Origin of the sequence: Flavobacterium aquicola (assembly GCF_003385115.1) — a bacterium.
GTDB lineage: Bacteria > Bacteroidota > Bacteroidia > Flavobacteriales > Flavobacteriaceae > Flavobacterium > Flavobacterium aquicola.
The window spans coordinates 1-115,343 of sequence record NZ_QUNI01000016.1; the positions used below are offsets into that span (position 1 = coordinate 1).

Sequence of the window (115,343 nt, forward strand, 5' to 3'; positions counted from 1 at the left end):
AGATATTGTCTGCAATACTAACCAACAACTCTTGATAATGCAGCAGCATTCGATCTATTGTTGCTTTATCAAATAAAGCCGTGCAATAATTTATTTCTAATAAAACATCATTGTTATTTTCTGATGCACTCAATATCAAATCAAATTGTGCAGTAACCATATCGAACTCATAATCTGAAATCACAATACCTTCTAAACTCTCCTCTTTTTTACTAGAATTTTTAGTATTATTTTTAAAATCAAACATCACTTGAAATAATGGTGTCATACTCATATCTCTAGTGATCGCTATTCGATCTACGACTTTCTCAAAAGGTACCAACTGATGATCGTACCCCTCCAAAGTTGTTTGCTTTACTCTCGATATCAAATCTTTAAAACTCTGATCGCCGCTTAAATCACTGCGAAGTGCTAAACTATTTACAAAAAAGCCTATAATTCCTTCTAAATCCGATTGCGTTCTATTCGCAATTGGTGTTCCTACACAAATATCATCCTGTCCACTGTAACGAGATAATAAAATCTTAAAAGCAGATAACAATAACATAAACAACGTCACACCTTCTTCCTGGCATATAGAACTTAGTGAAGTGCTTATTTTTTTGTCTAGTTCTAAAGAAATAGTCGCTCCTGCATTACTCTGTACAGAAGGTCGTGCATGATCCATTGGCAAGGACAAAGTGCTTACACCGCTTAATTTTGCTTTCCAATAGGATAACTGATTCTCTAAAACAGAGCCTTCTAAATACTTACGCTGCCAAATAGCATAATCTACGTATTGTAAATTCAGCTTTGGTAAATTAGGAACTCTACAAGATTGTAATGCAGTATATAATTCTGTAAACTCATTCATCAAAATTCCCTCCGACCAACCATCACTGGCTATGTGATGGAAAACACAAGCCAAAACATATTTCTCATATCCTAATGTGTATAAACGCGCTCTTATTTTATAATCTTTTGACAGATTAAAAGGAATATTCAAATATGTCTTTAAATGACTCTCTAGCAACTCTTCATCCAATACCTCTTCTTGTTCTAAAAACCAATTCTGAGCACTCATAACCTCTTGATATCCAATCCCATCTTCTGACAAAAGATTGGTACGTAATACTTCATGGCGAGAAACTATAGTCTGTAATGATTCTTCTAAAATTGAAATATTTAATGCTCCATCTAAACGTAACGCAATAGGCATATTATATTCTGCACTACCACTTAACTGATCCAAAAACCATAAACGCTCCTGGCTAAACGATAGTGGAATTTTAGTAAAAGAATCTCTATTGTAAGGAGTAATCTTTTTTAATAATTCTTCTGATGTATCTTCATCTTTATACTTCTTTAGATATTGAATAATTAATTCCTTATTATTTTTTATTTCCAAAAATACTGTCGGGTCTATATTAGTATTTGATTTAACGCTTAATAAATCACCTTTTAATACTAATTTTATTCCTTCTCTATTTAATCTTTCAAAAAAACTTAAAAATTCCATATGCATTATTAAATTATAATTCGATGTTTATACTATAACCTTTTTTAGTATCAGTAGAGTTGATTACTTTATAGATTATATATGATGCTAACTCTTCTACTGTATTAAATCTGAAAATGTTTCGAATAGACACTTCTATTGATAGTTCTTTACGTATCATAGACACCAAGCGGGTTGCTAATAAACTATGACCACCCAATTCAAAGAAATTATCATAAATTCCTATCTTATCAATCCCTAATAATTCTTGCCAAATTTCTGCTAACTGCGCTTCCGTTTCGTTACGCGGTGCTACATATTCTTTACTTGATAAATCTGAACTATCCGGATCTGGCAGTGCCTTTTTATTCAGCTTTCCATTAGTGGTTAAAGGCATCGCATCTAAAGTCACCCACAATTGAGGAATCATATACTCTGGCAAGTTGATCTTTAATTGGTTTTGCAATACTTCTTTATCAAAATTCCCCTCAAGTACAACATAACCAACCAGACGCTTGTTGCCGACTGTATCTTCCTTAGCCAATACACAACACTGTGTTACTCCTGGCAAAGAAGACAAGACGTTTTCAATCTCGCCCAATTCTATACGATAACCCCTTATCTTAACCTGGTCGTCTTTTCTTCCTATACATTCAATATTGCCATCAGGTAACCAACGTGCCAAATCGCCTGTCTTATAAACTCGTTCACCTTCCTTAAATGGATTCTCTATAAACTTCTCATTAGTTAATTCTTCTCGGTTTAAATAACCTCGTGCTACCTGAACGCCTCCGATACACAATTCTCCAATTACTCCTATTGGCACTATCTTATCATAATTATCTAATATGTATATCTTAACATTATCAGTCATTCTCCCTATATTAACTTTTTGAAAACGATTTAATCTTTGAGCAGTAACCCAAATAGTAGCCTCTGTTGGACCATATAAATTCCAAACAAATTTACTTATAGAAGTAAGGCTATCCTTTAAAGATTCCTTAATAGCTTCTCCTCCAGTTAAGATAGTAACTCCTTCTTTATTGTCCCAGTCATTATCAATAAGCATTTGCCATGTTGATGGTGTCGCCTGCATAAAATCAGGACGGTAATCAGCTATAAAAGATTGAAGTTTATCTGCATCTCTTATGGATATACTATCTAAGACGATAACTTTTGCTCCTAATAATAAAGGAGTAAAAAATTCTAAATAAAAAATATCAAAAGTATATGTTGTTACTGAAATAAATTTCTTCAAACCACTCATTCCTAAACGATTAATCATACCTAGTAAGAAATTAACTAAACTAGTATGAACAACAGGAACTCCTTTAGGAACACCTGTACTTCCCGAGGTGTAAATAACATATGCCAAATTAGAAGATGATAATACAGGGATCAATTTTCTTTTAGAGCAGTCCGAGATAACATCCCAATCACTGCCTAAAGATAAAATTGATAATCCTTCACGCTTATCTATAATTTTACGACTTAACTCACTACTCAACACCAAGTGAATACTAGCATCTTTAAGCATGTAATTTATACGGTCTCTTGGATATTCCGGATCGATTGGAACATAGGCACCTCCTGATTTTAATATACCCAGAATACCAATTAGCATTTCTAAACTTCGCTCCAGACAGATACCAACAAGATCATCTGGTTCTACGCCTTGTTCGCGTAAATAACGCCCCAACTGATTCGATCTTTGATCTAATTCTTTATAACTTAATTCCTTACCTTCATAAACAACCGCGATAGCGTCTGGTGTTCGTTTAACCTGTTCAGTGAATAAATCAACTACTGTCTTATCTTTTGGATATGCGATATCAGTGTTATTGAAAACATTCAATAATTGATGTTCTTCTTCTTCGGTAAGCATCGATAAACTGCCCAAAGACTGGGAAATATCAACGACGACGTTTTTCAACAACTCTTGGTAATGTAATAGCATTCGGTCGATTGTTGCCTTTTCAAACAAAGCAGTACTATAATTTATGTACAGTGAAATCTCTTCATCTACTTGTGATACACTCAATGTCAAATCAAACTGCGTAGTAACCATATCAAACTCATAATCTGATATCATAATATTCTCTAATTCTATTTTTTTATTAGTTACTGTTGCATTTTGCAATATAAACATCACTTGGAACAAAGGGGTCATGCTCATATCTCGGGAAGTAACTACCCGGTCCACTACCTTCTCAAAAGGAACCAGCTGATGGTCATATCCCTCTAAAGTAGTCTGCTTGACCATTTTCAATAGATCCCTGAAGCTCAGATCACCACTCAAATCACTGCGAAGCGCCAGTGTATTGACAAAAAAACCAATCATTCCCTCTAACTCCGATTGTGTACGATTAGCTATAGGAGTTCCTACACAAATATCCTGCTGTCCACTATATCGGAACAACAAAACCTTAAAGATGGATAAAAACAGCATGAACAAAGTTACTCCCTCTTCTCTGCATAAAGACTCCAGCGAAGAGCTTAACCCCTTATCCAGTCGAAAAGAAACACTCGCTCCCACGCTACTCTGTACAGAAGGACGCATACGGTCTGTCGGTAACGATAAAGTACCGACACCTTCCAATTTCTTCTCCCAATACGACAACTGATTCTCTAAAATATTATCTTCTAAATACTTGCGCTGCCAAATAGCATAATCTGAATATTGCAAACTAAGCTCCGGTAAAACCGTCGGACGACCAGATTGAAAAGAACTATACAATTCCATAAATTCATTTACCAAAATCCCCCCTGACCAGCCATCACTAGCAATATGATGGAACACAATTGCTAAAACATATTGATTGTTCCCTAAACAATACAAGCATGATCGTAACTTGTAATCTTTCGATAAATCAAATGGATGCATTAAATAATCTTGTAGACTACTTTCTAGAATCGATGTATCCTCTATCTCTAATTGACTCATTGACCAGTTTTCAGAACCTATCACCTCTTGATAAACAATACCTTCTTCAAATAAAAGATTCGTACGCAATACTTCATGACGAAATACAATCTCTAGCAAGGTCCGTTCCAATAAAAATGCATCCAATAATCCATCCAAACGAAGAACTATTGGAATATGGTACTCAGTACTGCCATGTAATTGGTCCAAAAACCATAGTCGCTCCTGACTAAAAGACAAAGGAACACGATCTGAACGATCTGCTACTACAATACTTGGCAACAATACGTTTTCACATTGATCTGATATTTGAGCTCCCAATGCAGAAATCGTGGTATACTCAAAAACATCTCTAATAGAAATCTCAATTGATAACTCCGTACGAATGACAGATACCAAACGAGTCGCCAACAAACTGTGCCCGCCCAACTCAAAAAAATTGTCGTAGATCCCAACCTTATCAACTCTTAATAATTCTTTCCAAATCTTTACCAATCTAGTTTCTTTTTCATTACGCGCAGCTACATATTCTTTACTTGAAAGCTTAGAACCGCCTGGATCCGGTAATGCCTTTTTGTCCAATTTCCCGTTACTAGTCAAAGGCATTACCTCTAAAGATACCCAAATCATAGGAACCATATATTCTGGTAAGCTCAGCTTTAATTGTTCTTGTAATTCCTCTTTGTCTAATGAACCCTCCATTACTACATAGCCCACCAAACGTTTAGTGCCACTTGTATCTTCTTTGGCTAATACACAACACTGGAGTATTCCTGATAAAGACGATAATACCCCCTCTATCTCCCCCAATTCTATGCGATACCCCCTAATCTTGACTTGGTCATCTTTCCTACCTATATATTCTATATTTCCATCAGGCAGCCAACGGGCTAAATCACCTGATTTATATAGTATGGAATCACTATTCTTGCTGAATGGATTCGATATAAACTTCTCTGATGTAAGCACTGGTTGGTTTAAATAACCTCGTGCTACACCTGCACCTCCAATACACAACTCTCCTTCTACTCCTATTGGCAATAAGTTTAAATAAGAATCAACAATATAACATTCTAAAGTAGGAATCGCGGAACCTATATTACTAATTTGACATTCAGTATCAGCCTCCCTAATCTCTTTATAAGTAACATGCACGGTAGTCTCTGTTATTCCATACATATTTATCAATTTGCAGTCTGGATAAGTTCGTTTCCAATTTCTTAAATAAAATGGATTCAAGGCTTCTCCTCCAAAAATTACATATCGCACGGAATGTTTTAAGTTTCCTGATAGAAATTCCTCCTGAAGAACATAAAAGGAGCTAGGTGTCTGATTTAAGACCGTTACACCTTCACTAATTAATAATTTCTTAAAAGAAATTGCATCTTTTGTGATATCTTTAGAAACAATTACTAAACGACCTCCATGTAATAGAGCTCCATATATTTCCCATACCGAAAAATCAAAGCAAAAAGAATGAAATAAAGTCCAAACATCATCTGATCCAAAATCATACAAACAAGATTCATGTCTGAATAGTCGAACTACATTACTATGTTCTATCAAAACTCCTTTAGGAGCACCTGTACTTCCTGAGGTGTAAATAACATATGCTAAATTAGAAGGCGATAATATAGGACTCAATTTTCTTTTAGAGTAACCTGAGATAACATCCCAATCACTGTCTAAAGATAAAACTGACAATCCTTCACGCTTATCTATAATTTTACAACTTAATTCACTGCTCAACACTAAATCAATGCTTGCATCCATGAGCATGTAATCTATGCGATCTTTTGGAAAATCTGGATCAATGGGAACATAGGCTCCTCCTGATTTTAATATTCCTAGAATACCAATAAGCATCTCTAAACTACGCTCCAAACAGATACCAACAAGATCATCCGGCTCTACTCCTTTTTCCCGTAAATAATGCCCCAACTGATTTGAGCGTTGATCTAATTCTTTATAACTTATTTCCTTTCCTTCGCAAACAACTGCAATAGTATTAGGTGTTCGTTTAACCTGCTCTTCGAATAAATTTACTATAGTCTTGTCTTTTGGATACGCAACATCAGTATCATTGAAGATATCCAATAATTGATGTTTTTCTTTATTTGATAATATACTCAAAGTATTTATATTTACTTCTTTTTCAATAGTTAAGCCATCTATCAGCTGAATTAATGATTGCTCCATGAATTCAAATATGCGATCTGCCCCAATACTAGCATCTACAAGTACCGTTACCCCAAAATCAACACCAAAATCATCTACAATAAAGTTAAAAGGATAGTTCGTCCTTTCATAATCTCCAATTAGCGTTATCCCTAAGTCTTTGATATTATTCTCTTCTAGTAAAGATGATGAAGAATGACGGTAATTTAATAAAGCACTGAAAAAAGTCATTTGATTGGAGATACCGCACCAATCATGGATGTGAGACAAAGGGGTTTGTTCATAAGATAATAGTTCTCCTAATCTTAATTTAACTTCCTCTAAATATTCCCTAACACTGCCTTTTAATTCCAAAGCAACTGGTAGTGTATTTATAAACAAGCCTAAAGAATCAGCTGCGCCTAAAGAACCTTGCAAACGTCCGGAAAATAAAGATCCAAACACCGCATGTTCCTTATTACTGCATCTTGCTACTACTAATCCGAAAGCTGCATGAAACAATACTGCAGGACTCATACTTAAATTCACACAAACAGTACGCAATAGGGTACTTAAATCTCTAGAAAGAATAACAGTAGACTCTTCAATTTTTGTACCGTTTCCTAAGATATTTGATAAATTAAACGGGTATGTTGGTTCATTAATTACTCCCAATAGTGATCTAAAATAAGATTCTCCATCGTTGACTGATTGTGTATGTAATGTATGCCCAATGAAATCCCTATATAAAAAAGGAATCGGAAGATTTTCCGCTTCTCCTGCGAGATACAACGTTACCTCTTCTATGATTTTCTCTAAGCCAACATGGTCCATTACTAAATGGTGATCATAGACTACTAGATAATAAGATTCATTCTCAGGATCATCAGCTAATTTTAATTCCATTAACGGAGCTTTAGAAGTATCCATCCAATGGGTTCCCGAAGCTACTAATAATTCTAACTGTGGTAAAATAGCTTTGGAGTTATCCAAACTTGAACTATCTACTAATTCTATTGATAAAACAGCTTCTCTCAACACTACCTGTACCGCATTAGGTAAACCAGTACTTAAAAAAGAAGTACGTAAAATATCATGGCGGTTCACCACAAATTGTAAGGCTTCAATAAACGCTGCTCTTTTGTTCGAATCTGAAAATGAAAGTAAACTCGAAAGAACATAAGGATCTCCCTGAGCAGTATCGCTCATGAGATGATGAAAATAAATCCCTTCTTGTAATGGAGATAAAGGATAGATGTCTTCAATATTTGAAACACCACCTGCAACCATTGCAACTATCTTATCTAAATCACTCTGCTCAAAATCAAGTAAAGGCACCATCGATGGTGTAATATGATCACTTGTTGCTAAAATTCCATTAGCAGGAACAGTATAAACAAACGATGTCGAAGATAACTTATTACTAATTGAAGCTATCGTTGGACTTGCAAAAATATCTTTAACTAAAATATAAAAATCTAATGCCTGAAGGCGGGATATCAACTGAACTACCAATAAACTATGCCCTCCCAATTCAAAGAAATTATCATGTATTCCTATCTTAGCGACTCCTAATAAGGACTCCCAGATAGCTACTATTTGGATTTCTGTTTCATTACGCGGCGCAACATACTCTTGTGTAGATAATTGAGATCCATCAAATTCAGGTAAGGCCTTTTTATCTAACTTTCCGTTAGATGTAAGTGGTATTGTATCTAATTCAACCCATAATTGGGGAACCATATATTCTGGCAAAATAGATTTTAATTGTTCTTCTATTTTCTCTTTATCTAATACACCTTCCAAGACTACATAGCCCACCAGACGCTTGTTTCCACTTACATCTTCTTTTACTAATACACGACATTGGATAACTACATCTAAAGATAATAAAACGTTCTCAATCTCGCTCAACTCTATGCGGTATCCTCGAATCTTGACCTGATCATCTCCTCTGCCAACAAACTCAATATTACCATCAGGTAACCAACGAGCTAAGTCACCTGTTCTATAAATCACTCCTCCTTTTATAAAAGGATTTGTTATAAACTTTTCATTAGTTAACTCTAGTTGGTTTAGATAACCTTTGGCAACTCCTGTTCCTCCAATACCCAACTCACCAATAACCCCAATAGGTACTAATTCTTTATTAGAATTTAAAACATAAAGACTTGTATTAGTAAGTGGTTTACCTATTGGTAGAGTGTCTGCATTATCTGCTATATCAGAAACCACATAACAAGTAGCGTAGACTGTTGTCTCCGTTGGACCATATACATGAAGTATCTTATTATGCCCTAATGCAGCTAACATTTTTCGCACAGGTGGTACTGAAACTTTTTCACCTCCAAATAATAAGAGTCTCAAGCTGGATAATAAAGACAGATCATATTCAGCTAAAGAATTAAACAATGCAGTTGTGATAAAAACAATACTCAACTCATGTTTATTTATAACTTGAGATAAAGCGCCTGCATCTGAAGCTGTTAAATTATCTATTAAATAAAGGGAAGCTCCGTTTAAAAGACTTCCAAAAATCTCATATGTTGAACCATCAAATGCGTAATTAGACCATTGAAGCACTCGATCTGAAGCTTTTATTGAGATTTTATCAGATGGATCATTAATTAAAGTAATTATATTCTCCTCACTAATAAGGATTCCTTTAGGAACCCCTGATGTCCCTGAAGTATACATTACATATGCAACCGAATCAAGTTCTCTTTTGTATAAGCTTGCTGAAATTTCATAATGATAAGATTGTGCAATATTTAAAAGGGTATATTCCGAAACTGCTAAACCTGAAAGTAAAGATTCTTCGCTATAAAGCAGGTAATTAACACTTGAATCTTCAAGTATATAGGATAGACGATTAGAAGGCAATAAGGGATCTAAAGGAACGTAAGTACATTCTGACTTCAGAATACCTAATATACTAATGATCATATCAAAACCTCTATTAAATAATATTCCTATTCGAGAATCCTTAACCACGCCAGTCGATTTCAAATAATGAACTAATTGATTCGACCTTTCATCTAAATCCTTATAACTTACTTCCTCTCCCTGATAGACTATTGCTACAGCTTCCGGAGCCTTTGCTACCTGTTCTTTAAATAAATCAATTATCGTTTTATCTTTTGGATAGGCAAGGATAGTATCATTAAAAGTATTTAATAATTTATATTCTTCCTGTGTAGAAATCATGGATAAACTACCTATAGGCTGCGTGATATTGCTCACAATACTAACCAGCAATTCCTGATAATGCAACAGCATTCGGTCTATTGTTGCTTTATCAAATAAGGTTGTACAATATGACATCTCCAATGAAATAGCATTATTATCCTCAAATACATTTAACATCAAATCAAATTGAGAGGTAATGTTCTCAAAATTATAATTCGAAATTGTAATATCCTCTAAGTTTAATTCTCGAGATGCATCAGGCGTATTCTGTAATACAAAAAGTACTTGAAACAAAGGGCTCATAGCCATGTCACGAGTAGTAACCACACGATCTACTATCTTTTCAAAAGGAGCTAATTGATGGTCATATCCCTCTAAGGTTGTCTGTTTTACCATTGCTAATAAATCGCTGAAACTTGGGTTTCCACTCAAGTCACTTCGAAGAGCAATAGTGTTGACAAAAAAGCCAATCATATCTTCTAACTCCAATTGCGTACGATTTGCAATAGGTGTTCCCACGCAAATATCAGATTGTCCGCTATAACGGGACAACAAAACCTTGAAGGCTGATAATAAAAACATAAACAACGTAACACCTTCTGATCGACATAAGGAATCCAAGGATGCGGTTAACGTTTTATCTAATACAAAAGAAATACAAGCTCCATTTGTACTATGTACCGAAGGGCGTACATAATCAGTTGGCAATGATAAAGTGCTAACATCTTGTAGCTTCTCTTCCCAATACAATAATTGTTCTTCTAAAACAGTATCAATTATATATTTTCGTTGCCAAATGGCATAGTCTGCATATTGCAAACTCAATTTTGGAAGAGTTGCTGTTCGATCTAACTCAAGCGTATTATACAACTTCATAAATTCGTTTACTAAAACACCTCCAGACCAACCATCACTGGCAATATGATGGAATACACTGGCTAATACATATTTTCCGTTACCCAAATCATATAAGCAACTTCTTAGCTTGTAATCCTTAGATAAATCAAAAGGTTTCTTCAGATAGCCCGCTATATTACTTTCTAATAATAATTCATCTGATACAACTTCTTTATCCAATGACCATTCTTCTGCACTGACAATTTCTTGATAACCGATTCCATCTTCTGAAAGAAGTACAGTTCGCAATACCTCATGACGAGAAATAATTTGTTGTAATGTTTGTTCTAATATCGATACGTCTAAAGATCCTTCTAAACGAAGAACTACAGGTATATGATAATCTGTACTGCCTTGCAACTTATCCAAAAACCATAATCGCTCCTGGCTGAAGGATAAAGGAATACGAGTAGGACGATCCTGTACGACAATCGTAGGTAATAAAATCCCTTCGGATTGGGCGGACACATAAGTTCCCAATTTAGAAACCGTAGTATGTATAAAGACTTCTCGAATAGAAACCTCTATCATCAGCTCCTTACGGATCATAGAAACTAAACGTGTTGCTAATAAACTATGACCTCCCAGTTCAAAGAAATCGTCATGGATGCCGACTTTTTCAACACCCAATAACTCCTGCCATATATTAACAAGTTGTAATTCTAAATCTGTAGTTGGCCCAACATATTCTTCACTTGATAACTCTGAGCTATCAGGATCTGGCAATCCTTTTTTATCTAATTTTCCATTACTGTTTAATGGCATTACATCTAATGCGATCCAGATCGTAGGAATCATATATTCAGGTAAGCTTAGTTTTAATTGATTTTGAAGACGCTCCTTATCTAATTCGCCTTCTAATACCACATAACCTACTAAACGTTTTGTACCATTTATATCTTCTCTTGCTAATACACTGCATTGGGTAATCCCAGGTAATTCTGATAATGCGTTCTCAATCTCACCTAATTCTATACGATATCCACGAATCTTAACCTGATCATCTTTTCTACCTATAAATTCCAAATTCCCATCGGGTAACCAACGTGCTAAATCACCAGTCTTATACATTTGCTCTCCTTCTTTAAAAGGATTCGCTACAAATTTTTCACTGGTTAATTCTTCCTTATTTAAATAACCTCTTGCTACTCCCGCTCCGCCAATACATAGTTCGCCAATTACTCCTATAGGCACCAATGATTCAAAAGTGTTGAGTATATAAAAACTATTGTTCCATAAAGGTTTACCAATCGGAACATTAATTAAGCCATCAAGACTCTCAACATTATCCGTTTCAAAATAAGAGCTATCTATGGTTGTTTCTGTGGTTCCGTAACTATTAATGATTCGCATAGCGTGACCAAATCTGGTATACACTGTTTTAAAGTCATTAATACTGCATACGTCAGATCCTAAAATTAACAACTTCATCCAAGCGTAATCTAACTTTTGCTCGTAGATGTAATCCATCAATGGAATCACTAAACCTGGCGTACCTTCTAATATAGTAACACCTTTTTCTAAAATAAGGTCATAAAGTCTGGCTGGATCCAACCTAAAATCTGAAGGACAAAGTATCATTCTGCCTCCAAATAATAAACTTCGGCATAAATCCCCTGAAAACACATCAAAAGAAAAACTTGCCATTTGTAATAAGCAAGTATCACTATCCAAAGAGTAAGATGACTCCCAACATAAAGCTATATTTAATAAGCTCGTATGATTAATAATAACTCCTTTGGGTCTACCTGTAGAACCTGATGTATAAATTACATAAACAGACTGATCTGCTTTGACAATAGAATCAACCTTACTTAATGGTTGTTCACCTATTGACTTCCAATTGTCATCTATTGTAATAATTTGTATTTTCTTGTTTTTGGCAACTAAAAACTCATGTGCCTGATCTGTTATAAAAAAAACGGCATTACTGTCTTCAATTATGTAATGAATGCGATCTTCAGGATACTCAGTATCTATAGGGACATAAGTTCCACCTGCTTTCAAAACACCAAACACCGCTATAATCATATCAAAAGAGCGATCGACACATATGCCAACTAAATCTTCTGATTTTAGTCCTTTATGGATCAAATAATGTGCTACTTGATTTGATTTTTCATCTAATTCTTTATACGTTAATTCCTCATTTCCAAAAACAACTGCTATACTATTCGGCATTTGCAATACCTGTTCTTCAAATAAATCAACTATCGTTTTATCTTTTGGATACGATACTTCTTTATCATTAAAATACTGTAGTTGTTGCTCTTTTTTATCTTTAGATAACAATTGTATATCTTCTATACTGCCTCCATCGCCATCGCTTTCAATGATTTGATTTAAGATAAATTGATAACAATCTAAAATATCTTCTGCCAGTTCATTACTTAGAAAAGATTCTCTGTAGTCCAGAGAAAGAACTAAATCTCCAGATTCCTCAATGGCATTAAACATTAAGTCAAAATCGCTGTAAACTGGTTTATTATGTACTATATGTAAGTCTACACTTTCCATATCAGTATTGGAAGCACTAACATCAAAATTAAAAATAACATTTACCCAATTATCATACTTTATATCCGTTTCTTTTTGGAGTAATTCCATAAAATTAGCATACGGATATTCTTGATGCTCATAGGCTTCATATATTCTGTTTTTTAGATCCTTTACATATTCTATTAAAGAATCTTTGGAATTATGAGATATTAAGAATGGCATAAAATGAGAGAAATCTCCAATTGCTTCTTCTATATCCGGCATGGTTCGGCCACCTGCAGGTATACCAATAATAACCTCATCTTTCTCACATATTTTACATACTAAGAGTTCGAATGCAGACAAAAATGTCATGAAGAGCGTTAGGTTTTGCTGACTGCTCCATTTTCTGTACCTCAGAATATTTTCTTTAGGAATACGTAAAGAAACTGAATTACTTGCGTTCCCATATTTTGATAAACTGTTATCAAATGGAAGTGTTATATAAAAAGATTTTTTAGAAAATTTATTTATAAAATAGTCTTCATGAACCTTCCAATCATCATTGTTCAGGTTGTTTTTCAACCATTTTGTATATTCATAAAAACCAACAGCTTGCACTAAATCAAGTTTTTTTCCCTGAAATAACGAATTGTAATTATCTACAACCCCTTGAATAAATAAAGCACAAGACCATCCATCTGCTATTATATGATGCATCGTCACAATTAAAGTACTCTCTTCTAAAGAAAACTTTATTAACTGTAACCGTACAAAAGGCCCGTTGGTAAATGAGAATGCCGTACGCATGTTTTCATTAACTAAAGCTTTATAAGCCTCTTCTTGTTGATTTAATCCATCCTTTGAAAGATCTATTTCTTCTATTGGTAAAGTAATGGATGGATCAAAAATTAAATGCTCTCCATCTACTGATACCCGAGTTCTTAAAATACTGTGATTATCTATTAAATTATGTATTGCCATTTTCAGCAATGATGCATAAATTTTACCTTTCATCTGTAAGCTGAAAGATTGCGTATATGCTAAGGATCTTTCCGGGTCAATCTGATGAAGAAGATTAAACTTCTGTTGTGTTAAAGTCAAATTAACCTTAGAAATATTTGATTCCTGCACATCATAATCAATAACCTCCAGGGACAAACTCTTTTCTTGAGAAATATCAGAAGAAGTATAAACCAGTTTAGCACATTCTGTAATTCCTTTGTATAATTCTTCTATATCTTCATCAGAATGTGCAAATGAAAGAAAAAGATTATTAGATTCCCATACATATATTCCTCTTTGAACCAAATGGAAAGCTAATAATTCGAAATTCGCTTTGTATCTAAATGAAAATAGAGATCCAAAATATACCATCATCATGGGTAGTGATTCCTTTTCGAAATAACTGTTCAATCGGTTCATTAAAGAAGCCGTTCTGTTATTGAGTTCCAGATATGCTTCTTTACCAATTTCATCAATACGGGTAAGCACCGCTTTTGATGCTGCCATAGTTAATGGATGTCGTGTAAAAGTACCTGCAGTAAATGTTTTGTCTACTTCAGGATAGGATTCATCTCCAAACTGCCAACGACCACCATCTACAGCATCCAGATATTTTGGTGAACCGGCAACAATTCCAATTGGCATTCCTCCTCCGGCTATTTTACCATAAATTACAATGTCGGCTTTCATATCAAAATACTCTTGAGCTCCTCCGGGCATGATTCTAAAACCAGTCACCATTTCATCAAATATGAAAGGAATATCTAATTCTTTAGTTAATTCGCTAAGCTGATGTAACAATTCTTTTGGCTGAGAATCAGGAAACCTACTTCGTACAGGCTCTACTAATATCCCTGCAAGATCGTCTTTGTGTGCGCGTATTTGTTCTAGAATATCGTCATCAGAATAATTAAGGATAATTAAATCTTTAACCATATTTGCTGTTATTCCTGCCGATAAAGATTCTACAACATTTTCTTGATCACCTTGAACTCCAAGTGTTATTTCTCCATGTCCGTGAAAAGAGGCCGAAAAAACGATGATTTTATTCTTTTTTGTAACAGCTCTAGCTATTCTCAAAGCAAAAGAAACAGCTTCTGTACCTGTATTGGTTAGGCAAACTCGCTCAGCACCAGTTAATTTGGACACTAATCTTGCAATATCTCCAGACAACTTATTCATAGGGCCAATAATCATACCCTGACTATGCTGTTCAAGAATTGCCTTAGAAATAAATTCTGGTTGATGACCAAAAATACAGGAGCCAAATCCCATCACTATATCAATGTATTTATTTCCATCAATATCTGTAAAATGAGAACCAAATGCATGTTCACTCACTATTGGGTAAACCATTTCTTTTGTGGCAATGTTGAACTTATAAGCAGAGCGATAATCCGCTAAAACAGCTTTGTTTTCAATAGCAAAAGACTTTGATTTCTGGGTTTTAGCGGTATAACTCTCTATTAATTGCGGTAATTGTTCTTCTTGGTTTTTTGGTAATTTTTGAAAATAAAAGCTTTTACTGCCAAATGATCCTGGCAGGCTAACTTTTTCTTTAGTTGTTATTTTTTTTTTTACGATATCAAATATGTTCGTACTTTTAGAAACCTCAGCAAATGCTTCTCCCGTTGTATGTTTATCAGTATTTTGTGATGTCCTGGAGGTGTTTAAAAACTCAGAAATTATCTGATTTTGTTGTGACAGTATACGATTCTGCTCAGCAAATTGTTCTCTTATTATAGTAAATTCTGTAATATCAATTGCGGTATTTTCAATTACTTCTTTTACCGGTGTTTTAATATAGTCAGCAGTCGATTTATTTATTATTTCTTCTCCATTATTTGAATGTCTTCCTGTACCAATCTCACCATTTGAACTTGCCCTAAAACTACAAGAAGTATTCGTGTCAAATGTCTTATTAACCTCTACATGATTATCAGATACGACTTCTGTTTGCCCCGTTTCCTGAATAATGTATTTTATAATTGCATCCAAATTCGTTAAATCTTCAAACATCTTTCGGATTGGAAGTTTCACGTTGTATTCTTTACGTATCTTATTTATGATTTCCATCAAAGAAAATGAATCTGCACCATAATTCAACAATGGTCTATGCAGCTCTATTTCTTCAATTTTCATCTGTAGCGTAGCTGAAATTGTATTCTTTAAAAAATTCTCTATATCTTTAAAAATCATGCTTTCTGAAAAATCTTTATTATTAGTACTAGAGATTGTATTTGATTCTTTGGAAATAGTAATTTGTTCTTCTTCTATCCAAAATCTTTTTCGTTGGAATTTATAAATTGGAGCATTTACTTTTACAACATCTTTATTAGAATAAAATGATTTCCATTGTACATCTCCTCCTTCTTTATACCATTCATTTAGACTTTCTAATAATTGCAGGTTCTCATTTTTACCTTTTCTAAAAGAAGCTAACCACATTGTTTTATCAGCTCTCTCATCAGATATACATTGACTTCCCATATTGATTAAAACAGGATCTGGTCCTATTTCTACATACACATCAACTTCTAAGTTCTCTAATGACTTCATACCCTTTAAAAAATCCACCGGAGAAGTAATATGATCTACCCAATACTGTGAGGTACTTATTTCCTTACCTGCTACAGTTCCTGTTAGATTACTAATTACTATACATTTGGGAGATTGAAAGTGAATAGTATCCGCGATTGCTTTAAATTCAGAAAGTATAGGCTTCATCATTGGAGAATGAAAAGCATGGGAAACTCTTAATTTTTTCCACTTAATACCTTTTAAAGATAATGCACTTTTGATAGACTCTAAGGCTTCTTTTTCTCCTGACAATACTATTTGATTAGGAGTATTAATTGCTGCAATGGTAACTTTTTCTTTATAATGATTCAATATTTCGGAAATAGCTTCTTCATTAGATCGTACCGTAATCATCTCTCCTTCAAGTGTAATTCCTTGCATAAGACGCCCTCTAGATGCTACCAATTTAAGACCATCTTCTAAAGAAAACACACCTGCTACACATGCCGCTACGATTTCTCCTATACTATGCCCTATTAGTACAGTAGGTGTAATACCCCAATGCTCCCAAAGCTGATATAGTGAATATTCTACGGCAAATAGTGCAGGTTGTGTGTATTGGGTTTGATCTATAAATTTGGCTTTTTCACTTCCTTCCTCTGCAAATAAAACAGTAATTAAATTTTCATCTAAATGAGCTTTTAATAACTCTGTACATATATCCAAAGCTTTCTTAAAAACTGGTTCAGTATCATATAACTCCTGTCCCATTCCTAGATATTGAGAACCTTGCCCCGTAAATAAAAAAGCTGTCTTTAACGATCTTGTTTTCTGAAATGAGCTATTTTCCTGATTTAATTTTTGAAGTAATTCTTCTTTATTTTCAGAAATTATTCCTAACCTATTTTCAAAGTGATCTCTGTGTACTGATAAAGTGTAAGATAAATCGCTTATTTTTACTTCTGGATTATTCTCAATGTAATCAATTACCGCAACAACTTGGGCTTTTAGTGCTTTTTCTCCTTTTGCAGATATTGTAGTCAGCACTGTATTTTGAGAAGAAATCGTATCGTTTTGTTTTTTTGCATGATACACGGGAGCTTCTTCAAGAACTATATGTGCGTTTGTTCCTCCAAACCCAAAAGAACTTACTCCTGCCCTGCGTATGCTATTCTTTTTTTGATTCCATTTTAATAAATCATTAGGAATTAATACATTCAATTTTTCCCAATTGATATATCTATTAGGCTTATTATAGTGCAGTTGTTTCGGGATTATAGAATGCTGTAGACACAAAAGTGTCTTAATTAATCCCGCAATTCCCGCAGCTGCTTCTAGGTGACCTATATTACTTTTTACAGATCCTATTATTAAAGGACTGTCTGCATCTCTTTCTTTATTAAATACTGTATCTAGTGCATTAATTTCTATTAGATCTCCTAGAGATGTTCCTGTACCGTGTGATTCTATATAATCAACATCTTTTGAGTGTAATCCTGCAGATTTTAATGCAGCTTGTATTACCTCTTCCTGAGCCAATCCATTTGGAGCAGTTAATCCATTACTTCGGCCGTCTTGATTAACAGCGGATCCTTTAATTACTCCTATGATATTATCTCCATCTTCTATAGCTTTTGATAACGGTTTTAATAATACTAGTCCAGCACCTTCACTTCTTACATATCCATTAGCTGAATCGTCAAAAGTTTTACATCTGCCGTCTGCCGCCATCATACTAGACTGTGATAATGCTACTGTAGACTCTGGTGTTAATATAAGATTTACTCCTCCCGCGATAGCCATAGTACATTCTCCACTCCGAATATCCTTTATAGCCAAGTGTATACTTACCAAAGAAGACGAACAGGCCGTGTCAATAGACATACTAGGTCCTTTTAAATCGTAATAATACGATAGCCGATTGGAAGCTATACTCAATGCCGATCCAGTTCCCGAATACATATCTTTAGGATAGTTTTTGAGTAAAGATGCATACTCATTTTGAAGAATACCAATATATACTCCAGTCATTGACGCTTTGAGTTCTTTTGCAGTATATCCTGATCTTTCTAATAATTCATGAGTCAATTCTAATAAAATGCGTTGTTGAGGATCCATAAATTTAGCTTCTCTAGGAGATATCTCAAAAAAAGAAGCGTCAAATTCATCTATAGCATCAATAAAACCTCCCCAGCGTGTATTCATTTGGTAACCATCAATTTCTTCTTTACTGCTGAAGAAATTATCAATTTCCCATCGGCTCTTTGGTACTTCTGTAATAGAATCTGTTGCTGATTTTAAATTTTCTAAAAATGTTTCCAGATCTTGCGCGCCTGGAAAACGACAAGACATACCAATAACTGCGATTGGTTCTGAGTTCAATATTTTTTCTTCCTCAACATTTGAAGTTGATTCAATATGTTCATTAGATACTAAATATGCCACCAGATCCTTTATATTTGAATAACTATACACAATTGTTGGTGTTATTTCTATCCCCAAATAGTCAGACAATTTTCCTGTGAGTCTTATACTTTGTATAGAACTCATACCCAATTCTGAAAATGAAGTATGTGCATTGACATTTAATATGCTTATGTTTAGTTCTGCTGCTACTGCTTCTCGCAAAAACTTTTCTAAATCACTGAGTAATATTGGCGCTTTTACTACAATATCTTCCTGTGGGTTTTTAGTAGAATTATTTATACTTTGACCTCTTTCCCATTGATCCATTACACCATCAATAGTATCCGACTCATATAAAATTTTAGTAGCTAATCGCTTAATTTTTCCGCTGGAAGTTTTTTCAACTTTTCCTGGTTCTACCAATACAATTGCATATATAGATAATTCATGTTGCTCAAATACACTATCAATTATACTTTTTACAATGAAATTAAAATCATATCCCTTCATTGAAGTTCTTTTAATTTCCTGAACAATGACCAATTGTTCTTTTCCTTTTGCCTCTATACAAAAAGCCACTCCTGCATTGTTTTGTAAATCAATATGCGATTGTTGTACAACACGTTCTATATCTTGCGGAAAATGATTTACCCCATTAATGATCATGAGTTCCTTTAAACGACCTGTTATATAAAGTTCTTTATCGTTTAAAAAACCCATATCTCCTGTACGCAAATACTCCTCTTTGTATTCCTCTAAATTTGCATCCGAATTTTGAATTCGTGCCTGAAAAATATCTTTAGTTAATTCCTCTCTTTGCCAATAACCTTTAGCAACACTGGCTCCACTAATCCAAATTTCACCTATTTCATTTTCCTGACATATCATTTTAGTATCAGGATTTACTATTTTAATTTCTAACTCTTCTAAAACTGGTCCATTACCTATAAATTCAATAATATTAGATGTTTTATCTTCTTTATCGAAAAGTTTTACTTCTCCTGAATGAAATTTTTCTTTATCTAATAATAAAGATTTGGGTATTGAATTAAAATTAGAACAGCTAACTATTAGGGTAGTTTCCGCCATCCCATAACATGGAATTAAATACGTTTCATCAAATCCAATAGAACTGAAACTAGTACTAAAATTATTTATGGTTTCTGGTCTAATTGGTTCTGATCCATTGTAGGCTACTTGCCAACTGCTTAAATCCAGCCCTTTTAAATCCTCTTCTTTAATTTGATTAGCACATAAATCATATGAAAAATTTGGCCCCCCACTAAAAGTCCCTCTATAATCTGAAATAACTTTTAACCATCGAATAGGTTTTTGTATAAAAGCGGTTGGTGGCATAACAATCATTTCAAACCCTACATATAAAGCTTGAAGAATATTTCCTATTAGTCCCATATCGTGGTAAATAGGTAACCAACTAACCCCTATGCTTTCAGAATTTTGATGAAAACAGTTTTTCATCAATTTATTATTATGCACAATATTAGAATGTGTAACCATAACACCTTTTGGATCACCTGTTGACCCAGAAGTGTACTGAAGAAACGCAGTATCTGTTGGTAATACAATAGGAAAATCTTTATCCAATAAATCAACTAACACATTGGTTTGCAACCATTTTATATTTGCAAAAATTTCAGTATCAAACCAACCACTACTCTTAGTATATACACTCTCTATAGTCAGAATAAGAGTAGCTTTACAATCAGCTACAATATTTTCTAATCTGCCTATTCTTCGTTTTCCTTGTGGTGGAAAAGCTGGAACCGCAATTACACCTGCCAGGAAACAGCCTAAAAAAGCGTCAATAAAATCTAATCCTGATGGATATAAAAGTAAAACACGATCTCCAGGTTTTGCATGTTCCAATATATGAGATGCAATACGTTTTGCGTTATCATATAAATCCTGAAAGGTCCTGTAATCACTTTCTTCTTCTCCATTTTCTAAAAATCTATAAATAACCTTATTTGGAGTTTGGCTAATATGATTACTTAAAACTTTAACTAAGGTTTCTTTCGAAGTTATATCTTCTGGAATAGTAGATTTTATTAGCGACATTATTATATGATTTTATTTTTTTCTAGAGCTGGTTCCAAATATTCTTCCATACAAACTATTATGGATTCTTTGATAATTTCAATTGCTGATTCAACAATATTCTGAGTTGTGATTAAAGGAGGAATCAATCTCATTACATTTTTATAATGACCACCTACTTCAAATAATAGTCCTCGCTGAAAGCATTCTTGTCTAAGCTTTTTAAGATATTCCGGAAAAGGTTCCTTCGTAGTTTTATCCTTAACAAATTCGATTCCTATCATCATTCCCTTTCCTCTTACATCACCTATGAACGGATTGTCGGTTTCTAATGTCCTCAATTTTTCTATCAAATAATCCCCTATAGACTGAGCATATTTTTCTATATCATATTCTTCAATAAAATCAAAAGCTCCTCTTGCTGCAGCAATACTCACCTGGTTACATCTAAAAGTACCTATATGATCCGCCGACTTCCAGGCTTCTATATTTTTTTTATATATTAATCCTGAAATTGGAAAACCTATACCTCCAAAACCCTTAGAAAATGTAATAATATCAGGTACAGCATTTGTATTCATAAATTCTAAGAATCTTCCTGTTCTGAAAAAACCACTTTGGACTTCATCAAAAATCACAATAACACCATGTTTATGAGCTACTTCTACGATACGTTCTAAGTATCCATCTTTAGGTACAATATTACCTCCTTCTCCTTGTAGTGGTTCTAATATGATAGCCGCCGGAGCTACAATTCCAGAATGTGCTGTATCTAATATCCATTCGAAATGACTTACACATTCAAAATCGCAGCTATTAGAATTTTTATTAAAAGGGCAGCGATAGCAATAACTGTAGGGTACAAAACTTATATTTGGAATAAGAGATGTAAATTTATTGCGAAAAAAAGTATCAGAAGTTACTGCTAAAGCTCCAGAAGTCATACCATGATAACCTCCTGTAAAAGCTATAATGCCATCACGTCCTGTCTTAATTTTTGCAAGTTTTATTGCAGCTTCTATGGCATCTGAACCTGTAGGGCCTCCAAAACTAACCTTGTATTCGTCCTGAATTTCTGCTGGTAATTTTTTTAAAATTAGCTGAATTAAAATAAGCTTATTTTCTGTTGGAAAATCTAGTGCATGAATCAATTCTACTTGTTGCTCCTTAACATAATCTAATACATACTCATTGCCATGACCCACATTCAAAACTCCGCATCCTCCAAAAAAATCAATAAAATGGTTACCATCTACATCTTCTATTATACTTCCTTTTGCTCTTTTTATTGCAATTGGCATATTTTTAGGATATGAAACAACACTTCCTTCTATTTCACTTTGCAATTTCAACAATACTTTCGACTTTTCACCTGGTAATGAAGATGAAACAATTTTTGCACATTCAGATAAATGATACTTTTTAAGTAACTCCATAGTAAATTATTCTTGCTTATTTTATTAAAATAGATCTTGGAAAATAAAATTCTTAAATTAAACAGTGTTTATAAATGATCAGTAAACTCTTAGACCAATTGGTCTTGCACTTCTCCATAATTAAATTTCATTAATCGATCACAGTATTGATAATATGCATCATCGTGGGTGATTGCAATTACAGTTTTTCCTTTACTTTTTAAGTCAGGAATTATATTTTCATAAAAATATTTTCGAAATTCCGGATCTTGCTCTGCAGCCCACTCATCAAAAATAAAAATATCTTTATCTTCTAATACTGAATATATCAATGCAAGTCGCTTTTGTTGACCACTGGATAAATTTTGGAATATTCTATTGTTTTCTTCATCTTGTCGAATAACTTTGTCCAGTTTCATTTTTTTCAAAAGCTCTACTAAGTGTTTATTAGACGGAAGGAGATTGAAATTATCATAATTCTCTGTAAAGAGATAATTATCAGAAAAAATACATGATATCATATCTCTATATTGAGATCTATTATCATCTGTAATTATTAAATCATTAATGACAATTTTACCGGATTTAGGAATATATAGTCCTGATAATAAATTGATAAAAGTGCTCTTTCCACTACCATTACTTCCAGAAATGAAAATAATTTCTCCTTTATTTATTTTGAGATTAATTGGCTTAAGTTCAAACGTAACATCTCCGTTTTCATCAACGTGCTGGTAGGTTATCTTATTAATAGAAAGGGTTTCAAAAACTAGTAACTCCTTTTTTGAAGTTGATAATGGAAATGCATCTGAATCGTTCAAATTATCTGTGAGAGTGTCATTGAATTCATTAATTCTTGCAAAGGCAATTTTATAACCTATAACACTTTTCATAAGGTTTATTAAAATAGCGATTGGCCCCATTAAAAATAATAACGTAATCATAAAACCAGAAATAACCGTTTTGTCAATGCTAAAAACAAGAGGTAAAACAAAAAGCACTGTACCAATCAAAAAATAAAAAAAATAATCTCCTAATAGTTCATTACCAAAAGCCGATAATCCTGCTTTGATATTGAGATTTATGGCTTTAACACGATTCTCAGTAATGTGCTCTAAAAACATAGAATCACTTCTCTTAGTACTCATTTTAACCTTATTGAAACCATGTAAAAAGTCGTTATAAAACCTCATAAATGTATCATCAAGATCTCTCTTGGCATCCATATCCATTTCAATAATTCCATTTCGATAGTTATAAATAAATGCCAATATAATAATAAGAACGACTATCGTTAAGGCTCCTTTTGGATAAAGCCAAAACATGTAGCCCAAGCCGGCAACTATCATTATAAGTGAGTTAAAAAAAGTTATAAAAACTGCAGGAAGTGATTCTAAAGTACGTACATCTTCTAATGCAGTTCTTACTCTTGCCTCACCCATTTGCAAATAAGATTCATAATTCGATAGCCGAAGTTTATCTATGATTTGCAGGGTCATTTCTTTACCAAAGATTAACGTAGCTTTTATCATGTAACCATTAAAAAAGTACGTCAACAAAAAAGAAACCAAAACAAAAATTAAGTAAATCAACCAGTCGTATTCATTAAAAAAAGGTAAAGGAGTACCCGCTATTTTATGACTAACCAGCATTAACAAACTACCACTCCATAAACCATTAATTACAGCTAAAAAACCAAGTAGTGGCAATGCTATTTTTAGTTTTAATCTTAATAAATTAAGCAATGTTGCTTTTCCCAATTTTCTAGTTAGTTTAATTGTTATTGTAGCTTTTATTTCATGAAAATAATTTGAAATACATCCCAAAAATATTTCACGAACATTAACGTTTATCGATATTTTATATGCCTTTTGACGTATTCTTAATTATCAAAAGGAATAAGAATTCGACCTACTTTGAATACATAATCTCTTTTTCCCCAAACAAACGTTCGGCAATTATGTTATTAGCCTGACAATCCTTTATCAATAAGTCAGACTGAATAATAGGATGAGATTCTGCTGTGTATTTAATACTACTAATAAATTCTAACCAAGGCTCTTGCCCCATTGCGTACACATATACTTCTTTTGGATTAAATGCTTGTACTAATCCTTTTCCTCTCTCAAAATTAGAGCCCGCCAATCTACGAGAAGAATCCTTATCTCTTGGCAATGGTTCTGTTAACAATGGACCATAAAGCCATGAAAGAGGTGCTCCGTCACATTCCATTCCTAAAAAGATAACATCAACATCTCCAAGTAAAGCTTGTACTCTCTGGTAAATTTTTGATTCTACATTACAGGAATCGGCAACGAAAACCATTTTAAAATCTCCAACACGTACGTAATGACATATTTTAGCCTGAATATTTAAATCCGAGTGCTCTCCTATAAATGGAATACCTGTAATAGAACAATCGTGAAATTTAATAGTGTCCATTTCATCAATTTCTACTACATTATCAAACCCAATTGAATTGAACATCAATTTCAAACTAGGATCTTGCAAAGTACCATTAGAAGATCTTGGCACGACTACATTTTTTATTTTATGTCTTAAAGGAATAAGAGTTTCGAATAAAATATGATCCTGATGATTATGCGTAATTAAAACGTAATCAATAGTATCAGGTAAATCCATATCCGAGAATCGATTAACTTCCTGATGATAACCATAATAACTGATAATAGGATCTATAAGAATACTTAAATCCTTAGTCTCTACCAATATACATGCATGACCAAAATAGCGCATTCTTACCTTGTCTCCTCTATATCTTTCATAAGGTTTAGGGGCATCAGTTGTAAAAAAAGATTCAAAAACTGCCTCCATATCAGCAGGTATATCCAGTTTCTTTTTAATTTTACTAAATGATCCTGGAATTCTTCTCATTGTACTGAGTTCATCTAATCCACTGTGGCTAAAAGGTATATTCAAGTGTATTTTATCCTTATCTTCTAAACGTGGTGTGCTTAAAACAAAAGGCCTTTGGTCATTATCGGTCAGCCACAATAAAATACTTTGTGAAGTTTCTTTATAAAATTCACTATTATATAATAATGGCTCAAAAAATCTAAAAGAAGGCTGATTGTTAAGATCGTAAATCAATTCTACATAACCTTTTAACACTTCAGGAACTTCTTCATACAAAGGTTCAAGAGAATATCCTTTTGCTTTTGCCATTAAGATCAAGTTTAACTCTTTGACCGCTTCACTGAATACGATAAGCTCTTTTTGATTTTCTAAAGTATTGTTACGTAACTGTTCTATCTCACTTACCCGTTTTCCATCATAATCAATAAAGGGACCTCCTAGCATTTTTGGGTTTTTTACTGCCGCAGCATGTGCTGCAGGAGCCTGAATATAGGAACTCATTATTTTTAAATGCCTACCCGTAATATTCATAGCTGCTGTTGCCGGAGATATCAAATGACTCCATGCATACCAGTTATCAAATAATGGCTCTATTACTAAATTTGGTTTCAAATAAACTTGATCTGTATTCATAATTATTATTTTATATTTAATTCGCCCTCAAAGGCATCTTATATTCTTTGAACAATAGTTTAAGAATAAAAAAATATCCATTTTTTTATTTACGAACATACTTTACTTAATATGCCCAAATTTCAACAAGAATATTTTCAATTACAGAAAAATTCCGTCAGAGTTAATATTTACAGTAGTATTCTTTTTTATAATAAAAATTCAACTAGCACATTGATTAAAATCAAGAGAGCATGAATTTATAGTGTTCTTAGATTATAGCTTACGGAAACTGCAATTAAAAAAGATCTTCAAAAAATAACTTTATTAAAATTCGGTTTAACTATAATCTTTAATTTTCAATCCTTATCGTTTTTTATTATAAAAAATAATATGTAATTACTTATAATAATGACCAATGATTACTAAATTCCTAAATAAAAAATCTTCATATTACATTAACAAACGTCAATAAATAATATGTTTCAAGACTATCTTTTAATTTTGTTCTGATATCATTCAAAAATTAACATATAATAATGAATAAATTCATGACTCTAATAAATACTGAAAGAACCCATCGCAATTTGAGATATTCTTTTTGCAATTGATTCGGCATGTTTAAAAATAAAAAAATGATCTCCTTCTAAAAGTTCAAATGTGCAATTATCACTAGTTTCAGTCTGCCAGGCCTTCATACCTGATAAAGAAGTTTTTTCATTACCAATACCTATTTCATCCTTACCCATAAAAATATGAATAGGAAAAGTAAAAGGCACTTCCATTGGTAAATAGTCATAATCCTCAATAGCCTTAAAATCAGATATCATTATAGGATAGTAAAGATCCAAAAGTTCTTTACATTCTAAAATTTCTTTAGGTAGCCCTCCAATTTTATTAACTTCTTCCCAGAAAAGAGGACTAGGCAGTATCGATTTTTTATTATCAAATCGGTTAAACCCTGGTGCCCCACGTCCTGTAAAAAAAAGAGCCATTGGTTTATTCATTTTTTTTTCAGTTATTTTCTTTGCCAATTCATATCCTAATAATGTCCCCAGACTGTGTCCATATATAATATAATTTTCGTCGTGTATATGGGGGATCATTTGACTCAAAAGATCATCTACCATATGATCAATTCTATCCAACAAACTTTCTTTAAAGCGACTGCCTCGTCCTGGAAGTTCCAAAGTAATCCAATCTATTTTTTTGGGCACATGCTTTTCAATACCATTAAAGCTATATTTATTACCTCCTGCAAATGGGAGAGCTATTACTTTATTGTTCGTTGCCATTAAAAAATCTTTTAATCTATATTAAATTTATATAATTATTTAAAGAATCTAATTCTAAAATCTTTATGTACTTTTCATTAACCAGTTTACTAGTCGCTATATGACATTTATATTTACTGTCTAACTTAATCTCTTTAAGGAAAAATTTTTTATTCTCAACAATTGCAATATTTTTTGATATTTCAAAAGATTTTAGCGGTACAGACAAACCTTTTCCGCCCCCCTTGATCACTGCTTCTTTTTGGGTCCAATAATTATAAAATGAACCCTTTTTATTAAAAGATGTGGAAATTTTTATCCATTCTCCCTCTGTCATTTCAGATTGAAAATCTTGTATTTGAATATCACGTTGCAATTCAATATCAATTCCTATATCACAAACATTAGTCACAGCACAAACAACAATTTCTCCTGAATGAGAAATATTAAAACAAACTTTATCTTCTCCAAAATAAGGTTTTTTATACTTAGTATATTTTACGCTAGTTTCTTTATAAGTTCCATTAAAATTATCAGTTCCCCTATAAAGCAATATTCTGCCTAATAATGACAATTGAGCATCCTCCCACCTTTGATAACTTTTTATTTTATTCTGAAAATCAATTGGAAATCTTAACAAAAACTCTTGCATCAATTTTTCATGATTATTCTCTGAAATAAAGGCATAATAGATATATATCATTTTTTCTTACAAAATATAAAACAAATAAATTAACTTTATCCTTTTTTTAGTACCATTGACTTATCAAATGTAATACAAAGATGATGTAAATCTAGAAGTAATTATCTTAATAACAAAATTTTATTATTATTATAAATTTTGTTAAAATATAAATTACGGTCTATTGGCATCAATAAACCAATTAAAATTAAGAATTTTACACTTAATTAAAATAAAAACATAAGTTTTATAATATATATATTTCGAACTGGTTATATTTAAATTGTTTGATTTATTAAGATGTTTATTGGTTTTTCAACTATGATTCTATTAATATATCGTACCAATGTTAATGCAGTTATTTTTGCTAAAATTATTGCTTTAAAACATTCGAAACTTTTATTATAATTTATTTATAATTCTTAAATAGTCAAATAGTTATAAAAAAAAACAACTCAATTTTTTTTGTTGATACCTAAGGATTTAAAATTTAAGCTTATAATTTTTTTTATAAATACTTTTTTGAATTTCTAGTTTAATATTCACCGTTTGGAATAGAATACTTTGAGACAAACAACCTCTTTTTCCATGTAATATACACTCAGGCATTTTTTGCTTTATATTCAAAAAATGAACTTCAGCTTTCGCAATGTCTAATGAATAGAAAAAAAAAAAAAAAATCCGTTCAATTTATATCCATAAAACCATTGTATTCAGAAGTACCAAAAATTATTTGAAAGAACAGTTTCAAACTCATTTTTACAAATTTTAATTCTTTTATGACAAGCAAATTTGCAAACATTCAGCGTACTAGCTATTTCGATGCATCCATTTAAAATTCCGAAAGAAACTATAAACTAAATTCTAAACAATGATTTTTTTTGAATTATAGTAAAATTAAAAAAAGAATACACCCTTACCTTAGTTTGAGAAAATCTTAGAGCAGACACATCTGAAGCAAGATGCTAAAAACTAAAAATCATAAAAAAATCTACAACACCTGATAGTTTGCAGATTTTCTATTTTTTTTTAGATCGAACTTAAGATATCTCTCCATTTGTTTGAAGTTAAGTTTTCATCTTTCTCTGTTATAGCAAAAAAAAGATCATGGGTAATTGATTATTTAACTTAAATAAACTTTCATTTTTTGTCGATATTTTTTCAATTTAAAACCCATTAATTTTTTATTAATCTTACATAAAATAGTTTCTAAATTATTTAGTCAACATAAAAAACTCTAAATCTTACGATTTAGCGTTTTTTATGGCTTTTCTGTACTACAAATGAAACTAGAAATAATGTACAAATATGCATGTCTCAAATAAAATTAAGAGAAAATTTAAATTTACAGAGCAATAACTTAACAGAATTTTAGCATCAAAATAAATAAAAAAACTAAGTATTATAATTATCTTAAATTTACCGAATATTAAATAATTTATAAACATCCAAGAATAAGCACCTTATATCAATAAAATCCTTTCCGTAATTGTTTTATTTGAAGAAGTATCAATTCCGGTAACTTCGGCATACTTTACATTGGGTAACCAAAAAGAACCTCCTTCGATACGTACAAATATTTTTTCTACCTGAATTTTTTTCTGATTTACATTTACAAAAACATGATATTTTTGATCTGAATCTATCTTTTTTAAAGTTAACGGCAGCTTTTTGTACGAAACAAACTGAAGTTCAAACTCCTCATTATTTACTGTTTTACTTTGTATTCCGTAGGCAAATTTGCGCTGTACATAACTAAAATCTTTTTTTTCTCCTTTCTCAGCGTATCGAATCCAATACGCTTTTATAGGATTGCTTTTGTCTATTTTTCCATTTTCCTGGTAATTTATAGCATAAATAGCAGTGTTTATATTAGGATCACGCTGAATATAAAACAGCATATTATCTACATTTTTAGGCGTTGGAAAATGTAATGGCGACGGATTTTTGGATTGTGCCAATACATTTTGTGAAATCATATTTACTAAGACCGCTATAACGATTAGTAATTTTGTGAAATATTTAAATGATAATTTATTCATGACGAAATATTTGTAAACTTAATTAGATTCTTAATTGTTTTCTTTTTTTGATTATTGTAAAAAAGCAGAAAGTTATCTCTCAGCCCCGATAGAAGCGACATCCTTTCCTGCCGGGGTTCGGCAGGAAAGATATAGTGGATAGCGGGACCAATCTTCCTATAAATGCCTAATATTCTGCTCCAAAAAATTAATAATCGAGCTCAGGTTGTAACTAATTTGATTCGATTACATTCTGTTTTTCATTTACTCTAAAAACCCAATATTTAATCAGTGGGTAATTAAATCCATAAGAAACAAAACTGTCTGTGATTAATCTTCCGATTCTATAATCGATTTGAAATACTTTCTGCAGAATAAGCGTACCAGATGATTTTAAGGAAATACTCCCTAATACCACCAGCGCGAACTTAAAAAGCTGACTATTGATGTGGCTGCTATAACCCGATTGATTTTTAAATACCCAAAATCTATTGATGCTGAAATTGATAACTGCGCCAACAGTTCCGGAGATTAAAATAGAAAAGGTAAAATGCAGTTTAACTACTTCTGTAAATACAATCATTAAACCATAATCGGTAACTCCGCCTAAAAATGCAGCAACTTGTGCCTGCAGAAAAGTGTAAATGGACTTTTTCCTAGGCATAACGGTCTGGGTTTTGATCTCTTATATCACCCAATTTTAAAAGTTTTATGCTGTCAGCAATATTGATTATCAGTAATAAAACTGTTATTAAGCCAGCCAAATAGGTAATTGATCCATGAAAAACAACTTCTAAAATCAGAATTAAAGCAATAATAAATCGAAGTTCTGTTGGACCAACAAAGCCGGAATCGATACTGTATTCATTTGTAATTTTGTAACGCAGTTGACTGATGATGATCGACCAGCCATACAATGCAACAAAAGCAAAAGCTATCATTTTTGTGCCGTTTTTAGCATAAATATAGTAGCCAAAACCTATGAATACAATACCAATCCAATCGGCAATAATATCGAGTGCAAAACCATACCAGCGTCGCGGAATATTTCTGTAATAAGCCAGTCTTCCATCTAAAGAATCACCTAACCAATTTACAGCCAAACCGATAATACCCAAAAGCAGATACCAATTTGCTACATAAGTTCCTAAAACAAAACCTAAAAAAACCAATCCCGAACCCAATGTACCTAGCAAAGTGAGTACGTTGGGCGAAATGAATTTAGGCACCTTTGGAAGTAAAAATACAATCGTTAACTGTTCTGCTCTTTTTAAAATATTAGTCCGCTTACGATCTGAGAATGTCCTTTGTACAATTGCACTATAATCTGCAGTCTGTGTTTCTGTTCCCATTAATAACCCAATTCTAGTTTTGTAATTTTCAGCTTTATTTTTCTTTGCGTATTTTTAAGAAAATCTGTGGTACCTTTTAGTTTACCTGATCTAACCAGATAACTATATGCGATGATAAACAACATGATTACTTAACAATTCCAGCAAAACGCTGATAGAAAACCGTTGGACTATTCTCATTTTTAGGAGCATATTTTCCTGCTATAATTGGAATATAAATCACTCTCCTTCTGCTTTCTTCACCACGAATAGATGATTCTGCAACCCTGTGCCACAAACGGCCATCGTGAATGGTTAAATCTCCAGCTTCTGGATTGATAGCAATTTCCTCTGGGTCGGCATTATGATCTAAAAAGTATTTTTTACGAAAAAGCATTTGATAAAGACTCTGCTTGTGAGTCCCCGGAATGATTTTAAGACCACCATTTTCGGGTTTTAAAGTACTTAAGTGAATACCTACATTTAGCATCGGGTTTAATTTTGCACCATAAAAAATATCTCTCAAACCATCTGTATGCCAGCCCATTTTGGCAAACTTACTTTCTGGTCCATTGATATAATGATTGAAAACCATTCCGTCTTTTTCTTCGGTGCCTAATCTTGCTCCCTCGCCTGCCAATGGCAATAAACCATCCAATCTTGGATCAAGTAAAAGACCGCTTAAGGTTTGATGATGCTGATTGATAAAAGCAAAACGCTGTACAATAGGAGAACCATCTAAATCTTTTCCGTATTTAATTGGAACGCCATTTACTTTTTCAAGGTTATTGTCAATCCATTTTTGCTCTACTTCTTTCGAAGCATCAATAATAGATGTAACAGTTTCGGGATTTATAAATTTTTTGAAATGGATGAAGCCATGTTGGTTAAAAAAGGCAATTTGCTCATCAGTTAATTGTTCTGTAAGTGTAAATTTTTTATAAGAAGATATCATGATAAATAGATTTAATAAATGAAATAATGTGTTTGTAATTTTATCTAAGGGATTAGCAGCTGCAACAGCAACAACAGCGCATCCGCATCTTTGCGTGCATTCCGCTTTTAGTAAAACCAAATATTTTTCTTTTATTATACATACTCTATCGAATTAGTAGAACTTTAAGCAAAAGTAATATAATTTTCCTTTCGCAAAGAATATTTTTTTTATTTTTTTGAAAAAAAAATTAAATTTTATAAATCCCGGCTGCAGTTTTTTCGATGAAAGCCTTTGGCAGTATGCGGTTGGCGTAAACCGAAATGATATTTGTAAACCCCGGAATAACTTCTGATTTTTTGCTAAACATGGCTTTTACTGCCAATTTTGCAACTTCGTCTGGCTGCATATTGAACTTTTGAGCCATTTTACCAAGAGCATCTAAACCAGCTCTTGAAGCAAAACCAGTATTAACGGGACCCGGACTAAAACAGGTTACAGATATTGAAGTCTGGGCAAGTTCAAAACGCAGGGCACGGGTAAATGATAAGACAAAAGCCTTTGTAGCGGAATAAACAGCCAGCGTAGGTACAGCCTGGTAGGCAGCAGTACTCGATATATTTAAAATGAAGGCTTGTTTTTCCTGTGAAAGTATGGGGATTAATAAATGCGAAAGTTCTACAACTACATTCATATTAAGCTGCATCATCCCAAGCTGATCGGTTAGAGAAGAATTACTAAAATCACCCCAAACTCCATAACCGGCATTGTTTACTAAAAAGCCAACTCGATAATTATTGGTTTTTATCCAATCGGTTACTTTTAGTGATGCATCGTTTGTCGAAAGATCAATCGATAAAAAAGGAGCATTGATTCCGTATTGAACCTGAAGGTCATCAGATAGCACTTTTAACTCCTTGTCACTTCTTGCAACCAGCAATAATGGATACCCCTGTTTGGCCAATTCATAAGCAATCGATTTTCCAATGCCTTTGCTGGCACCGGTTATTAAGGCATACGGTTTAGTATTTTCGCTCATTTTAGTATTTTAATTCCTCAAATATAAAAATTAATTGTAAACTGTTGGGTGTGCAGCGTGCATAATGGTTAACCTCTGCCTCCCATAGAAGTCACTAAATTCTACTTATTCCAACTCAAAAAAACCTTAATTTTTCAAGACTTTTTTTGTTATTCGCACTAAATCGAATTCTTTGTGTTAATACAAATAAATGATTTTCAGCTCTTAAAACTTTTACATCAAAACAAATATTTCTTGTAAATAAAGCTTGAAATATGGCTAACAATTTATTCCTATTATCAAAAACCATTGGATTGCAAAAAATGCTTATTTTTATTAACCACTAAAAAACAATAGTATGAAAGCATTAGTCATTGGTGCCACGGGTGCTACAGGAAAAGACCTTGTAAATATTCTGCTGCAGGATTCGGATTATAAAGAAGTGGTATTATTTGTTCGCCGCTATAGTGGAATGAAGCACTCTCAATTGACCGAAGTTTTAACCGATTTTGACAAACTGGAAGAAGTTTCAGAATTAATCAATGGAGATGTTTTATTTTCCTGTTTGGGAACTACGCTAAAAGTGGCAGGTTCAAAAGAAAATCAGCGGCACATTGATTATGAAATTCCGTTGAAATTTGCTGAAATAGCAAAGACCAATGGCATTTCGAAAGCAGTTTTACTTTCGGCTTACGGTGCTTCATCGACAAGCAAAGTATTTTACTCTAAAATAAAGGGAGAATTGGAAGACAAGATTGCAAGCCTTGCTTTTGATTCCTATATTGTTTTCAGACCTGGTTTACTTCTTCGAAAGGATACAAACCGAATGGGTGAACGTTTAAGTGCATCGGTACTAAAATTTCTAAATTCATTAGGCATAGTCCGTAAATTTAAGCCGATACCTACTTCTGTACTTGCAGAAAAATTAGCGAAGGCTCCCAAAATTTTACAGTCAGGAAAGCAGATTATCGAATTGGATGATATCTTCAGGTTTTGATATTTTTAGTACAAGTAATAAAAATTAACAATATTGTAGTTTATTTAATGAAGAAAAATCAGAATTATGAAAAACTCAATTAAAAATTGTTACTCGGAAATACCTCAATAACAAACAGTAACACTAATCTTTTCTTATTTTATAAAAGTCTTGAATACGTGTACAGACTGATTAAAACGACCAGATTTTCATTACAACAAATTAATAGTGGATAAATTTATCCACTATTAAAAATAAATACTTACCTTTGTGCTGTAAAAAAGAATAAATGTTTTCAAAAGCTTGCGAATACGGTATCAAGGCATCGATCTACATTGCCGAACAATCTTTGACTGGGAGAAAAGCGGGCTTGAAAGAAATTTCAGAAGCAATAGAATCGCCAACTGCTTATACTTCAAAAATATTGCAGCACCTCTGTCGAAGTTTTATCATAAACTCCGACAAAGGCCCTACAGGAGGCTTTTCAATGGATATACAAAGAATGGAAAAGATAAAGCTGAGTGCAATAGTTTTTGCAATTGATGGAGATTCAATTTACAATGGCTGTGGTTTAGGGTTAAAAAAATGTGACGAAAAAAAGCCTTGTCCTGTGCATAATCAATTTAAACTCGTTAGGGATGAACTTAAAAAAATGTTAGAAACAACTAGTGTAAAAACATTGGCTATGGATCATGAAAAAAAATTAACTTTTTTAAAACGATAAAAAAAAAATTAAAATAATAGTGGATATTTTTATCCAATATTATTCTAAAATAGAACATATTAATACAAAACTTTAAATTATAAAAAAATGAATATTCAAGAAAACCAAATTATAGGCGAATTAGTAGCAAAAGACTACCGAACTGTATCAATATTTAAAAAATACGGCATTGACTTTTGCTGTCAAGGCAACAGAACCATTAATGATGCTTGTGAGGCAAAAAAAATTGATGACAAATTAGTTGTTTCAGATTTGAATGCACTCATACAATCCAATGTAGAGAATACAATCGATTATAAATCTTGGCCTATAGATTTATTGGCTGATTATATAGAGAAAAGACATCACCGTTATGTGGAAGAAAAAACGCTGGAAATAAAACCCTACCTAGATAAAATATGCAGAGTTCACGGAGAACGTCACCCTGAACTGCTTGAAATCAGCGAACATTTCAACGCTACTGCCGGTGAGCTGGCAAAACACATGAAAAAAGAAGAACTTATTGTGTTCCCCAGGGTACGCAAAATGGTTCAGGCAAAACAAGAAAACTCCAAATGGGAGACACCACAGTCTGGCAGCGTACAAAACCCTATTCAAATGATGATGGACGAACACACCACGGAGGGTGACCGATTTAGAAAAATTGAAACATTAAGCAATAATTACACACCGCCTGAAGATGCCTGCAATACTTATAGAGTAACAATTGCATTACTTAAGGAATTTGAACAGGATTTACACCTTCACATTCATTTGGAGAATAATATTTTGTTTCCCAGAGCGTTAGAATTGGAAAAAGAATTGTCACAAAAAAACTAATTAGAAATTATGAGTCAAGAAAAAAAATTATGGATTGGATTGTTATTGGTAGCGATCTTTTCCTTTGGAGTTTTAGGGTATTATGGCTATGAAATTTACCAGCAGTCACCGCCCATTCCCGAAAAAATAATTTCAGAAAACAACGAAATCATTTTTACCGGTCAAGAGATTAAAGATGGTCAAAATGTCTGGCAAAGTATGGGAGGCCAAGAAGTAGGAACCATCTGGGGGCATGGTGCTTATGTAGCCCCAGATTGGACAGCCGACTGGCTTCATAGAGAAGCTGTTTTTATATTGAATCGCTATGCGCAAAAAGATTTCAATAAAGATTTTGATGCATTGGATAAGGAAAAGCAAGCTGCTCTAAAAATACGTCTGCAGGCCGATTTAAGAACCAATAGATACGATGAAAAAACAAAAGCAATAACTATTTCTGAAAATAGGATTTTGGCCATTCAATATTTAAGTCATTATTATGAAGGTTTGTTTACGAATTCTCCCGAATTTGACAAATTGAGAAATGACTATGCGATTCCAAAAAATGCCATCACAGACTTAACTAAAATGCAAAAAATGAATGCATTTTTCTTTTGGGCAACTTGGGCAACAGTTACAGAACGACCTAATTCTGATATTTCATACACGCACAACTGGCCGGCAGATGACTTAGTAGGAAACAAAGCCACCACCGATTTAATGGCTTGGTCGGGTGTCAGTATTATAACCCTCATACTATGCATTGGATTATTGGTTTTTTATCATGCAAAATCCGGTGAAGGGGAAAGTCTGCCAATACCAAAATCAGATCCGCTCTTAAAACAAGGCATGACACCATCAATGTATTTGGTGAAAAAATATTTCTGGGTGGTAAGTTTACTTATGATTTTACAAGTGCTGTTGGGAATTGTAACTGCCCATTATGGTGTAGAAGGAAATGGTTTGTATGGCATTCCAATAGACAAATTTCTGCCTTATGCCGTAACTAGGACTTGGCACACCCAATTGGCTATTTTATGGATAGCCACAGCCTGGCTTGCAACAGGATTGTATATCGCCCCTGCAGTTTCGGGAAAAGATCCTAAATTTCAATGTTTTGGAATCAACTTTTTGTTCATAGCCTTACTCATAATTGTGGTTGGATCCATGATCGGTCAATGGTTTGGAGTAATGCAAAAACTAAACTTGGTTCAAAATTTTTGGTTTGGACATCAAGGTTATGAATATGTCGATCTAGGCCGTTTTTGGCAGATCTTTTTGCTGGTTGGACTTTTCTTGTGGCTGGCTTTAATGGTTCGCCCTCTCCTTCCTGTTTTAAAAAGAAAAACAGAAGAAAAAAATCTTATCATTCTTTTTCTAATTTCATGTTCTGCGATTGCACTTTTCTATTCTGCTGGATTAATGTGGGGAAGACAAACCAATCTTGCCATTGCTGAATATTGGAGATGGTGGGTAGTTCACTTGTGGGTAGAAGGATTCTTTGAAGTATTTGCTACAGTTGTAATTGCTTTCCTTTTTGTTCGTTTAGGCTTATTGAAAACAAAAACAGCCACATTGAATGTATTGTTTAGCACGATAGTCTTTCTGGCTGGAGGAATTTTAGGTACATTTCACCATCTGTATTTTTCGGGAACACCCAGTGCCGTTATGGCTTTGGGAGCTACGTTTAGCGCCTTGGAAGTAGTACCGTTAACTCTTATCGGATATGAAGCGTATCACAACTATAAACTTTCTAAAGCAACAGCCTGGGTTGATGATTATAAATGGCCTATTTATTTCATGCTTGCCGTATCTTTTTGGAATTTCCTTGGAGCCGGAATATTCGGGTTTATCATTAATCCACCCATAGCTTTGTATTATGTTCAAGGACTAAATACTACTCCTCTTCATGGTCATACCGCATTGTTTGGAGTGTATGGAATGCTGGGAATTGGTTTGATGTTATTTGTGTTAAGAAGTTTGTATAGAAATATCTCGTGGAATAACAAGCTGATTAAAACCACTTTCTGGTCACTTAATATTGGTCTGTTTTTAATGGCAACAATGAGTTTACTTCCAATTGGTATTTGGCAAGCCATTGAAAGTATCGAAAAAGGAATGTGGTATGCTCGTTCCGCTGAATTAATGCAAGACCCAGCCATGATTACTTTAAAATGGCTGCGTACCTTTGGAGATGTTCTCTTTGCAATAGGCATTGTTTCCTTCGCTTGGTTTGTATTTGACCTGACATTAAAAAACAAAAACAAGTAAACATTAAATAAAATACAAGGTCTTTAATTAGATTGTTTAAAAAATTTATCAAATTAACAACCTGTGTTTATCAATTCAATTCCTGTTATTATAAAAAACCTTAAATGTCAATCGTTTAAGGTTTTTTTTTTACTTAATCTCTATTTAGTTTAGACTTCATCCTTAAATTCAGGAATCTCCTCCAGATTTCTGTAGATCGTTTTGCCGTAAGCTAAACCTGTTTCCACCATTTCATCAGCTCCTGCTGACGGCCCGCCAATTCGCAGTACACCATCGCAATGATTTATCAGCTGGATGGCAACCGGATGAAAGATCTGATTGAAAACGGCATCCCCTATTTCTTTTGAGCCTGCAGCCTCAATCAACGGCAGTGCAAACCACTCACCCAATACAGGAAGATGTCCTTTGTTATAAAGAGCTAAAGCGGTATCGGTCATCGCTTTTACATTAGCGTCAATCAGCACCGGATCATCATTGGTGCCTGAACGGTAAGGCCCGGCTACCAGTATCATAAGGTTTCTCATTTTTGTCATCCTAATATTTTATATGTTTTTAAGTGAATACTATTTTATTGTTCTATTTTGCACTAGCATCACAGAGTCGATTTTTCCTTAGCAAGCTATGCTTTTTTTCTGCTCAGTATACTCCGTGACAATAATATCTTTTTAAAAGTCAACTTATCTTGCTCTATTGACCTCCAAAATTTATCAGAAGTAACTATGATGGCAAATGCAATATCGCCATTATTTCTTTCGGCCGTTTATGTATAAAATTCGCCAGTGATTAAATTTATAAACAATTCTCTTTTGGTTAAATATTTATCCTAATTAGTTTTTCCTTAAAATAACCAGTCCTTTATTTACAGTCCCTAACCATTTACTGTTATTTTTTCCAGATGCTATGACAGTAATTGTCGAATCGTCTATAGGGATGGTTATCAATTCAACAGCCTGTCCGTTATATACGGCAAGAGTACTGCCACCGATCCATAAATTCTGACCATCCTGATGGAGTGATTTAATCCCTGTAAGGTCTTGCGGCAAAGGCAGTTCTCTAATAGCACTGGCTTCTATTCGAATCAATGCTTTTACAGATGTTCCAGTAAGCACAGCAGAAACTACATTATTACTGCTTACGGATAAACTGTATGGGAATGTTGAAGGATAGCCTAAATGATCCAACTGAAAGGTTTCTGCAAATTGTCCATCAAATTTTACAATGCGTCCTCTAAATGCAAAGTGATTGAATAATCCCATCCATATTTTGCCATCAGGTGCCACATCCATCGAAAGTATCAGGTTGTCTTCAAAACCGCCAAATCGTTCCCACAAGCCTGTTACGCTGTCAATTTTAATAAGCTCATTTTCGGTTGCCACCCAAATGCGTTTGTTTTTATCATCATAGCTTATGCAAAATATACTGTCGTCGGTAATTACACTGTTAGCAGTAGTATAAAGATTCCATTTTGAACCATCATAAGACAGCAAACCCCTATCTGTTCCAATCCAGAGCTTACCATTCGCTTCCAAAGCTAGTGCACGTATATGATCTGAAGGCAACAGAGAATTTGCTGTATTAAAAACAGTCCATTCTGTGCCGTTAATTTTCACAAGACCTTTTGCTGTACCTATCCACATTACCCCCTCCTTAGCTGCTTCAATAGCTGTTACCTGATTATCCGGAAGCTTTGAGTTTTGAATATTGTAAACCACTGCCTGCCATTTCCCATCAGGAGCTGGAGTCTCTTTATCCGAATCATCAGAGTCACATCCAAGGGCTGCAGAAAATAAAATAAGGATGATAAAGTTTAGTATATTTTGTTTTTGCATAGCTGCATTAATTTAGAATTTGTAATTAAGTGTTATTGACTGATATCGGCCAAAGCTGTGAAAATATTCATTGGATATTCAGCAATTCTGTTGCATACATAAAGGTACCATTCCCTTCCATAGACAAAATATACTTTTGTCATATACCCTTCCTCTTTAAGCACCGCTAACTGCTCCTGCTGTATGCCATAAAGGCTTTCAAATTCATAACAGCTTTTATGAGATGCATATAAATTCACCAATTTTTTTGCTTCCTGCTGTATTATATCATGATGGGTAGCAATCGAACATCTATGCCGTCTAAACAGTAAAGTGTCTATATAATCAAGATAGATATCATTTAATTCAGTACTTCTCGGAATAGAATATCCTGCCGGAGTTTCAAATGCTCCTTTAACAATTCTTATTCTTCCTGGATAATTAAGTAAATCAGCAAAATCATCTTTTGATCGGTGAAGATATGCCTGAAGAGTTATGCCTAAATTATTATGATTTTTTGAAGCCTCTTTATAGGTATCAATAATGCTGTCTGTCATATTTACGCCTTCCGCACTTATAATAACTTCATTATTTCCTGCTGATTTACAAATTTGTCTTAAATTATCCAATGCAAGTTCACGTGAAATATTCAACCCAATGTGAGACAGATCGAGTGAAATAGATGCGTTAAATTCATTCCCTTTAATAGTCTCACAAATTTTTATAAACTCATCTGTTGCTGCTAAGGCTTCCATCTCCGTTTTGGCATTCTCTCCCATAAATTCGATTGAACATTTATGGCCGTCTTTATTTTCTTTAAGAACTTTGGGAATTGTTTCTTCCAGCGTATCACCGCCTATATATCGATTGGCAGCTTTTTTAAATACATTGAATAATAATTCATTATCTAATATATATATTTTTGCTTCCTCATTAAGCGCCGCCTTTCTTAAGGCTGCCGCACCTAGAGTTAAATGATTTTCCATAGAATTTGTTTTCGGATCAGATACAGCAGATTAAGATATTCTGCCATAACTTTTAATTAATGTAATGTACTGAATATAAATACCCAGCATGAAACATTGTTGTTTTTATGTATTTTTGTAAAAAAATAAACTAAGCATTGCTGCATTTTTAAGCAGTTATACACCAATAGCCAGCTGCGATATTTACTTTTGCAAAAGTAGGTCTTCAATTAAACGAGCAGTTACGCATAAAGTATTTTAAAATACGCAAACCGTATTAATTACATTGTCATGCAAAACGAGCAAAAACAATTTGACAGGATTTATAATTCACAGATTATTAACCTGCCCAACATAAAAATCACGAGTAATCAATCCAGTTTTATGGAAAATGTTATTCTGCACGAAACCGCAGAAACTTCTCCTTTTAAGCGAATGGAAGATGTTGTACTTACTTTTATAATTGACGGACAGGTAAATTCTTCTTATCAAGGCATTGATAAACCTATTGTAAATACTTCAAAAAGCTGTACATTAATTTATGCACCAGATGACAACGAGCATAGAGTTACAGGCAATCAGAATATTGACAGTGTGTCTATAGGAATAAACAAAAGATTTTTTCAGGATCTGATTCATCCCAGCGACAACTGGATGGAAGATATTGCAAATAAGATAGAAAGAAAACAGTCTTTTAGTTTATCTAAAAATGCCTATAGGCTTACTCCAAAAATGTTTTCTATTCTGCACCAGATACGAACGACTGAGTTTACAGGAAGCCTAAAAACACTTTATCTTCAAGGGCTAATGAGCGAACTTATGATGCTGCAGTTTAGTGAAATTATGGCCGAGCAAAATTATGCTTATGAACTGGGAGTTAAAGAAATAGACAAGCATAAAATACACGAATTAAAAAACTATATTGACATTCATTATCTTGAACCATTAACACTGGATTCACTCGCAAGCCTTTGCGGACTCAATTCTTTTAAATTAAAAACAGGATTTAAAGCGATGTATCAAAAAAGTGTTTTTGAATACATACGGGGGCTAAGGATGGATCATGCCTTTAAATTACTTAGTGATGGCAATAGCAATATTACCGAAGTGGCCTATATACTTGGATATGAACATGTACAGCATTTTTCCACTGCGTTTAAGAAACATTTTGGCACATCTCCCGGAAAATTTAAATTTTAGGAAGTGTCACACTATTTTGTAATATTTTAAGCATAATTTTAAAAATACATACAAACCTTTTTTTTATTTATTGCTTATAGATTACAAGCTAATTCTTTAGATACTGTATGCAACAATTGGTAAAGTTTACAGAAATGCAAATCTAACTTCTTTTTCTTCTTCTAAAGTATTTTACCCATTCAAACCATAACACTGATAATGAACCTATTGAAACACATGAAATTAATTGAAAAATTGTGATTGGTTCAAAACTAAATAAGGAACGTAAATAGGGAATCGCAAACAATAATGTGACCAAAAACACTGTAATACCTACAATGATTGGAATCAAAACATTTTTGTATCGAAGTGTCACCAATAAGGAATAATAAAAAGACCTATTCACCAGCGTAAGCACAACATTGGCTGTCATTAAAGTCAGAAAGACCATGCTTCGGGTGCTGTTTTCATTCCATTGATTATGCACTGACCATTGATATATCAGCAATACTCCTAAGGTTATAGCAATCCCTTGTAAAACACTTACTATAAGTTCTTTTATATTAAAAAATGTCGAAGTCATTTGTCTTGGTGCTCTTCTCATCGTATCGGCCTCAGCAGGTTCGTTTTCGTATATTATGGAGCAGGTTGGTCCCATAACAAGTTCGAGTAAAATCACATGAAGCGGACTGAATATATTAGGATAAATCCATCCCAAAGCAAGCGGAAGGAAAACAATCAGGATTATAGGAATGTGTATCGAAATGATATATTGAATCGCTTTTTTCAAATTGGTATAAATCTTTCTTCCCATAGCAACCGCATCCACCATTTTAGAAAGATCATCTTCTACAAGAATCAGAGACGCTGCATCTTTGGCTATTGCCGTTCCTTTTGTTCCCATTGCAATACCTATGTGCGCTGACTTAAGCGAAGGCCCATCATTAACACCGTCTCCCGTCATAGCTACGATTTGTCCATTCGCTTTTAAGGCATTCACAATACGTAATTTGGCTTCGGGAAACATTCTGCTAAATACATTAATGTTCATTACTTTGCTTTGCAGTTCAGTATCGCTCAGTTTCATGAGTTCTTGTCCTGTAATCGCTTTATCGGAACCAAAAAAGTTAATTTCCTCGGCAATAGCATTTGTGGTACTCGCATTATCACCGGTAATAATTTTCACCCCTATTCCTGCTGCATAAAAAGACTGTAAAACCTCTTTAAAATTGTCTTTTGGCGGATCATAAAAAGCAACTAAACCTTTGAATATAAATGGAATTTCCTGCTGTGTTTCGGGGAAATTATTACCCTGCAGATTCCCTTTTGCAACGCCAAGAACTCGGTAACCTTTACTCATTAGTTTTTCCATAGCCAATGTTACCGTTTCTTTTTCTTCTTTTGAAAGATGACAAACTTCAAAAATAGCTTCAGGTGCGCCTTTTGTTGCAATTATACGACTGCCATTAGCATCTTCAAACAGATGGGTCATCATTGGCGGTGTACCAGATAAAGGATATTCGTGAATCATTTTAAAATTGATTCTTAAATCTTTATGGGCAAATTTTTTATACGCATTATGCAGGGCAATTTCCATTGGATCAAAAGCGATTGGCTCACTTGCCCACATCGCAATTGTAAGGAGTTCTTCGGTTTCTTTTAATTCACTGAAAGTATCTACCGCTACTTCTGAGCCTGAAGGCACATAAAGTCTGGCCAGTTCCATTTTATTCTGAGTAATCGTTCCTGTTTTATCGGTACAGATTACTGTTGCACTGCCTAATGTTTCGACCGTTTTCATTTGTTTGACAATAATTCCCAACTTCATCAGTCTGCGCGATCCCAAAGCCATAAATGTCGTGAACGCAACCGGAATCTCTTCGGGCAATATACTCATCGCTAAAGTTAGTGCAAGCAAAAGGCTTCCAAGAACATTTCCAAGTTTTATATAGTTGATACACCAAACCAAAATAAACATCAAAGCTCCGGCAAAAACCATTTTTTTTATAAAATTCCCAATCTGAATTTCCAATGGTGTTTTTTCCTCTGCAATAGCTTCCAGACTGCTTCCAATTTTACCTAAACTCGTCTGACTGCCAACCTCAGTTACTTCAATGACAGCCAATCCGCTGACAACGGTTGTACCTGAAAAAACTTTATTATCATCCTTTTTTCTATCCTTGAAAACAGACATCGATTCACCGGTCAGTATCGACTCATTCACTGAAAAATCATTCGAACGAATGATAAAACCGTCAGCGGGAACCATACAGCCTTCTTCAATAACAACTAAGTCTCCAACCACAATATCATGCGTTTTTATATCCTGCTGTTGTCCCTCACGAATCACTTTGCACAAAGGTTCGGTGAATTCCTGTAATTTTGCCAATGCATTTTGGCTTCTTTTTTCCTGATAAAGTGATATGGCAACAATTAATAAAATTGAAACCGAAAGAAAAACAGCATCATTGTATTGACTGTTGATAAAATAAATGGCTGAGGCAATAAGCAATAAAACTACCATTGGTTCTGCAAACACAGTTTTTAGAAAAGCTAAAAACCGGTTCTCTTTTTTATAATCATTCCTATTGATTCCAAATTTTTTTCTGTTTTCAACTACTTCGTCAAAACTTAGTCCTTTTAATTCTTGTTCAGTTGTATTCATCGAATATTTTAGATTTTCAATTTTAATTAATCCTTTCTTTTCCCAATCTAGCAATACCTTTATGCTGAGCTTTTATTCACTCTCGCAAAGACGCGAAGGCGCAAAGTTGGGATCGGATTTCTTTGCGTCTTAGCGCCTTTGCGAAAATTATATTTTAAAAAAAATAGTGAGAAATCCTTAACTTAATGACATTTTACTATCTCCCGATTGACTTTTGAAACAAATTATTCACTTCAGATTTCTTATCAGAATAGTTTTAATCTTCTGGCTGTAAATTTATTGAATATGCGTATGAACCTTTTTGTCCGATTTTAAAATTAATTAAATCTTAAGCTGAGAAAAAAAATAAGACCAGCTATAATTCGTTATTTCGTATAGCTAAAAACACTCACGATGAAAGTCCTTACACTGTTCCTTTTCTTAACTTTTCTTCCCACGATAAATTGGGAACCCGACTTTACTATTGCAAAAAAAACTGCAAAGGAAAAAAACGAACTAATATTATTAAACTTCTCCGGATCGGACTGGTGCGGACCTTGTATTGTATTGCACAGGGATTATATCCAAAGCGAAGTCTTTACAAAAATGGCAAACCAAAACTTAGTACTTGTCAATGCTGATTTTCCGCGAAAAAAGAAAAATATAGGCACTCCTGAACAGATTAAGCAAAATGAACAGCTAGCTGACATATATAACAAAGAAGGAAACTTTCCGCTTACACTGCTGCTTGACTCCGAGGGAAAAGTAATTAAAACATGGCACGGAAAACCTCAAAACAGTCCTGAGGAATGGACTGCCGAGATTAAAGCAATTTGTGACAGTAGAAAATAATATGATCAAAGAACAAAAATATTCACAGTCCCTGAAACTTATGGGAAACATCTTTACCATCACCGTTGTCGCGGTTGATGAAAAGACTGCCAATGCACATATTGAGCTTGCCATAGCGGAAATCCGAAGAATTGAAAAACTTCTAACAACATACAGCGATGACAGCCAGACAAACCTTATCAATGCAAATGCGGGCATTCAACCCGTAAAAGTTGATGAGGAAGTTTTTAATCTTATAGAAAGATCAATCGGCATTTCCAAAATCACTCAGGGTGCTTTTGACATTTCCTACGGAAGCATTGATAAAAGTCTGTGGAATTTTGATAAATCAATGACCAAACTTCCGGACAGTGAAACGGCTTTAAAAATGGTGCATCTTATCGATTACAGAAATATCATTTTGGATAAAGAAAACACAACCGTTTTTTTAAAAGAAAAAGGCATGCGCATTGGCTTTGGCGGAATCGGAAAAGGATATGCGGCCGAAATGGCAAAACAAATTCTTCTGAAACAAAATGTAAAGAGCGGAATTATTAATGCGAGCGGGGACCTCTGCGTGTGGGGACAACAGCCCGATAACAAAAAATGGACGATCGGTGTGGCTGATCCTGTTTCTCCCAATAAGCCGTTCTCTTATATGGAAATTTCCAATAGTGCGGTAGCAACATCGGGGAATTATGAAAAATATGTAACCATCAACGGCAAAAAATATTCGCATACGATAGATCCAAAAACGGGACTGCCCATATCAGGCATAAAAAGTGTCACCATTATTGCGCCAAATGCCGAGTTTGCCGATGCAATGGCAACTCCAATAGCGGTGATGGGAATTAAAGCAGGCTTATTTTTAATCGATCAAATACCCAATTTACATTGTATTATAATAGATGATAACAATAATATTTACACTTCAAAAAACATCCGTTTAAAATGAAAAAGCCTAATCAGAAAAGACTCCTGCTTGCATGCGGTATCGTTTTATCAGCAATGCTATTTGCCTCCTGCAGTCCTGTGAAAGAATATCAGAAAGGAAAAATCAACGATTCGGAGATGGTACTTTCCAACAGAAAAATCGAAAAGACTGAGCTCAGTTTTCAATCCTACCGTGAAGGAGCTTCCGGAGCCAATTCAGGAAAAAGCGGTGGTGGCTGTGGCTGTAATTAATTTTTTGATAATATAAAAAATGAAATCGCCATTAATAACAAGTTTGTTGCAAACAAACACCTATAAACAAAAGGCGATACCATATATGACCTATTACAAATAAATTTCACATATATGAAAAGAATATTCATATCAGGATTTGCTTTATTGGCAATGTTCCAATTAAAAGCACAAAACGTCGCTAAGGATTCAACAAATTACGAAAGCCGAAAATTAAAAGTCGAGGAAGTAAATTTAGTTTCCAGTTATTATACACAAGATGGAGATAATTCAGCCGTTACGGGAGGAATTGGTTCCGAGCATCTTACCGATATTGCCAATACCATAGATGTCAAACTTGTTAAGTTCGGACAAACTGGAATCAAGCACACCTTTGATATTGAAGCGGGTATTGATCACTATACTTCGGCATCTTCAGACATGATCGATTTAAGTGCCAATTCATCAGCATCCTCTTCTGACATTCGTTTTTATCCTTCTCTGGGCTATCTTAGAGAAAATATAGAAAAAGGGAGAAGTTTTGGCGCAGGTGTTTCCTCTTCAAGCGAATTCGATTACCAGTCTTTTGGTGCGAACCTTAGTTTTTCGCAAAAAACAAAAGATAGAAATGGTGAGTTTACTGCCAAGTTCCAAACCTTTATTGATCAGTTAAAACTAATCGAGCCAATTGAACTCAGAACCTATGGAAGTGAAGGCTATGACACTGCAAACCGAAATACTTTTGTGGGAACCCTTAGTTATTCCCAGATTATAAACAAAGAGCTTCAAATAATGCTTGTTGCGGATGTTATCAGCCAGAACGGATATTTAAGCCTTCCTTTCCATCGTGTTTACTTTGAAGATGGTTCCGTGCATCAGGAAAAAATGCCGGATACAAGGCTTAAAACTCCAGTGGGAATCAGAGCCAGTTATTTTCTGGGAGACAATTTTATTATAAGAGCTTACTACAGATATTATTCTGATGATTGGGGAATCAATTCTCATACAGCCGACCTTGAAATTCCTATAAAATTAACACAGGCATTTTCGCTGAGTCCGTTCTATAGGTATTATACCCAGAGCGGAACCAAGTATTTTAAGCCTTATGGTGAGCATACCTCGGCAGATGAGTTTTATACCAGTAATTATGATTTATCAAAATTCGACAGTGGCTTTTTTGGAATGGGCATGAAATTCACGCCTCCCGAAGGTATCTTTGGTGTAAAACATTGGAACACTTTAGAATTACGCTATGGTCATTATACCAGAACCACTAATATGGTTTCTGATATCGTAAGCCTTAATATTAAATTCAGATAAATTGAAAATCGGTTTTATCCACTCGACAACAAAGAAATTAAGTTAGACTGGATTTCAATCTCACAAAGACGCGAAGTCGCAAAGTAATACGTTAAAAACTTTGCGTCTTCGCGCCTTTTCGAGATCTATTTTTAGAAAAAGAATGGCAAGAAAAACTTAACTTAGCAACATATCAGACTCAACTTTAAATCATAAAAAAATAGACCACTTTAGAGTCTATTTTTTTTTGTTTTAGCATATGTATTATCTCTCCTTTGTGGAGCATAAATCAGAACCTTAATCTTCCTTTTCTTCCGATTGTTTTACAGCACCATTAACCGTTGTATCGGCATTGGGTCTTATTTCGGTGTGACGAATTTCCCCACCTGAAGTTCCTACTTTTTGAACCAAAAACAATCCGATGACAGAAATTCCCAATATCAGGAAGGAAAGCAATTTTGCTTTAGCATGAATTTTAAAATTCAGATACAATCCAGCAAGTGAAAATGCTCCTAAAACATAAAGTACAACAGCTAATTTTTCGGCCAGCTCTTCGTGTTCGTGAATGATTTGCTTTCCAATATTTGGCATGTCTTCAACCAACTCCTCTGCTCCTTCTCCAGTTCCCATACTGATTGCGCCAAAAACAGCGCTAACAATAAATAATACATAAGAAGTATTTATCAGGGTTTTATTCTTTAAAACCAAACCTGCTATTAAAATTCCAAATCCAAAAATGGTTCCAATAATCGGAAAATGGTTGACTACCATGTGTAAATGTGCATCGTTCATGACTATATAAGATTTAATGGTTATATGATTTTTTTTATATCAACTGCGACAAAATCAATTTTAATATCAAAACAAAAGTGCATCTAATAAATAAGAATATGCTTAAGAACAAATTAAGACTCGCCTAATGATTCCTTAATAAAGCGCAAATCTTTTTTTTTTAAAACTGTTCCTGCAAGGTCTTTTTCCGGACCTTGTAGGTATCTCCTAATTCGTATTCATACCTACAAGGCTAAAAAAAATCTTGCAGGATATTCAAATAATTACAAATTACAGCTTTACTCAAAAACAAAAATTACTGTGGTTCCTTTGTTTAATTCACTTTCAATTTTGAATTCGATATTTAATAATCGCGTAATTCTTTCTACAATGGAAAGTCCTAAACCGGAACCTTTAATTTCTGGATGCAATGTTGGATCTGATCTGAAAAATGGATTTACAATTTTATCCAAATCGGTTGCTGAAATCCCAATGCCATTATCAGATATAGAACAAATTGTTTTTGAACCGCTTTTGGAGATATTTATCACTAGTTGCCCATTCTCATGAGAATATTTTACAGCATTTGAAATTATATTACTGATGATTGTGGACACCAAATAGTTATCTGAGGTAACAAAATAATCTTTTGAAAAATCGTGTAAAACCTCTAGTTTTTTATCATTTATTTTGCTTGAATATAACGAAAGAGCGTCCAAAATTATGGCATTCAGGTAAATTTGTTCAATGCGTAAACTTTGTTTTTGATTTTCGAACCGAGCCAATAAAAGCAATTGATCCACCAAATTATTCAAACGGTTAACTTCAGAAATGCTGAAATTAATTTTATCTTCATATTCGGCTTGGTTTCTGGGTTTTCGTATCAAAACTTCGAGCGTTCCTTTCAAAACGGTCAAAGGTGTCCGTAGCTCGTGAGAAGCATCTGAGGTGAATTGTTTTTCTCTTTCGACCGCATTTTCAATTCGGTCTAATAAATCATTAATTGTTTTAGAAAGCACAAATAATTCATCCTTATTTTGAGGCAGAATTATTCTGTCTTTCAGATTGTCTTTGGTGATTCTGCTGGAAGTTTCAGTGATCAAGGTTACAGGTTTAATACTGCGTCCCGCAATCAATCTGGCAATAGAAAACAACAACACTAGAATTAATGGAAAGGCTATAAAAAGAGTGTTTCTGAGATTGGTCAGTATCAATGTTGCCTCATCCAAAGACATCGCTACAAAAAGATATCCTATTTTTTTATTTTTATCAAAAAGCGGAATCTGAATCTGCCTAATTGGTTTTTTATTCAAATAAGTATCAACAAATTGATTGTCCTTTTCGGGTTTATGGAGTTTAAGCTGAAATCCTTTCAGATTGGGTGATTTGTCAATTAATTTATTGTCATTGTCAAAAAACTGCACAAAAACCGGATTTACATTGACTCTATTATTATCACTTTCTCTCCATTGATCCACTTGAATCAGATAGGCATTATTGCTGTCAATTTTTATCTGCTCCAAATATTCACTTGATTCCTCTAAAATATCATCATTTATATGTTTGTTAATACTGTATAAAGTGATTCCATAAATAGTGCAAAACACCACCGAAATCAATAGTGCCGTGCTGAGAATGTAATTAAAAGCAATTCTATTTTTATAGGAGAATGAAAGCATCAATTTAATTTATGTCGTTTGCAATATATCCAACGCCCCTAATGGTTTTTATAAGATCTTCGTCTTTATTCAAATTAAGTTTCTTCCGAATGGCATTTATAAAAACATCAATTACGCCTGTATCGTATTCAAAATGTATATCCCAAACATCATTTATAATTTCATTTCTTGTGCATACTTTTCCTTTGTTCTTCATCAAATAAGCAAGCAACTCGTACTCCCGTTGTGTAAGTGGAACTTCCTGATCATTTACAATAACCTGATGTTTGGACAGCATTATTTTGATTCTGCCCAAGGAAAGCACATCGTTTTGATTTTCATTTCTAAAATGAATCCTGATACGCTCTACCAATTCATCAAAACTAAATGGCTTTTTTATGTAATCATTGGCACCAGCTTTCAAACCTTCAATGGTTTCCTGAATAGTATCTTTGGCCGTTAAAAATAAAATAGGAGTTTTTGAATCTTCTTTTCGGATTTCTTTGCAAACATCAATACCCAGCATTTGAGGCAAAATCCAATCCAGTAAAACGATATCTACTTTTTGTTTCTTGGTTAATTCAAGTCCCGACTTTCCATCGTGGGCGACCAAGACTTCATAGCCCTCCTCTTCTAAACCCTGCCTTAGAAAATTGGCAATCCCTATCTCATCTTCAACAATTAAAACTTTCATTTTTTTCTATTTTTCGAACGAATGGATGAGCTTAATATATTCAGATGCCGTTGCATTTTTGAAACCTGTGGCACCAATTATTTTTCCTTTTTTATCCAAAAGCAAAACCAATGGAAAGCTACCGTGCTTATTGTATTTTTCGGCTAGTTTATTATTGTTTTCCGCCAATTCCGAAGAAAGTTGGTTTACTTTTTTTCTAGGAAAATCGGCTCTGTAAATAACCCAGTTATTATCGGCTTCCGTTTGGAATTCCTGTGATTTCCAAACTACTTTTTCCAATCTCATGCAAGGTCCGCACCAATCTGAACCAGAGAAAACTAACAAAATGTTTTTATTTTCTTTTTCTGCTTTCATTTTAGCATCTTCAAAATTAGTACTCCAATTTTGGGAATAGCCAAAACCTGCCGTCAATAAGAACCAGAAGGAAATTAGGTATTTCATAAGTCTCATTTGTACATTTATAAAATTAACTTAAATGATTTTGTTTCATTGCATGAATGCATAGGTCTTAAGTCAAATTTAAGAATTAAAGATTTTACAGCTTTCAAAAATTAATAAATCTTCAGCAATAATGAATGATACTAAATAAAAGTGAGGTGATTTCTAAAATTCATTTTTAGTAATCTGCAGCTTCTTATACAATCTCCTTAACAAATCAAAAGCAAGCGATACTCCCCTTCATTTTCTATTGGTGCTCTATGAATGCAAGGCAGTACTTGCTGTTTTGGATGATCTACGGCCAGTCGCCAAAGATTCATTACACCTAAATTAATGGGTTCTGCTTCTGGATTTAACTGATAATGCAAATCAAAATAATTTTCCTTTAAAAAGTCATCAAATTCTTCCGATGGACCATTATATAGTTCTTTTAGCTTTGCTCGGATTTCTGGAATTAGAATTTTTTGCTGTGCTTGTGAATTAGAAATAATATCACTTGCTGCTCCGTGATAGGTACATAAAAAAGTATCAGTTGCAATGGGCGAACGATCAACATGAAAAGAATAAACATCAGTCGATATGAAATCAAATTCATCATCACGTTCATAACACTTCAGTAAATTAAGAGAGGGTGAAGCTCCAAAATCAGTTAATAACTGCAAATCATTTAAGATTGTTTCCCTAGCTATATTCCCCTTTTCTGATAGCTGTAGCACGATTAGATCTTCAGGGGAAACTTCGGTTATATTTTCTTTTAAAGATAACTTCTTTACAATCTCATTAAAATCTCCATCTAAATTCCGATACCAGCATAATGCATTCATTTCTCCCTTGAAACCAGTATGTACAAGCTCAGAGAAAGTAGATACAATTCCAATTTGGCTGCTGTCAGAAAATGTGTTGCTCATAATACAGTATAAGAAGCTGATTACTTCATTCGTCGCAAAATTATGTAATAGCAGTCAGTTAAGAAATTTTACAGCTATAAACTTTAAAATACACCGTCATTTTTGCAACAAAAAATTAAGCTGTTAATTCCGAGAATTTATAATCAATGAATTTTGATATGAATACTTTCAAAGCAAAACGAAATAAAAAAACGCTAAATCCGAAGAATTAACGTCTTTTACTCTGCATACGTTATTTAAATAATTAGTAATTTCCCGAGGCTGCTTAAAAACTTACCGTAAAAAGTTCTTTTCTTAAAAGCTGTATTTAAAATCATAAAAATCTGCATATGCTTTTGAATTCTCCTTATTGGTGACCGCAAAAAGCCCTAAATAGATTCCCGTGAATCCACCAGCAGTTTCCGAACTTATAAACTTAACATCTGCTTTTCCAAGCGCGTTAAAAGAAGATCCGTCTAAGGAGTACGAAAAATGATAAAAATCTTTATCACCTTTCACCTGAAGCTTGACCTTTCCTGCAGGTAAATCTACTGTAGCCGCTGAAGTCAGCACACTTCCCATTCGATACTCGAGTACAAGCTGCTTTTTACCATCTTTATTTTGTTTTACAAAGAGGTCGTAATGTGCTGCGTTATTCATATATACAGTGATTCCTGCTCGATCATCAACCTCAGAATTACCTAATTCAACACTTGCAGAAGCAGTAAAATTAATATGCTGCTGTCTCCTTCCAACAAATGTAGGTGAACCCGCTTGATCCAATGTAATTGCAGCAGGCTTTAATCGCAGTGCTCCTTTTTTTGCAGAAAGCGAATAATTTTCCTGTTTTGGATTACGCAGAAAATTCCACTCCATCCCTAATTTACTTGTACCGAAATTATTCTCCGCAGTTTCCTCCTTTATAATTTTCTGGGGAAGTGTCGGCACTGCCATATCCAAATTAATAGTTCCGTTTCCATTTACAACTGGCCATGCATCTTTATCCCAGCTCACTGGGGCAAGAAATGTCTCGCGTCCAAGCATATGGTTAAGTCCTGACTGAGGTCTAAAACCCAGACAAACCATCCACCATGATCCATCACCCGCCTGTACCAGATCGCCATGCCCCGTACCTTGAATAGGATTTAGCTGCGCATTCATATTGGAATGGGTAAGTATTGGATTGGCCGGATTAGAATCGTAGGGACCATCTATATTCCTGCTTCTTGATATAGTAACTTTATGCCCGTATTCTGTGCCCCCTTCTGAAATCAGCAGATAATACCAGTTATCTTTCTTATAAATATGAGGCGCCTCGGGATAGCGTCCTCCAGTACCGGACCAGATCGCTTTTGAAGCTGAAAGCTGCTTTCCTGTTTTAGGATCGATCTCAGAAAGATAAATCATATTATCAGGATTTGAGGTTAAATAGCAGTGTCCATCCTCGAAATAAAGCGAAGGATCTATCCCCTTTTGTTCAAGCCATACCGGGTCTGACCATTCCCCCGCTGGGTCTTTAGTGTAAACGATGAAATTGCCTTTATCTGAAACATTCGTTGTGATCATATAAAAAGTCCCATCATTATAACGGATAGTCGGCGCATATATCCCGCCTGACACTCCGGATTTTTGAAGCGGAAGCTGGGATTCACGGGTAAGACAGTGACCGATCTGTTTCCAGTTAACCAGATCTTGGCTATGAAAAATAGGCACTCCAGGGAAAAATTCGAAACTGCTGTTAACCAGATAAAAGTCATCTCCAACACGGCAGACACTTGGATCTGGATAAAAGCCCGAAATTACAGGATTTTTATATCCTTGAGCTGACGCAATTGAAAAGAAACCCAACAATAAGATTGAAAATAAAATATGTTTAACGGCCTTCCCACCTTGGCGGGTTTTAATGTTTTCTATGTAATGCATTCTAGAATATTTAAAATATTTTTAATAAAAAATAGATATTAATCAATATATCAATTCATTTTCAATACATCGTGGCATTTAACCATCTGAGCCTTTGCTTTGAAATCAACATTCTGGCGGATGTCGGCTACAGAGGCGGCGAATCGGGCAGTATACACACCTTCATCAGTAATAAATGACTGCTGAGATTCGTCATAGGAAGCTAAGTCATAATTACTGAATGTCATTGTGATCTTCTGACTCTCTCCAGGCTGCAGCTCTTTTGTTTTTCCAAATGCTTTGAGTTCATAAACAGGTTTTACAAGTTTACTTTTAGGTGCAGAAACATACAGCTGAACAGCTTCTCTGCCTGCACGTTTTCCTGTATTTTTTACAGTTACAGTTGCAGTGTAGATTCCGCCTTTTAATTTTATCTCTGCGCCGCTGTATTCAAATTGTGTATAAGTCATTCCAAAACCAAAAGGATATGCAGTCTTTTTCCCTTCGGTCTGGAAATAGCGATAGCCAACATTTAATCCCTCTTCGTACTTAGTTTCTCCTAAATTTGGAAGTTTATTGATTTCCTCCTTCTTACCAAACATTTCATCCCTCCATGTAAAACCATTAGGGAAATTTTTAGTCGAAGGAACGTCAGCCAAAGCTTCAGGCCATGTCATAGTAAGTTTTCCTGAAGGAGATGTTTTGCCTGTAAGCACGTCAGCAATACTGTTCCCTGCTTCCATACCTGGCTGCCATGCAAGCAGTATTGCATCCGAATATTTCTGAATAGGGGCAGTTTCAATTACACCTCCTACATTTAAAATTACAATTACTTTTTTTCCTTTATTGTGAAAAGCTTCATACGTCTGCTTTAGCATATCCAGTTCTTCTGAATTAATATTAAAGTCTTCAAAAGCACGGTCGCCTCCTTCACCAGAACTTCTTCCTACTGTAACGATGGCAAATTCATTTCTTTCGGCTGCGTAGGTATAGGTAAAAACTCCCATCTGCGGTTCTTTTACCCTTGGGCGCGGAAAATAACTCGATGATGAAAATGGTCCCATTTCAGCTTCGGCTTCATTTATAGCATAATCACGATACTTTTTATAAACGGTAGTTAGAGTTTCGTCAATTTCTATTCCTGCATTTTTTAGTCCCTCTACTAAATCTACCACATAAGGTTTATTTACGTCGCCAGAACCGGAACCCCCGGCATAAAGACCGTAAGAAGTATGTCCAAAAAGAGCCACTTTTTTCTTTGAACTGTCCAAAGGCAGTACATCACCATCATTTTTCAGCAAAACCATGCCTTCTGGAGCTGCTTTACGGATGATTTCTGCATGCGCTTTTAAATCTGGATTATTCGAAAATTTATATCCATTAAAACGTGGTGTTTTGACTATGTATTCCAGTACTCGTTTCACGTTTCGGTCAACATCTGCAATAGCTATAGAACCATTTTTCACACCGTCCGAAATCTGTTTAATCTGCTCAGCGTTACCTGGTGCCAGCAGATCATTTCCTGCATGTACCTGTGCTGCTGTATTTCGGGTATTGGTCCAGTCTGTAATTACAATATTTTTGAAACCCCACTCATCACGCAGAATGGTAGTCAACAAATCTTTACTTTCCTGTGTGTAAACTCCATTTATGTAATTATAACTGCTCATAATGGTCCATGGCTGGCTTTTCTTTACCATGATTTCAAAACCTTTTAAATACAGCTCTCTCAGTACACGCTGGCTTACAATGGCATTGTTATACGTACGGTTTCCCTCTTGGTTATTAGCTGCAAAATGTTTTGCAGATACTCCTACTCCATTACTTTGAATACCATTTACAACAGCAGCAGCAATTAAACCTGACACAAATGGATCTTCCGAATAATATTCAAAATTCCTCCCGCATAGCGGATTACGCATGATGTTCATTCCAGGTCCAAGCAGCGCATCAACACCATATTCTTTGGTTTCATTGCCCATTGCAGCTCCTACTTTGTATACAAGATCAGTATCCCAGGAAGAAGCAAGCAGTGTTCCAATAGGAAATCCGGAACAATAATATTTCTTTGTATCATTTGGTCTTTCAGCATTAATATGTACACCGGCAGGTCCGTCGGCAAATACTGTGTGAGGGATTCCAAACCGATCAATTTTGGCTGTATTTCCAGCAGCACCTAAGACAATAGCACCCGCATTTGGATCCGGATTGGTAGGCAGACCCCAGTACGACTTTCCAAAAGAATAGCCAACAAGTATGTTTGCTTTTTCTTCAATAGTCATTTCCTTAATAACGGCATCAATATTTTTCGATGTAAGTTTTATTTGTGCCGTAAGACCCGCTGACAACAATATAGTTCCCAGCATAATAAAAGTAAATTTCATTTTTTTTATATTTTGTGGTTCGTGTTTAGATTTGATACAAGATTGATAATTTAGTATAAACCTTGCTATAGATTTTAATTTATTTTCGCAAGATACGAAGGTTTTATCCAAAATTAGTGTAAAAATTCCTTCGAATGAATTAAGTATAAATCTATTAATTTTAATATCTATTTGCTTTGAAGCAAAAGAATTCCACAGCTCTGAATACCTTAATCAAATAAAAAAATGAAATATTATTTATTACTTTTTTGTTTCCAGCTTTCTGTGCTGAACATCACATCCCAAAATAAAAAAGATGCAGAAATTTTTGTTGATTTAAAACAAAAGCCAAATGAGATATCTCCGTTACTCTATGGTCAGTTTATTGAATTTCTGGGAAGATCTATTGACGGAGGTATTTATGATGAAAAATCAGTTTTATCAAATGAAGAAGGCTTTAGAAAAGATGTACTTAAAAGTGTTCAAGATTTAAAAACTCCTCTCTTAAGATATCCCGGAGGAACGGTTGTTAAAATATACCATTGGAAAGATGGCATTGGTGCAAAGGAAAGCCGCCCAAAACGTAAAAATCTAATTTGGGGAGGAATAATGGACAATCATTTTGGAACAGCTGAATTTGTGAAATACTGCCGTGAAATAGGAGCTGAACCATTTTTGGTAGTAAATATGTCAACAGATTCACCTAATGATGCTTCAGACTGGGTCGAATATTGTAATGGGACAGGAGATACCTATTGGGCTAATTTAAGACGTTTACACGGTTATCAAGAACCCTTTAATGTTAAATATTGGGGTATAGGAAATGAGGAATATGCAGAACCTGATGCCGGTAAACATCAGAATGTGAATAAATATATTGAAGACAGCTGGCACATAATTAAGCTGATGAAACTTCAGGATCCTTCTATCAAAATTACACTTGTTGGAAATGCTGATGATTTAGAATGGAGCAAAAAAGTAGTTTCTGAAATGCATCCAGTTTGTGACTTTCTTGCTGTTCATTTTTATTCAATGCCATCGGATTCTAAATATTCGACCCTTTTTCAGAGTGTTGATAGTTTTAATGAAAAATTCGACAGCATAAGAACCCTGCTCAATACTGTGCCTGCAAAAGTTCAGGACTTTCCAGTATGGTATCGCTTCCCTCCAAGATCAGAACCTTTGAAACTGGCAATTGATGAATGGGGCATCTGGGATATGCAGTCAAATAAAGGAACTGGTGTTTATAATCTAGAATATCCATACAACTGGGCTCAGGCTTTAGCTGTTGGAAAATTTCTAAATATGTTTCAAAGAAATGCAGATATTATCGGGCTTGCAACATGGGCTCAGACTGTTAATGTTTTAGCAGCTATTATGACTACCGAAAAAGGTTCTTATCACCAAACAGTATATACACCGCTTAAGGCGTACAGGCAGTACAGTCAGCAAAATAATCTCAATATTGTTGTCAATACACCGGCGTCAAAAGATAAAATGAATCTTATTGATGCTGCTGCCAGTATTTCTAATGACAGAAAAGAAGTAACTCTTGCCGTCATTAATCTTTCTGAAAATGAATCAGTAAAAACAAAAATTAGTTTTGGAAATTTAGAAAAAATGGAATTGAAAAACCAGATAATTTATACAGCTCCATCACTTGACGCTATTAATACTTTGGAAAAAAATATTGTAACAGAAACTAAAATTAAAAAAAACATTCCATCCAAAAATGGTTTTGAAATAACGCTGCAGTCTGGTTCTATAAACTTTTTAACTTTTGAGAAAATCGATAAAAAATAGCAATTAGTTGCAATGAAGAAGCCAATTTAAAAAAAACTGGCTTCTTCATTGAATTTTCTACACAGAAATATACATAAAAACTTCTTTTTAATTCTGATAATTAAAAATTACTGTACAGTGTAACCTCCATCTACAGCAATAGCCTGCCCAATTACATAAGTAGATGCGTTGCTGCAAAGCCAAAGCACTACATCAGCAATTTCTTCTGCCCTGCCTAAACGCTTAATAGGAAGCTGCTCTATCATCGCATTCATCGCTTCTGCCTGACCAACCAGCATATCTTCTACCATAGGCGTTACAATGATTCCAGGACAAACTGCATTGATTCTTATGCCCTGAGGAGCGTATTCTAACGCAGCACTTTTTGTCATACCTAAAATCCCATGTTTTGAGGCATGATAAACAGCACGTTCTGGCAAACCAACCAATCCGCCTAAAGAAGAATTATTTACTATAGCACCGCTGCCTTGTCTGCGCATCTGCTGCAATTCGTACTTCATAAAGTTCCAAATACCTTTTAAGTTTACGTCCATAACTCGGTCGTATATTTCATTGCTTACATCTGCAAGTTCTTGCGGAGGTGCTTGTATACCTGCGTTATTAAATGCAAAATCAATACTCCCAAATTGTGCTACAATTTTCTCAACAGTTTCTTTTACCTGTTTTTCATCGGCTACATCGCAGATAAATGCTTCAGCTTTATATCCTGCTGCTTTCAGTTCTTCTGCCTGTGCGCTGGCGTCTAATATATCGACCAAAGCTACATGAGCCCCCGCTGCTGCAAATGCTTTAGCTGCTGCAAGTCCCATTCCCATTGAAGCTCCAGTGATGACTGCCACTTTATTTTTAAATTCTTCTTTCATTTTTTCTGTTTTTTAAAAAGTTGAAGCATCAATTACATAACGGTAACGTGCTTTTTTATTTACTACTTTATCCCAAGCCTCATTAATTTGATCTGCTTTGATAATCTCAATCTGCGGATAAATTTTGTTAAGTGCGCAGTAATCCATCACTTCCTGAGTTTCTGGTATACCTCCAATAAGTGAAGCATTGAAATTAACGCGGTTGAATATCATACTGAAATTATTGATTGTCAACTCACCATTTATTGGCATTCCCACCTGAGTAAAAAATCCGTTTGGTTTAACACACGATATGTAATTTGTCATCTCATAAGCGTATGGAACTGTCGAAATCATATAATCCAATTTCCCAAAAAGCGGTTTAAGCTGATCCTGTTTTTCATCTACAATGATTATCTCTTTAGCCCCGAATGATTTGATGTCGTTTAATTTATCAGCAGAAGTTGTGAAAGCATAAACATCAGCACCTTTTGCTGCTGCTATTTTCACGGCAAGATGTCCAAGTCCTCCAATACCGATAACACCAACTTTATCCCCTTTTTTTATACCTGTTTTCATCATAGGCGAATAGGTTGTGATACCCGCGCACAATAATGGTGCTGCATATTGCAGGTCAATATTTTGAGGAATCTTGATAGCAAAATGTTCCGTAACCACAATATTATTTGAATATCCTCCTTGTGTAATTCCGCTTGGCGATGTTGGATCTGGCGCACCGTAAGTCCCTACCATACCTGTAGTTTCACAGTGATGTTCTTCACCATTTTTACAGCTTGTACATTCCATACAGCTGTTCACCATACAGCCAACACCTGCCTTATCCCCTACTTTAAACTTGGTTACTTTTTTACCCACGGCAGCAACCAAACCTGCAATTTCATGACCTGGCACCTGTGGATATTTCTGTGGTCCCCAGTGATCTCTTATAGTGTGGATATCAGAATGACATATCCCTGAGAATTTGATATCGATAAGAATATCATAATCCCCTATTACTCTGCGTTCGAATTCCCAAGATTGAAGAGGTGTTTCTTTATCTGTTCCAGCATAACCTTTTGATTTTATCAATTTATTCATAGTACCATTTTTAATTTCATTATTGTTATTATTCTTTTCGCTGGCAAGCAAACCTGAAACATCTGCAAGTACGAGACCAGTTCCGGCAAATGCTGCCTGCTGTAAAAACTTTCTTCTTGATTTTTCCATAACCTGTTTTCTTAACTAATTATATATAACCTGATCTGCCATTTTATTCACAAAAACAATCACACTGATTTATTTTACAAAATTCGGGATAACTGTAAAGATGAAGTTTATACATTTTACAGTTATATATACCACTTTTACCTATTTAGATTATAGGAGATACAATAGGCAGTTAGATTCTCTACCTTTGTTTAAAAATTACTTTTTATGGATGCTATAGAAAGACTAGATACAGTTAAGCAGTATAATGATTCGGTAGGTGCTGATACCCTGCATCCGCTTGTATCGGTAGTAGATTTTAAGAATATTTCCCCGTTCAGTTACTTCCGCAGGTATATGGGTGTTTATGCTGTATTCTTAAAAGATGTAAAATGTGGCGAAATTACCTATGGATGCCAGCCTTATGATTATGAAGATGGAACTTTGGTCTTTATTGCACCTGGACAGGTTTATGGGATAGATACTAAGGGAGAAAAAATTAAGGCAAAAGGAAAAGCATTGGTTTTTCATCCGGATCTTATTTCAGGCACAAGTCTTGGAAAAACCATTAAAGACTATTCATTTTTTTCCTATCAGGTTAATGAAGCACTGCACCTCTCTAAAAAAGAAAGAGCCATTATTAATGATTGTTTTGAAAAAATTGCAACTGAAATCGAATTGAATATTGACAAACACAGTAAGTCTTTAATCGTATCCAATATAGATCTGTTTCTGAAATATTGTATGCGTTTCTACGACCGTCAATTTATCACCAGAAACCATATCAACAGTGATATACTTACCCGATTTGAGCATTTGTTAAATGACTTTTTTAAATCAGGAAAACCAGCCCTGATTGGGCTGCCGTCTGTGGGGTATTTTGCAGATCAATTAAATTTATCTGCTAACTATTTCGGTGATTTAATTAAGAAAGAAACCAGCAGTACGGCATTAGAATACATACAATCCAAATTGATCGAACTGGCGAAAGAAAAGATATTGGAAACCAACAAGAATATAACAGAAGTGTCTGATGAACTTGGTTTTAAATACCAACAGCACTTTACACGATTATTCAAACAAAAGGTTGGTATGGCACCGATTGAATTTAAAAGCTTAAATAAAATGAATTAATTTCTTCAATAATTTTTTAAATAACTGACTTTATAATAATATTTAACCAGCTTTTACCCTCTCAGACTCAAAAGTTAGCAAAAAAATATAATTTAGTTGAAATAAGGAAGTTTTCAGCTTTTTATGACACTGTTATAATTTTTGTAAGCGTGTAACCATCACTATTATTCCCTGTTACACTGTCAGCCATATTTCGGCTTAAACTATCAGAAAACAAAGAATCCTGAGTATTTGATCTATCTGGTGCCCCATTATAGCCATTTGAAGCATATACTGATGAATAAGCCGCTACCGGAAAAGCAATTTGTGTAACCAAAAGTGAATTTCCTCCTGCAGTTAAAACCTCAACATGTATATGTGGTGCCCTGCCCGGATACCAGCCTGGAAAAATGCTTATAAAAGATACTTCTCCCTTGTTATCAGTAGTTTGTCTTCCACGAAGAAAATTTTGACTGGTATAATTTATTGCCTGTAACTGATTGCCTCCATATTGCGAATAATTTCCATCTTTATCGCATTGCCATACATCTACTAGAACACCTTCAAGCGGCAGGCATCCGTTACTTTGATCCTGAACAGTTATTTTCATTAATAAAGGTACGCCGCTTCTATCACCTATTATATTTGACTGTGCCAATTGTGCCGGAGTTTTAATTGGAAAAGGCCCAATCATTTCAACAGGCGAAACCTGACAGCCTTGTGCATCAGCCAAAGTTTCCTCTTCTTCTTTGTCGTCTTTTGAGCATGAAGAAACAACGGACGGCATTACCGCCATTGCACCTAAACCTAAAAATCCGTTTTTTAAAAATTTTCTTTTGTCCATGATTTTTTATTTATGTCAATAGCAGGCCATAAAAAATTAAAACTGCCATTCTGCAAATATGCAGCTACTTTTACTTTAAAAACATTGAACAAGTTCAATAAATACAGCAGTTTATTTACTAATGAAAAGCTTTTTCCTGATTTTACTCAAAAATTCATGGCTTATGCCTAAATATGCGGCAATCTGTAAATTTGTAAGACGCTGGGAAAGCTGCGGATATTTTTCGATAAAATCCAAATAAAGCTGATCGGCGGTTTTACTAAGATTATCCATCATACGCTGCTGCAGAGCAATATGCGTTTTCTGAGTCATAATCCTGAATAACTTTTCAATCTGTGGAATATTATTGTATGCATATTCTTTGTCATTTTTTGAAATGAGCAAAATTTCACTATCTTCTAATGCCTGAATATGCAATTTGGAGAAGCTGGCATTTGTAAAACTTTCCAAATCGGTTAACCACCAATTCTCAATGGCAAAATATAGAATCTGCTCTACGCCATTTGGATGGATATGATATATTCTAAAAAGTCCTTTTTCTACAAATCCTTCAAAATCACAGATTTCTCCCTCTTTTAGCAAGAAACTTTTTTTTCTGACTGATTTATTTTGAAACAAACCACAAAAATCTGTCATTTCAGATTCTGAAAGTGAAATGTATTTGGAGATATATTCCTTTAAATTATCTTTCATGATATCAATAGTGGTATTTTATAATTTGTTTTAATTTATATTTGTTAAAAATACACTTATTATTTCAAAGTCTATTCTTCAGAATTAATTTTGACACAGAATTCAATCAGCAAAACTATAATCTAATTATGAAAAAATTGCACTTCCTCTTTTTGTTTTACTTCATTTTTTCCTTTTGCGTAAAAGCACAAGAACTTCTTTCGCCAAACAAAAAGATCAAAATTGCTGTTACAATTCTTGAAAAATCAAACAATAACCAATTACAGTTCAAAATTTTATATAGCAAAGACAAACGATTTATTGAAGTATTACCTTTATCCTCTTTAGGAATTACAAGAACAGACGAGAACTTCATCAATAATATGGAACTTTTAAACGTCTCAAAAATCACATCAATTGATGAAAAATATGAAATGATTATTGGTAAAAAAAAGCAGAGAGAAAATTTTGGCAATGAACAGATTTTTTCTTTTAAAAATAATAACGGCGCTCTTATGAATATCATATTTAGAGCCTATAATGATGGTGTTGCTTTTCGATATGAATTTCCTGAGAAGACAGGTTCTAAAATTAATATATTATCAGAAAACACTTCATACATTCTGCCGGAAAACACCAATAGATGGATGCAGGAATTTGAACTTTCTTATGAAGGTTTTTATCCAATAAATACAGATGGAAAAGGTAAAAAGGTACAGCATTGGGGATTTCCTGCTCTATACAAAGTGAACGAAGAAAATGTTTGGGCAATGATTTCAGAAGCTGATTTATCTGAGTATAACTGTGCTGCCAGTCTTAGGAATTCAAACTTATTGAATAAGTATTCTGTTTCTTATCCAGAACCAAGAGATAATTTTAAACAAACTGGAGCTATAGGTTTTCTGCCTTGGAAATCGCAATGGCATACACTCATAATTGGCTCTCTTTCTGACATCACAGAATCTACATTAATTGACGATGTAAGTCTGCCAAACCAGCTGAAAAATATTGACTGGATTAAGCCCGGCGCAGTTTCATGGATATATTGGGCAGAAAATCATGGTTCTAAAGATTATAAAAAAGTCATCACCTACATTGATCTGGCTGTCGAAATGAAATGGCCTTACGCACTTATTGACTGGGAATGGGATGTAATGGATAATGGCGGAAATCTAGAAGATGCTGTTAAATATGCTAAATCTAAAGGAATTAAAATATTACTCTGGTATAATTCCGGAACGTCATGGCTGGAACCAACTCCCTGGGATCGGTTATTGACACCAGAAAAACGAGCTGTGGAATTTGCATGGCTTAGAAAAATTGGAATTGACGGAATTAAAGTTGATTTTTTCGCCGGAGATCAACAGGATATGGTTAAAAATTATATCGCTATTTTAAAAGAAGCAGCTCCATATCAGCTAATGATTAATTTTCATGGTGCTACTCTTCCGCGAGGATGGGCAAGAACCTATCCAAATTTGCTGACAACAGAAGCCGTTTATGGAGCTGAATGGTATAATAATCTTCCAGTATTAACTAATGAGGCAGCAAGACATAATACCACCCTTCCCTTTACACGTAATGTTGTTGGTTCTATGGATTACACCCCTGTGACCTTTTCTGACAGCCAACATCCTCATATAACAACAAGAGGACACGAATTAGCTTTGTCCGTAGTTTTTGAGTCTGCTCTTCAACAATTTGCAGACAGACCTGAAGTTTACAAAAATCTCCCCGCAGCTCCGAAAAATTTCCTAACGAATATACCAGTGACATGGGATGACACGAAATTAATCGACGGATATCCTGGTGAAAAAGCAGTAATAGCGAGAAGAAAAGGAAATATATGGTATATAGGAGGATTGAATGGAAAAGACACTCCCGAATCTTTTTCATTAAATTTAGACAAAATTCTAAAGTCAAAATCTACACTTGAAATTATAACTGATAATTCGGATGGAAGTTCATTCACAAATTATACTGTTAACATAAAAAAAGGAGAGCTTTTTAAAATAAACTGTCTTGCAAGAGGCGGATTTACTGCCATTCTAAAAGAATAATTTTTGACCTATTATCAATATTAGAAACTAGTCAGACAGACAGCAGTGTTCACAAAAGGACAGTTGTATTTACTACACAGCATATCAAAATTGACAGAATGCGGTTATCAATTACAGCTGTACTTTTTTGATTTTGCACTGAACGGCTTACGATCCCGCTAAAATCAATTAGTTTATTCTGAATCTTGTTTTATTAAAAAATGAATGCGCAGTACCTAAATGCAATAAAAGTACAAGACAATTAATAAGTAAGCTGTAGACGAAAAATAATAGTTCCCGCAATCAGATTAGGCGAAATTTTCTATCGATGTTTGAGTTCAGATCCATCTTCAGTATATCTCCAAGAAAAGATTTCAGAGCATTAAAACAGTTTGGCTTTACGGCATAATATGTGGCCCCAATTTTTTGAGCCTTTTCCATGCTTAAAGGATCATTGCTGGTAGAAAGCATAACAATAACTACATCTCTTAAACTCTCTTTCTTGCTTCGAATTTCTTCTACGCATTCGAAACCATTTTTTCCAGGCATATTGATATCAAGAAAAATAATATCAGGCAGACCGCTAGATACTTTATGCAGAATATTCATGAGCTGTGTCCCATCTTCAGCTTCTTTCACAACTACGTCAGGGGCGATTTCCAACAGTGCATCGGCAAAGAAAGCCCTGTCGTCTTCATCGTCATCAGCTATATAAATATATTTGGCGGGATTTTGTTTTTGTACAGCCATAAGTTCTATATTTTAAGTCAAACATAAGACAAGAATCTAAGAATCTGCAAATGTTTATATTTAAAATATAAGCGTCTGTAAATCGATAAACGACCGAATTATATCCGTGTAAACGGTTAATAATGGTAAATGTAATCATTTTTTAGGAATAAACTCATGGAAATCAATTTTATTCTTCTGCAAAATAAATCGTCATACGCAAAAATGACTTTACCGCTTACAAAGTTTTTCACAGCAGACTGAATGGAGTTACATAAACTAATAATTCTTCTCTTTTGAATTTTAAGTTCTTAATTGTATTTTTTGAATATTACTGGCATTGTTTCCACATCCAAAACATCCATATCTATAAGCTTTAATGACTTGACCATTTTAAGTGTAGATGATTTATAAACCAAGAAATGTGGTGTTTTTAAATGCGACTGATAGGAGTCTTTATCAGCATAAATTTCAAGAATTCTCACCTGATTTGGGTTTTCCTTTTGAAACATCGGGAAAATTGCAATTACGCCAGGTTCTAATCTAACGGATGCTTCTGATTCTTCTTTAAGTATTGTTTTATACTGCTCAAGAAACTCAGGAACAATTTCAATTTCCGAAATTCGAATCATCTGATCCTTCTTTTGAGCACTGACCGCTGAAAGAGAGAAAAAAGTAAAAAGAAACAATACCGCTGTTTTATTAAATGGGTTTTCCATATGTTTATTATTTGGTTTGTCTGAGATTATAATTTTGCCGAAACTTCTTTAGCTGTTTGAGCATATCCCTCTGTGATGCAATTTACATAAAAACAAAATACATTTACGAATGGGCAAATACAAATTATTTGATCCTGTGGTGAAAATAGTACTGCTGTAGAATTTATAATTATTGTTTATAATTCTGTAAAAAGAACCCAACCCGTAATTTTAAATTTGTTTATGAACAAGTTACAGTTTATTTTGATTCTAATGTTAAAACTCTTTTCAAAAGATCAGGTTTCAATTGGCAGAAAAAGCAACAAAATAGGTGCAAATACTAAATAATAGATTATAGAAAATTTATCTAATTATTTCAGACAGAATATTGACAAAAAACGCATCGTTATAACTGGCGGAACTACTGGAATAGGAAAAGCCGCTGCACAGTTGTTAGCTTCACTCGGCGGTCATGTATTTATTTTTGGAAGAGATAAAGACAAGCTCAATACTGCTATTGAAGACATTAAAAAACATGCTACAGGAGAAGTATACGGTCTAACAGCTGACATTTCAAAACAGGAAAGTATGCAGATAGTCTGGGACGAAATAGATAATTTAATGGGCGGTATCGATATCTTAATTAATAATGCTGCACTCCCCGCCAATGGAATTATTGATGAAGAGTATGAAAACATTAAATACATTCTTGAAACTAACATTTTGGGCTATATCGCATTTGCCAAAGAAGCAGTTTCCAGAATGAAAGAACAGCAGGCAGGACATATTATTAATATTGGATCGATGAGTGCTGAAATACAAGAAGCAAGCGGAACAATTTATGTCGCTACAAAAGCTTCAATTCGAGGCTTCAGTGCTGCCCTAAGAAAGGAAATCAATCCGCTTGGAATAAAAGTTTCTCTAATAGAACCTGGCTCTGCCATCAGTGATTTGCATCCGGACACGAAAGAGCAGCAAAGAGAAAAAGTTAAAAAAATGGAAATGCTGGAAGCAGAAGATATTGCTATGAGCATCTTGTTTTGTCTTGCGCAGCATGCACGCTGTGATATTGTAAGTATGCAGGTGAGACCTCATTTACAGCTTATTTAAGAGCTATTCTTGTGTCTGGAATTCCTTATTACCACACAAAAGCTTTCGAGTTAATTCAAAATCAATAACCAGCTGTGAATTATGTAATTATATGCCATACTATATATAAAATTACTATTCATAGTCATTCTACTTTTGTCTATAGAAACTATCACTTATACAGAGAGAAACTCTTTAAAAGAAATAATATAAAAAAAACGCATTATGAACTTAGCAGACACAAACCGTTACGAAGATCAGTTTTATCAATTTGATACATCGCGATATGAAAATATGTACCGCTCTTATCGAGTACCACATCCAATAACTGATAATGCTGAACCAGATTACGGAAATGATCTGGTCAATATAAAATTGAATAAAGACTTTGATAATGAAAATATTAAAGAGAAAGAATGCATCCAAAATTCAGCTGACTGTGACGAAGCCGACACTGATTTTGATAATGAAAATCTAAGATTAAACGGGAATGAATCCTAATTTGAATTGAATAGTACTTTCATAAACGACCGTCTTTTCAGATGGTTGTTTCACTCATTTTTGTGCATTTTAATCTCTAATTAATTTCGATTTTTGAATTTGCGATAAGCAGGTTATATTTTAGAAAAGAAACTATTCTGCTATTGTAATTTAAAATAAATTGCCTTATTCAATTTTACTTGAAAAGGCAATTTAATTATCACGCATCTAAAGACTGCGTCTATTTCCATCGTTTCCTGGGTCAGGTTTATATTCGTCGTCATCATCTTCTGAATCATCGATAGTATCCTCATCATCGTCATCGATAACAGATTCGTCAAACTCCTCATCATCATCATTTTCGTCATCCAAATCTGCATCATCGAGATCGCTTTCTTCCTCAAAATTTTCATCCGGATCGTAAGCAGGCTGTGAAGAAGTATCATTATTCTGCTGAAAATCCTGATTTGAATTATTCGTTAAATTTTCAGAATCGGTATTACCTAGTGATTCAGTGTAAGTATAATCGTCTTGATCATAATTACGGTTTTTATTATCTTCCATAATTTCAAAGTTTAGTTCTAGTAAATTATTTTTTGGCAGGAGTTTTTTTCACTGCTTTAGAAGCATCGCTTCCAGATTTTTTATCAGTGCTTTTTTTAGTTTCGGCAGTAGTACTTTTATCTGTACTTGCTTTTTTGGTGTTTTTATCATCCACCTTTTTTTTGCTGTCATTATCAGTTGCTGTTTTCATGCTTTTTTTTGCTGTCATTATCAGTTGCTGTTTTCATGATTTTTAAATTTTAATTATTACTTTTTCAAATCTATATACAAAAACGACCAACTTTTTACACAATTAAATTTTGTAATTATATAATTTACAGCATTTTACTATTTATAAAAATATTTAAGATCCTGTTTCCTCAAAAGATGCATCAACTGGCTTTGAAAGCTGTACACGCTTTAAAATTGATTGAATTATAAGCCGCCACATCACTTAAAATCATATCTGCTTCTTTCTCTTCAGCTAAAGTCTGGCGAAGCAGTTTTGCTGCATCATTTTCCCCCAGAGTGGTTGCAAAAGCATATAACATACCATAACTGGCAATTTCATAATGTTCAATTTTTTGAGAAGCACCAATGATTGCAGCATCACGAACTGGTCCCTGCGCTGTCTCTCTAAGAATGTTTTCTCCTTCTTTAATAATGCCTGTTATAGCTTCGCATTTTTTTCCTTCGGCAGTTTCATTCAAAAGTTCAAAAACTCTTTCTAATCTAACCACCTGATTTTTGGTAATAAGAATATTTTCCTTGATAGCTGCAGCAAGACTTCCTGAGGTGCAGTTATCTGCCATTTTTGGCAATGCTTTTAGCAAAGCATTTTCTGCCCAATAGATATCTTTCAAACTGTCCAGAAACAGTTCTCTCATATCTGAAGCTGCATCAGCAGATGCCAGAACATAATTTTCACTTTTGTTTGGACTCGTATTTATTTCTGTTGTAATCTTATCTGAATTTTTCATATCCTTTTTTTTAATATTTTTATATCTATAAAACTAATACAGCTTCACGATCCCAATAACGGTGCCCGCTCATTGCTGTAATGAACTGCATGGCAAAATCCGGATCTCCAGAAACATCACCTATAATAATTCCGCCATCATAATCGCCTTCTTTTCCAAAATTGGTTACATCTAATAGTTCAGTACCATTTCCTTCTGTACCTATAATTTTGCAGTGTTTATAAGCATCCGTCAGAAATTCTATTACATTATTATTCTCCGATAAATTATTAATTCCGTCGCCAGCTGGTATAAATACAGCATCAAACAAAACTGATGAAGCTGTCAAGAAACTAAAATCTACAGGAATTAATGCGTCCGTATCTGTGGTTATAAATCCTAGATGAGGTGCTATAATGAATCCTTTTGCATCCATTTTTAACAGTTCATTTTTAAGATTCATAACTGATTTTTCACTTACACCATCATTACATACAAAAGCAACCTTTCTCGATGCAATAGTTGGAGTAACTGTTGGATTTTTAATCATGTTCAGCGCATCCGAAGTCATTACCGGCTCTAGTATTTCTTTTGGTTCCTGTTTGCCGGGCACTGCATCGGCACCTATTCCCTGATTCATTGGTTTTTCAGGATATTCTGGAACGGCCGCTCCAAGTGTTTCGGCTACTTTTTCGGCTAAGGATGCATCAATGAGTTTGATGATACCAAGCATCCGTATTCTAATCGCAGTAGTTTCTACTTTTCCTAATTCAAAACTAAATGCTTTGGCAATATGATTTTGTTCTATTGGCGTCTGGCTTAGATAAAACATACGGGCCTGAGTAAAATGATCTGAAAAACTTTCGCTTCTTTCACGGATTTTATGTGCTTCGATGCGTTCATTAAAACTTGTAAATCCTCCCTCAGCAATCATAGCCTGATATGGGCATCCACCTCCCAACGAATTTGGATAGTAGCTTACTCTGCCTGTATTAATTTCCTGGCGCATATGTCCGTCGCGCTGATTATTGTGAGTTGGAGAAATAGTTCTGTTAATAGGTATTTCATGGAAGTTTGGACTTCCTAATCTTGAAAGCTGCGTATCCGTGTATGAAAACAGCCTTCCTTGAAGTAATGGATCATTTGTAAAATCGATTCCCGGAACAACATGACCAGGATGAAAAGCGATCTGCTCTGTTTCTGCAAAGAAATTATCAGGATTGCGGTTCAAAACCATTCTTCCAATAATGGCAACGGGAACAAGTTCTTCGGGAATTAATTTGGTAGGATCTAATAAATCAAAATCAAATTTATGCTCATCTGCCTCTGGAATAATCTGAACGCCTAATTCCCATTCAGGAAAATTACCCATATCAATTGCCTGCCAAAGATCTTCTCTATGGAAATCTGGGTTTTTGCCCGATATTTTTTGGGCTTCATCCCAAACTACAGCATGTGTTCCGAGTTTTGGTTTCCAATGCAGTTTAACAAAATGAGATTCATTTTCTGCGTTGATAAATCGAAAAGTATGAACGCCAAAGCCTTCCATCATTCTGAGGCTTCGAGGAATTGCTCTATCCGACATAAGCCACATGATCATATGTGCAGATTCGGGCATTAAGGAAATAAAATCCCAAAAAGTATCATGTGCTGATGCTGCCTGCGGTATTTCATTATGCGGTTCCGGTTTTACAGCGTGAACCAAATCGGGAAATTTATTGGCATCCTGAATAAAAAATACAGGCATATTGTTACCTACTAAATCATAAATTCCTTCCTGAGTATAGAATTTAACCGAAAATCCACGAACGTCTCTAGCAAGGTCAGTAGATCCTCTCGAACCAGCTACTGTTGAAAATCTGGCAAAAACAGGTGTCTTTTGTCCTGCTTCCTGCAAAAACCCAGCTTTCGTGATTTCGGGAATAGGATTTGTTACTTCAAAAAAACCATGAGCACCAGATCCTCTTGCATGTACAATCCTTTCTGGAATTCGTTCATGATCAAAATGAGTCATTTTTTCACGGAAAATAAAATCTTCCAATAAAGATGGACCTCTTTCTCCTGCCTTCAAAAGATTATTATCATCATTAATCTTTACACCCTGATTTGTGGTCAGAAACTTATTAGTACCATCGGACTTCTCTGATTGCAAATCCTCTTGCTTTTTATCCTGAAGGTTAGGATAATTGGTATTTGCTTTTTTCATAACAAAATATTTTATAGTTAATACATTGTAAAACAAACAAATAATGTCTGCAATAAGTTACATGATTGTAAGGCTGTATTTATAGAATTATAACTTTACTGCAATTAATAAGGTGCAAAAAAACCTGTAATGTTACTGGCACATCACAGGTTCAAAATAATAAAACCTACTCATCACAATAAGTTTCATTATTGCTGATCTTCATCAGCGGCATCAAAATTGATGGTATTGTAAGCCGCATCTGTAAGCTGCTGATCTGCATCTTTTTCTTCTGCCAAGGTTTTTTCCAGCATTAATACAGCATCATCCTCTCCCAAAGTCTGAGCGAATGCTGCAAGTGTGCCATAAGTAGCAATTTCATAATGCTCTATTTTTTGTGAGGCTGCAATAATACCCGCATCTCTTACTGGTCCTGCTTCAGTTTCTTCAATGATACTTTCGCCCTCTTTAATAAGACCTTCCATAGCATCGCATTTTTTAGCGGAAGCTTTTTCTCCTACAGATTCAAAAACCTTCTCCAATCTTGATACCTGTTCTTGTGTAACTGCCAAATGGTTATTAATAGCTGTGACTAGATTTTCGGATGAAGCATTTTTAGCCATTTTTGGAAGTGCTTTTGTCAATGCTTTCTCTGCCCAGTAAATGTCTTTCAAAGAGTCAACGAATAATTCTCTTAAACCGTCTGCAGCACTTGATTTCGCTTTTGTAACACCTTTACTATTGGATTTTGATGCACTTGCTGTCTTTTTTTCTTTTGTTTCAGTTTTCATGATATTTTTTTTAAATGATTAACATTCCAAATGTAGATAAGCTCTAAATCATTCATTTATATAATTATTTATCATAGTTATATCATTTTAAGGTGCTGAAATAGTCATTTTTAATACAAGAAAATAAGTACAAGTTAATTCTGTAAAACCATTCCATAATTATATAAATCTTAATCAATTCTCTTAAGTATTTTTGATAATGGAAATTCTAAATCACCTTCAGATTAAAAATTTTCTTTTTACAAAACATTTAATATTCAATAGTTATGCCTTCAGAAAGTATTATTAAATGCGCCAAGATTCTGGCTGACAAAAAGTGGAATATTGCCTTTGCAGAAAGCGCTACGGCGGGAAGAATGTGTGCCGAATTTTCTCTGACCAGCGAATCTGGTAAAATCCTTCGTGGCGGCATAAATTGTTATGAAGTTTTTGTTAAAGAACAAATTATGAATGTACCGCATAAACTTATTGAGCAATTCACTCCAGAATCTGAACAAGTTACCCAAAAACTGGCTGAATCCTGTGCTAAGTTTTTTAACGCAAAAATCTCTGTCGCCATCACAGGACTAACAGCTCCTGGAGGAAGTGAAACCTCTGAAAAACCTGTTGGCACAATTTTTATTTACATAATTACGCCCTCCGCAAAAATTAATCATCATGAAGTTTTTAAAGGAACTCCAGAGGAAATAGTACTGCAGGCTGCCGACAAAGCAGCTGGACTAATTGCAGACAGCATCAATAGTAATTCCTTCCAAATGGTATAAGCGTGAAACTATAGAGGGAGATAAATATAGAAAGCAGTACCTAATCCTGGTGAACTTGATGCCTTAATGAAACCCATATGATTTTCGACAATTTTTTGTACCAATGTCAGCCCGAGACCAGTTCCATACTCTTGGTCATTACTCTGCAGTTTATAAAAGGGGTCGAAAATCAATTTTTCAAAATTCTTACTAAAACCAATACCGTTATCCGTTACCGATAACCTGATATATTCTGTAGCTCTATGATGAGGCAGCCTTTGTAATTCTTCTTTATCAGGTAAGTGTATGCTTATTTTAATTTGCGGAACCTGATCCTGTTTGGCATACTTTACGGCATTGGAAATCAAATGCCAAAAAAGAAGATGAATCTGCTCAGGTATAATCTTCAAGGAAGGCAATGAATCAAAATTTATTACTGCATTGCTTTTATTAATGACAATTTTGAGATTATTAATTGCTTTTTTCAGAAGCAGATTAAGATCTGTTTTTTTAAATTTCTTCTCAGCAAAACTAATTTTAGAATAACTGATAAGGTCTTCAACGAGCTGATCTAGATTAGCTGCTGTCGATAATATCCGCGTCAGATTGTGTCTGCTTGATTCCGATAAGCTGGGTTCATTATCAATAATTTTTTTGCCAAACATATAAATTTTCCGAATTGGATCAAGTACAGTACTGCTTGCAGCTAATGTAAATTTTTCAAGCTGCTCATTATAGTTTTCAAACTCCGTATCTTTTATTTTTAATAATTCATTACTATTTTCTAATTCCGAAATATCCTCAAGAGTAATAAGAATCATATCTTCCGGTATCATTGAAACATTTACAAGCATTGTTTTTTGGGTGACAGGATCAAAATAAAATTGTATTTTGAAATTCTCAACTGTCTCATTTCTTCGGATTTTGTTAAAAAATGACTCCTGAATTTCTGTGCTACTCCAATGCAGATTTTCTAATTCAAATATCGGAAATCCTTCTGTCTGTTCTTGATGTATTCTAAAACAGCTGTAAAACGAAGGATTGGCGCTATGAACTATAAAATTTTTATCAATTATAATAAGCGGCTGACGAATTGTTTTTACAATTGATTCGTAAAAATTTCTCATCGATGACAATTCACTTCGATGGTAACGGAGTTCATCATTTGTACAAGACAGCTCTTCATTATTTGATAAAAGTTCCTCAGCGGAGCTTTCCTCCATAAGACGGTTTTCTTCCTTTTTGTTCCTGAATATTTTTTGCTGGCTATCAACCGATATAAATAAATTTTGCATCGTCAAAACCAATTCTGACTTACCTAGAAATAGAAAACCTTTCTCTCTTAAAGCGTAATGAAATTTTGAAAGCACCTGACTTTGCAGTGTTTCGTCAAAATATTTTAAAACATTGCGGCAGGATATCAAATCAATTTTTGAAAAAGGAAAATCTTTGGTGAGATCATGCACAGCAAAAACACAAGAGTCCCTTATAATTCTATTTATATGATAGCCGTTGTCTTTTTTTGTAAAGTATGATGCCAGCCTATTTTCATTAATGTTTTTTAAATCCTGATGCGAATACAATCCCGCTCGGGCTTTTTCAATGCATTTTTCCGAAACGTCCGAAGCAAAAATCTTAACACTTATATCATTCTTATTATTTATCTGCAGATATTCATCAATGCAGATTGCTAATGAGTATGCTTCTTCGCCTGTGGCACAGCCTGCGCACCATATTCTTAATTCCTTATTGGTGAGCGTTTCCATCAGAACCGGAAAAACAATTTTGGAAAGGTTATCGAAATAAGGCTGATCCCTAAAGAAATAAGTTACCGAAATAAGAATGTCATTATATAACAGGTCCTGTTCGCTAGTATTATTTCTAACTATGCTGAGGTATTTTTCTATAGTTTCCTGTTTGGTGACCACCATTCGCTTTGCAATTCTCCTGCGAAGTATCTGCTGCTTATAATTATGAAAATTAGTGCCCGATTTTAATACGATGATATTAATTATACTATTATAAGTATCTGCATAGGATGCTGAAATATCTGTCTCCTGATACGCATGATTTAGCAGATAGCTGTTTTTTATTTCGACAAGCGTAACTGCTGTATCTTCAGGAGTTGTAAAATAATCAATAAATTCAGAAGCTTTTTCATGGAGCGAACTATTTTTTACTGCAGAAACTGTTGCACCTCCACATTCCTTAATTTTTTTAAGACCGTAAATACCATCCAGCAAAGACCATGAAAGCAGTAGCCCAACAGCATAATATTCATATTTATCAGCCAGAGCATTAAAAAACTGATCTATACAGTTAGCAGCTTTGATGCTTCTGGTAAAAGTTTCTAATTTTAAAACATCACCTTCTAAAATGAGAAAATTATTAGGAGGGACAACATAAACAGTATTTGGGTGCAATTCAACGGTGCTGATAATTTCCTGGACTGGCAATATTGAATGACCGCTTAATTCATCAGCTAAATTGTCATGCTGTGGCACAGCAAAATTTTCCACAATTATAAATGCCATGCCTACATTAGCTGGAAATTGAGCAATAATTTTTTTTAAAGAATCAATCTCAGTTGCAGCAGTCCCAATTCCTACGACAGGGAAATGTTGGCTGATAATAGGATTTTCTGTTATTTCCACTGCATCCATACCTTTATTTTTTTGAATTAGCGGCTATTTCCGCAAAGGACAATGAATACTTGGTGCATTTAACAGAAGCTGACTGCTATGAATGTATAAAATCATGCTGTCCTTACATTAATTTTAAATCAACGTAAAATTGGCTAAATCTGTTGATAAAGATCTTATACAATTCATGGATAATATTGTATAATTCGAATTGAAATCGACTGATTATATGAGTTCTAACTTTAATTTTTAATAACTACCGCACTTTTTATGTGAACTATTTTTGTCATATTATCAATATCAGCAAGGTATGTAAATATTAAAAGTCACTCCTTTCATAGTTTGCCCTTCTGCTTCAATATAACCGTTATGATTTTCGACAATTTTCTTTACTATTGCCAGTCCTATGCCGGTTCCCTCATAAACATCTCTTCCATGCAGTTTTTGGAAAACACCAAAAACTTTCTCATTATACTGAGGATCAAATCCAATCCCATTATCAGAAAAACTAAGGTGGCAATAATCCCCCTCTTTGGATAAATTTTCAATTTGTAAATCAGAACCAGAGACAATTCGGCTTTTTATCTGGATTCGTAGCTGCACATCAGGACGGGCAAACTTAATGGAATTATGAAGCAGATTCTCCATTAACTGCACGAACTGAAATGCAATAATCTTGATTTTATCATGAAAATCAGTTTCAATTACTACATTTTTTTCGAGTAAATTTTCACGCAATGCTTCCTTCACATCAGCAATAATAGTATTCAAATCTGTATTTATATACTTTCTCTCCACAAGGGTTGCTCTTGAAAAAGTAAGCAGGCTGTTAATGAGTTCACGCATTCTATTTGTGGAATATAAAATTCTATCAAACTTAATCTTTCCGTCCTCGGATAAATTTGGATACTCATTGGTTAGTATCAGATTAGTAAATGTCTGAATTTTTCTTAGCGGTTCCTGAAGATCATGACTGGAAATATACGTGAAGGCATCAAGTTCCATATTTTTCTTTCTAAGTTCTTCAGCGTGTTTTTGAATGGCATCATTCTGCGAAGCGAGCTCATTATTTGCTTTTAAAATTATTTCATTAAGTGCATGTGTTTCTTCTTCCTTAATTCTCAGCTCTTTATTTTTCCTGAATAATTCGGTAAAGATTGTCACTTTTGCCTGTAATATTTCTGGTGATAATGGCTTAATCATGTAATCAACAGCTCCCGACTGATAGCCTTTAAATATATATTCTGTCTTATCCATATTGGCAGTAAGAAAAATAATAGGAACATTTTTAAGCTTATCACTTTCACGTATTAATTCGGCAGTTTCAAAACCATCCATTAATGGCATCTGTACATCCATTAATATAATAGCAAAATCCTGATTTTTTAAAAGAATCCGTAACGCATCCTTGCCAGACGTAGCCTCAACAAACTGGTAGCCGCGATCTGCCAGGATAACTTGTAAGGAAAGCAGGTTTTCCTTTTTGTCATCAACTAGTAAGATTTTAATTGCGTTATCTTCCATTATATTTTTTAATTGATAAAATTAATTATTTAAGCCAAACCCGCATCAGCGAAGACAATTGTTCAACGTTTACAGGTTTTGTAATATAATCTGAGGCACCCGATTCTATGCAGCGCTGTCTGTCTCCTTTCATCGCTTTTGCCGTCACGGAAATAATTGTCAGGTCTTTGTGTCTGGCATCCTTGCGGATACGTTTCATGGTTTCATAACCATCCATTTCCGGCATCATTATATCCATCAGAACAATATCAATATTATCTTGTTCTGTAAGTATATCAATTGCTTCCTGACCGCTCTCTGCACTGATGACATCTAATCCATAACGTTCTAAAGCCGTAGTCATCGCAAAAAGATTACGAACATCATCATCTACCAGTAATACTTTTTTACCTGGCAGTACATCCTCTTTTAAATAAAAAGATTCAATACTTTCTCTCATTTCAGGAGGCAGTTCTTTATGAACGCGATGCATAAACAAAGCTGTCTGATCAATTAGTTCATCCATAGAATTGGCACTTTTTACAATTATGCTGTGCGCAAATCTGTTAAGTTTTGTCTTTTGCTTTTTGGTTACATCAGCTGCTGAATGTATAATTATTGCTGTTTCCTGTCCTGCAAGATTGTTTTCTAGATCCGTAATAATTTCAAGACCGTCAGCATCTGGTAATTTTAAATCCAAAATAATACAGTCAAACGAATGATCTCTGATTAGTGCAACAGCAGCTGTAGCCGTTTTGGCACTAAAGACAGAAATATCATCACCATCTACAGCATTTAAAATTCTGTCAAGTTCTTTTTGATTGTCGTCTACTACCAGCAGATTTTTTGTTTTTTTATTTTTAAAATCATGAATATCATTAAACAAATAAGTCAAAGAATCGTTCTTAACCGGTTTAAGGAAAAAGTTTCTTGCGCCCCGTTTAAGTCCTTTATTTCTTTCATCCTCTCCAGAAATAATATAAACCGGGATATGACGAAGATTAAAATCTGTTTTTAATCTGTCGAGAATTTTCCATCCGCTGGTGTCCGGCATATTAAGATCCATAGTTATGGCGTGAGGATGAAACTGATTTATAAAATCAACGACGTCATTTCCTTTTGTTGTAACTATAGCCTTTATTCCGTGGATATGCGCCTGTTCGAGCATAATTTTGGCAAAGGTCAGATTGTCCTCGGCAATCAAAAGCACTTTATCGTCAGGTTTAATATCGGTTCTGTCATCGCCTACCTCATCAACAAAAAATAAATCAATATCAGATCTATTAAATTTTTCGGACGGCAATGATTTTATTTTTCCTTTTACATCTGATTCTTCATTGACATCAAGATTCTCTATTTCTGCAATATGTACATATTTCAAAGGAAGGAATAAAGTAAATTTACTTCCAACATTGGTCTCACTTTCCAGTTCAATGCTTCCTCCCAGCAAATCAGAAAGTCCGCGGCTGATAGACAATCCTAATCCAGTACCGCCGTACTTACGGCTGGTAGAACCTTCTGCCTGCTGGAAAGCTTCAAATATTAAGCTTTGTTTTTCTTTGGAAATACCGATACCCGAATCTGTAATTTCAAAAGCAATTACTGCCTCTGCATTGTCAAGACTTGGATTTGCGGTTTTCCAATTGTTATTGGCTTTGTATATTTTAAGCTGTACTTCTCCTTTTTCGGTAAACTTGAAGGAATTAGACAACAGGTTTTTAAGAATCTGATTCAGCCTTTGTGAATCTGTTTCTATTAGTTCAGGAAGATCGTCCTCCATACTGATTTTAAATCGAAGATGCTTAGCTTCCGAAATTGGATTGAAAGTAGATGCAACAAACCTGCTGATTTCTTCAAAACTAATTGGATTATAATCAACTGAAATGTATCCGGATTCAATTTTAGATAAATCCAAAATATCATTAATAAGCTGGATAAGGTCATCGCCGCAGGAATTAATTGTTTTGGCAAACTGAATCTGTTTTTCAGAAAGATTTCCATCTCTGTTAACGATTAATTCGTTGGCCAAAATCTGTAAACTGTTTAATGGAGTGCGCAGCTCATGTGACATGTTAGCCAAAAATTCGGATTTATATTTTGATGTTAAAGTTAACTGATCTGCTTTTTCTTCCAATGCTTTTCTGGCAACCTCAACTTCCTGATTCTTCAATTCTACCTCTTCCTTCTGATTGGCTAACAAAAAGGCTTTTTCTTCCAATTCTTCATTGGTATTTTTCAGCGCCTCTTGCTGGCTTTTTAACTCCCCTGCTAAAGATTGAGACTGTACTAATAATTCTTCTGTTCTCGAATTCGATTCAATCGTATTCAATACAATTCCGATACTTTCTGTTAATCCTTCAAGAAAATCTAAATGCGTCTGACTAAAAGTATCCAAAGAAGCTAATTCAATAACGGCCTTTAACTGGCCTTCAAAAAGTACCGGAAGAATGATAACATCCTGAGGTTTTGCATCACCCAATCCCGAATTGATCCTGATATAATCTTTAGGCACATTACTCAGAATAATTCTTTCTTTCTCTGTTGCAACCTGACCAATTAATCCTTCACCCATAGCATACTGCGTCGGAGAATTTTTTCTTTTGATATAAGCATACGAAGCAATCAGATTCAGTTTTGAGTCTTCGAAATTTTCATCTTCCTGCAAAATATAAAACAGTCCGTGCTGTGCAGTTACAACGGTAGCCAGCTCAGAAAGGATTTTTTTTGTAACCGAATTTAATTCTTTTTGCCCCTGAAGCATCTGGGTAAACTTAGCCAAATTCGATTTCAGCCAGTCTTGTTCCTGATTCCTTAATGTGGTAGCTTTAAGATTCGAAATCATCTGATTGATGGTATCTTTCAAGGCTTCAACCTCTCCTTTTGCTTCAACACCAATAGTTCGCGTTAAATCCCCCTGAGTTACCGCAGAAGCCACCTCGGAAATCGCACGTACCTGAGTCGTAAGATTCGCCGCCAGCTGGTTCACGTTTTCGGTCAGGTTTTTCCAAGTCCCGGAAGCTCCCGGTACATTTGCCTGCCCTCCTAATTTTCCTTCTGCCCCTACCTCACGTGCCACAGTCGTTACCTGATCGGAGAAAGTGGCAAGCGTATCAATCATTTCATTGATTGTATCGGTAAGTTGTGCTACTTCCCCTTTGGCATCTATCGATAATTTTTGTTTCAGATTTCCTTTGGCTACAGAAGTTACTACTTTTGCAATACCACGCACCTGAGAAGTCAGGTTAGAAGCCATTACGTTAACGGAATCTGTTAAATCCTTCCACGTTCCAGCAACTCCTTTTACTTCAGACTGTCCACCCAGTTTTCCTTCGGTACCCACCTCACGCGCAACACGAGTAACTTCCGAAGAAAAGGAATTTAACTGTTCCACCATCGTATTGAAAGTGTTTTTCAAATCAAGAATTTCCCCTTTTACGTCTACGGTAATTTGTTTCGAAAGGTCACCATTTGCTACCGCTTTGGTAACATCGGCGATATTACGCACCTGACCTGTTAAGTTAGATGCCATCTGGTTAACCGAATCCGTTAAATCTTTCCAAGTTCCAGCAACTCCCGGTACGAATGCCTGTCCTCCCAGTTTTCCTTCCGTTCCTACTTCTCTTGATACCCTTGTTACCTCCGAAGCGAAACTTCGAAGCTGATCCACCATCGTATTTACTGTTTCTTTCAATTGAAGAATTTCCCCGCGTACGTCTGCCGTAATTTTCTTGGACATATCTCCGTTTGCTACAGCAATCGTCACCTCGGCGATATTACGTACCTGAGTTGTTAAGTTACCCGCCATCTGATTTACCGAGTCGGTCAAATCTTTCCATGTTCCTGCAACTCCCGGTACATTTGCTTGTCCTCCCAGCTTTCCTTCTGTACCAACCTCACGAGCCACACGAGTTACCTCAGATGCAAACTCTCTCAGCTGATCCACCATCGTATTTAAGGTTTCCTTCAATTGAAGGATTTCCCCACGTACGTCAACCGTAATTTTTCGAGACATATCTCCGTTGGCAACAGCAATCGCTACATCGGCAATATTACGTACTTGCGCCGTTAAATTCCCCGCCATTTGGTTCACTGAATCCGTTAAATCTTTCCAGGTTCCCGCAACTCCAGGCACATTAGCCTGACCTCCCAGTTTTCCTTCAGTACCAACCTCACGGGAAACCCTCGTAACCTCCGAAGCAAAGCCTCGAAGCTGATCCACCATTGTATTAATCGTATTTTTTAATTCTAATATTTCTCCTTTTACGTCAACGGTAATCTGGAGCGATAAATCTCCTTTTGCCACCGCGGTTGTTACCTCGGCAATATTACGAACCTGACCCGTTAAGTTCGATGCCATCTGGTTTACCGAATCCGTTAAATCTTTCCAAGTTCCACCAACACCTTGTACTTGTGCCTGTCCTCCCAGTTTTCCTTCGGTACCAACCTCACGCGCCACACGGGTAACCTCTGAGGCAAAAGAGTTCAGCTGACCCACCATCGTATTGATCGTGTTTTTAAGTTCCAAGATTTCTCCTTTGGTATCAACGGTAATCTGACGAGACAAATCTCCTTTTGCCACCGCAGTTGTTACCTCGGCAATATTACGCACCTGACCTGTTAAGTTTGATGCCATTTGGTTTACCGAATCTGTCAAATCTTTCCAGGTTCCTCCGACACCTTTTACTTTGGCCTGACCTCCCAATTTTCCTTCGGTACCTACCTCAAGTGCCACACGTGTTACTTCTGATGAAAAGGAATTCAGCTGATCCACCATTGTATTGATGGTTTTCTTCAACTCCAGAATTTCCCCTTCGGCTACAGCCGTAATTTTTTTCGAAAGGTCACCATTTGCAACAGCGGTTGTTACCTCAGCAATATTCCTTACTTGGCCTGTCAAGTTAGAAGCCATCTGGTTTACCGAATCGGTTAAATCTTTCCAAGTTCCACCAACACCTTTTACTTTGGCTTGACCTCCTAATTTTCCCTCAGAACCTACCTCACGCGCCACACGAGTTACCTCGGCACCAAAAGAGTTCAGCTGATCCACCATCGTGTTGATGGTATTTTTAAGTTCCAAGATTTCTCCCGCTACGTTTACGGTAATTTTTTTGGAAAGGTCACCTTTCGCAACCGCTGTTGTTACCTCGGCAATATTACGAACCTGACCTGTCAAGTTAGATGCCATTTGGTTTACCGAATCGGTCAAATCCTTCCACACACCACCAACACCTCTTACTCTCGCCTGACCTCCCAGTTTTCCTTCTGATCCTACCTCTACCGCCACACGAGTAACCTCAGATGAAAAGGAATTCAGCTGATCCACCATCGTGTTGATGGTATTTTTAAGTTCCAAAATTTCTCCTTTTACGTCAACGGTAATTTTTTTGGATAAATCTCCTTTTGCAACCGCAGTGGTTACATCGGCAATATTACGAACCTGACCTGTCAAGTTAGACGCCATCTGGTTTACGGAATCCGTCAAATCTTTCCAAGTTCCTCCAACGCCTTTTACCTGTGCCTGTCCTCCCAATTTTCCTTCGGTTCCAACCTCACGCGCTACACGGGTAACCTCGGATGAAAAGGAATTCAGCTGATCCACCATCGTGTTGATAGTGTTTTTAAGTTCCAAAATTTCCCCTTTTACGTCAACGGTGATTTTTTTAGACAAATCCCCTTTTGCAACCGCTGTCGTTACATCAGCAATATTACGCACTTGACCAGTTAAGTTGGAAGCCATTTTATTCACCGAATCGGTCAAATCTTTCCAAACCCCACCTACTCCTCTTACTTTTGCCTGACCTCCCAGTTTTCCTTCGGTACCTACCTCACGAGCCACACGCGTTACCTCCATCGAGAAAAGATTCAGCTGTTTTACCATTCCGTTTACCTCCTTGGCAATTCTAAGAAATTCTCCCTGAAGCGGATTTCCTTCGATAGAAAGAGGCATTTCCTGAGATAAATTTCCTTTTGCCACCGATGTAATTACGTGCGCAATTTCGATAGTAGGATGCACCAAATCAGATATCAATGTATTTACAGAATCTATACAGGAATTCCAAGAACCTCTTGCTCCGTCGAGCACAACTCTATTGGTCAATTTTCCTTGTTTACCAATACTTTTACCTACTTTCTGGAATTCGAAAACCATGTTTTCATTAAGATCAATGATTTCGTTCAAGGTGTCACATATAGATCTTTTAACTCCGTTCTCATCCGTTGTGAAACGCTGGGTAAAATCACCGTTCTTTACTTTTAATAAAATCTTCAAAAAATCCTCATCAGTCAAAATTGATTCTTCCGAATTATTCTTCTTCCCCTTTGATTTTGACGATTTTTCACTAGAAACAACAGGAAGTATAATTACAGCTTTCTGAGATGTTTCAGCATTATTATTTTTATTTTTTTTCATACTCTCAACTCTTTATCGAATGATTAAAAAATCTGATACTGACTAAACTTGATTAACTTCAATTACGTAAAAAATAAAATATCAATTACTTTCGTTATTTAATATTTTCCTTAAATGAAACTGCACAAAAGCATCCATCGAATCTGACCGTTTGGTGTTTTCGGTATAGTTTAATGGCTTTATAATATATCCCGAGATTCCTAATTTTTCGGCCTGCGAACGATCGTTTACTTCGGAGGAAGTTGTCATAATAAAAACCTTTAACTCTTTAAAATCTTTATCTTCCCTAATCACTTTTAAAAATTCAATTCCATTCATTCTTGGCATGTTTATATCCAGCAGAATAACATCAGGAATGAGTCCAATATGAGGATCTCTCAGAATTTTTAAAGCTTCAATTCCATTAAAGGCTGTATAAAGCTCATATTCGCTTTCCAGCTTTTTTAAAGACCGCTCGACACTTATGATATCCAGAGCATCATCTTCTATGAGCAAAATTGTTGGTTTTTTCATAACTTAATTATTTTTCCAGCTAAATATAAATTCGGATCCCTTTTCGAGCTGTGATATCACAGTAATATGCTCCTGACGATCATCAATTATCTTTTTTACAATTGCTAATCCGACTCCGGTACTTTCTTCCTCATTCTGCTCGCGGAGGGTTTGAAATATTTCAAATATTTTTTGATGATATTCTTCGGCAATCCCAATTCCGTTATCTTTTACTGAAAACTCGTAATAGTTCTTAAAAGTTTTACAGCTTATCTGAATTAATCCATTTTCGTGCGGTGTATATTTTACGGCATTGCTTATCAGGTTTGTAAACACCTGTTCCAGTTTTATTCTTTCTGTACATAAAACAGGCAGACTCCCTATTTCAAGCTTAAAATTCCTGGGAACAATACTAGCCGCAATTTCATGAACCATAGCATTAGCATCGATGTTCTCTAAAGGAACATTTACATTCAGACGGGCATAATCCAAAAGACCGTTAATAAGTGCTTCCATACGCCTGGTTTTTTTCGGAATTATCTTCAAATATCTTTTAAGTTCTGGTGACAGCTCATTTTCCAAATCCTCTTCTATCCAGCTTACAACATTGTGAATACCACGGATTGGTGCCTTAAGATCGTGAGAAACAACGTAAGCAAACTTATTGAGTTCGGCATTCCTATTTTTTAATTCATGAATATTTTTATCAAGTTTTCCCGACATGCTGTTTAGTGAAGTTGCCAGGGCCGTGAGCTCATCGTTTCGGGTATCTTTTAAAACTGTAAAATTTCCTTTCGAAATATTTTCTGCAAGCCGGACCATTTCTGTAATTCTCCTTTTGGTAATATAAATAATAAAAATAGTGCTGAGAAGCCCCACAATAATAGTCATAGTGAGAAATACCAATGAATAAGTACGCGCATTCTGCAATGACAAAAGGAGCATATCTGTATGATGTTTTCTGCTTTTGTATTCTATTTTATCAAATCTAATAAAGATGCCCGCAATGGCGTCATTTATCTTCTTTCCAACATGTTTCTTAAGTGAGTTTTCGTAAATATTTTTATAGGAATCAGGTGCTTCCTTTTGGGCTTTTATTAATTGTTCTGAATAAACAAGCCAGTTTTTGTGCATTAAGCTTATCGAATCTAATAAGTAACGCTGTTTATTATCACCTCCTAAGAGCCGTTCCTGTTCTTTTAGCAATACAGGTACTTTTACAAGTCCTTTGTAGTAAGTGTCTAAAAATGTCTGATCATTTGTAAGCAGGTAACCCCGAAAGGCACTCTGCATTTCGATAATGGATTTATGAGTTTTATTTGAATTACGAATAATCTCCTCAGATCTTGCAAGAAACTGTGAATTAAGCGTAACTTTTTTCGACAGCATGTAATTAGTATATGAGTCCGCAATGGACAGCAAAATCACCAATGTAAACGCGAGAAGAATTTGATTTGATAATTTCATTCCATTTAAAATTCTATTTCACTATTAGGATTTTTCTATTATTTATTAAAAATAGAAAAAACATACTATTTTCTTAAAACCTTATGATAAAAAAATAAAACAGCCAATAACCTTTTATAACGGCATAAAAAACTATCTATTAATCATCAAAAACATATTTGCTTAAAATCTTTTTTAAGTCAATGAATTACCCCGAGGCAGAGCCATCGAGGTATCAAGCGGAAGAGAGTAAATTTTTAGTTTTATGAAAACCTTAGGTTTTCAAACTTTCCTCTTCAACCCCGAGGCAGAGCCTCGAGGAATTTAACTGATTAAAATTATTTGGCTTCGAAATAAAATCCAAAGCTCCATATTGTTTAGCTTCATAAATAATATCCTCTAGCTGTGATGTAGAAAAAATAATTACAGGAATCTCTCTCAGCCCGGTATCTTTCTTAATTTCTGTCAAAAACTCCAGTCCAGACATAGCCGGCATATTCAAATCCAGAAAAATAACGTCTGGCTCTATTTCTTTTTCAGCCAGCTTACGAAGCGCTTCTAAAGGATTATAAATAGCCGTATACTCTGCTGATGAAATTGCCTGTAATGCTTCCATAAATAATTCGCAATCATCTGAATCGTCATCAATCTGCAATATATTTCGATAAATCATATGTTTTAAATTTAAATCATTTTCCCATAAATTAAATACAGGACGATTTTATCTTAATTTAGTACAATATATAAAGTAAAAAAACGGAAACTTTATACTACAACTAAAAATAAAAGTAATTATCTACCTCAAATGTACTACTTTATTAATAGAACTTCTAGGGCGAAAAATAAATGATTACACTTTCATTTTATTAGCAGCAGTTTTGTCTAAATTATATTTGAATTTTAAAACAATTTTTATTGAGTTTTATATTTACTTTTCTTTCATCAAAATATTTCCGATTATAATTAATGAAGCTGCTTCGCAAAAATCGAGACCAGAATAATCTGGGTTTAAACCTCCTATGTAAGGAACTGCCATAATGTAAATTTTTTCGTTATAGGCTCCGTACTGATCAATTATCTGAAAATTATCATTGACAGCAATTCCTGAAACATTCAAATAATAGTTATCGTTCAGATCCTTTTCCATAGACAGATTCTCATCGGCTAAAGCTTTACTTCCTATTGCAGCAGATTTAAATTTTAATCTTGCTGGACTGACCGCCTTTTGCGCAAGCAGGCTTTTAAACGGAAAATCATCATACTGCAAATGGGGCTGACCGGCGCAGTCAACAAAAGTATTATAGAAAACAGCCTGTGCATTATCATTTTCATCTGAATATTCATAAACTGCACCACCTCCACTTTGGGGCTCTACCCGGCTATCGGAGCCAACAGCCACAATATCCAGCACACCAGCTTGGCGCAAAGCTAATAACTCGACACAGGATTTTTGCGGTACAAATGCAATTACAATCGATATGAGAGGCATCAATACTTTCTGTAATCGCTGCATATCTTCTGCCGAAAGATATTTTGCAGGATGATTCATTGCGAAACTCAGCACTGCCAGCATTTCTTTCCAGTAAATAGACTCTTGCCTTTTAATAGATTTTTCTGCTTGAATATATTCTGCTTTTAAAAGCTGGAATGGATCGAGACGTTCGCGCAGTTCCATCATTTCTTGTACAAATTCTTCAATGGATAAATTCTTTATTTTATCGTAAAAATCAGGATCTTTTTCACGAAAAATTTTGATGAAATTATTTTGAAAAAGAAAGTCAAGGGATAAAAATCCCTCATTGCTGTTTCGATGCTGATCTATTTCTTCCTCCGTAAGAAGAGAATTATTTTTAAGGTGTGAATCTTCCAAATGAAAACGTACCGCAGGAAACATGCCATTTCTGGAATGCAGGATCATTTTAAAGTCAGGGCATTCGGGATTAATCTGATAATTTAAATTGCCGTCAGCATCTTTCTGAAACGATCCATTATTTCTTGCAAGCGTTCGAACAGCATCAATAGCAGTAAGTGACGATCCTTTGATGGCAATGGTATGATTCAATTTTAATTTCAGTTTTGACGGCGGATAAGGTGAATCATAATATCCTTTTATTTTGCCTTCATGCCTCATTGGCCAATTGTGCCCGATACTTATGATTACGTAATCAAATTTTATTTTACCTTTCAAAGTTTCTGCCCATACCACTTTAGTCTGTTCGTCGAAAATAATGTCAGTAACATTTGTCTGGTAATGTATTCGTGTAGTAATTCCTTTAATTTCTGCTATTTCCTGCAGCAATTTAAATTGAGCAGAAAGATAATAGCCAAAAAGCAGCCGTGGCAATACTTTATATTCATTGAAATTTTCATAGTCAATACCAAATCTTTCCAATAAATCTGCTGGTATAGTCCGCATCCATTCTTGTATTGAACTCACCATATCCGGCGTTTCATTATCTGAAACATTGGTAATATGCTCATCATTTGCTCCATCACAGCTATAAGGCATACCTGAACCGAGCACATCTTTTTTTTCGAAAATATGAACTTCAAAATTGCTGTCACTTGACTCGAGCAATCTTTTATAAAGAAAAAGCCCGCTGGGTCCTCCTCCTATAATAGCAATACGCTTTCTTAGTTCATTTGTTTCCATATATGCCAAAACGCTATTAAGTAAATAATGCTTTCCCTTATTTAAATGGATGTTTTAATTCATAAAAAAACTGCAGTATAAAATAATGCTGCAGGTTTTAATCTAAATTTTCTCGTAAATTGACATTAAATCTCATTTATATCTTCTTCAGGGCATCGAAATTTATGGTATAATAAAGAAGTTTATCGGGCTTCTTTTTCTTCAGATAATGTTTTTTTCAATAATAATGTACCTATATAATTTCAAAAATACTCTACCTACATCGAAAGACCGTTACATAATTAATTACAAATGTTATAGAATTACCAGTAATACATACAATGATAATTATGTAATTATAAATCATAATTCTGTAAAGCATATTCTTGAAATGACTTTAATTTTGATTTAAAATATAAAAAGGAATTCTACTTTTCTGCATATCAGCGTATTTAAGTGAATCACAGAAACTAATATTAAATTTAAACTGCTAGTCATGAATTTTTATACATTGTTTCAACTTCTCATTGTTTCAATTGCAGCCACTTCAGCGATTACGCTTTTTCGCTATGCAATATCTGCGAGAGATAGAGAGATTTATAAAGAACCCTTATTACTAACTTATCTATTTTCTCAAGTAAAGCCCAAACTTTCGATTGGTTCAAAAAGAACTCTGGGATGGCTGCTGCATTTTAGCATTGGATTTGTTTGTGTGCTTTCATACCATTTGCTATGGAAATACAGAATTTTAGATTTATCAGTTATTGGCAGTTTGCTACTTGGTTTCATAAGCGGCGTAATTGGAGTCTTTAGTTTGTTCATTATGTTTAAAATCGCGAAATACACCCTTTCTATATATTCTAAAGATTATTATTTTCAAATGTTTATTGCCTATATAATTTTTGCTTTGTATGCCACAGTTATATATTACATTTTATCACCTATCTTTTAAAAGCAGAACCTTTTCAATATCTTAATTTACAATTATTGTAAGTAAAGAATAATAAAAAATTGCAACCCGACTATTGTCCTGCTGATCATAAAAAGCATTTCAATTTCTACTATTTTATTTATTAAATTTACAGTAATCATACAGCGTTATTTTAAAGCAGCAATAGTTTTACGTCATATAAAAAATTGATTTTGGATAACAAAAACAGCAGTACCGATTATTATTTCATTCAGAATGGTGGAAATTCAGCTGAAATCATTCGCTCTATTGATTGGTCCTTAAATCCGCTGGGCGTACCTGAAAACTGGCCAGATAATTTAAAAAACACGCTTTCAACGTTATTATCCGCTAAATTCCCAATGTTTCTGTTTTGGGGCGATGATTTAATTCAGTTTTACAATGATTCGTATCGCCCATCTCTTGGCAACGAAGGAAAACATCCTAAAGCTATGGGCCAAAAAGCAATTGAATGCTGGCCTGAAATATGGGATTTTATTTATCCCATAATCACGAAGGTTTTGACAACTGGCGAAAGTACTTGGTACGAAGATTTACTGCTTCCAATATTTCGTAATGGACAGCTTGAAAATGTATACTGGACCTTTAGCTACAGTCCTGTACATGATGATAACCGAAAAATTACCGGTGTTCTTGTTGTCTGTACAGAAACGACCGAAAAAGTAAATTATAGCCGAAAAATTGAAGAAAGCAAAAACGAATTAGAATTTGCAATTAATGCAGCAGAATTAGGAACTTTCGATCTAAATCCGCTTACCAATAGATTTTCTGCAAATGAAAGACTAAGAAACTGGCTGGGTATATTAGAGGAAGATGAAATTCAGCTGAATACTGCAATTAATGTCATTGCAGATACTGACAGGGTCCGAGTAGCAGAAGCAATAAATACGGCACTTCAATATGAATCCGGCGGAAAATACAATATAGATTTTTCTATTATCAATCCGAATACTAAAACTAAAATCACCGTACACGCTATTGGAAAAGCATGGTTCGACGATAACAAAACCGCCTATCGCCTTAATGGCACAGTTCAGGATATTACTGCTTCCAAAAAGGCTAATGAAGATCTCCTTAAATCCCGTCAGCTTACAGATCTTACTATAAAAACCATGGGATTGGGACTATTTAATACTGATCTTTCAGAAAACAGCGTCGATTATTCACCAGCATTATCAAAAATTATCACTGGTACGATAAAATATAATTTTTCCAGAGAAGATTTTTTAAAATACATTCACCCCGATGATTTATCACTGCGGACAGAATCAATAGAAAAAGGATTGGAAACAGGAGCTTTCTACTATACGCCACGAGTAATATGGGATGATGGCTCTATTCACCGAATTGCAATTTCGGCCACTAGAATAATTGATGATGAAGGCAAACCTGCTGCGTTTTCTGGAACTGTAGCAGATATAACTGAACAGGAAAGAAATCGTATCGCACTGGAACTTGCTGAATCCCGCTTGGAACAAACCAAAAGAGAAGCTGCCAATCTTTTTCAAAACGTGACAGACAGTTCACCAACAGGATTATGGCTTTCTGACAAAGAAGGCACATTAACCTATTTCAACAAAACACTGGTGGAGTTTACCGGAATTTCTTCCACAGATTTGCTAAATGGAGCCTGGTCATCTGTAATAATTGAAGAAGATAAAAAAAATGCCATCGTAACCTATGTTGAAGCCATTGAAAGAAGAGGCCATTATGATGTTTTATTCCGTGCAAAAAAAGGAACTGGTGAAATAATATGGTGCAGAGCCGCAGGCGACCCTTTCAATGATGAAAATGGAAACTATGCAGGGTATTCAGGATTCTGCATGGATATGGATGAAATTATCTCAGGAAGAAAGGCTCTTATAGAAAGCCAGGAACGCATCAGTCTGATGATTGAACATTCACCCGTTGCAATCTGCCTTTTTACAGGAGTGGAAATGAAAATCGAAATAGCCAATGATATTATGATCCGGTATTGGGGCAGAGATAAATCGCTTATAGGCCAATCTTTAGAAATTTGTATACCCGAATTAAAAGGACAGCCATATCTTAACATATTAAACGAGGTCTATATCACTGGAAAAACCTACCGCGGACAGGCGATACCCGTACAATTAAAAGTAAATGGTGCACTAAATACTTATTATTTTGATTTCGCCTATACGCCAATTAGGGATTCAAAAGGCGAAATTGGCAGTATAATGGCTATTGTCATTGATATTACCGATCAGGTTATTGCTTCTAAAAAACTGGAAGAAGCAAGAATAGCATTGGCCGGCGCAATTGAACTTGCTGAACTGGCAACTTGGAAACTGGATATTAATACCAATATAATTTTCTGTTCTACACGATTTTCCCATTGGCTTGGTCTTCCTGATCACAGTCCTCATAAAGACACCGTATTCCATTTAATTGCAGAGACTCATCGTCAAAAAGTAATTGATTCTATTAGCGAAATTACAAAGCCAGGGTCATCAGGCTACTATGAATCAGAATTTCCTATAATAAATGATATTTCCGGGCAAATAAGGATAATACGGGCAAATGCGCAGGTAATTTATTCAAAGAATGGAATTCCTGAGTCTCTTAGCGGGACTGCGCAAGATGTTACAGAAGAACGTGAATTGCAGGAAGAGTTAAAATTTAAGGTAAAGGAGCGAACTGCCGAATTACATTCGGCCAATGCCGAACTAGAAATCAATAATCAGGAACTACAGCAGTTTGCCTACATTGCTTCACATGATTTGCAGGAGCCTGTCAGGAAAATCACTGTTTTTTCCGAAATGCTTGAAAACTGCTTAGAAAAAGATCCTGCTAAAGCTAGAGTATACGTTAAAAAAATTACAGACTCCACCAAAAGAATGGAAAATCTTATTAAGGATGTTTTAGGGTTTTCACAGCTTTCCAATCCCTCCAGGAACTTTGAGCCAGTTGATCTCAATGATACTGTTCATGATATCCTGAATGATTTTGATTTAATTATAGAACAGAAAAATGCTGTAATAACCATTGAGACACTGCCTGTTATTGAGGCCATTCCACTGCAGATGTCGCAGCTGTTTGGCAATATTATTTCAAATGCCTTAAAATACAGCAAGGCAGCTATTTCGCCAAAAATAGATATTCTTGGAGACACGGTTTCTTTAAGTGAAAAAAAAGAATTTCTCCTTCACAAATCTATTGACTACGTAAAAATTACAGTTTCAGATAACGGTATCGGCTTTAATCAAAGTTATGCGGAGCAAATATTCAACATTTTTCAGAGGCTGCACGGAAAAGATGAATTTGCGGGAACTGGTATAGGGCTTGCTATGTGCCGTAAAATTATGCAGAATCATAATGGCATAATTTCGGCATCATCTCAGGAAGGAATTGGTACAATTTTCACCGTATTTATACCTGTAATACACCATAAAAATTAAAAATATTTTGAGAATAATATGTAAAAAACTTATATTTGTTTACCTATTATTTTTATATGAAAACAATTTTTTTAATTGATGATGACTCTGATGATCGCGAAATATTTGAAGAAACTTTATTATCACTTAATATTGACGTAAAATATGAAGATGCGAAAAATGGAGCAGAAGCATGGGAAAAATTAACTTCTGGCACTATAGACAAACCTGATTTAATTTTTCTGGATCTTAATATGCCTGTAATGGATGGCAGACAGTTTTTGAAACACTACAAACAGGATCAAAGTTTTAATGATATTCCTGTAATAATTTACACAACATCATCTAACGAAGCAGATAAAAATTTTGCTGTACAAAACAACACTTTATTTATGACGAAACAATACTCTATGTCTGCTCTCCGTGCCGATTTACAGGAAGTAATTAAAAAATTCCTGAAACTTTAATTTTGATAGATAATTTTATTTGGCTTGACCAATAGAATTAAACACCACTGAAATTTAACTCATTAATCTAAAAAAGCCTGCAATACTTGAAATATTGCAGGCTTTTTATATTAAAAGTCAAGATCTTATTTATGTCCAGACTCCAAATATTGTTTTAAATTGAGAATATCATCATTTACTATTTTCTCAAAATATGGATTTAATAGTTTGGCTGCACTTTCGCCCGCAACGCCTAATGGAGCGCGATAGGAAATTGTAACTTCCAGCTCTGTCGCTTTTCCCTTAGGTTTAAAAATAACTTTTCCGGCATTGTCAATAGACGAGTCCAGCAAAGATTTCCAGCTTAGAATTTTCTCCTTTTCATCTTTTATAATTTCTGCTTTCCATACCAGTCTGCCAATTCCAGCTGGCCCTTTAGCTGTCCATTCTGATATTGTATGATTTATAGATTTAACAGACTGTAAATGATTCATAAATTTGGGAAGATTTTCCAGATTTCTCCAAAAAGCATACACCTCACTTATAGATTTATTTATTACAGTATTTACCCTGATATTTACATTATGAACTTTAGCATTTTTAAGATGATCTACTGCATCATAAACAGGGCAATATCCACTCAGTCCTCTTAAAAGCATTGCGCCGCCAACACCGCTTTGAGTAAGGCTCTTATCTTTTTGACTTAAACCATTGTATAAAATATATGCGCCGCTTGCAATCATTACTATTCGTTCTAGCGCTGATACATTATTCTTTGTTTTTAAAAATTGTAACGGAGATTGTGTTATTAATTCCATGATATTTAATTATTATTGTTATTACTTAAAATCTGTAAGATCACTGTTATTGATTATCAATCCTGCGATTGCTATCATTTTCAATTTGATTATTATTATCCTGAATGGAAACTTCATCATTAATAATATTTCCATTTTTCACAATCAGATCTTCATCAGGCTGTAATTCATCTTCGGATATGTCTAATTTTTTCTGCTCTTGTTCACTTTCCTTTTCTAGTAATTTTTCAGTATATCCGGTGTTCGAATTATTTTGATCATCAGTATAATCAGAGTCTGTTTTGTTATTCTCATTTACAGATTCATTATCATAATTGATTTCATCACCACTTTCTTCCCTGCTGTTAATACATTGAAAATTATTTTGTTCTGTATTAACACCTTTCAGATTTTGATTTTCGTCTCTTTCAGTATCCATTTTTATATTATTTTGAAATTAATATTTAATTTATGTTCAACTAATAAAGAAATTATAGAGCTTTTAAAGCTTTCCATTCACTGTATCCTAACTGCTTAAACAAACTTTAATATTCAGCAGATGATAATTGTTCTAAATCTGTAGATTTTAATAGTAATGGAAAAATTACAGATGGAAATAAAATGCACATTAGATGAGATCGAATAAATATTGAATAGGCTGCCATAATTGATAAAATGGCAGCCATTTTTTCCTAAAATGTTTAAACTTTACGATTTATCCAATCATCATCCAACTCAGATTTTTCATCTTCCCCTTCGTAATTGGTTTCATCGTCTTCTTCATCTTCTAAATCACTTTCATCATCCAGATCTGGATCATAAATGGGAGGTTCATCATTCAAATCCGGTTCATTAAAAACTTCATCAAAATCACTTTCGTCATTTAAATCCTCATCATCCTCATCAATTTCCTCGTCCAGATCAGCGCCACTGTCTCCTTCTAAATTTTCATCCGCATTATAATTAGAATTTAAATTAGAATCATCTGAGCTGTAATTACTTCTGCGGTCCGAATTATTATCATATTCATCTTCGATGCCATCTGGATGTATGCTCGAGTCATTAGCTGAATATCCATTTGAATTATCATTATTAAACTCTTCAAACTGTTCTGGATTTTTTTGATAATCCTGATTGGGATCATCATTTAACTTTGATTTTTCAAAATCGGTAGTTCTTGGCGCATCTTGGTAATCATGAACATCCTGATCATAATTACGATTTTTATTATCTTCCATCTTTATTTTGTTTATTAGATTACTATTTATTATTTCAAAAGTAAAGAGAAAGACTTCTAATTTTTTATACAATTAAAAAAGGTAATTACATAATTTACAGCAGTATATATCTGGATTTACAAAGTACTTTTTTCAGATAAACTATTTAAATTTTAAATAATAATTAAATATGGGAATGAAGAGATAAAAGTTTTTTTTACCTAATAAAAAAGGAGATAATCAGCGTGATTATCTCCTTTTGAAGTATGATTTCAGATTAAAACCTATTTAAAAACTACACCGAATTTTTTAGCCTCAGCTTTAGCTTCTGGAATTAGTCTTTTTATATTAGTAATTCTCGTTGCATCCGCAGGGTGAGTACTCATAAATTCAGGAGGTTTAGTACCACCGCTGTTTGATGCCATTCTTTCCCAAAATGCCAATGCATATTCAGGATTGTAACCCGCAATTGCCATAAGTGTTAATCCTATTTTATCAGCTTCATTTTCATAGCTTCTGCTAAATGGAAGCATAACTCCTACCTGAGAACCTATTCCATAATACTGCTGCCACATTTGCTGCTGTTCGGCACTTTTATTTCCTGTTGCTACAGCAACTCCTACCGCACCAAGTTCCTGCAGCTGTCCGGCACTCATTCTTTGCGCACCATGATTTGCCAAAGCATGCGATACTTCATGTCCCATAACTGTTGCTAATCCTGCATCATCTTTGGTAATTGGCAAAATCCCGGAATATACTACAATTTTCCCTCCCGGCATACACCAAGCATTAACTTCCTTGCCTTCGACCAGCTTATATTCCCATTGATAGCCGTTCAAATAATCCGAATATCCATTGGCTTTTAACCAGCGTTCAGCTGCCGATTTGATTTTTACACCAACATTTTCAACACGTTTCGCATCTGGTGTACCGACAATAACTTTATTCTCTTTTAGAAAAGTTCCATATTGCTGGAATGAAGACGGAAACAACTGGCTGTTAGATACAAAATTTAAGCTCTTTTTTCCAGTAAACGGATTTTGGGCGCATGATAAAACCAGCGCTATTATACAAATCGCAGCTCCTAGTAATGATACGTACTTTTTCATAAATAAAATTTAAGATATTTAAACAAAATTACAGTGAATTAGGCTGATTAAATTTACAAAATAAAATCAAAAAGTATCAATATTTTTAGGCTGTCAATTGTCTTCTTTAATCTTACTTAGAAACTTAATCTTCTCTTTTTAATTCTTCACAATAGTTTTTGTTTCTCCATTTGAAAAAAGAACCGAGTACTGATCGTCTTTTTCAGAATAGCTGATGTTTTTAACAGGCATCAATTCTTTATCTGTAAACTTTTCTCCAGATTTTTTCCATAACATCAACGCTGCATAAACATCAGACTGCGCTTTTTTTGGAACAAAACTATTGACAGCATTAATCACCTTGCTGTTTACTGCTTCGGGATGCAGGTTTTTAGCAGCCACTACTTCTGTTTTATCCCAGCCCAGCAGCGGAATCATGGCCAGCTGATATTTTCCATTATCAATAATTGTGACATTATATCCTTTTACTTTTCTGTTTATGGTTAAAATTTCCTTGTTCAATTGTGGCAGGGCATAATGTCCTAACCGCACTTCTGCAGCATCTGTACTGCTGTTTCTGTCTATTCTTAAAATTCCGTTTGGCAAAGGAATATCTGCCAGATTCATTTTAATATTTTCATTGGTTTCAAGAACTGCATCTCGATAGTATATGCCATTTTCAAACTTCTTGAATGTAAACAGACGCAGCGGTTCCCATTCTCCTGCTTTATTTTTAAAAACATAATTCATTGCAACTTCACCATTTTTACCATCTGCCTGCCAGAGAAAAGCACTGTTATAAGACAGGCGGTTGTAATTTTCTGTCGATCTGAATCCCTGCCAGTCATCTTTTTTCTTTTCATGGCACCAAGCCCGAACTTCTGAAGCACCTATTGCCGGATAATCAGTAATCAAGATTTTAGAACCATTTTCAAATTTATTATAAACCTGATCTTTTTTAAACTCCGTTTCCCATGCGCCTTCATTTTCTTTTGCTGTCCAGAAAGGGCTGTCATCCGGAACTAAAAGCCCCAAAAAAGCTTTCCCCATCCAATAAACGCTTCCTCTGCAGCTATAGTTTTGCACCGCTGGCTCAAAAGCACCATAAAAACCTAAGGTTGGCACATTATCTTTCATAAAATCGGGATGCTGCAAAAACTGCTTAATAACTCCCGATGAGATTCTTCTCATCCAGCCGTAATTTACTTTAGGATCATTTTCAAATCCCATCAGCGGAAAAGGAATTATCGATCCTATTCTATAACTGATGCTTCTCCCCCACATAACCATTTTACCATCACGGCTAAAGAGGTAAGGATAATTGGCTTTTAAATCATTAAAATTAGCTTTAAACTGTAAAGCAATTTCAGGATAATATTTGTTTCCAAAATATTCTGACCATACAGCTCCATACATCTGGAAAGCCCACATGCTGTAATAATCATAAGCAGGACTGTCATTATACCAGCCTTCACCTCTATAATGACCTAATGATTTCTGCAGATATTCAACTAATAATTTTTCATTCACCTGATAACCATGCTCTTTGAAAAAACTTAAAATAAAAATATTAAAGAACTTCCAATTAGAATCTACAGTTGGACCGTCTCCATAACTAAGCATAGATTTAGCTAATGCATCTTTCTGTTCTTGTGGCAGAGGATTCCATAAAACTTCTGGATTTGTAAGTAAGGACAATGACAATGCCCCAAACTCAACTAAGTTTTGATTAGGTCCGCCGTCTTTTGCTCTTGGAACAATATAAGAAGGGCTGCTCGGATCAATTAATTTTCCTATTTGATACCTGTAATAATCACCCACCTTGATGTTATTAATTACCAAATTAGGATTCTCTTTTAAGAGCGGAGAGGCAATAAATAAGGTTCTGCAGAGTCCCTCCAGTTTTTCTGTTGGAACCCTTGATTCATCCTGCGGATAGCTCACGCCCGGCTGTTTCGGAAACTTCATAGGATCATCCAAGGTATGGATATAACTGAAAGCTCCTTTTAATAAATACAATGCAGCATCTTTCCAATGCTGTTTGGTCATCCCTGTATAAGGACTTACAGCAAAATCAGGATTGCTGATTTCAAAAATGTTATTTTGAGCTTTGTTCTGGAATTTTTCCTGCTGTTGCGCCGATGCTGTCAGACAAATCAGGAACATGTATATTGATAATGATCTTTTCTTCATATTGTATTAAAAAAGTTAGCATATTTACTTCTGTAAAAATAAAGCATATACTTATGATTTAATATTTTTTTTGAAAATAGAATAAATATCTGAACAAATTATTTTGCAAAAAACAAAAACCCAAACCGAATATCGGTTTGGGTTTTTGCTCACATTTTAGTCTTACAGCCTGATTGTTTTTTAGAATAACTGAATTTTTTCTTAATTAATGCCTACAACGGCTTTCAATTCTATATACTTTTCAAGAGTTTTAAAGTTATGTCCCTTTTCTTTCATAGACTTAATAAAGCTTGGCGAAACTCCCATTGCTCTGGCACCAATGATATTGTCTATATCCAGATCATTAAACCCTAACGCTTGATATTCGGCAATCATTTCAGCAGTTATGTTTTGAGATTTCAACGCAAAGACATCATCCGGTTTAAGATTTTTATAGCCTATCTTTTCAAATTCGGCTATATATTTTGGAGTAATGTTCATCGATTTTAAGGCTAATAAATCATCAGGCTTGAGATTGCTGTAACCTACTTTTCCAAACTCATCTATAAATGCTGGAGTAATATTCATCGATTTAAAAGATATAAGATCATCGTTCGAAAGATTATTATATCCTAGGGCTTTAAAAGAATCAATAAATTTTTTATCAATATCCATCGATTTAAATGCTATGATATTGTCTCCGGTTTCATCATTGTCATTACCAATGGTCGAATTATGAAAATCGGTAATGAATTTGCCGTTAATACCTTGAGACTTTAATGCAATAATATTATCGGCCGAAATGTTTTTGTAACCAGCCTGACGTATCTCATCGATAAAAGCTTTATCTATTCCCATAGATTTAAAAGGAATCAAATCTTCCAGATCAAAATCAGGAATTCCTGCCTGTTTCATTGAAGCAACATAATTTTCATTTACATCCAATGATACCAAAGGAATCAATTGATCTTTGTCAATATCCTTGTAACCATTTTTCTTCAGCATTTTTACATACGAAGTTTTTACATTTACCATAAAGAAAACCATAAGATCACTTTCATCCGAAACGGTAACTCCTTCTTTAGCCAAATCTTTAACAAAGTTTTTATCAGACGTAAATTTATAAGTTCCCATTCCGTTGTTTCCTTCAAATTTTCCTTCGAAATGCATGATTCCTGCTTCTCTGCTTAAGGTAAATTCGCCTTTCATGTCCTTTGTAAATCCTTTTAATTCACTCAGCTGAAAAGTAGATGAAGAATTATTGTCCTCACCGCTTTTAAACTGAATATTCACCATATTTCCTTTGATAACTGCAAACCAGCTTCCTTCGGTATCCATTCCGTTTTGAATGTTTGACTGCTCATTTGGCTTGTCGTTAAAATTTAGATTCTGACTCTGCGCTGCCGGCTGATTAAAAAGGCAGACAAACAAAATCAATACAGGCAGCAGGAAAAAATATTTCCATGCGGTGTGTACGCTTGATTTTTTTGAATTCATCATGATGATTCGTTTTTTGATTAATGATTGATTATAATTAGTTGTAAGACTCAACGGGAAATGGGGCGCCGCTACTTTGAGCAGGCTGAACTGATAATTCTCTTTTTCAACAGTGTCCTGCTGAAGCATTTTATCATCAGTCAAAAATTCTAGATTACTCTCCAATGCTTTTCGCCATTGCCATGCAAAAGGATTAAACCACTGAAAAACAAGAACAATTTCGGCAAGCAATAAATCGATAGTATGTTTCTGCTCAATATGAATTTTTTCGTGCAGCAAAATCTGGCTGTAGGTCTCCCATTCGTATTTTTCGGGATTGATAAAGATATTATTAGCAAATGAACAAGGGGCTTTGTCACCTGTGATTTCGACAATCCGGAACTTCCCATCCTGAATCGCCGATAACGAATACGCTCTATATAATAACACAGTAGCCTGCATCAAAAAGTTAAGTGCAAAAATGATAACACCAAACCAATACAAATACACGAGCCATTGCAGTAACAAATCCAGATCGAATATTTGTTTTGTCTGCTCTGCAACAACTTCCTGAACAGGCGGTGATTGTAACTGAGCAGTTTTAATTTTGTCAACCGCCACTTTTTTTACAGGAATATGTTCTGCTGCGACATCCTTTCTTAAGGATAATTCATGAGGAACCGGAAGCAGCGGCAGAATAAATGCCAAAATCATGCAGCTAAGCAGAACAAACCTATTAAGGCGAAAGAACGTTTCTTTTTGCAGCAACAGCTTATAAAACAGAAGGCATGCAGAAAGAATGAGGGCTGTGTACAAAATATAAGGTATCATACTTTATCTTTTTTAATGATGTTTACTATCTCATCCAATTCATTTTCGGTAAGCTTTTGTTCTTTTGCAAAAAAAGCAAGCATTCTAGGATACGAATTGTCAAAATACTGGCTGACGATATCCTTCAGCGCAAACTGCTGATACTCTTCCCTGCTTATTACCGGAAAAAAACAATGCATATTCCCAGTAGTTTCAAAATTCAAAAAACCCTTTTCCGCCAATATCTTTACAATTGTCGCCACACTATTGTAATGCGGTTTCGGATCTGGCAGCAGTGGAATAATATCTCTAATAAAAGCTTTATTCAAATCCCAAAAGACCTGCATAATCTGTTCTTCCCTTTTCGCTAATTTTATCATAGTATAAAAATCTTTTGACAAATATAACTACTAATTAATTAGTAGCAAAACTAATTGATTAATATTTTAACTAATTCTTTAGTGGAGGTACTAATTCTTTAATAATACAGTTTGGAAATTAAGTGTGGTTAGGCTGCCTAAACAGGCTATCCACTGCAAGTCCGCAGTCATCGCCCAAAAAAACATAAACCCAAAACGAGCTTCCTTCGGTCGCTGTTTTGGGTTTTGTTTTTTAAGGACATTGCCTTTGCGGGCTTTCCGCTACTATCCTTGGCAGAAAGCGGAAACATTTCATAAAGAAATCTGTTTTATATTCAATAAATCAAAAGTTATTTTTAATGATTTCTAAGAGTAACTTACTATATTTGAAGAGCAGAACAGTGACGTAAAACCTTTACAAATCGTTTCAAAAAGAGGAAGTAAATCAACCAAAGTTGTTGTTCGTAAAATAAAGCAATTCAAACAGAAACGCGAAAACAAAAAATAAATAAACTATGAAAATTAAAAGCACATTTATTGCAATTATCTGTATTGTCTGTCAATTAACATATGCCCAAGAAAAGATTCCCGTAATAAAATCGACTTCGAAAAAAATTGATATTCGAGACGGAAAAAATTTAAGCATACAAAATTGGACAATTTCTCCAGAACTAAATCCTGATGTTTACGAAACGAGTTCTTTGGGCCAAAAAGTGACTTTCATAACTGATAAAGATTCAATAGGTATAAAAATAAAAAAAGACACGAAATTTGACTTTATAATTCTGCTAAACGATTCAATAAAGGCAAAGACCCAAATAAGTTATAAAAGTGTACCCAACTATTTAGAAAAACTGAAAGGAGCCCGTAAATACAATCTTTCTGATAGCAGATTTATACCAAACTTCAGTTATCAATCGATGGAAAATCCTAATCTCGTTAAAGTTAGAAAAGATTTAAAATTAGATTCTATTGCAGGAAAAGGAAATGAAGTATCACAAATCCTTAATTTACTGCATTGGGTTCACAACATAGTTAGACATGATGGAGGCAGTAATAATCCAACATTAAAAAATGCTATCGATTTAATCAAAATCTGTAAAACCGAAAATCGAGGTATTAACTGCAGAATGATGGCAACTATTCTTAATGAATGTTATTTATCGATGGGTATAAAATCAAGATACATAACCTGTATGCCAAAAGAGACCGAATTTGATGATTGTCACGTTATAAATATGGTCTATAGCAATGACTTGAAAAAATGGATTTGGGTTGACCCTACATTTGATGCTTATGTTATGGACGAAAAAGGAGAATTACTAGGACTTGCTGAAGTTCGGGAGAGATTAATAAACGGAAAAACACTAATCTTAAACCCAGAAGCAAATTGGAATAAACAGAATTCGCAAACCAAAGAGTATTATTTAGAAACGTATATGGCAAAAAATTTATACCGAATGAAAACACCATTAGTAAGTGAATACGATTCTGAAACTTCGAAAAAAGGAAAAGAAATCACTTACGTTGAACTCCTGCCATTGGATGGAATTGAACAAACTCCACAAAAGAAAGAGGAATACAATACTGCAACAGCTGTAAAAACAACAAACTACAAAACAAATAATCCGAATTTATTTTGGACTGCACCCGAAAAATAATAATTCAATTTCATTGAATAAATTAAAATGACGATAAATAAATAGATAATAAAAACAGTACATCTTAAACAAATGAAAACAGACAATCTATTACAGCAGATCAATTTTATCAAAGAAATAGACAAGGTCAAATACATTCAGCGCAAAACAAAATTATTCAATAGTGACAGAAACGAAAATGATGCAGAACATAGCTGGCACTTAGCTATGATGACCATTGTTCTAGCAGAACATTCGGATGTTCCGGTTGACATTTTAAAAGTTCTGAAAATGGTTTTAATACACGATATTGTCGAAATTGATGCTGGCGACACATTTATTTATGACACTGCCAAAAGCCATTCCAATACAGACGAAGAGAGAATAGCAGCAAATCGAATTTTCGGTCTGCTTCCTAAAGAGCAGGCAGACGAATTTATTTCGATTTGGGAAGAATTCGAAAGCGGACAAACTAACGAAGCTAAATTTGCTAAAACAATGGACAGACTGGAACCGTTGCTCCAAAATGTTTCAAACAATGGCGGAACCTGGAAGGAATTTGATGTACCTTATGATAAAGTTTATGACAAAAAGAAAGTAATAAAGGATGGATCAGCTGCAATATGGGATTATGCAGAAAAGATAATAAACGAGAGCGTTGAGAAAGGTATTTTAAAGAAGACGTCCAAATAAAAAAAATCTTATTAAATACAAAGACCAAAATCTGATTTAAAAAAACTGCGGTATAAATTAATTTTGAAAAAAAATATAATAAACTGATACAGTTTAAATTAACAAAAGATTAATTCTATGATTTTAATTATTGATGGAAAGTATAAAATTTAATATCTCCTGAGTATTCAAAATATAATCCGGAGTTGTATTTAGAATGGCATTATTAGGCATAAAAGGCATTTCTGCAGATGCTGGATCTTGAATAATAATGGTCCCTCCTGCTTTTTGAATTGCTTTTATTCCTTCTGTTCCATCGGCATTAGAGCCAGACAGCAAAATGCCAACTAAATTTTTGCCGTAAACTTCTGCAGCAGATTCAAAAGATACATCAATGCTGGGTCTGCTGTAATTCACCTTTTCAGAAGTATCGAGTGCAAGCGTATCATTGTTTTCAAATAACAAATGATAATTTGATGGTGCAACGTACAGGAATCCTGGTAAAAAAGAAACTTTGTCTTCTATGATCCTGACTGGTATTTTTGTTTTTATTTTTATTAATCCCTCTAAAGTCTGATCATCTCCTCCTCTTCTGTGAAGCACAATTACCAAGGCAAATGAATCAATTCTTGGAATAGCAGGCAATATATCCATTAAAGCATGTAAACTTCCGGCAGATCCTCCAATGATTACAACTTTGCAGTCTGATATTACTTTACTTTCTGCCATACTTTCTCTTTTTCTAATTGTTTGTACTTGCCGGAAGCTATAGAATATTTTATGGTTTCTTTTGTTCCCAAAGCCAAAAAACCTAACACAGACAGGCTTTCGTCAAATAAACTGATAGCTCTCTTCTGCAGATCATTATCGAAATAAATTAAAACATTGCGGCATAAAATCATATCAAATTCATTAAAAGAATGATCAGACACTAAATTATGCTGTGAAAAGACCATTTTTGCTGTTAGATCCTGATTAAACTTTACATTCCCATAATTTGCAATATAATAGTTTGAAAAATCCTGCTGACCGCCGGAATCTCGATAGTTATCTGAATATTCTTTCATCATACGCAAAGGGAAAATACCTTTTTTCGCAGTTTCTAAAACCTTCGAATTAATATCGGTAGCATATATCAATGATCTGTCAAGCAGTCCAGCTTCTTTTAATAAAATTGCCATCGAATATACTTCTTCGCCAGTAGAACATCCTGCATGCCACAATCGGATAAATGGTTTTGTTGCCAAAACAGGCAAAATTTCATTACGGACAATTTTATAGAAAGAAGGATCGCGGAACATTTCGGTTACATTGACCGTAATTTCATCAACAACCCTTTTATAATATTCGGGATCGTATTTAACTTTTGATAAAAAATCATAAAAATTAGTGAAACCATCCAAAAGAAATATTCTAGTTACGCGTCTTTTTAGTGAAGCTTTGGAATAGCTTCCAAAATCAAAACCATAATATTCGTATACGTCATTAATAAAAGTTTCCAGTTCAATATCTGCTATCATACTATATCAATTTTGGATAATACCTGAAGTAATTTATCCACATCAACAGGTTTTGAAATATATTCATCGGCTCCGGCCGCAATACATTTTTCTTTATCACCTGTCATAGCCTGAGCGGTTATCGCTACAATTAATACTGAATTTCGCGACGGTATTTTTTTTATCAGCGGAATGGCTTCATAACCGTCCATTTCCGGCATCATCATATCTATTAAAACAGCATCAATTATTTCGTCGGTCTTTAATAATTTCAAACCCTCTTCTGCACTTAAACAGGATAAACATTCAAATGATTTTGCCCGCAGTGTGTTTACCAAAGCAAAAATATTTCTTGAATCGTCATCAATAATTAAGAGTTTTCTTTTAGTCATAATCTGAATCAATTTATATTAAACTTTATCGTAAAGCCATACTCTCAATAAAGACAGTAATTGGTCGACATCTACTGGTTTTGTAATATAATCTGAAGCCCCTGCTTTAATACATTTTTCCCTGTCGCCGGTCATTGCTTTTGCGGTAACAGCTATCATTGGCAATGTTATTAATTTAGGATTTGTTCTTATTTTTTCGGCAGTTTCATAGCCGTCCATATTAGGCATCATCATATCCAGCAGCACAATATCAGTATCGGCGTGTTCTTCTAACATTTTTATGGCTTCTTTGCCGTCAAATGCTGTGATAACATTCATTTTAAAAACTTCCAGCGCTTTGGTCAGCGAATAAATGTTGCGAACATCATCATCTACAATCAAAACCTTTTTATGTTGCAGAATATTATTAAGCTGATTCAATTTTTTATGACTCTCTTTACTTTCTGAATCATTATGATTTTCTTCAACTATATGCAGGAAAAGCGAAACTTCATCGAGCATTCTTTGATAGGAATGAGCTGTTTTTACAATAATAGAATCAGCATATTTTTTGATTTTAACTTCTTCTTTTAAAGACAGACTTTTACCTGTAAATACAATTACAGGCAGATTTTCCAGCCCCGGACTCTTTTTTACATTATCTAAAATCTCATAGGAATGCTTATCCGGAATTCCCATATCGAGAATCACGCAGTCGACATCTTTTTTATTCAAAGCAGTCAGTCCCTCTGAAACTTCGCTTTTAATCTCTGAATTAATTTTATGTGTTTCCAAAAAGAAAGCGAGCGCTTTAGCATGTTTCGGATTGTCTTCTATGATTAGAACTTTTTGAGATTCTTTGTTTATAATGTGTTCAATCCGAACAAAAACCTCTGGGATTTTATCAAAAGCAACTGGTTTGTGCAGAAAATCCACTGCTCCTTTTAATAAACTTTCCTGCTTCAATTTATGTGAAGACATAATATGCACAGGAATATGCTTGGTATGCGAATGATTTTTTAATTCTTCTAGTACTTCCCAGCCACTTTTTACAGGGAGTTCAATATCTAAAAGTATTCCTGCCGGTTTATATAAAACTGCAAAGTTCAAAGCATAATCACCCCGGACAGCAACTACTCCTTTATAGCCGTTTTTTCTGCTAAATGCCAAAAGCGACTGAGCAAACTTTATATCATCTTCTACAATCAAAATTACTTTATCTTCCAGTCCAATGATATCTCTATCATCCTCAATTTCAACAGGAATTACCGAAGAAATATATTTCTTATTGGCTTCTTTTTCTTCCTCAGCTTCGAGATCAAAAATTTCTAACGGCGGTGTTTTTTCTGCAATAACATTTTTATCTGCTGTTCCAGATTTTGGCAGACAAAGAGTGAATGTACTTCCTTCCCCTTCTTTGCTGTGCAGTACTATTTCTCCATGGAGCAGTTTTGCCAATTCCCTGCTGATCGACAATCCTAAACCTGTTCCTCCGTATTTTCGTTTAGTAGAACCATCGGCCTGCTGAAAAGCTTCAAAAATTAGTGGCTGTTTGTCTAATGGAATCCCAATTCCAGTATCTTTTACAATGAAGCAAATAATTTTATCGTCGTCAGTATTCTTTTTTATTTCAACACTTACAGAACCTCTTTCAGTAAACTTTATAGCATTAGAAATTAGATTTTTGAGAATTTGTTCCAATCTCATTTTATCGGTTTTAATGATAAGAGGAGCTTCATCTGAAATAATTTCAAACTTGATATTTTTCTCCTTTGCAACCTGTGAAAATAAACTGGACATCGCATCGGTAATTTCTTTGGTTGCAACATCCAAAAATTCAAGTTCCATTTTTCCAGCTTCAATTTTAGATAAATCCAAAATTTCATCAATTAATGCTAACAGACTATTTCCCGAACTCTGAATTACTTGAGCAAATTCAATTTCTTCGTTATTCATACTCTTATTATTATTTTCAGATAATAATCGGCTTAAAAGCAGAATAGAATTTAAAGGAGTTCTTAATTCGTGAGACATATTAGCCAAAAACTCAGACTTATAGCGGGTTGTAAGCTCTAATGCTTCAGACTTTTTCTGGATTTCAGTATTTTTTTCTTCCAATAAAACACTGCGTTCCGAAAGCTCTTCATTAGTCTGCTCAAGTTCTTCCTGCTGCACTTTCAATTCTTCTTCAGAAGCCTGCAGTTTTTCTGTTTGAGTTTCCAGCTCTGCATTCATCGCTTCTAATTCGCTGTGCTGTATGCGTAATTCTTCTGATTGTGCTGTTGTTTCTTCTAACAATTCAAGAACACGCTTGCGGTTTTGAGATGATTTTAGCGCTATCCCTATATTATTGCTGACAATTTTTAAAAATTCTATGTGAAGCGGAGAAAAGCCATGAATATTTGCCAATTCCAGTGCTCCTTCTACTTTGTTGTCAAATAAAGGAACCGCCACAATATGACTAGGTTTGACTTCCCCTAATGCATAGCTGATCTGAATATTATCTGAAGCAACTGCTTTTAATTCCAGGATTTCTCCCGATACAATTGCCTGTCCCAATAAACCTTCGCCTTTCTTAATACGTTCTCTGTTTTTTGCCGGAATATAACCATATCCGCCTGAAGCAAAAAGCTCATCTCCTTCCAGAATATATAAAACACCTGCACTGCTGTCAGTATAATTACATAAAAATCCAATAATATCTTTCGATAATTCCTGCAATAATTTGTCCCCCAGCATTACCTTGTTTAGACTTGCTATACCAGTTTGCAGCCATTCTTTTTCAGATAATAAAGTGAAGGATTTTTTTAGAGAAGAACTCATATTGTTAAGCGATGTGCCAACACTTGCTAATGCATCTGACTTAGTATCATCTACCTTTATATCATAATTACCGCTAGAAATATTGCTCGCAACAATACTGATGGCTTCAATTCTCTCGGCTGTTTCCTGATCTTTTCGTTCTAATTCATGCTGCAGCTGTAAACGGTCATTATAATCTTTTAAAACTCTGATTAAAAATACAATTGAAATTAAAAAGGCAATTACAAAAGCAACAATAATTAAAATAGAACTGTAATTGCCGTAGCGCTGTGAGTTATAATTACGCTCTTTTAAAAGTACCTGCTCGTTATTTTCAATACGCTTAAAACGACTTCGCAATTCAGTCATTATTTCTTTTCCTTCATCGAGATCAAAGAGAATAGTCTGTTTGCCAAGCTGTTTTTTTGCAACTTGATTTTTTAAATATTTAAAAAAATCACTCCTAAGTACTTTTAATTCCCGCAGTGATTTTTGCTGCAACGGATTATCAATAGTCAATTCATCGAGTTTATCAAAATAGGCATTCGATTTTAATTCAGAATCTTTATACATGTAAACAAACTCCTCATTTCCTGTAATTAAATATCCTCGCACATTAGTTTGTGCATCTGTGAGGATAGCTTCTCCTTCGTTCAAATTATAAATAACTTCCTGAGTATGATTTACCCAAAATGTACTTTCTAATAATTTTTTAATACTAAAATAAGAGGCTGTAGAACTGATCATCAATACCAGTAATGAAATCATTGAACTTACTAATAAATTCCTTTTAAAATTATTGTTTTTCATGAATTATAATGTAGATTTTTAGTTTTCATACTGTAACGGCAGCACCATAATAAAACTGGCTCCTTTGCCTAATTGGCTTTTTGCTGTTATTAATCCATTGTGTTTTTCCATTATCTTTTTGGAGATAGCAAGACCTATTCCTGTGCCTTCATATTCTTTGCGGTCATTTAAACTTTGGAAAATAACAAAAATCTGATCCAGATAAATTTCATCAAAACCAATTCCATTATCAGACACAGTAATCCTGCAAAATTTTCCATCAGGAGAAACTTCGCTGTCAAAATCTTTCGTTTTTATTAATTCTGAAGTAATTTGAATTTGAGGTTTTTCAACATTTCCTGAAAACTTAAGAGCGTTTCCTATCAAATTCTGAAAAACTTGCCGCAGCTGACTAGGAATACTGTCTATTACAGGAAGTTCTCCCGTTTTTATTATGGCATTTTTATCTTGTATTATATAATCAAAATCAGATAGAACTTCTTGCAGAACAATATTTAAATCTGTTTTCTCATGTGCAACGTTTGAGGATAATCTGGAATAAGCAAGCAGATCCGTAATCAATGTCCGCATTCTTTCGGCACTTTTAAGAGTCCTATTAATATAATCAATAGCTTTTTGATCATCTACTAAATAAAGTTCCTTGATAATTCCTATAAAGATCTGAATTTTTCGGAGCGGTTCATTTAAATCATGTGAAACTACCCAGGAAAACTGCTGCAATTCATGATTTTTGAATTCAAGTTCTTCATTTTTTAAAATCAGTTCTTTAGTTCTTTCAACTATTTTAGCTTCTAGATTATCTTGGGCTTCTTTGCGGATTTTAATTTCATTTGACAGCAGATCTTTCATGACTTTTAATTCATTTTGCTGCTTATAAATTTTTAAAAACGTTTTTACTTTTAAAATCAGCAAATCAGTATCCACAGGTTTTGTGATATAATCAACTGCACCGGATTCGTAACCTTTAAAAATATATTTTTTTTCAATATTTATTGCCGATAAAAAAATCACAGGAATTTCTTTTGTCCTTTCATTGCCAGACAAAATTTTTACAACTTCAAAACCATCAAGTCCAGGCATCTGAACGTCCATTATTATAAGACAATAATCGGTTTTTAAAATTTTCTTTAAAGCTTCTTCGCCAGATTCTGCAGTATCGACATCGATATCATGAAGTTCCAGCGTTTTTTTTAGGGCAATTATATTCGCCCGAATATCATCTACTATTAATATCATTTCATAGGGGATAAAACGAATGAATTAAATTATTTAAAATTAAAATTCGGTTCGAAAATTATTTTTTTTGTTAGGAAATTTTGTAAAAAATTTAAAATAAGTAAACGTCCAAATCTATAAAAAAAAACACATCTCATTGTATTACCATAAGTGAAATAAATTACATAATTCCCATGTCAAATTCCTTTTAAATATGTCATATGATTTTTTTTCAGTAAAAAAATTTGACATTTTTAAGCTTTGCAAGTAGTATTAAAATGGGTACTTTTCAAAAAAAATTAAAAAAATATTAATTCTGGAACGGTTGTTTCAAAAATAGTTTTACATTTGCAAAGTGAAAATTAAATCTTATGGCTCGCTGTGTAGAATTTAACGAGGTTGAAAAAATTGAAAAAGCAATGAATGTCTTTTGGAAAAAAGGATATAATGCTACTTCGATGCAGGACCTTGTGGATGCTATGCAGATCAACCGAAGCAGTTTATACAACACCATTGGCGACAAGCATCAATTATTTATGAAATGCATTGGCAATTATTTTGATCAGGCCATGTGTGAATTAAAAGGCAAAGTGGCTAATGAAACATCGGCGAAAGCTGCACTGATTAAAGTGATCAGCGATAAAGCAGATTGGATCATCTCTTGTGACAAAGGATGTCTTGGGATGAAAACGATTTTCGAAATTGCTCCAGATGACTGCTCAGTCCGAAATCTAATGAGTAAAAACAATGACATTTTCATTGAATTTTTGGCCACTATAGTTCAAAAAGCGATGGATAAGGGCGAAATGGACAACTCTGAAGATGCGTCTTTAATGGCCGAATACATTGCTACTTCTTTTACTGGATGGAAACAATCGTACATCCTTAACGGAAATCCAATTAAAATCAAAAAGATGTCAGAATTCCTGATTAAAAATATATTTAAATAGCTTCTATTTTTTTTACCTAATTCTGGAACGTTTATTTCAGAAAATAATATACAATAAGCATACCCTTTTTTAGACAAACAGCATTGATTCTGAAACGATTATTCCAGAATTATTGTTATACAAAAACTATAACCTTTAAATAAAAAACGCCATGAATTCTGAAACGATTATTCCAAAAAGTATAATATCCAACACTAATTTTAAACCAATAGCAACCATGAAAAAAATTTCTTTTTTAAGCTTAATGGCAGTATTTATAATCAGCTGTGCTGATAAATCGCAGGCACCAGCCGCTGCTCCCGCTCCTCTCCTGCCTGTTATGGCAGTAACTGCTTCCAATACTACAACTGATGACGAATATCCTGCCGCACTGCAGGGAGCTGTCGATGTAGAAATCCGTCCGCAGGTAAGCGGGAATCTTGACCGCGTTTTGGTCGATGAAGGTGCTTATGTTACCAAAGGACAGTCTTTATTCAAAATCAACGAACGCCCGTTCCGTGAGCAGTTAAACAATGCTTTGGCCAGCCTTCATGCTGCCGAAGCGGCTTACATCAACGCCCAGCTTGAAGTAGATAAACTGACACCTTTAGTTCAAAACAAAGTCGTTTCTGATTATCAATTGAAATCGGCTAAGGCCTCTCAAAAGATTGCTGCCGCCAATATAGAGCAGGCGAAAGCCATTGCAGCATCTGCAAAAATCAATTTAGGCTATACTACTATTACTGCTCCTGTAAATGGCTACATCGGAAGACTGCCTAAAAAACAAGGAAGTTTGGTTTCTGCTACAGATGTTGAAGCCTTAACCACCCTTTCTGATGTTCATGAAGTGTATGCTTATTTTTCTTTGGGTGAAACAGATTTCATCAAATTCAAATCGCAGTATGCAGGCAACAGCATTGGTGACAAAATCAAAAACCTGCCTCCTGTTACTTTGATACTGGCTGATAATAATGCGTATCCGCAAACTGGAAAAATCGATATGGTTGACGGACAGTTTGACAAAACTACCGGAGCGATTACCGTTAGAGCTACTTTTCCTAACCCATACAGAACACTTCGTTCAGGGAATACAGGGAAAATCCGTTTAGGGTTACAGCATGACGACGCAATTTTGATTCCGCAATCGGCGACAGTAGAAATGCAGGATAAAGTTTTTGTTTTCACAGTCAGTAAAGACAACAAGGTGACTAAAATGCCTATTACAGTTGTCGGCAAAAGCGGTACGAACTACCTTATCAAAGACGGCGTGAAAACGGGCGACCAAATCGTACTAAGCGGTATCGACAAACTTCAGGAAGGACAGCTGATTCAGCCTGAAAAATCAGCAGCTAAAATTGCGCAAATCACTAACAAAAAATAATTTCTACAGATGTTCAAAATATTTATACAAAGGCCCGTACTGGCAACCGTTATCTCCATTTTACTGGTGATATTAGGTGTATTGGGACTCACAAAACTGCCTTTACAACAGTTTCCTGATATTGCCCCGCCATCGGTTTTGGTGACGGCCGTTTACCCGGGAGCAAATGCCGAAACGGTTTTACGTTCGGTGGCACCATCGTTGGAAGAATCTATCAATGGTGTGGAGAATATGACTTATATGAGCTCTACTGCCAGTAATGACGGTACATTAGCGATTACGGTTTTCTTCAAATTAGGAACTGATGCCGATCAGGCTGCTGTGAATGTGCAGAACAGAGTCGCACAGGCTACAAGTCAATTGCCTGCCGAGGTTGTACAGCAGGGAATTATCACTGCCAAACAGCAGAATAGTTTTATCATGGCCATCGGGATGTACACCGAAGATGAGTCCAAATACGATCAGACGTTTGTTGCCAATTATGCGCAAATCAATATTATTCCTGAAATCAAACGTATTGCGGGAGTGGGTGCTGCGAGTATTTTTGGAGGTGTAAAAGACTACTCGATGAGAGTCTGGCTGAACCCAACACAAATGTCAACGCACAATGTGACACCCAATGAAGTTATGGCTGCGATTCAGGACAAAAGTCTGGAAGCGGCGCCGGGTAAATTTGGAGAAAGAAGCAACGAAGTTTTCGAATATGTAATCAAATACAAAGGAAAACTAACCAACCCAGAAGATTATCAAAATATTGCTATTCGCTCCAATTCCGATGGTTCTGTACTCCGCTTGAAAGATGTGGCGAGAGTGGAACTGGGAGCTTATTCTTATAACAGTTTAACGCGTCTGAACGGTAAAAAAGGAATCGTAATTGGAGTGATTCAGCTGGCTGGTTCTAATTCGAATGACATTCAGATTGCGATTAACAAACTGATGGTTAAGGCTTCGAAAGATTTCCCAGCCGGAATCAAACACAATATTTTCTACAGCACCAAAGTGTCGCTGGATCAGTCTATTGAGCAGGTAGAACATACCCTATTAGAAGCTTTTATACTGGTTTTTATCGTGGTATTTATCTTCCTTCAGGATTTTAGATCTACCTTAATTCCGGCAATTGCAGTTCCGGTTGCGATTTTAGGAACGTTCTTCTTCATGCAGTTATTCGGATTCTCGATTAACTTATTGACATTATTCGCCTTAATTCTGGCAATTGGTATCGTCGTCGATGATGCGATTGTCGTTGTCGAAGCGGTGCATGCTAAAATGGAACATAAACGTCTGTCACCAAAAATTGCTACACACGAAGCGATGCACGAAATTACCGGAGCGATTATTTCGATTACGCTGGTCATGGCTGCAGTGTTCCTGCCGGTTGGTTTTATGGAAGGTTCAACAGGAGTTTTCTATCGTCAGTTTGCTTTTACGATGGCGATTGCGATTGTGATTTCAGCAGTTAATGCTTTGACATTGAGTCCTGCCCTAGCTGCTTTATTTTTAAAGGACAATCACGGAGCACACGATCATAATTCGCCTAACGAGCAAAAAGGATTTAAAGAGAAATTTTTTACCGCTTTCAACAGCAGTTTCGAATCGTTGACCAACCGTTATGTTGGCGGACTGAAATTTTTAATCCGTAACAAATGGGTAAGTTTAGGAGGTTTGGCATTGATTACTGTTGCCACTATTGTGATGGTAAAAACAACGCCGTCAGGATTTATTCCGACAGAAGATCAGGGATTTATTGCTATTGCTGTTAATACGCCATCGGGAACTTCATTGGACGGAACTCAAAAAGTAATGACTAAAGCTGAGAATACGCTGAGAGGTTTAGAGTCATCCCGATTTGTAACTGCTATTTCCGGTTTCAACTTACTGACGAATTCTACCAGTCCGTCATCGGCAGTGGTTTTCGTATTGCTGAAACCCAATGAAGAACGGGGCAGTATTAAAAATATTGACGAAATCATGAATGAGGTTCGCGGTAAACTGGGTGCGATTTCGGAAGGAAGTTTCTTCGTATTCAGTTTCCCAACGGTTCCTGGATTTAGTAATGTGGAAGCTTTGGATTTAGTATTACAGGATAAAACAGGTGGTAAACTGGATAAGTTCAGCGGTATATCTCAAAACTTTATTGGTGAATTAATGAAACGTCCTGAAATTGCTGTAGCCTTTACCAGTTTCAAAGCTGATTATCCGCAATTGCAATTGGATATCAATGATGAAAAAGCAGACCAATTGGGTGTCAAAGTCAAAGATATTCTGCAGACGATGCAGGCGTATTTTGGAAGTGCACAGGCATCCGACTTTAACCGATTTGGAAAATATTACCGAGTAGTTGTTCAGGCAGATATTGCCGACAGAGCCGATCCAACAGCGATTGACCGTGTATTTGTAAAGAACAAAAACGGCGAAATGGTTCCAATAAACACCTTGGTAAAACTAAGCCGTATTTATGGTTCTGAAACCGCTTCGAGATACAATCTGTTCAACTCCATTTCGGTAAATGCGATTCCGAAACCTGGATTTAGTTCGGGAGATGCGATTAAAGCTATTGAGGAAGTAGCAGCACAGCAATTACCATCTGGTTACAGTTATGAATTCTCAGGACAAACTCGTGAGGAGATTTCTTCGGGAGGACAGTCGGCGACAATATTTCTGCTGTGTCTGATATTCATTTACTTCCTGCTTGCCGCACAATACGAAAGCTACATTCTGCCATTAGCAGTAATCTTATCGATCCCAGCCGGAATCTTTGGAGTATTTGTGGCCATCGGATTAACAG

76 protein-coding genes (1 of these 76 running past the window's edge) are annotated in these 115,343 nt (G+C 34.6%); 23 read left to right on the forward strand and 53 right to left on the reverse strand.

Features of this window, described 5'->3' with window-relative positions; genetic code table 11:
- The 12 genes from C8P67_RS19680 to C8P67_RS19735 form a co-directional block, all read right to left on the reverse strand.
- Positions 1-1,498: condensation domain-containing protein (locus C8P67_RS19680; RefSeq protein ID WP_245980537.1), on the reverse strand; the 1,498-nt coding region annotated here is incomplete at its 3' end.
- 13 nt (positions 1,499-1,511) lie between these two features.
- Positions 1,512-21,131 carry a non-ribosomal peptide synthetase/type I polyketide synthase gene (locus C8P67_RS19685; protein ID WP_115814903.1) on the reverse strand — a complete coding sequence of 6,540 codons (19,620 nt, stop codon included), beginning with the start codon at positions 21,129-21,131 and terminating at the stop codon, positions 1,512-1,514.
- A 2-nt stretch (positions 21,132-21,133) separates the two neighbouring features.
- Positions 21,134-22,546, reverse strand: coding sequence for an aspartate aminotransferase family protein (locus C8P67_RS19690; protein WP_115814904.1), 1,413 nt, complete (start codon positions 22,544-22,546; stop codon positions 21,134-21,136).
- An 89-nt stretch (positions 22,547-22,635) separates the two neighbouring features.
- Entirely contained in the window at positions 22,636-24,285 is a 1,650-nt protein-coding gene (locus tag C8P67_RS19695) for a cyclic peptide export ABC transporter (RefSeq protein ID WP_170141497.1), read from the reverse strand.
- Positions 24,286-24,436: 151 nt separating this feature from the next.
- The gene (locus C8P67_RS19700; protein WP_115814906.1) at positions 24,437-26,035 is read right to left on the reverse strand and encodes an MBL fold metallo-hydrolase; all 1,599 of its coding nucleotides are present in this window, start codon (positions 26,033-26,035) and stop codon (positions 24,437-24,439) included.
- 536 nt (positions 26,036-26,571) lie between these two features.
- A complete protein-coding gene (locus tag C8P67_RS19705) occupies positions 26,572-27,309 on the reverse strand; it encodes a thioesterase II family protein (protein ID WP_115814907.1) in 738 nt (245 codons plus the stop codon).
- Positions 27,310-27,325: 16 nt separating this feature from the next.
- The gene (locus C8P67_RS19710; RefSeq protein WP_115814908.1) at positions 27,326-27,991 is read right to left on the reverse strand and encodes a 4'-phosphopantetheinyl transferase family protein; all 666 of its coding nucleotides are present in this window, start codon (positions 27,989-27,991) and stop codon (positions 27,326-27,328) included.
- A gap of 1,442 nt (positions 27,992-29,433) precedes the next feature.
- Positions 29,434-30,012 carry a DUF4833 domain-containing protein gene (locus C8P67_RS19715; RefSeq protein WP_115814909.1) on the reverse strand — a complete coding sequence of 193 codons (579 nt, stop codon included), beginning with the start codon at positions 30,010-30,012 and terminating at the stop codon, positions 29,434-29,436.
- Between the two features lie 211 nt (positions 30,013-30,223).
- Complete coding sequence (locus C8P67_RS19720; protein WP_115814910.1) at positions 30,224-30,655, reverse strand: GtrA family protein; 432 nt, start codon at positions 30,653-30,655, stop codon at positions 30,224-30,226.
- Positions 30,648-31,343, reverse strand: coding sequence for a CDP-alcohol phosphatidyltransferase family protein (locus C8P67_RS19725; protein ID WP_115814911.1), 696 nt, complete (start codon positions 31,341-31,343; stop codon positions 30,648-30,650). Before C8P67_RS19725 ends, C8P67_RS19720 begins: the two co-directional genes overlap by 8 nt.
- 127 nt (positions 31,344-31,470) lie before the next feature.
- Positions 31,471-32,277, reverse strand: coding sequence for a phytanoyl-CoA dioxygenase family protein (locus C8P67_RS19730; protein WP_115814978.1), 807 nt, complete (start codon positions 32,275-32,277; stop codon positions 31,471-31,473).
- A 229-nt stretch (positions 32,278-32,506) separates the two neighbouring features.
- A complete protein-coding gene (locus C8P67_RS19735; protein ID WP_115814912.1) occupies positions 32,507-33,295 on the reverse strand; it encodes an SDR family NAD(P)-dependent oxidoreductase in 789 nt (262 codons plus the stop codon).
- A gap of 337 nt (positions 33,296-33,632) precedes the next feature.
- On the opposite strand from C8P67_RS19735, the gene C8P67_RS19740 reads away from it, so the two are divergent.
- From C8P67_RS19740 to C8P67_RS19755, 4 genes are all read left to right on the forward strand, one after another.
- Positions 33,633-34,271 carry an NAD(P)H-binding protein gene (locus C8P67_RS19740; RefSeq protein WP_115814913.1) on the forward strand — a complete coding sequence of 213 codons (639 nt, stop codon included), beginning with the start codon at positions 33,633-33,635 and terminating at the stop codon, positions 34,269-34,271.
- A gap of 268 nt (positions 34,272-34,539) precedes the next feature.
- The gene (locus tag C8P67_RS19745) at positions 34,540-34,974 is read left to right on the forward strand and encodes an RrF2 family transcriptional regulator (protein ID WP_115814914.1); all 435 of its coding nucleotides are present in this window, start codon (positions 34,540-34,542) and stop codon (positions 34,972-34,974) included.
- Between the two features lie 87 nt (positions 34,975-35,061).
- The gene (ric, locus tag C8P67_RS19750; RefSeq protein ID WP_115814915.1) at positions 35,062-35,793 is read left to right on the forward strand and encodes an iron-sulfur cluster repair di-iron protein; all 732 of its coding nucleotides are present in this window, start codon (positions 35,062-35,064) and stop codon (positions 35,791-35,793) included.
- A 9-nt stretch (positions 35,794-35,802) separates the two neighbouring features.
- Positions 35,803-38,040: a nitric-oxide reductase large subunit gene (locus C8P67_RS19755; protein WP_211319940.1), complete on the forward strand. Its 2,238-nt coding sequence runs from the start codon at positions 35,803-35,805 to the stop codon at positions 38,038-38,040.
- Between the two features lie 149 nt (positions 38,041-38,189).
- Here C8P67_RS19755 and C8P67_RS19760 read toward each other — a convergent pair whose 3' ends face one another.
- The 3 genes from C8P67_RS19760 to C8P67_RS19770 form a co-directional block, all read right to left on the reverse strand.
- A complete protein-coding gene (locus tag C8P67_RS19760; RefSeq protein WP_245980539.1) occupies positions 38,190-38,552 on the reverse strand; it encodes a DUF4406 domain-containing protein in 363 nt (120 codons plus the stop codon).
- 315 nt (positions 38,553-38,867) lie between these two features.
- Positions 38,868-39,869 (reverse strand): ligand-binding sensor domain-containing protein, encoded by a 1,002-nt coding sequence (locus C8P67_RS19765; RefSeq protein WP_115814918.1) that lies wholly within the window; start codon positions 39,867-39,869, stop codon positions 38,868-38,870.
- A gap of 32 nt (positions 39,870-39,901) precedes the next feature.
- Complete coding sequence (locus C8P67_RS19770) at positions 39,902-40,834, reverse strand: proline dehydrogenase family protein (RefSeq protein WP_115814919.1); 933 nt, start codon at positions 40,832-40,834, stop codon at positions 39,902-39,904.
- Between the two features lie 270 nt (positions 40,835-41,104).
- On the opposite strand from C8P67_RS19770, the gene C8P67_RS19775 reads away from it, so the two are divergent.
- Positions 41,105-42,013, forward strand: a complete 909-nt coding sequence (locus C8P67_RS19775) for a helix-turn-helix transcriptional regulator (RefSeq protein WP_115814920.1) — start codon at positions 41,105-41,107, stop codon at positions 42,011-42,013.
- A gap of 142 nt (positions 42,014-42,155) precedes the next feature.
- Here the strand turns inward: C8P67_RS19775 and C8P67_RS19780 are convergent, their stop codons facing one another.
- Entirely contained in the window at positions 42,156-44,657 is a 2,502-nt protein-coding gene (locus C8P67_RS19780) for a cation-translocating P-type ATPase (RefSeq protein WP_115814979.1), read from the reverse strand.
- Between the two features lie 393 nt (positions 44,658-45,050).
- On the opposite strand from C8P67_RS19780, the gene C8P67_RS19785 reads away from it, so the two are divergent.
- The 4 genes from C8P67_RS19785 to C8P67_RS19800 all read left to right on the forward strand — a co-directional run bounded on the left by C8P67_RS19785 (position 45,051) and on the right by C8P67_RS19800 (position 47,951).
- Positions 45,051-45,488 carry a thioredoxin family protein gene (locus C8P67_RS19785; protein ID WP_115814921.1) on the forward strand — a complete coding sequence of 146 codons (438 nt, stop codon included), beginning with the start codon at positions 45,051-45,053 and terminating at the stop codon, positions 45,486-45,488.
- Between the two features lies 1 nt (position 45,489).
- Complete coding sequence (locus C8P67_RS19790) at positions 45,490-46,422, forward strand: FAD:protein FMN transferase (RefSeq protein ID WP_115814922.1); 933 nt, start codon at positions 45,490-45,492, stop codon at positions 46,420-46,422.
- A 53-nt stretch (positions 46,423-46,475) separates the two neighbouring features.
- On the forward strand, positions 46,476-46,652 hold the full coding sequence (locus tag C8P67_RS19795; RefSeq protein ID WP_115814980.1) for a DUF4266 domain-containing protein: 177 nt from the start codon (positions 46,476-46,478) through the stop codon (positions 46,650-46,652).
- 114 nt (positions 46,653-46,766) lie between these two features.
- Complete coding sequence (locus tag C8P67_RS19800; protein WP_115814923.1) at positions 46,767-47,951, forward strand: DUF3570 domain-containing protein; 1,185 nt, start codon at positions 46,767-46,769, stop codon at positions 47,949-47,951.
- A 276-nt stretch (positions 47,952-48,227) separates the two neighbouring features.
- Here C8P67_RS19800 and C8P67_RS19805 read toward each other — a convergent pair whose 3' ends face one another.
- From C8P67_RS19805 to C8P67_RS19835, 7 genes are all read right to left on the reverse strand, one after another.
- Complete coding sequence (locus C8P67_RS19805) at positions 48,228-48,722, reverse strand: hypothetical protein (protein WP_115814924.1); 495 nt, start codon at positions 48,720-48,722, stop codon at positions 48,228-48,230.
- A gap of 278 nt (positions 48,723-49,000) precedes the next feature.
- Positions 49,001-50,380 (reverse strand): sensor histidine kinase, encoded by a 1,380-nt coding sequence (locus tag C8P67_RS19810; protein ID WP_115814925.1) that lies wholly within the window; start codon positions 50,378-50,380, stop codon positions 49,001-49,003.
- 4 nt (positions 50,381-50,384) lie between these two features.
- A complete protein-coding gene (locus C8P67_RS19815; protein ID WP_115814926.1) occupies positions 50,385-51,053 on the reverse strand; it encodes a response regulator transcription factor in 669 nt (222 codons plus the stop codon).
- A gap of 6 nt (positions 51,054-51,059) precedes the next feature.
- Positions 51,060-51,494, reverse strand: a complete 435-nt coding sequence (locus C8P67_RS19820) for a thioredoxin family protein (protein ID WP_115814927.1) — start codon at positions 51,492-51,494, stop codon at positions 51,060-51,062.
- Positions 51,495-51,700: 206 nt separating this feature from the next.
- Positions 51,701-52,399: a DUF1826 domain-containing protein gene (locus C8P67_RS19825; protein WP_115814928.1), complete on the reverse strand. Its 699-nt coding sequence runs from the start codon at positions 52,397-52,399 to the stop codon at positions 51,701-51,703.
- 294 nt (positions 52,400-52,693) lie between these two features.
- Complete coding sequence (locus C8P67_RS19830; RefSeq protein ID WP_115814929.1) at positions 52,694-54,301, reverse strand: glycoside hydrolase family 43 protein; 1,608 nt, start codon at positions 54,299-54,301, stop codon at positions 52,694-52,696.
- 50 nt (positions 54,302-54,351) lie between these two features.
- Entirely contained in the window at positions 54,352-56,664 is a 2,313-nt protein-coding gene (locus tag C8P67_RS19835; RefSeq protein WP_115814930.1) for a glycoside hydrolase family 3 C-terminal domain-containing protein, read from the reverse strand.
- A 225-nt stretch (positions 56,665-56,889) separates the two neighbouring features.
- Between C8P67_RS19835 and C8P67_RS19840 the strand changes: the two genes are divergently transcribed.
- Positions 56,890-58,446: an alpha-L-arabinofuranosidase C-terminal domain-containing protein gene (locus tag C8P67_RS19840; RefSeq protein ID WP_115814931.1), complete on the forward strand. Its 1,557-nt coding sequence runs from the start codon at positions 56,890-56,892 to the stop codon at positions 58,444-58,446.
- A 107-nt stretch (positions 58,447-58,553) separates the two neighbouring features.
- Here the strand turns inward: C8P67_RS19840 and C8P67_RS19845 are convergent, their stop codons facing one another.
- On the reverse strand, positions 58,554-59,309 hold the full coding sequence (locus tag C8P67_RS19845) for an SDR family NAD(P)-dependent oxidoreductase (RefSeq protein WP_115814932.1): 756 nt from the start codon (positions 59,307-59,309) through the stop codon (positions 58,554-58,556).
- A 12-nt stretch (positions 59,310-59,321) separates the two neighbouring features.
- Positions 59,322-60,515 carry an NAD(P)-dependent alcohol dehydrogenase gene (locus tag C8P67_RS19850; protein WP_115814933.1) on the reverse strand — a complete coding sequence of 398 codons (1,194 nt, stop codon included), beginning with the start codon at positions 60,513-60,515 and terminating at the stop codon, positions 59,322-59,324.
- A gap of 207 nt (positions 60,516-60,722) precedes the next feature.
- Here C8P67_RS19850 and C8P67_RS19855 point away from each other — a divergent pair, with 207 nt between their 5' ends.
- Positions 60,723-61,628, forward strand: coding sequence for a helix-turn-helix domain-containing protein (locus C8P67_RS19855; protein ID WP_115814934.1), 906 nt, complete (start codon positions 60,723-60,725; stop codon positions 61,626-61,628).
- A gap of 121 nt (positions 61,629-61,749) precedes the next feature.
- Here the strand turns inward: C8P67_RS19855 and C8P67_RS19860 are convergent, their stop codons facing one another.
- Positions 61,750-62,451 (reverse strand): dioxygenase family protein, encoded by a 702-nt coding sequence (locus C8P67_RS19860; protein WP_115814935.1) that lies wholly within the window; start codon positions 62,449-62,451, stop codon positions 61,750-61,752.
- A gap of 111 nt (positions 62,452-62,562) precedes the next feature.
- Positions 62,563-63,144 (reverse strand): Crp/Fnr family transcriptional regulator, encoded by a 582-nt coding sequence (locus tag C8P67_RS19865; protein WP_115814936.1) that lies wholly within the window; start codon positions 63,142-63,144, stop codon positions 62,563-62,565.
- A 128-nt stretch (positions 63,145-63,272) separates the two neighbouring features.
- Between C8P67_RS19865 and C8P67_RS19870 the strand changes: the two genes are divergently transcribed.
- Positions 63,273-65,183, forward strand: coding sequence for a glycoside hydrolase family 97 protein (locus C8P67_RS19870; protein ID WP_115814937.1), 1,911 nt, complete (start codon positions 63,273-63,275; stop codon positions 65,181-65,183).
- Positions 65,184-65,465: 282 nt separating this feature from the next.
- On the opposite strand, the gene C8P67_RS19875 is transcribed toward C8P67_RS19870, so the two are convergent.
- Both C8P67_RS19875 and C8P67_RS19880 read right to left on the reverse strand, forming a co-directional pair.
- The gene (locus C8P67_RS19875; protein ID WP_115814938.1) at positions 65,466-65,912 is read right to left on the reverse strand and encodes a response regulator; all 447 of its coding nucleotides are present in this window, start codon (positions 65,910-65,912) and stop codon (positions 65,466-65,468) included.
- 290 nt (positions 65,913-66,202) lie between these two features.
- A complete protein-coding gene (locus tag C8P67_RS19880; RefSeq protein WP_115814939.1) occupies positions 66,203-66,610 on the reverse strand; it encodes a putative quinol monooxygenase in 408 nt (135 codons plus the stop codon).
- Between the two features lie 387 nt (positions 66,611-66,997).
- Here C8P67_RS19880 and C8P67_RS19885 point away from each other — a divergent pair, with 387 nt between their 5' ends.
- Both C8P67_RS19885 and C8P67_RS19890 read left to right on the forward strand, forming a co-directional pair.
- Positions 66,998-67,699, forward strand: a complete 702-nt coding sequence (locus tag C8P67_RS19885) for an SDR family oxidoreductase (protein WP_262511452.1) — start codon at positions 66,998-67,000, stop codon at positions 67,697-67,699.
- Positions 67,700-67,903: 204 nt separating this feature from the next.
- Positions 67,904-68,179 (forward strand): hypothetical protein, encoded by a 276-nt coding sequence (locus C8P67_RS19890; protein ID WP_115814941.1) that lies wholly within the window; start codon positions 67,904-67,906, stop codon positions 68,177-68,179.
- A gap of 207 nt (positions 68,180-68,386) precedes the next feature.
- Here C8P67_RS19890 and C8P67_RS19895 read toward each other — a convergent pair whose 3' ends face one another.
- The 5 genes from C8P67_RS19895 to C8P67_RS19915 all read right to left on the reverse strand — a co-directional run bounded on the left by C8P67_RS19895 (position 68,387) and on the right by C8P67_RS19915 (position 72,636).
- Positions 68,387-68,722 (reverse strand): hypothetical protein, encoded by a 336-nt coding sequence (locus C8P67_RS19895; RefSeq protein WP_115814942.1) that lies wholly within the window; start codon positions 68,720-68,722, stop codon positions 68,387-68,389.
- Between the two features lie 25 nt (positions 68,723-68,747).
- The gene (locus C8P67_RS22215; protein ID WP_170141498.1) at positions 68,748-68,912 is read right to left on the reverse strand and encodes a hypothetical protein; all 165 of its coding nucleotides are present in this window, start codon (positions 68,910-68,912) and stop codon (positions 68,748-68,750) included.
- A 181-nt stretch (positions 68,913-69,093) separates the two neighbouring features.
- On the reverse strand, positions 69,094-69,681 hold the full coding sequence (locus tag C8P67_RS19905) for a YciE/YciF ferroxidase family protein (protein WP_115814944.1): 588 nt from the start codon (positions 69,679-69,681) through the stop codon (positions 69,094-69,096).
- A gap of 25 nt (positions 69,682-69,706) precedes the next feature.
- Positions 69,707-71,866, reverse strand: coding sequence for a catalase (locus C8P67_RS19910; RefSeq protein WP_115814945.1), 2,160 nt, complete (start codon positions 71,864-71,866; stop codon positions 69,707-69,709).
- Positions 71,867-72,054: 188 nt separating this feature from the next.
- Positions 72,055-72,636 (reverse strand): YciE/YciF ferroxidase family protein, encoded by a 582-nt coding sequence (locus C8P67_RS19915; protein WP_115814946.1) that lies wholly within the window; start codon positions 72,634-72,636, stop codon positions 72,055-72,057.
- A 266-nt stretch (positions 72,637-72,902) separates the two neighbouring features.
- On the opposite strand from C8P67_RS19915, the gene C8P67_RS19920 reads away from it, so the two are divergent.
- Positions 72,903-73,400, forward strand: a complete 498-nt coding sequence (locus C8P67_RS19920) for a CinA family protein (RefSeq protein ID WP_115814947.1) — start codon at positions 72,903-72,905, stop codon at positions 73,398-73,400.
- A gap of 8 nt (positions 73,401-73,408) precedes the next feature.
- On the opposite strand, the gene C8P67_RS19925 is transcribed toward C8P67_RS19920, so the two are convergent.
- The 7 genes from C8P67_RS19925 to C8P67_RS19955 all read right to left on the reverse strand — a co-directional run bounded on the left by C8P67_RS19925 (position 73,409) and on the right by C8P67_RS19955 (position 88,524).
- Positions 73,409-76,042 (reverse strand): CheR family methyltransferase, encoded by a 2,634-nt coding sequence (locus tag C8P67_RS19925; protein ID WP_115814948.1) that lies wholly within the window; start codon positions 76,040-76,042, stop codon positions 73,409-73,411.
- 279 nt (positions 76,043-76,321) lie between these two features.
- Complete coding sequence (locus tag C8P67_RS19930; RefSeq protein WP_115814949.1) at positions 76,322-77,545, reverse strand: sensor histidine kinase; 1,224 nt, start codon at positions 77,543-77,545, stop codon at positions 76,322-76,324.
- 25 nt (positions 77,546-77,570) lie between these two features.
- Positions 77,571-83,933 carry a HAMP domain-containing protein gene (locus C8P67_RS19935; protein WP_115814950.1) on the reverse strand — a complete coding sequence of 2,121 codons (6,363 nt, stop codon included), beginning with the start codon at positions 83,931-83,933 and terminating at the stop codon, positions 77,571-77,573.
- An 81-nt stretch (positions 83,934-84,014) separates the two neighbouring features.
- Positions 84,015-84,446, reverse strand: a complete 432-nt coding sequence (locus C8P67_RS19940) for a response regulator (protein ID WP_115814951.1) — start codon at positions 84,444-84,446, stop codon at positions 84,015-84,017.
- A 3-nt stretch (positions 84,447-84,449) separates the two neighbouring features.
- Positions 84,450-85,892: an ATP-binding protein gene (locus C8P67_RS19945; RefSeq protein WP_115814952.1), complete on the reverse strand. Its 1,443-nt coding sequence runs from the start codon at positions 85,890-85,892 to the stop codon at positions 84,450-84,452.
- A gap of 253 nt (positions 85,893-86,145) precedes the next feature.
- Positions 86,146-86,544, reverse strand: coding sequence for a response regulator (locus C8P67_RS19950; protein ID WP_115814953.1), 399 nt, complete (start codon positions 86,542-86,544; stop codon positions 86,146-86,148).
- A 255-nt stretch (positions 86,545-86,799) separates the two neighbouring features.
- Positions 86,800-88,524, reverse strand: a complete 1,725-nt coding sequence (locus tag C8P67_RS19955) for an FAD/NAD(P)-binding protein (RefSeq protein ID WP_115814954.1) — start codon at positions 88,522-88,524, stop codon at positions 86,800-86,802.
- Positions 88,525-88,999: 475 nt separating this feature from the next.
- Between C8P67_RS19955 and C8P67_RS19960 the strand changes: the two genes are divergently transcribed.
- The 3 genes from C8P67_RS19960 to C8P67_RS19970 all read left to right on the forward strand — a co-directional run bounded on the left by C8P67_RS19960 (position 89,000) and on the right by C8P67_RS19970 (position 93,341).
- Complete coding sequence (locus C8P67_RS19960; protein WP_115814955.1) at positions 89,000-89,455, forward strand: hypothetical protein; 456 nt, start codon at positions 89,000-89,002, stop codon at positions 89,453-89,455.
- Positions 89,456-89,646: 191 nt separating this feature from the next.
- On the forward strand, positions 89,647-92,895 hold the full coding sequence (locus C8P67_RS19965; protein ID WP_147298263.1) for a PAS domain S-box protein: 3,249 nt from the start codon (positions 89,647-89,649) through the stop codon (positions 92,893-92,895).
- 56 nt (positions 92,896-92,951) lie between these two features.
- Positions 92,952-93,341, forward strand: coding sequence for a response regulator (locus tag C8P67_RS19970; RefSeq protein WP_115814957.1), 390 nt, complete (start codon positions 92,952-92,954; stop codon positions 93,339-93,341).
- A gap of 125 nt (positions 93,342-93,466) precedes the next feature.
- On the opposite strand, the gene C8P67_RS19975 is transcribed toward C8P67_RS19970, so the two are convergent.
- From C8P67_RS19975 to C8P67_RS20005, 7 genes are all read right to left on the reverse strand, one after another.
- The gene (locus tag C8P67_RS19975) at positions 93,467-94,138 is read right to left on the reverse strand and encodes an SRPBCC family protein (protein ID WP_115814958.1); all 672 of its coding nucleotides are present in this window, start codon (positions 94,136-94,138) and stop codon (positions 93,467-93,469) included.
- Between the two features lie 46 nt (positions 94,139-94,184).
- Positions 94,185-94,556, reverse strand: a complete 372-nt coding sequence (locus C8P67_RS19980) for a hypothetical protein (RefSeq protein ID WP_115814959.1) — start codon at positions 94,554-94,556, stop codon at positions 94,185-94,187.
- A gap of 262 nt (positions 94,557-94,818) precedes the next feature.
- Positions 94,819-95,355 (reverse strand): hypothetical protein, encoded by a 537-nt coding sequence (locus tag C8P67_RS19985; RefSeq protein WP_115814960.1) that lies wholly within the window; start codon positions 95,353-95,355, stop codon positions 94,819-94,821.
- A 263-nt stretch (positions 95,356-95,618) separates the two neighbouring features.
- Positions 95,619-96,443, reverse strand: a complete 825-nt coding sequence (locus C8P67_RS19990) for a M48 family metallopeptidase (RefSeq protein ID WP_115814961.1) — start codon at positions 96,441-96,443, stop codon at positions 95,619-95,621.
- Between the two features lie 138 nt (positions 96,444-96,581).
- Entirely contained in the window at positions 96,582-98,615 is a 2,034-nt protein-coding gene (locus tag C8P67_RS19995) for a DUF2264 domain-containing protein (protein ID WP_115814962.1), read from the reverse strand.
- A gap of 201 nt (positions 98,616-98,816) precedes the next feature.
- The gene (locus tag C8P67_RS20000; protein ID WP_115814963.1) at positions 98,817-100,901 is read right to left on the reverse strand and encodes a M56 family metallopeptidase; all 2,085 of its coding nucleotides are present in this window, start codon (positions 100,899-100,901) and stop codon (positions 98,817-98,819) included.
- Positions 100,898-101,260 carry a BlaI/MecI/CopY family transcriptional regulator gene (locus tag C8P67_RS20005; RefSeq protein ID WP_115814964.1) on the reverse strand — a complete coding sequence of 121 codons (363 nt, stop codon included), beginning with the start codon at positions 101,258-101,260 and terminating at the stop codon, positions 100,898-100,900. Before C8P67_RS20005 ends, C8P67_RS20000 begins: the two co-directional genes overlap by 4 nt.
- Before the next feature lie 494 nt (positions 101,261-101,754).
- Between C8P67_RS20005 and C8P67_RS20010 the strand changes: the two genes are divergently transcribed.
- Positions 101,755-102,900 (forward strand): transglutaminase domain-containing protein, encoded by a 1,146-nt coding sequence (locus C8P67_RS20010; RefSeq protein WP_115814965.1) that lies wholly within the window; start codon positions 101,755-101,757, stop codon positions 102,898-102,900.
- Positions 102,901-102,972: 72 nt separating this feature from the next.
- On the forward strand, positions 102,973-103,572 hold the full coding sequence (locus C8P67_RS20015; protein ID WP_115814966.1) for an HD domain-containing protein: 600 nt from the start codon (positions 102,973-102,975) through the stop codon (positions 103,570-103,572).
- A 123-nt stretch (positions 103,573-103,695) separates the two neighbouring features.
- On the opposite strand, the gene C8P67_RS20020 is transcribed toward C8P67_RS20015, so the two are convergent.
- Genes C8P67_RS20020 through C8P67_RS20040 form a run of 5 tightly spaced genes read right to left on the reverse strand, consistent with a single transcriptional unit; the run spans position 103,696 to position 110,269 of the window.
- On the reverse strand, positions 103,696-104,280 hold the full coding sequence (locus C8P67_RS20020; RefSeq protein ID WP_115814967.1) for a chemotaxis protein CheB: 585 nt from the start codon (positions 104,278-104,280) through the stop codon (positions 103,696-103,698).
- A complete protein-coding gene (locus C8P67_RS20025; RefSeq protein WP_115814968.1) occupies positions 104,262-105,071 on the reverse strand; it encodes a CheR family methyltransferase in 810 nt (269 codons plus the stop codon). The genes C8P67_RS20020 and C8P67_RS20025 overlap by 19 nt, the downstream gene beginning before the upstream one ends.
- Positions 105,068-105,442 carry a response regulator gene (locus C8P67_RS20030; protein WP_115814969.1) on the reverse strand — a complete coding sequence of 125 codons (375 nt, stop codon included), beginning with the start codon at positions 105,440-105,442 and terminating at the stop codon, positions 105,068-105,070. The genes C8P67_RS20025 and C8P67_RS20030 overlap by 4 nt, the downstream gene beginning before the upstream one ends.
- A gap of 18 nt (positions 105,443-105,460) precedes the next feature.
- Complete coding sequence (locus C8P67_RS20035) at positions 105,461-109,033, reverse strand: response regulator (protein WP_115814970.1); 3,573 nt, start codon at positions 109,031-109,033, stop codon at positions 105,461-105,463.
- A gap of 18 nt (positions 109,034-109,051) precedes the next feature.
- Complete coding sequence (locus C8P67_RS20040) at positions 109,052-110,269, reverse strand: hybrid sensor histidine kinase/response regulator (RefSeq protein ID WP_115814971.1); 1,218 nt, start codon at positions 110,267-110,269, stop codon at positions 109,052-109,054.
- A 350-nt stretch (positions 110,270-110,619) separates the two neighbouring features.
- On the opposite strand from C8P67_RS20040, the gene C8P67_RS20045 reads away from it, so the two are divergent.
- From C8P67_RS20045 to C8P67_RS20055, 3 genes are all read left to right on the forward strand, one after another.
- Positions 110,620-111,198, forward strand: a complete 579-nt coding sequence (locus C8P67_RS20045; RefSeq protein WP_115814972.1) for a TetR/AcrR family transcriptional regulator — start codon at positions 110,620-110,622, stop codon at positions 111,196-111,198.
- A gap of 151 nt (positions 111,199-111,349) precedes the next feature.
- Complete coding sequence (locus tag C8P67_RS20050; RefSeq protein ID WP_115814973.1) at positions 111,350-112,558, forward strand: efflux RND transporter periplasmic adaptor subunit; 1,209 nt, start codon at positions 111,350-111,352, stop codon at positions 112,556-112,558.
- A gap of 9 nt (positions 112,559-112,567) precedes the next feature.
- Positions 112,568-115,343, forward strand: partial view of an efflux RND transporter permease subunit gene (locus C8P67_RS20055; RefSeq protein ID WP_115814974.1) — the 5' portion only. The gene runs 455 nt beyond the window's last position; the window shows 2,776 of its 3,231 coding nt (coding positions 1-2,776); it begins with the start codon at positions 112,568-112,570; its stop codon lies off the right edge, out of view.

Coding starts and splice junctions, on each gene's coding strand:
- C8P67_RS19940 (WP_115814951.1), bottom strand. CDS start 84,446: ATGAAAAAACCAACAATTTTGCTCATAGAAGATGATGCTCTGGATATC.
- C8P67_RS19715 (WP_115814909.1), bottom strand. CDS start 30,012: ATGAATAAATTATCATTTAAATATTTCACAAAATTACTAATCGTTATA.
- C8P67_RS19795 (WP_115814980.1), top strand. CDS start 46,476: ATGCTATTTGCCTCCTGCAGTCCTGTGAAAGAATATCAGAAAGGAAAA.
- C8P67_RS19935 (WP_115814950.1), bottom strand. CDS start 83,933: ATGAAAAAAAATAAAAATAATAATGCTGAAACATCTCAGAAAGCTGTA.
- C8P67_RS20035 (WP_115814970.1), bottom strand. CDS start 109,033: ATGAAAAACAATAATTTTAAAAGGAATTTATTAGTAAGTTCAATGATT.
- C8P67_RS19845 (WP_115814932.1), bottom strand. CDS start 59,309: ATGAAAGAAGAATTTAAAAATAAAGTGGCAGTCATCACTGGAGCTTCA.
- C8P67_RS19865 (WP_115814936.1), bottom strand. CDS start 63,144: ATGAAAGATAATTTAAAGGAATATATCTCCAAATACATTTCACTTTCA.
- C8P67_RS20040 (WP_115814971.1), bottom strand. CDS start 110,269: ATGATATTAATAGTAGATGATATTCGGGCGAATATAATTGCCCTAAAA.
- C8P67_RS19760 (WP_245980539.1), bottom strand. CDS start 38,552: ATGATACTGGTAGCCGGGCCTTACCGTTCAGGCACCAATGATGATCCG.
- C8P67_RS19785 (WP_115814921.1), top strand. CDS start 45,051: ATGAAAGTCCTTACACTGTTCCTTTTCTTAACTTTTCTTCCCACGATA.
- C8P67_RS20020 (WP_115814967.1), bottom strand. CDS start 104,280: ATGGCAGAAAGTAAAGTAATATCAGACTGCAAAGTTGTAATCATTGGA.
- C8P67_RS19860 (WP_115814935.1), bottom strand. CDS start 62,451: ATGGACAAAAGAAAATTTTTAAAAAACGGATTTTTAGGTTTAGGTGCA.
- C8P67_RS19765 (WP_115814918.1), bottom strand. CDS start 39,869: ATGCAAAAACAAAATATACTAAACTTTATCATCCTTATTTTATTTTCT.
- C8P67_RS19735 (WP_115814912.1), bottom strand. CDS start 33,295: ATGAGCGAAAATACTAAACCGTATGCCTTAATAACCGGTGCCAGCAAA.
- C8P67_RS20000 (WP_115814963.1), bottom strand. CDS start 100,901: ATGATACCTTATATTTTGTACACAGCCCTCATTCTTTCTGCATGCCTT.
- C8P67_RS19805 (WP_115814924.1), bottom strand. CDS start 48,722: ATGAACGATGCACATTTACACATGGTAGTCAACCATTTTCCGATTATT.
- C8P67_RS19780 (WP_115814979.1), bottom strand. CDS start 44,657: ATGAATACAACTGAACAAGAATTAAAAGGACTAAGTTTTGACGAAGTA.
- C8P67_RS19725 (WP_115814911.1), bottom strand. CDS start 31,343: ATGGGAACAGAAACACAGACTGCAGATTATAGTGCAATTGTACAAAGG.
- C8P67_RS19890 (WP_115814941.1), top strand. CDS start 67,904: ATGAACTTAGCAGACACAAACCGTTACGAAGATCAGTTTTATCAATTT.
- C8P67_RS19705 (WP_115814907.1), bottom strand. CDS start 27,309: ATGGCAACGAACAATAAAGTAATAGCTCTCCCATTTGCAGGAGGTAAT.
- C8P67_RS19915 (WP_115814946.1), bottom strand. CDS start 72,636: ATGAAAACTGAAACAAAAGAAAAAAAGACAGCAAGTGCATCAAAATCC.
- C8P67_RS19995 (WP_115814962.1), bottom strand. CDS start 98,615: ATGAAGAAAAGATCATTATCAATATACATGTTCCTGATTTGTCTGACA.
- C8P67_RS19790 (WP_115814922.1), top strand. CDS start 45,490: ATGATCAAAGAACAAAAATATTCACAGTCCCTGAAACTTATGGGAAAC.
- C8P67_RS19895 (WP_115814942.1), bottom strand. CDS start 68,722: ATGGAAGATAATAAAAACCGTAATTATGATCAAGACGATTATACTTAC.
- C8P67_RS19930 (WP_115814949.1), bottom strand. CDS start 77,545: ATGGAAGATAACGCAATTAAAATCTTACTAGTTGATGACAAAAAGGAA.
- C8P67_RS20010 (WP_115814965.1), top strand. CDS start 101,755: ATGAAAATTAAAAGCACATTTATTGCAATTATCTGTATTGTCTGTCAA.
- C8P67_RS19685 (WP_115814903.1), bottom strand. CDS start 21,131: ATGTCGCTAATAAAATCTACTATTCCAGAAGATATAACTTCGAAAGAA.
- C8P67_RS19980 (WP_115814959.1), bottom strand. CDS start 94,556: ATGGATACTGAAAGAGACGAAAATCAAAATCTGAAAGGTGTTAATACA.
- C8P67_RS19975 (WP_115814958.1), bottom strand. CDS start 94,138: ATGGAATTAATAACACAATCTCCGTTACAATTTTTAAAAACAAAGAAT.
- C8P67_RS19740 (WP_115814913.1), top strand. CDS start 33,633: ATGAAAGCATTAGTCATTGGTGCCACGGGTGCTACAGGAAAAGACCTT.
- C8P67_RS19880 (WP_115814939.1), bottom strand. CDS start 66,610: ATGGAAAACCCATTTAATAAAACAGCGGTATTGTTTCTTTTTACTTTT.
- C8P67_RS19990 (WP_115814961.1), bottom strand. CDS start 96,443: ATGAAAAAGTACGTATCATTACTAGGAGCTGCGATTTGTATAATAGCG.
- C8P67_RS19700 (WP_115814906.1), bottom strand. CDS start 26,035: ATGAATACAGATCAAGTTTATTTGAAACCAAATTTAGTAATAGAGCCA.
- C8P67_RS19925 (WP_115814948.1), bottom strand. CDS start 76,042: ATGGATGCAGTGGAAATAACAGAAAATCCTATTATCAGCCAACATTTC.
- C8P67_RS19830 (WP_115814929.1), bottom strand. CDS start 54,301: ATGCATTACATAGAAAACATTAAAACCCGCCAAGGTGGGAAGGCCGTT.
- C8P67_RS20025 (WP_115814968.1), bottom strand. CDS start 105,071: ATGATAGCAGATATTGAACTGGAAACTTTTATTAATGACGTATACGAA.
- C8P67_RS19835 (WP_115814930.1), bottom strand. CDS start 56,664: ATGAAATTTACTTTTATTATGCTGGGAACTATATTGTTGTCAGCGGGT.
- C8P67_RS19775 (WP_115814920.1), top strand. CDS start 41,105: ATGCAAAACGAGCAAAAACAATTTGACAGGATTTATAATTCACAGATT.
- C8P67_RS19815 (WP_115814926.1), bottom strand. CDS start 51,053: ATGAAAGTTTTAATTGTTGAAGATGAGATAGGGATTGCCAATTTTCTA.
- C8P67_RS19720 (WP_115814910.1), bottom strand. CDS start 30,655: ATGCCTAGGAAAAAGTCCATTTACACTTTTCTGCAGGCACAAGTTGCT.
- C8P67_RS19710 (WP_115814908.1), bottom strand. CDS start 27,991: ATGATATATATCTATTATGCCTTTATTTCAGAGAATAATCATGAAAAA.
- C8P67_RS19950 (WP_115814953.1), bottom strand. CDS start 86,544: ATGATTTATCGAAATATATTGCAGATTGATGACGATTCAGATGATTGC.
- C8P67_RS19905 (WP_115814944.1), bottom strand. CDS start 69,681: ATGAAAAATTCAGATAAGATTACAACAGAAATAAATACGAGTCCAAAC.
- C8P67_RS19755 (WP_211319940.1), top strand. CDS start 35,803: ATGAGTCAAGAAAAAAAATTATGGATTGGATTGTTATTGGTAGCGATC.
- C8P67_RS19850 (WP_115814933.1), bottom strand. CDS start 60,515: ATGGAAAAATCAAGAAGAAAGTTTTTACAGCAGGCAGCATTTGCCGGA.
- C8P67_RS19910 (WP_115814945.1), bottom strand. CDS start 71,866: ATGAAAAAAGCAAATACCAATTATCCTAACCTTCAGGATAAAAAGCAA.
- C8P67_RS19810 (WP_115814925.1), bottom strand. CDS start 50,380: ATGCTTTCATTCTCCTATAAAAATAGAATTGCTTTTAATTACATTCTC.
- C8P67_RS20015 (WP_115814966.1), top strand. CDS start 102,973: ATGAAAACAGACAATCTATTACAGCAGATCAATTTTATCAAAGAAATA.
- C8P67_RS19745 (WP_115814914.1), top strand. CDS start 34,540: ATGTTTTCAAAAGCTTGCGAATACGGTATCAAGGCATCGATCTACATT.
- C8P67_RS19800 (WP_115814923.1), top strand. CDS start 46,767: ATGAAAAGAATATTCATATCAGGATTTGCTTTATTGGCAATGTTCCAA.
- C8P67_RS19945 (WP_115814952.1), bottom strand. CDS start 85,892: ATGAAATTATCAAATCAAATTCTTCTCGCGTTTACATTGGTGATTTTG.
- C8P67_RS20005 (WP_115814964.1), bottom strand. CDS start 101,260: ATGATAAAATTAGCGAAAAGGGAAGAACAGATTATGCAGGTCTTTTGG.
- C8P67_RS19690 (WP_115814904.1), bottom strand. CDS start 22,546: ATGGAGTTACTTAAAAAGTATCATTTATCTGAATGTGCAAAAATTGTT.
- C8P67_RS19855 (WP_115814934.1), top strand. CDS start 60,723: ATGGATGCTATAGAAAGACTAGATACAGTTAAGCAGTATAATGATTCG.
- C8P67_RS19875 (WP_115814938.1), bottom strand. CDS start 65,912: ATGGCTGTACAAAAACAAAATCCCGCCAAATATATTTATATAGCTGAT.
- C8P67_RS19920 (WP_115814947.1), top strand. CDS start 72,903: ATGCCTTCAGAAAGTATTATTAAATGCGCCAAGATTCTGGCTGACAAA.
- C8P67_RS19970 (WP_115814957.1), top strand. CDS start 92,952: ATGAAAACAATTTTTTTAATTGATGATGACTCTGATGATCGCGAAATA.
- ric (WP_115814915.1), top strand. CDS start 35,062: ATGAATATTCAAGAAAACCAAATTATAGGCGAATTAGTAGCAAAAGAC.
- C8P67_RS20050 (WP_115814973.1), top strand. CDS start 111,350: ATGAATTCTGAAACGATTATTCCAAAAAGTATAATATCCAACACTAAT.
- C8P67_RS19820 (WP_115814927.1), bottom strand. CDS start 51,494: ATGAAATACCTAATTTCCTTCTGGTTCTTATTGACGGCAGGTTTTGGC.
- C8P67_RS19960 (WP_115814955.1), top strand. CDS start 89,000: ATGAATTTTTATACATTGTTTCAACTTCTCATTGTTTCAATTGCAGCC.
- C8P67_RS20045 (WP_115814972.1), top strand. CDS start 110,620: ATGGCTCGCTGTGTAGAATTTAACGAGGTTGAAAAAATTGAAAAAGCA.
- C8P67_RS20030 (WP_115814969.1), bottom strand. CDS start 105,442: ATGACTAAAAGAAAACTCTTAATTATTGATGACGATTCAAGAAATATT.
- C8P67_RS22215 (WP_170141498.1), bottom strand. CDS start 68,912: ATGAAAACAGCAACTGATAATGACAGCAAAAAAAAGGTGGATGATAAA.
- C8P67_RS19730 (WP_115814978.1), bottom strand. CDS start 32,277: ATGATATCTTCTTATAAAAAATTTACACTTACAGAACAATTAACTGAT.
- C8P67_RS19770 (WP_115814919.1), bottom strand. CDS start 40,834: ATGGAAAATCATTTAACTCTAGGTGCGGCAGCCTTAAGAAAGGCGGCG.
- C8P67_RS19955 (WP_115814954.1), bottom strand. CDS start 88,524: ATGGAAACAAATGAACTAAGAAAGCGTATTGCTATTATAGGAGGAGGA.
- C8P67_RS19840 (WP_115814931.1), top strand. CDS start 56,890: ATGAAATATTATTTATTACTTTTTTGTTTCCAGCTTTCTGTGCTGAAC.
- C8P67_RS19985 (WP_115814960.1), bottom strand. CDS start 95,355: ATGGAAGATAATAAAAATCGTAATTATGATCAGGATGTTCATGATTAC.
- C8P67_RS19825 (WP_115814928.1), bottom strand. CDS start 52,399: ATGAGCAACACATTTTCTGACAGCAGCCAAATTGGAATTGTATCTACT.
- C8P67_RS19870 (WP_115814937.1), top strand. CDS start 63,273: ATGAAAAAATTGCACTTCCTCTTTTTGTTTTACTTCATTTTTTCCTTT.